The sequence below is a fragment of the Castellaniella sp. genome (assembly GCF_049671645.1).
Classification (GTDB): Bacteria; Pseudomonadota; Gammaproteobacteria; order Burkholderiales; family Burkholderiaceae_B; genus Castellaniella.
The window spans coordinates 1-115343 of record NZ_JBATVG010000026.1; the positions used below are offsets into that span (position 1 = coordinate 1).

Annotated in this window: 100 protein-coding genes and 2 tRNA genes (1 of these 102 running past the window's edge); 55 read left to right on the forward strand and 47 right to left on the reverse strand. The window is 65.0% G+C overall.

The genetic code is table 11. The features are described from left to right. Positions 1–191 precede the first annotated feature (191 nt). Positions 192–1838 (forward strand): methyl-accepting chemotaxis protein, encoded by a 1647-nt coding sequence (locus WBG56_RS13845; protein WP_424269309.1) that lies wholly within the window; start codon positions 192–194, stop codon positions 1836–1838. Here the strand turns inward: WBG56_RS13845 and WBG56_RS13850 are convergent. Continuing rightward, a complete protein-coding gene (locus WBG56_RS13850) occupies positions 1835–2965 on the reverse strand; it encodes a tellurite resistance/C4-dicarboxylate transporter family protein (protein ID WP_424269311.1) in 1131 nt (376 codons plus the stop codon). The genes WBG56_RS13845 and WBG56_RS13850 overlap by 4 nt on opposite strands. Positions 2966–3109: 144 nt before the next feature. Here WBG56_RS13850 and prfB point away from each other — a divergent pair. Both prfB and lysS read left to right on the forward strand, forming a co-directional pair. Further along, positions 3110–4214 (forward strand): peptide chain release factor 2 gene (gene prfB, locus WBG56_RS13855; RefSeq protein ID WP_424269313.1). Its coding sequence is split into 2 segments (ribosomal slippage): positions 3110–3190 and positions 3192–4214, totalling 1104 coding nucleotides; the frame shifts between segments, so codons are not numbered across the junction. A 66-nt stretch (positions 4215–4280) separates the two neighbouring features. Further along, positions 4281–5798 (forward strand): lysine--tRNA ligase, encoded by a 1518-nt coding sequence (lysS, locus tag WBG56_RS13860; protein WP_424269315.1) that lies wholly within the window; start codon positions 4281–4283, stop codon positions 5796–5798. 94 nt (positions 5799–5892) lie between these two features. Here lysS and iscA read toward each other — a convergent pair whose 3' ends face one another. From iscA to uvrB, 6 genes are all read right to left on the reverse strand, one after another. Continuing rightward, positions 5893–6216, reverse strand: coding sequence for an iron-sulfur cluster assembly protein IscA (gene iscA, locus WBG56_RS13865; protein ID WP_424269317.1), 324 nt, complete (start codon positions 6214–6216; stop codon positions 5893–5895). A 28-nt stretch (positions 6217–6244) separates the two neighbouring features. After that, positions 6245–6631: an iron-sulfur cluster assembly scaffold protein gene (locus tag WBG56_RS13870; protein ID WP_424269319.1), complete on the reverse strand. Its 387-nt coding sequence runs from the start codon at positions 6629–6631 to the stop codon at positions 6245–6247. Next, positions 6631–7851, reverse strand: coding sequence for an IscS subfamily cysteine desulfurase (locus tag WBG56_RS13875; RefSeq protein ID WP_424269321.1), 1221 nt, complete (start codon positions 7849–7851; stop codon positions 6631–6633). The genes WBG56_RS13870 and WBG56_RS13875 overlap by 1 nt, the downstream gene beginning before the upstream one ends. Before the next feature lie 21 nt (positions 7852–7872). After that, a complete protein-coding gene (gene iscR, locus WBG56_RS13880) occupies positions 7873–8388 on the reverse strand; it encodes a Fe-S cluster assembly transcriptional regulator IscR (protein WP_424269323.1) in 516 nt (171 codons plus the stop codon). Positions 8389–8662: 274 nt separating this feature from the next. Then, a complete protein-coding gene (locus WBG56_RS13885) occupies positions 8663–9154 on the reverse strand; it encodes a low molecular weight protein-tyrosine-phosphatase (RefSeq protein ID WP_298019116.1) in 492 nt (163 codons plus the stop codon). A 127-nt stretch (positions 9155–9281) separates the two neighbouring features. Continuing rightward, on the reverse strand, positions 9282–11312 hold the full coding sequence (gene uvrB, locus WBG56_RS13890) for an excinuclease ABC subunit UvrB (RefSeq protein WP_424269325.1): 2031 nt from the start codon (positions 11310–11312) through the stop codon (positions 9282–9284). A gap of 93 nt (positions 11313–11405) precedes the next feature. Between uvrB and WBG56_RS13895 the strand changes: the two genes are divergently transcribed. After that, positions 11406–12611, forward strand: coding sequence for an aromatic amino acid transaminase (locus WBG56_RS13895; RefSeq protein WP_424269327.1), 1206 nt, complete (start codon positions 11406–11408; stop codon positions 12609–12611). A 340-nt stretch (positions 12612–12951) separates the two neighbouring features. Next, a complete protein-coding gene (gene lexA, locus WBG56_RS13900) occupies positions 12952–13695 on the forward strand; it encodes a transcriptional repressor LexA (protein WP_424269329.1) in 744 nt (247 codons plus the stop codon). A gap of 221 nt (positions 13696–13916) precedes the next feature. Here lexA and lon read toward each other — a convergent pair whose 3' ends face one another. The 4 genes from lon to tig all read right to left on the reverse strand — a co-directional run bounded on the left by lon (position 13917) and on the right by tig (position 19808). Beyond that, entirely contained in the window at positions 13917–16373 is a 2457-nt protein-coding gene (gene lon, locus WBG56_RS13905) for an endopeptidase La (RefSeq protein WP_424269331.1), read from the reverse strand. Positions 16374–16529: 156 nt separating this feature from the next. Then, complete coding sequence (clpX, locus tag WBG56_RS13910; RefSeq protein ID WP_424269333.1) at positions 16530–17825, reverse strand: ATP-dependent Clp protease ATP-binding subunit ClpX; 1296 nt, start codon at positions 17823–17825, stop codon at positions 16530–16532. A gap of 13 nt (positions 17826–17838) precedes the next feature. Beyond that, entirely contained in the window at positions 17839–18498 is a 660-nt protein-coding gene (clpP, locus tag WBG56_RS13915) for an ATP-dependent Clp endopeptidase proteolytic subunit ClpP (protein ID WP_424269335.1), read from the reverse strand. Further along, positions 18498–19808 carry a trigger factor gene (tig, locus tag WBG56_RS13920; RefSeq protein WP_424269337.1) on the reverse strand — a complete coding sequence of 437 codons (1311 nt, stop codon included), beginning with the start codon at positions 19806–19808 and terminating at the stop codon, positions 18498–18500. The genes clpP and tig overlap by 1 nt, the downstream gene beginning before the upstream one ends. Before the next feature lie 114 nt (positions 19809–19922). On the opposite strand from tig, the gene WBG56_RS13925 reads away from it, so the two are divergent. Further along, positions 19923–20007 (forward strand) — tRNA-Leu (locus WBG56_RS13925). 40 nt (positions 20008–20047) lie between these two features. On the opposite strand, the gene WBG56_RS13930 is transcribed toward WBG56_RS13925, so the two are convergent. Beyond that, positions 20048–21067 (reverse strand): LysR family transcriptional regulator, encoded by a 1020-nt coding sequence (locus tag WBG56_RS13930; RefSeq protein WP_424269339.1) that lies wholly within the window; start codon positions 21065–21067, stop codon positions 20048–20050. Positions 21068–21205: 138 nt separating this feature from the next. Here WBG56_RS13930 and WBG56_RS13935 point away from each other — a divergent pair, with 138 nt between their 5' ends. Genes WBG56_RS13935 through WBG56_RS13945 form a run of 3 tightly spaced genes read left to right on the forward strand, consistent with a single transcriptional unit; the run spans position 21206 to position 27071 of the window. After that, positions 21206–22417 carry an efflux RND transporter periplasmic adaptor subunit gene (locus WBG56_RS13935; protein ID WP_424269341.1) on the forward strand — a complete coding sequence of 404 codons (1212 nt, stop codon included), beginning with the start codon at positions 21206–21208 and terminating at the stop codon, positions 22415–22417. 8 nt (positions 22418–22425) lie between these two features. Then, the gene (locus tag WBG56_RS13940) at positions 22426–25632 is read left to right on the forward strand and encodes an efflux RND transporter permease subunit (protein WP_424269343.1); all 3207 of its coding nucleotides are present in this window, start codon (positions 22426–22428) and stop codon (positions 25630–25632) included. Beyond that, a complete protein-coding gene (locus tag WBG56_RS13945; RefSeq protein WP_424269345.1) occupies positions 25629–27071 on the forward strand; it encodes an efflux transporter outer membrane subunit in 1443 nt (480 codons plus the stop codon). The genes WBG56_RS13940 and WBG56_RS13945 overlap by 4 nt, the downstream gene beginning before the upstream one ends. A 28-nt stretch (positions 27072–27099) precedes the next feature. Here the strand turns inward: WBG56_RS13945 and WBG56_RS13950 are convergent, their stop codons facing one another. Further along, positions 27100–27897, reverse strand: a complete 798-nt coding sequence (locus WBG56_RS13950) for an EcsC family protein (protein ID WP_424269347.1) — start codon at positions 27895–27897, stop codon at positions 27100–27102. 136 nt (positions 27898–28033) lie between these two features. Between WBG56_RS13950 and WBG56_RS13955 the strand changes: the two genes are divergently transcribed. Next, on the forward strand, positions 28034–29245 hold the full coding sequence (locus WBG56_RS13955; protein WP_424269349.1) for an ABC transporter substrate-binding protein: 1212 nt from the start codon (positions 28034–28036) through the stop codon (positions 29243–29245). Between the two features lie 12 nt (positions 29246–29257). Then, complete coding sequence (locus tag WBG56_RS13960; protein ID WP_424269351.1) at positions 29258–30889, forward strand: acyl-CoA synthetase; 1632 nt, start codon at positions 29258–29260, stop codon at positions 30887–30889. A gap of 25 nt (positions 30890–30914) precedes the next feature. Here the strand turns inward: WBG56_RS13960 and WBG56_RS13965 are convergent, their stop codons facing one another. Then, positions 30915–31535 carry a LysE family translocator gene (locus tag WBG56_RS13965; RefSeq protein WP_424269353.1) on the reverse strand — a complete coding sequence of 207 codons (621 nt, stop codon included), beginning with the start codon at positions 31533–31535 and terminating at the stop codon, positions 30915–30917. A 140-nt stretch (positions 31536–31675) separates the two neighbouring features. Between WBG56_RS13965 and tenA the strand changes: the two genes are divergently transcribed. The 10 genes from tenA to WBG56_RS14015 all read left to right on the forward strand — a co-directional run bounded on the left by tenA (position 31676) and on the right by WBG56_RS14015 (position 42210). Next, on the forward strand, positions 31676–32359 hold the full coding sequence (gene tenA / locus WBG56_RS13970; protein ID WP_424269355.1) for a thiaminase II: 684 nt from the start codon (positions 31676–31678) through the stop codon (positions 32357–32359). 93 nt (positions 32360–32452) lie between these two features. Next, positions 32453–33274, forward strand: coding sequence for a 2,3,4,5-tetrahydropyridine-2,6-dicarboxylate N-succinyltransferase (dapD, locus tag WBG56_RS13975; protein ID WP_424269357.1), 822 nt, complete (start codon positions 32453–32455; stop codon positions 33272–33274). A 3-nt stretch (positions 33275–33277) separates the two neighbouring features. Beyond that, on the forward strand, positions 33278–34426 hold the full coding sequence (gene dapE / locus WBG56_RS13980) for a succinyl-diaminopimelate desuccinylase (RefSeq protein WP_424269359.1): 1149 nt from the start codon (positions 33278–33280) through the stop codon (positions 34424–34426). A gap of 51 nt (positions 34427–34477) precedes the next feature. Further along, entirely contained in the window at positions 34478–35374 is an 897-nt protein-coding gene (prmB, locus tag WBG56_RS13985; protein ID WP_424269361.1) for a 50S ribosomal protein L3 N(5)-glutamine methyltransferase, read from the forward strand. After that, positions 35371–37281, forward strand: a complete 1911-nt coding sequence (locus tag WBG56_RS13990) for an ABC-F family ATP-binding cassette domain-containing protein (protein ID WP_424269363.1) — start codon at positions 35371–35373, stop codon at positions 37279–37281. Before prmB ends, WBG56_RS13990 begins: the two co-directional genes overlap by 4 nt. Before the next feature lie 433 nt (positions 37282–37714). Next, complete coding sequence (locus tag WBG56_RS13995; protein WP_424269365.1) at positions 37715–38257, forward strand: carboxymuconolactone decarboxylase family protein; 543 nt, start codon at positions 37715–37717, stop codon at positions 38255–38257. A 16-nt stretch (positions 38258–38273) separates the two neighbouring features. Next, complete coding sequence (locus tag WBG56_RS14000; protein ID WP_424269367.1) at positions 38274–39377, forward strand: acyl-CoA dehydrogenase family protein; 1104 nt, start codon at positions 38274–38276, stop codon at positions 39375–39377. Between the two features lie 3 nt (positions 39378–39380). After that, positions 39381–40211: an ABC transporter ATP-binding protein gene (locus WBG56_RS14005; RefSeq protein WP_424269369.1), complete on the forward strand. Its 831-nt coding sequence runs from the start codon at positions 39381–39383 to the stop codon at positions 40209–40211. Then, positions 40208–41434 (forward strand): ABC transporter substrate-binding protein, encoded by a 1227-nt coding sequence (locus WBG56_RS14010; protein WP_424269371.1) that lies wholly within the window; start codon positions 40208–40210, stop codon positions 41432–41434. The genes WBG56_RS14005 and WBG56_RS14010 overlap by 4 nt, the downstream gene beginning before the upstream one ends. After that, complete coding sequence (locus WBG56_RS14015) at positions 41434–42210, forward strand: ABC transporter permease (protein ID WP_424269373.1); 777 nt, start codon at positions 41434–41436, stop codon at positions 42208–42210. The genes WBG56_RS14010 and WBG56_RS14015 overlap by 1 nt, the downstream gene beginning before the upstream one ends. A gap of 42 nt (positions 42211–42252) precedes the next feature. Here WBG56_RS14015 and WBG56_RS14020 read toward each other — a convergent pair whose 3' ends face one another. Together WBG56_RS14020 and WBG56_RS14025 are read right to left on the reverse strand one after the other, a co-directional pair. Continuing rightward, the gene (locus tag WBG56_RS14020) at positions 42253–42711 is read right to left on the reverse strand and encodes a MaoC family dehydratase (RefSeq protein WP_424269375.1); all 459 of its coding nucleotides are present in this window, start codon (positions 42709–42711) and stop codon (positions 42253–42255) included. 116 nt (positions 42712–42827) lie between these two features. After that, entirely contained in the window at positions 42828–43334 is a 507-nt protein-coding gene (locus WBG56_RS14025; protein WP_424269377.1) for a winged helix-turn-helix transcriptional regulator, read from the reverse strand. Positions 43335–43437: 103 nt separating this feature from the next. On the opposite strand from WBG56_RS14025, the gene WBG56_RS14030 reads away from it, so the two are divergent. Then, the gene (locus WBG56_RS14030) at positions 43438–44688 is read left to right on the forward strand and encodes a glutamate-5-semialdehyde dehydrogenase (protein WP_424269379.1); all 1251 of its coding nucleotides are present in this window, start codon (positions 43438–43440) and stop codon (positions 44686–44688) included. A 221-nt stretch (positions 44689–44909) separates the two neighbouring features. Here the strand turns inward: WBG56_RS14030 and WBG56_RS14035 are convergent, their stop codons facing one another. The 4 genes from WBG56_RS14035 to purN all read right to left on the reverse strand — a co-directional run bounded on the left by WBG56_RS14035 (position 44910) and on the right by purN (position 50793). Then, complete coding sequence (locus WBG56_RS14035) at positions 44910–47270, reverse strand: UvrD-helicase domain-containing protein (RefSeq protein ID WP_424269381.1); 2361 nt, start codon at positions 47268–47270, stop codon at positions 44910–44912. Next, positions 47267–48475 (reverse strand): DesA family fatty acid desaturase, encoded by a 1209-nt coding sequence (locus WBG56_RS14040; protein WP_424269383.1) that lies wholly within the window; start codon positions 48473–48475, stop codon positions 47267–47269. The genes WBG56_RS14035 and WBG56_RS14040 overlap by 4 nt, the downstream gene beginning before the upstream one ends. A 112-nt stretch (positions 48476–48587) precedes the next feature. Further along, entirely contained in the window at positions 48588–49862 is a 1275-nt protein-coding gene (locus tag WBG56_RS14045; protein WP_424269560.1) for an RsmB/NOP family class I SAM-dependent RNA methyltransferase, read from the reverse strand. Between the two features lie 262 nt (positions 49863–50124). Beyond that, on the reverse strand, positions 50125–50793 hold the full coding sequence (gene purN, locus WBG56_RS14050) for a phosphoribosylglycinamide formyltransferase (protein WP_424269385.1): 669 nt from the start codon (positions 50791–50793) through the stop codon (positions 50125–50127). Between the two features lie 221 nt (positions 50794–51014). Between purN and WBG56_RS14055 the strand changes: the two genes are divergently transcribed. The 12 genes from WBG56_RS14055 (at position 51015) to WBG56_RS14110 (ending at position 63164) form a co-directional block, all read left to right on the forward strand. Then, positions 51015–51980: a bifunctional riboflavin kinase/FAD synthetase gene (locus tag WBG56_RS14055; RefSeq protein WP_424269387.1), complete on the forward strand. Its 966-nt coding sequence runs from the start codon at positions 51015–51017 to the stop codon at positions 51978–51980. Continuing rightward, positions 51970–54810, forward strand: a complete 2841-nt coding sequence (gene ileS, locus WBG56_RS14060; RefSeq protein ID WP_424269389.1) for an isoleucine--tRNA ligase — start codon at positions 51970–51972, stop codon at positions 54808–54810. The genes WBG56_RS14055 and ileS overlap by 11 nt, the downstream gene beginning before the upstream one ends. Then, positions 54803–55384 carry a signal peptidase II gene (gene lspA / locus WBG56_RS14065; RefSeq protein ID WP_424269391.1) on the forward strand — a complete coding sequence of 194 codons (582 nt, stop codon included), beginning with the start codon at positions 54803–54805 and terminating at the stop codon, positions 55382–55384. The genes ileS and lspA overlap by 8 nt, the downstream gene beginning before the upstream one ends. Positions 55385–55394: 10 nt before the next feature. Further along, positions 55395–56594: a bifunctional phosphopantothenoylcysteine decarboxylase/phosphopantothenate--cysteine ligase CoaBC gene (coaBC, locus tag WBG56_RS14070; protein WP_424269393.1), complete on the forward strand. Its 1200-nt coding sequence runs from the start codon at positions 55395–55397 to the stop codon at positions 56592–56594. A 16-nt stretch (positions 56595–56610) separates the two neighbouring features. Next, entirely contained in the window at positions 56611–56997 is a 387-nt protein-coding gene (locus tag WBG56_RS14075) for a DUF190 domain-containing protein (protein WP_424269395.1), read from the forward strand. A gap of 83 nt (positions 56998–57080) precedes the next feature. Continuing rightward, positions 57081–57545: a dUTP diphosphatase gene (gene dut, locus WBG56_RS14080; RefSeq protein WP_424269397.1), complete on the forward strand. Its 465-nt coding sequence runs from the start codon at positions 57081–57083 to the stop codon at positions 57543–57545. 281 nt (positions 57546–57826) lie between these two features. Next, positions 57827–58975: a branched-chain amino acid ABC transporter substrate-binding protein gene (locus WBG56_RS14085; RefSeq protein ID WP_424269399.1), complete on the forward strand. Its 1149-nt coding sequence runs from the start codon at positions 57827–57829 to the stop codon at positions 58973–58975. A gap of 238 nt (positions 58976–59213) precedes the next feature. Continuing rightward, positions 59214–60116 (forward strand): branched-chain amino acid ABC transporter permease, encoded by a 903-nt coding sequence (locus WBG56_RS14090; protein WP_424269401.1) that lies wholly within the window; start codon positions 59214–59216, stop codon positions 60114–60116. 3 nt (positions 60117–60119) lie between these two features. After that, entirely contained in the window at positions 60120–61115 is a 996-nt protein-coding gene (locus WBG56_RS14095) for a branched-chain amino acid ABC transporter permease (RefSeq protein ID WP_424269403.1), read from the forward strand. Beyond that, positions 61112–61960 carry an ABC transporter ATP-binding protein gene (locus WBG56_RS14100; RefSeq protein WP_424269405.1) on the forward strand — a complete coding sequence of 283 codons (849 nt, stop codon included), beginning with the start codon at positions 61112–61114 and terminating at the stop codon, positions 61958–61960. Before WBG56_RS14095 ends, WBG56_RS14100 begins: the two co-directional genes overlap by 4 nt. Continuing rightward, entirely contained in the window at positions 61957–62667 is a 711-nt protein-coding gene (locus WBG56_RS14105) for an ABC transporter ATP-binding protein (protein WP_424269407.1), read from the forward strand. Before WBG56_RS14100 ends, WBG56_RS14105 begins: the two co-directional genes overlap by 4 nt. A gap of 215 nt (positions 62668–62882) precedes the next feature. Beyond that, entirely contained in the window at positions 62883–63164 is a 282-nt protein-coding gene (locus tag WBG56_RS14110) for a peptidylprolyl isomerase (protein ID WP_424269409.1), read from the forward strand. A gap of 159 nt (positions 63165–63323) precedes the next feature. On the opposite strand, the gene putA is transcribed toward WBG56_RS14110, so the two are convergent. The 6 genes from putA to clpS all read right to left on the reverse strand — a co-directional run bounded on the left by putA (position 63324) and on the right by clpS (position 73600). Continuing rightward, a complete protein-coding gene (gene putA / locus WBG56_RS14115; protein WP_424269411.1) occupies positions 63324–67106 on the reverse strand; it encodes a trifunctional transcriptional regulator/proline dehydrogenase/L-glutamate gamma-semialdehyde dehydrogenase in 3783 nt (1260 codons plus the stop codon). Between the two features lie 120 nt (positions 67107–67226). Beyond that, entirely contained in the window at positions 67227–67868 is a 642-nt protein-coding gene (locus WBG56_RS14120; RefSeq protein WP_424269413.1) for a PqiC family protein, read from the reverse strand. A gap of 38 nt (positions 67869–67906) precedes the next feature. Beyond that, positions 67907–69589: an intermembrane transport protein PqiB gene (locus WBG56_RS14125; RefSeq protein WP_424269415.1), complete on the reverse strand. Its 1683-nt coding sequence runs from the start codon at positions 69587–69589 to the stop codon at positions 67907–67909. Further along, positions 69579–70832 carry a PqiA/YebS family transporter subunit gene (locus WBG56_RS14130; protein WP_424269417.1) on the reverse strand — a complete coding sequence of 418 codons (1254 nt, stop codon included), beginning with the start codon at positions 70830–70832 and terminating at the stop codon, positions 69579–69581. The genes WBG56_RS14125 and WBG56_RS14130 overlap by 11 nt, the downstream gene beginning before the upstream one ends. Further along, positions 70832–73150: an ATP-dependent Clp protease ATP-binding subunit ClpA gene (gene clpA, locus WBG56_RS14135; RefSeq protein WP_424269419.1), complete on the reverse strand. Its 2319-nt coding sequence runs from the start codon at positions 73148–73150 to the stop codon at positions 70832–70834. Before clpA ends, WBG56_RS14130 begins: the two co-directional genes overlap by 1 nt. A gap of 126 nt (positions 73151–73276) precedes the next feature. After that, positions 73277–73600 carry an ATP-dependent Clp protease adapter ClpS gene (clpS, locus tag WBG56_RS14140; protein ID WP_424269421.1) on the reverse strand — a complete coding sequence of 108 codons (324 nt, stop codon included), beginning with the start codon at positions 73598–73600 and terminating at the stop codon, positions 73277–73279. Between the two features lie 134 nt (positions 73601–73734). Here clpS and WBG56_RS14145 point away from each other — a divergent pair, with 134 nt between their 5' ends. Both WBG56_RS14145 and WBG56_RS14150 read left to right on the forward strand, forming a co-directional pair. Continuing rightward, complete coding sequence (locus WBG56_RS14145) at positions 73735–73974, forward strand: cold-shock protein (protein WP_066454117.1); 240 nt, start codon at positions 73735–73737, stop codon at positions 73972–73974. 79 nt (positions 73975–74053) lie between these two features. Continuing rightward, positions 74054–74512 (forward strand): DUF192 domain-containing protein, encoded by a 459-nt coding sequence (locus tag WBG56_RS14150; RefSeq protein ID WP_424269423.1) that lies wholly within the window; start codon positions 74054–74056, stop codon positions 74510–74512. A gap of 136 nt (positions 74513–74648) precedes the next feature. Here WBG56_RS14150 and sodB read toward each other — a convergent pair whose 3' ends face one another. Continuing rightward, positions 74649–75227 carry a superoxide dismutase [Fe] gene (gene sodB, locus WBG56_RS14155; RefSeq protein ID WP_424269425.1) on the reverse strand — a complete coding sequence of 193 codons (579 nt, stop codon included), beginning with the start codon at positions 75225–75227 and terminating at the stop codon, positions 74649–74651. A gap of 48 nt (positions 75228–75275) precedes the next feature. Then, positions 75276–76580: an exodeoxyribonuclease VII large subunit gene (xseA, locus tag WBG56_RS14160; protein ID WP_424269427.1), complete on the reverse strand. Its 1305-nt coding sequence runs from the start codon at positions 76578–76580 to the stop codon at positions 75276–75278. A gap of 344 nt (positions 76581–76924) precedes the next feature. Here xseA and WBG56_RS14165 point away from each other — a divergent pair, with 344 nt between their 5' ends. The 9 genes from WBG56_RS14165 (at position 76925) to rpsT (ending at position 83541) form a co-directional block, all read left to right on the forward strand. After that, positions 76925–77533 (forward strand): MotA/TolQ/ExbB proton channel family protein, encoded by a 609-nt coding sequence (locus WBG56_RS14165; protein ID WP_424269429.1) that lies wholly within the window; start codon positions 76925–76927, stop codon positions 77531–77533. Continuing rightward, positions 77530–77943: an ExbD/TolR family protein gene (locus tag WBG56_RS14170; protein ID WP_424269431.1), complete on the forward strand. Its 414-nt coding sequence runs from the start codon at positions 77530–77532 to the stop codon at positions 77941–77943. The genes WBG56_RS14165 and WBG56_RS14170 overlap by 4 nt, the downstream gene beginning before the upstream one ends. After that, positions 77940–78989: a tetraacyldisaccharide 4'-kinase gene (lpxK, locus tag WBG56_RS14175; RefSeq protein WP_424269433.1), complete on the forward strand. Its 1050-nt coding sequence runs from the start codon at positions 77940–77942 to the stop codon at positions 78987–78989. Before WBG56_RS14170 ends, lpxK begins: the two co-directional genes overlap by 4 nt. A gap of 72 nt (positions 78990–79061) precedes the next feature. Beyond that, positions 79062–79244, forward strand: coding sequence for a Trm112 family protein (locus WBG56_RS14180; protein ID WP_424269435.1), 183 nt, complete (start codon positions 79062–79064; stop codon positions 79242–79244). Beyond that, entirely contained in the window at positions 79241–80002 is a 762-nt protein-coding gene (kdsB, locus tag WBG56_RS14185) for a 3-deoxy-manno-octulosonate cytidylyltransferase (protein ID WP_424269437.1), read from the forward strand. The genes WBG56_RS14180 and kdsB overlap by 4 nt, the downstream gene beginning before the upstream one ends. Before the next feature lie 83 nt (positions 80003–80085). Next, the gene (gene adk, locus WBG56_RS14190) at positions 80086–80754 is read left to right on the forward strand and encodes an adenylate kinase (protein WP_424269439.1); all 669 of its coding nucleotides are present in this window, start codon (positions 80086–80088) and stop codon (positions 80752–80754) included. A gap of 19 nt (positions 80755–80773) precedes the next feature. Then, the gene (locus WBG56_RS14195) at positions 80774–81532 is read left to right on the forward strand and encodes a 3-hydroxyacyl-CoA dehydrogenase (protein WP_424269441.1); all 759 of its coding nucleotides are present in this window, start codon (positions 80774–80776) and stop codon (positions 81530–81532) included. Positions 81533–81650: 118 nt separating this feature from the next. Next, on the forward strand, positions 81651–83207 hold the full coding sequence (gene murJ / locus WBG56_RS14200) for a murein biosynthesis integral membrane protein MurJ (RefSeq protein ID WP_424269443.1): 1557 nt from the start codon (positions 81651–81653) through the stop codon (positions 83205–83207). A gap of 70 nt (positions 83208–83277) precedes the next feature. Further along, on the forward strand, positions 83278–83541 hold the full coding sequence (gene rpsT / locus WBG56_RS14205) for a 30S ribosomal protein S20 (protein WP_424269445.1): 264 nt from the start codon (positions 83278–83280) through the stop codon (positions 83539–83541). Positions 83542–83603: 62 nt separating this feature from the next. Here rpsT and argF read toward each other — a convergent pair whose 3' ends face one another. Next, complete coding sequence (gene argF, locus WBG56_RS14210) at positions 83604–84545, reverse strand: ornithine carbamoyltransferase (protein ID WP_424269447.1); 942 nt, start codon at positions 84543–84545, stop codon at positions 83604–83606. Between the two features lie 131 nt (positions 84546–84676). Between argF and WBG56_RS14215 the strand changes: the two genes are divergently transcribed. Further along, positions 84677–84991 carry a DUF3579 domain-containing protein gene (locus WBG56_RS14215; RefSeq protein ID WP_424269449.1) on the forward strand — a complete coding sequence of 105 codons (315 nt, stop codon included), beginning with the start codon at positions 84677–84679 and terminating at the stop codon, positions 84989–84991. 126 nt (positions 84992–85117) lie between these two features. On the opposite strand, the gene argG is transcribed toward WBG56_RS14215, so the two are convergent. Next, positions 85118–86461 carry an argininosuccinate synthase gene (gene argG, locus WBG56_RS14220; RefSeq protein WP_424269451.1) on the reverse strand — a complete coding sequence of 448 codons (1344 nt, stop codon included), beginning with the start codon at positions 86459–86461 and terminating at the stop codon, positions 85118–85120. Between the two features lie 214 nt (positions 86462–86675). On the opposite strand from argG, the gene WBG56_RS14225 reads away from it, so the two are divergent. Continuing rightward, positions 86676–86751, forward strand: a tRNA-Ala gene (locus WBG56_RS14225). A 209-nt stretch (positions 86752–86960) separates the two neighbouring features. Here WBG56_RS14225 and WBG56_RS14230 read toward each other — a convergent pair. Then, positions 86961–87911, reverse strand: a complete 951-nt coding sequence (locus WBG56_RS14230; RefSeq protein ID WP_424269453.1) for a LysR family transcriptional regulator — start codon at positions 87909–87911, stop codon at positions 86961–86963. Between the two features lie 140 nt (positions 87912–88051). Between WBG56_RS14230 and WBG56_RS14235 the strand changes: the two genes are divergently transcribed. Genes WBG56_RS14235 through leuD form a run of 3 tightly spaced genes read left to right on the forward strand, consistent with a single transcriptional unit; the run spans position 88052 to position 91243 of the window. Next, positions 88052–89182 carry an NADH:flavin oxidoreductase/NADH oxidase gene (locus tag WBG56_RS14235; RefSeq protein WP_424269455.1) on the forward strand — a complete coding sequence of 377 codons (1131 nt, stop codon included), beginning with the start codon at positions 88052–88054 and terminating at the stop codon, positions 89180–89182. Between the two features lie 36 nt (positions 89183–89218). Continuing rightward, on the forward strand, positions 89219–90580 hold the full coding sequence (locus tag WBG56_RS14240) for an MFS transporter (RefSeq protein ID WP_424269457.1): 1362 nt from the start codon (positions 89219–89221) through the stop codon (positions 90578–90580). A gap of 12 nt (positions 90581–90592) precedes the next feature. Then, positions 90593–91243 (forward strand): 3-isopropylmalate dehydratase small subunit, encoded by a 651-nt coding sequence (gene leuD / locus WBG56_RS14245; RefSeq protein ID WP_424269458.1) that lies wholly within the window; start codon positions 90593–90595, stop codon positions 91241–91243. Between the two features lie 12 nt (positions 91244–91255). Here leuD and WBG56_RS14250 read toward each other — a convergent pair whose 3' ends face one another. Continuing rightward, positions 91256–91849, reverse strand: coding sequence for a TMEM175 family protein (locus WBG56_RS14250; RefSeq protein ID WP_424269460.1), 594 nt, complete (start codon positions 91847–91849; stop codon positions 91256–91258). Further along, positions 91849–92376 carry a hypothetical protein gene (locus WBG56_RS14255; RefSeq protein ID WP_424269462.1) on the reverse strand — a complete coding sequence of 176 codons (528 nt, stop codon included), beginning with the start codon at positions 92374–92376 and terminating at the stop codon, positions 91849–91851. Before WBG56_RS14255 ends, WBG56_RS14250 begins: the two co-directional genes overlap by 1 nt. 175 nt (positions 92377–92551) lie before the next feature. Between WBG56_RS14255 and WBG56_RS14260 the strand changes: the two genes are divergently transcribed. Beyond that, positions 92552–94108 (forward strand): methyl-accepting chemotaxis protein, encoded by a 1557-nt coding sequence (locus WBG56_RS14260; RefSeq protein ID WP_424269464.1) that lies wholly within the window; start codon positions 92552–92554, stop codon positions 94106–94108. A gap of 75 nt (positions 94109–94183) precedes the next feature. Here WBG56_RS14260 and WBG56_RS14265 read toward each other — a convergent pair whose 3' ends face one another. Further along, positions 94184–95047, reverse strand: a complete 864-nt coding sequence (locus tag WBG56_RS14265) for a c-type cytochrome (protein WP_424269466.1) — start codon at positions 95045–95047, stop codon at positions 94184–94186. 201 nt (positions 95048–95248) lie between these two features. Between WBG56_RS14265 and WBG56_RS14270 the strand changes: the two genes are divergently transcribed. Then, entirely contained in the window at positions 95249–97345 is a 2097-nt protein-coding gene (locus WBG56_RS14270; RefSeq protein WP_424269468.1) for a methyl-accepting chemotaxis protein, read from the forward strand. Here the strand turns inward: WBG56_RS14270 and WBG56_RS14275 are convergent. The 11 genes from WBG56_RS14275 to WBG56_RS14325 form a co-directional block, all read right to left on the reverse strand. Beyond that, positions 97267–98232, reverse strand: a complete 966-nt coding sequence (locus tag WBG56_RS14275) for a CobW family GTP-binding protein (RefSeq protein WP_424269470.1) — start codon at positions 98230–98232, stop codon at positions 97267–97269. The genes WBG56_RS14270 and WBG56_RS14275 overlap by 79 nt on opposite strands. Positions 98233–98239: 7 nt before the next feature. Continuing rightward, a complete protein-coding gene (locus WBG56_RS14280) occupies positions 98240–99901 on the reverse strand; it encodes an amidohydrolase (RefSeq protein WP_424269472.1) in 1662 nt (553 codons plus the stop codon). A gap of 17 nt (positions 99902–99918) precedes the next feature. Continuing rightward, entirely contained in the window at positions 99919–100995 is a 1077-nt protein-coding gene (locus WBG56_RS14285) for an ABC transporter ATP-binding protein (protein ID WP_424269474.1), read from the reverse strand. Continuing rightward, on the reverse strand, positions 100992–102005 hold the full coding sequence (locus WBG56_RS14290; protein ID WP_424269476.1) for an ABC transporter ATP-binding protein: 1014 nt from the start codon (positions 102003–102005) through the stop codon (positions 100992–100994). Before WBG56_RS14290 ends, WBG56_RS14285 begins: the two co-directional genes overlap by 4 nt. Before the next feature lie 20 nt (positions 102006–102025). Beyond that, complete coding sequence (locus WBG56_RS14295; RefSeq protein WP_424269478.1) at positions 102026–102934, reverse strand: ABC transporter permease; 909 nt, start codon at positions 102932–102934, stop codon at positions 102026–102028. Continuing rightward, a complete protein-coding gene (locus WBG56_RS14300; protein ID WP_424269480.1) occupies positions 102931–103896 on the reverse strand; it encodes an ABC transporter permease in 966 nt (321 codons plus the stop codon). Before WBG56_RS14300 ends, WBG56_RS14295 begins: the two co-directional genes overlap by 4 nt. A gap of 15 nt (positions 103897–103911) precedes the next feature. After that, entirely contained in the window at positions 103912–105504 is a 1593-nt protein-coding gene (locus WBG56_RS14305) for an ABC transporter substrate-binding protein (RefSeq protein WP_424269482.1), read from the reverse strand. A 40-nt stretch (positions 105505–105544) separates the two neighbouring features. Then, the gene (locus WBG56_RS14310) at positions 105545–106798 is read right to left on the reverse strand and encodes a Zn-dependent hydrolase (protein WP_424269484.1); all 1254 of its coding nucleotides are present in this window, start codon (positions 106796–106798) and stop codon (positions 105545–105547) included. Between the two features lie 253 nt (positions 106799–107051). Further along, entirely contained in the window at positions 107052–108650 is a 1599-nt protein-coding gene (locus WBG56_RS14315) for an ABC transporter substrate-binding protein (protein WP_424269486.1), read from the reverse strand. A 21-nt stretch (positions 108651–108671) separates the two neighbouring features. Beyond that, on the reverse strand, positions 108672–108794 hold the full coding sequence (locus WBG56_RS14320; protein ID WP_424269488.1) for a hypothetical protein: 123 nt from the start codon (positions 108792–108794) through the stop codon (positions 108672–108674). A gap of 352 nt (positions 108795–109146) precedes the next feature. After that, positions 109147–109920, reverse strand: coding sequence for an IclR family transcriptional regulator (locus tag WBG56_RS14325; protein WP_424269490.1), 774 nt, complete (start codon positions 109918–109920; stop codon positions 109147–109149). A 192-nt stretch (positions 109921–110112) separates the two neighbouring features. Here WBG56_RS14325 and WBG56_RS14330 point away from each other — a divergent pair, with 192 nt between their 5' ends. Both WBG56_RS14330 and WBG56_RS14335 read left to right on the forward strand, forming a co-directional pair. After that, a complete protein-coding gene (locus WBG56_RS14330) occupies positions 110113–110874 on the forward strand; it encodes an SDR family NAD(P)-dependent oxidoreductase (protein WP_424269492.1) in 762 nt (253 codons plus the stop codon). Then, complete coding sequence (locus WBG56_RS14335; protein ID WP_424269494.1) at positions 110871–111620, forward strand: SDR family NAD(P)-dependent oxidoreductase; 750 nt, start codon at positions 110871–110873, stop codon at positions 111618–111620. Before WBG56_RS14330 ends, WBG56_RS14335 begins: the two co-directional genes overlap by 4 nt. Positions 111621–111658: 38 nt before the next feature. Here the strand turns inward: WBG56_RS14335 and WBG56_RS14340 are convergent, their stop codons facing one another. Together WBG56_RS14340 and WBG56_RS14345 are read right to left on the reverse strand one after the other, a co-directional pair. Continuing rightward, positions 111659–112519: a polysaccharide deacetylase family protein gene (locus tag WBG56_RS14340; RefSeq protein ID WP_424269496.1), complete on the reverse strand. Its 861-nt coding sequence runs from the start codon at positions 112517–112519 to the stop codon at positions 111659–111661. Between the two features lie 18 nt (positions 112520–112537). Then, a complete protein-coding gene (locus tag WBG56_RS14345; protein WP_424269498.1) occupies positions 112538–114367 on the reverse strand; it encodes an ABC transporter substrate-binding protein in 1830 nt (609 codons plus the stop codon). Between the two features lie 90 nt (positions 114368–114457). On the opposite strand from WBG56_RS14345, the gene WBG56_RS14350 reads away from it, so the two are divergent. Then, positions 114458–115343, forward strand: the 5' portion of a protein-coding gene (locus WBG56_RS14350) for a PIG-L family deacetylase (RefSeq protein ID WP_424269500.1). It continues 107 nt past the right edge of the window; 886 of the gene's 993 nt are visible here — the first part of the coding sequence; its start codon is at positions 114458–114460; the stop codon falls past the right edge of the window.

A 115343-nucleotide genomic window follows, 5' to 3' on the forward strand; every position in this document is an offset into this window, starting at 1 on the left:
CGCGCCGCCTTCCCCTGGCTCTCGCTGCTGCTGGTCTATCTGGTGTTCATCACCTACGTGCCCAGCGTCAGCCTCTGGCTGCCCGGCCTGTTCGGATAGGCCGCTGACATACGGGTGTCACATGAGGCACCCATAATCCCCGCGCTGCCTGGGCCATCCGGCCCAGGCGTTCGTTGCCGGGGGACCCACGCATGCGGCCTGCGTTCACACTGAAAAGCCGATTCATCCTGTTTCTTTCGCTGCTGGCCGTCTGCACCGCCCTGGTGCTGGGCGCCGTACTGCATCTGCTGCGCACGGCGGACACCTTGCGGCATACGGAATCCGCGCGCCACCAAGCCACCCAGCTGGCCACGCAATACCAGGCCCTGCTCGACGCACTGACCCGCGACACCATGGCATTCGTCGCCAGTGAGCAGCCGGAATTCGAACAACAGTATCTGCTGGACCTGGCCATACTGACGGGACAGGCGCCGGATGCCCAGGGCGTCCAGGCCGACGCGCTGGAACGCTTCCGGCGCGCCGATTTCGATGCGCCGGAACTGAGCATGATCGAGGACGCGCATGCCCTGCTCCTGGAGCTCACCCGGATCCAGAGCCAGGCCATCGGCACCGCCAAGGGTGAACTGGACGACGGCCAGGGGGGCGTCAGAATCGCCCTGCCCAACGCCATGTTGGCCAAGGCCCTGATTTTCAGCCAACAATACACGGACACCGAGACCGCCATCCGGACAATGATCAAAGCCTTCGATGCCCGGCAGGCGCAGCGCATGGCGCACCGCGTCGACGTGGCGGCATCGGATGGACGATCCGCGGGCTACACGGCCATCGCCGCCGTGCTGGCGCTGTTGCTGTCCAGCGCCGCGGCGTTGCTCAGCCTGTACCGATCCATCAAGCGCCCCCTGGACCAGGGGCTTGCGCTGGCCGGCCATCTGTCCGCCGGCAATCTCACCATCGGCATCGAACGGGCCGGGCGAGACGAGATGGGCCGGATGATGACGGCGCTGGAAAGCATCCGCACCGGCCTGAACGAGACGCTCTGCGAGGTGGCCGATCATTTTGCCCGCGTGGACACGAGCGCCGGCGTCCTCGCAGGCAGCCAGGACACTGTATTGCGAAACAGCCACGCACAGCGCCAGATGGCCGGACAGGTATCGGCGGCCATGCACTACCTGGACAGCACCGTCCGGCAGAATCACGACCGGGCCCTGGAGGCGCGACGCCTGAGCGAATGCGGCGACCAGCAGGCAAAGGCGGGGTCGGAAAGCGTCGCCCGGCTGACCCAGGCCATCTCGGACATCACGGAGGACGGCTTGCGCATCGAAGCGGCCGCCCGGCTCATCGGGGAAATCGCCTTTCAGACCAACCTGCTTGCGCTGAACGCGGCCGTCGAGGCGGCCCACGCCGGCCCTCACGGCCGGGGATTCGCGATCGTCGCCGCCGAGGTCCGCTCTCTGGCCCAGCGCTGCCACGCCACGGCCGACACCATCCATGCCGCCACCGCGCAAGCCGTCGGCAACAGCCGTCGAGGCGTCCTGCTGGCCGCCGCCGCACAAGAGGCCATGACCGGCGTGGTGCAGGCCACCGACCGCAGCCGACAGATCATGGACGAAGTCACCGCCGCCACGGATCAGCAGGCCCGGGCGATCCACGAAACGGCCCAGGCGGCCCGCGCCCTGGAAGCGATGGGCGCCCAAGGCACCATCCACGCCGAAGACACGGCCCAGGCCGTCGCCGAACAGGACTCCGGGATGGGCCGGCTGCGCCGCACGCTGGCGCACTTCCAGCTGGACGCCGGCCTGCCGGCCGGCGCGGGCATCGCCATCGAGTACGCTGACTAGACCCGCCCCGAAGGCCTGCGTCCCAGGCGCAGGACCGAACGCACCATGCCCACGAAGGTCACCAGCCAGGCGAACAGGGCGATGTGCAGGAAGACGCGCGGCATGCCCGCCAGAAAGCCGAATTCCATGGCGCGGTCCATCTGCCAGGTGCTGGCGGCATACATGCCCAACGGGAACACGGCGCCCCAGTACAGAGGGTCGTACTGAAAGGGAAAGCGCTGGAAGCCGTAGCGCCAGACCCCCAGCAGCAGAAGCATCGGGATCCACCAGGACCCGGTGGCCCAGTAGAACACCGTGAATCCCTTCAGGAACGGCAGCAGCGACACCAGAAAGGGGGCGTGCGGGGCGTTCAGGATCAGCAGCGAACCGGCCAGGGTGGAAATCGCCATCGCCCCCATGTTGATCCAGTACGGCGGCGACAGGTCATCCGGGGAAAAGCGGAAGAACACGTAGCGGTAGAAGATCAGCGACATCATCCAGATGTACAGCATGCCGCCCCACAGCCACATGGACAAGGCCATCAGATTCAGTTCCAGCCGATAAGGCTGGCCGATGCGCGCGGCCAGCAAGGCGCTGGACACCGCCAGCGACTGGGTCGCCACCACGGACAGCAGCCAGCCGCCGCTGATGCCCTTGTCCAGCGTGGGCTTGTCCGCCTTCACCGTGAAGGCGGTGAAAATCGTATACGTCAGACAGATCCACAAGACGACCGCCAACAGCCACAGGGCGAAGCCCACGGACAGGCTTCCGGCCTGCACGATGAACTGGCTGGCCAGGATGCCGGTGGCCGCCACCGCCGTGAAATAACCGGGTCCGCGCAGATGACTGACCATGTCGCCGAAAAACCGGCGGGGGTAACGCAATGCCCGCAGCACATACAGCACGCACAAGATGCCGTACTGCAGGATGTTCAGCAGGAACAGGGCCCGGGCGATCAGCGGCCGCTCCATCATGTCGGCCCCCAGGGACACGATCCCGGTCGCCATCACCAGGCCGAAATAAGCGGGTGACAGATCGGCCAGGCGCACGCGCAGTCCCGCGTCCCCGCCCGGCGCGCCACCCAGCAGCGCCGACCCCACGACCGGCGCCGGCAACGGCGCCCGACCCTGTGCTTCCCCCTTGCCCATGCAGCTCTCCTTGCTGTGGCACGCCGCGCATTCCCCCCTGGCGTCCCGCGAACCGGGCCATCGGACGGCGGCATTCCCTGCCGGGTGTCCCGGCGCGTTAAAATGCTCGATTATCTTCGCAGTGTAAGAAAAAAGGAAACCCATATGGAAGCCGAACGCCAGAACCAGATCAGCACCCACATCGAGGACTATCTGGAGCGCCAGGCCATTCTCCGGAGGTATCTTTGACTACGATGCCAAGGCTGAACGCCTGCTCGTCGTCAATGCCGAACTGGAAAACCCGGACGTCTGGAACGATCCGCAGCACGCCCAGGACCTGGGACGCGAAAAGAAAACCCTGGAAAACGTCGTCCAGACACTGAGCGCCCTGGAACGCGGCCTGCTCGACGCCCGCGACCTGTTCGAGCTGGCCAGCGCCGATGACGACGACGCCACGCTGATCGCCATCGAGTCCGACTGCGATGCGCTGCGTGAAAGCCTGGAAGGCCTGGAATTCCGCCGCATGTTCGACAATCCGGCCGATCCGCTGAATTGCTTCGTGGACATCCAGGCGGGCGCCGGCGGCACCGAGGCCCAGGACTGGGCTTCCATGCTGCTGCGCCAGTACCTGCACTACGGCGAACGCAAGGACTTCAAGGTCGAAATCCTGGAAGAATCCGAAGGCGAAGTCGCGGGCATCAAATCCGCCACCATCAAATTCGAGGGCGAATACGCCTACGGCCTGCTGCGCACCGAGACCGGCGTGCACCGCCTGGTGCGCAAAAGCCCCTTCGACTCGTCCAACGGCCGGCACACGTCCTTTGCCAGCGTGTTCGTCTACCCGGAGATCGACGATTCCTTCGAAATCGAGATCAATCCGGCGGATCTGCGCATCGATACCTACCGGGCCAGCGGCGCCGGCGGGCAGCACATCAACAAGACCGACTCGGCGGTGCGGATCACCCACGGCCCCACCGGCATCGTCGTGCAGTGCCAGAACGACCGGTCCCAGCACCGCAACCGGGCCGAAGCCATGCAGATGCTGAAATCCCGTCTGTACGAACTGGAAATGCGCAACCGCATGGCCGAACAGCAGAAACTGGAAGACTCCAAGAGCGACGTGGGCTGGGGTCATCAGATCCGTTCCTACGTGCTGGACCAGAGCCGCATCAAGGACTTGCGCACGGGGGTCGAGATCTCCAATACGCAAAAGGTCCTGGACGGCGACCTGGACCCGTTCATCACCGCCAGCCTGAAACAAGGGGTCTGAGCCCCGGCCCCGACCGGGGGCGGGCCGCGCCCGCCCCCACATCCCACGAATCACAGATCATCCGACATGACCGCGCAGACCGAATCCCAAACCTCCGACGAAAACCGCCTGATCGCCGAGCGGCGCTCCAAGCTGGCCAGCCTGCGCGAGGCCGGCCCCGCCTACCCCAACGACTTTCGCCCCGATACGCATGCGGCCACCCTGCATGAAGACTGCGACGCGCTGGACGCGGAGGCCCTGCTAGCCCAGAATCGCCGCGCTTGCGTGGCCGGGCGCATGATGCTCAAACGCGTCATGGGCAAGGCCAGCTTCGCCACGGTGCAGGACACCAGCGGCCGCCTGCAGCTGTACCTGGACCGGGGCGTGCTGGGCGACGAGACCTACGCGGCCTTCAAATCCTGGGATATCGGCGACATCGTGGGCGCCGAAGGCCAGGTCTTCAAGACCCATAAAGGCGAGCTGTCGCTGCGTGTGGAATCGCTGCGCCTGCTGTCGAAATCCCTGCGTCCCCTGCCCGACAAGTTCCACGGCGTGGCCGACCAGGAACTGCGCTATCGCCAGCGCTATGTAGATCTGATCATGACGCAGGAAACGCGCCAGACCTTCCTGTCCCGCAGCCGGATCGTCACCGCCATCCGCCAGATCATGTCGGACGCCGATTTCCTGGAAGTCGAAACCCCGATGCTGCACCCGATTCCGGGGGGCGCGGCCGCCAAGCCCTTCATCACGCACCACAACGCGCTGGACATGGACATGTACCTGCGCATCGCCCCGGAACTGTATCTGAAGCGCCTGGTCGTCGGCGGCTTCGAACGGGTCTTCGAAATCAACCGCAACTTCCGCAACGAAGGGGTCAGTCCGCGCCACAATCCGGAATTCACCATGATGGAATTCTATGCGGCGTACACCGACTACGGCTGGATCATGGACTACACGGAATCCCTGATCCGCGATACGGCGCTGCGCGTCTGCGGCACGACCGACCTCACCTACCAGGGCCAGCCCCTGGACCTGGGCCGCGCCTTCGATCGCCTGACCATCACCGAAGCCATCCTGAAGTACGCGCCGACCTACACGGCCGCGCAACTGCAGGACATTGAATTCCTGCGCAAGGACCTGCGTCGCCTGGGCGCCGACATCGACGGCCCCGTGCTGTCCCACGCGGGCCTGGGCGCCCTGCAACTGGCCTTGTTCGAGGAAACGGCGGAAGCCCTGCTCTGGCATCCGACCTTCATCATCGACTACCCGGTCGAGGTCTCGCCGCTGGCCCGGGCCTCCGACAGCCAGCCGGGCATCACGGAACGCTTTGAACTGTTTGCCTGCGGCCGTGAAATCGCCAACGGCTTTTCCGAGCTGAACGACCCGGAAGACCAGGCCGCCCGCTTCCAGGCCCAGGTGGCCGCCAAGGACGCCGGCGACGAGGAAGCCATGTACTACGACGCCGACTACGTGCGGGCCCTGGAATACGGCATGCCGCCCACGGGCGGCTGCGGCATCGGCATCGATCGACTGGTCATGATGCTGACCGACAGCCCCAATATCCGCGACGTGATCCTGTTCCCGCACCTGCGCCGCGAAGACTGAGGCCGCCATCCCGCCGAACGGGCGGCGATCCCCGACACCCAGCAAAAAGGCCGGTTCGACCGGCCTTTTTGCTGGGCTGAACGGCGATGCCGCATTACACGGTGAACGATTCCCCGCAGCCGCAGGCCGCCTTTTCGTTGGGGTTGTTGAAGCGAAAGCCCTCGTTCAGGCCTTCGCGGGCATAGTCCAGCTCCATGCCCTGCAGATAGGGCAGGCTGCCGGGCGCGACATACAGCCGGGCGCCGAACTGTTCGAAGACCTGGTCGTCCGCTGCCGGATCGTCCACGTATTCGAGCTGATAGGACATGCCCGAGCAGCCGGACGGCTTCACGCCCAGGCGCAAGCCCAGGCCCTTGCCGCGTTTGTCCAGATGGCGCCGGATGTGATCGGCTGCCTGTTGCGTCAGTGTGATTGCCATGATGACCTCGACAATAAAAACCGGTGATTCAGGAATGCTTATGCGTATAGTCTGCCACGACTGCGCGGATGGCGTCTTGCGCCAGCAGGGCGCAATGCAGCTTGGCGGGCGGCAGGACCAGCGCCTGCACGAAGTCCTGGCTGCGGATGTCCAGCGCCTGGTCCAGGCTGCGGCCCTGCAGCCAATCCGCCGCCAACGATCCGGCGGCAATCGCCGCGCCACAGCCAAAGGCCCGGAAGCAGGCAGATTCGATGGTCGCCCCCTGCACGCGAATCTGCAATTTCAGCACCTGCCCCACAGCGGGCGACCCTACCAGCGCCGTGCCCACCTGGGGATCCTGCGGATCGAAGGACCCGACGTGGCGCGGATGCAGGTAGTGATCCAGGACCTGCGGCCCGTAGCTTGGCCCGGCCATCACAAAGCACCCTCCCACGCCGCCAGTGTGCCCTGTTGGCGCATTTCCCACAAGGGCGAGACGTCCCGCAGCCGTTGAATCTGCGTGCGCAGCAAGGCCACCGCCTGATCGATCTGTTCCTGCGTGGTGTAGCGGCCCAAGGTCAGGCGCAGGGAACTGTGCGCCAGCGGGTCGCTGCGCCCCAGCGCCCGCAGCACATAGGAGGGTTCCAGGCTGGCGGACGTGCAGGCCGACCCGCTGGAGACGGCCAGTTCGGGAATGGACATCAGCAAGGCCTCGCCTTCGATGTGGGCGATGCTGACATTCAGGGTATGCGCCACACGATGGTCGGGCGCCCCATTCAAGTAGACATCGGGCAGGTCCTTCAGGCCGTCCCACAGGCGATCCCGCAGGGACCGGATGCGAGGAACCTCGTCAGCCATGGATTCGGCGGCCAGCGCATAGGCCTGCCCCATGCCGACGATCTGGTGCGTGGGCAGGGTGCCGGACCGCAGGCCGCGCTCGTGTCCGCCGCCGTGGATCTGGGCATCCAGCCGCGCGCGCGGCTTGCGCCGCACGTACAGCGCCCCGACGCCCTTGGGGCCATAGGTCTTGTGGGCCGACAGGGACATCAGATCGATGCCCAGCGCATCGACGTCGATGTCGATCTTGCCGGTGGCCTGGGCCGCATCCGTGTGAAACAGAACACCCTGTTCATGGCAGACGGCCGCCAGCGCGGCGATGTCCTGGATGACGCCGATCTCATTGTTCACCAACATGACCGACGCCAGAATGGTATCGGGCCGCAAGGCCGCCCGCAACGCCTGTGGGTCGACCAGGCCGTCCGCGTCCACGTCCAGATAGGTGACCTGGAAGCCACGCTGCTCCAGCGCCTGGCAGGTATCGAGCACGGCCTTGTGTTCGGTGCGCGCAGTGACAATATGACGCCCCCGCGCGGCGTGGAACTCCGCAACGCCCTTGATCGCCAGATTGTCGGATTCAGTCGCTCCGGAGGTCCAGACGATTTCACGCGGATCGGCATGGATCAGGCCGGCCACCTGGACGCGGGCCTGTTCCACGGCCTCTTCGGCGTCCCAGCCCCAGGCATGGCTGCGCGACGCCGGATTGCCGAAGCGCTGGGCCAGCCAGGGCAGCATGGCCTGCACGACCCGTTCATCCACCGGCGTGGTGGCGGAATAATCCAGATAGATGGGGTAATCCGGGGACAGACCCTGCGACATTGAGGCTCCAGAACAAACAAATCAGGCGGAAACAGGTTCCTTGCTGGCATCGGCCACGGGCGTAATGGGAATCGTCGGATGACCGCTGCGCAGATGCCCGGATTCCTGCCATTCCCGCAAACGCTGCTGGTCAACCAGGTCCTGCAGCGATACCGAATCCAGGTATTCCAGCATTTTACGACTCAAGGTGGCCCATAGGTCATGGGTCATGCATTTCCCCGAACGGCCATTGCGTCCGATGTCGCAGTTTTCCTTGCCGCCGCAACTGGTCGCGTCCAAGGGCTCATCCACCGCGAAGATGATATCGGCCACGGAAATGTCCCGGACATGACGGGCCAGCGTATACCCCCCGCCCGGCCCGCGCACGCTATCCACGAGCTCGTGGCGACGCAGCTTGCCGAAGAGCTGCTCCAGATAGGACAAGGAAATGTTCTGGCGCTCGCTGATGGCGGCCAGCGTCACCGGCCCGCTGTGGTGGCGCAAACCCAGATCGATCATTGCCGTCACGGCAAAACGTCCTTTGGTCGTCAAACGCATGATGAAACCCCTTTGGTCTGAATCCAATTCCGCGGGTGACAGATACCCGACTGTTGAAGTCAAGTATAGCCCGATACCTGACTAAAACACTCAGCTTTAGGGGAATGCGCCCGCCATATCTTGACCAATATCAAGTCCCGGTTTCAGCCTTGGAATGAAAGGCCGTCGGATCGCCGGAAAGGCAAACGCCCCGGAGTCCGGGGCGTTCATCAGGGGGCAAACACTTATGATATTGGCGAGAGAACGGCGCGCGGATCCGATGGCGGACCCGCGATCAGGCCGCCTGATATTGCAGGGCGCGTTTGCGGACGAGTTCAAGAACCCCCTGGCAGGCGTCTTCGATATAGTCCAGGACCTTGTTGAAGCCTTCGGGACCGCCATAATAGGGGTCGGGCACGGTGGCTTCCTCATATTCGTTCGAAAACCGCATCAGCAGCATGAGCTTATGCTGATAGATCTTCGGGCAACGCTGCTGCAGCGCAGACAGGTTTTCCCAATCCATGGCCAGGATCAGGTCGGCGTCGCGGAAGTCGTCAGCATCGATCTGGCGCGCCACGTAGGACGACAGATCGTAGCCGCGCTTGCGAGCCGCCGTCTGCGCGCGCGCATCGGGGGCCTCGCCCACGTGAAATTGGTGAGTGGCCGCCGAGTCGACGCAAATGGCATCGGAGAGACCGGCTTCATCGATCAGGTGCTGGAAGACACCCTGGGCGGAGGGGGAACGGCAGATATTGCCCGTGCAGACAAAAAGTACCTTATGCATGATAGGTGAAAGTGTGAGGGAAAACCCGGAAATTGGCAAGCTTTTTCCCGTGAGATCCTTAAAAAAAACCTGTCATGTCAGAACTTTGCAGCGGGCAGGCGCCGCCGCCCGTCCGCTCCGGTTTTTGCGCTCAGGACAGCAGCGCCTGGTCCTTCAGGGCGCGCAAAGCGTCGCGTACCGCAGCCGCCTGCTCGAATTCCAGATTGCGGGCATGCTCGTTCATCTGTTGCTCCAGTCGCTTGATTTCGCGCGCCAGCGCCTTTTCATTGCCCAGCACGCTGGCATCGAAGGCCGGCGCATCCGCCATCAGGCTGGCCGCCGACGACACCCCGTCGATCAGGTCGCGCACGGCCTTGGTGACCCCGCGCGCCGTGATGCCGTGTTCCGTATTGAATGCCTGCTGTCTTTCCCGGCGCCGGGCGGTTTCGTCCATGGCGCGGCGCATGGAGTCCGTCACCCGGTCGGCATACAGGATGGCCCGCCCGTTCAGATTGCGGGCGGCCCGGCCGATGGTCTGGATGAGGCTGCGTTCGGACCGCAGGAAGCCTTCCTTGTCGGCATCCAGGATGGCCACCAGGGACACTTCGGGGATGTCCAGGCCTTCGCGCAACAGATTGATGCCCACCAGCACGTCAAACGCCCCCAAACGCAGATCGCGGATGATCTCCACCCGCTCCACCGTATCGATGTCCGAATGCAGGTAGCGCACCTTCAGGCCGTTTTCCTGCAGATATTCGGTCAGGTCTTCGGCCATCCGCTTGGTCAGCGTCGTCACCAGCACGCGTTCATGCCGGGCGATGCGCAGCTTGGCTTCGCCCAGCAGGTCATCGACCTGGGTGGCGGCCGGCCGCAACTCGACTTCCGGGTCCACCAGGCCGGTCGGGCGCACGACCTGCTCGACGATCTCGTCGGCGTGGTCGGCCTCGTAGGGCCCCGGCGTGGCGGAGACGAATACGCACTGTGGCATGCGGGCTTCGAATTCCTCCAGGCGCAAGGGCCGGTTGTCCAGCGCCGAAGGCAGGCGAAAACCGAACTGCACCAGGGTTTCCTTGCGCGAACGGTCGCCCCGATACATGCCGCCCAATTGGCCGATGGTGACGTGGCTCTCGTCGATGAACATCAGTGAACGGGCCGGCAGATAGTCGATCAGAGTGGGGGGCGGCTCGCCCGGGGCCGCCCCCGACAAATGTCGCGAATAATTTTCGATGCCCTTGCAAAAGCCCAGTTCCTGCAGCATCTCCAGATCGAAACGGGTGCGTTGCTCCAGGCGCTGGGCCTCGACCAAATGGCCATCCGCGGTCAGGTGCGCCAGGCGGTCGCGCAGTTCGTCCTTGATGGTGTCGATGGCATGCAGCACGGTCTCGCGCGGCGTGACGTAGTGCGAGCTGGGAAAGATCGTGAAACGCAGCAGATTCTGCACCAGCTTGCCCGTCAGAGGGTCAAACAGATCCAGCGATTCGATTTCATCGTCGAACAGCGTGATGCGCAGGGCCTGTTCCGCATGCTCGGCCGGGAACACGTCAATGATCTCCCCGCGGGCGCGAAACGTGCCACGGGCGAAATCCATGTCATTGCGTTCGTACTGCATGGATACCAGTCGCGCCAGGATTTCCTGGCGGCCGACGTGATCGCCCGTGCGCAGGGTCAGCACCATGGCATGATAATCAGCCGGGTTGCCGATCCCGTAGATGCACGACACCGTGCCCACGATGATGGTGTCCGGACGCTCCAGCAGGCTTTTGGTGGCCGACAGGCGCATCTGTTCGATGTGCTCGTTGATGGACGAGTCCTTTTCGATGAACAGATCGCGCGAGGGCACATAGGCCTCGGGCTGATAGTAGTCGTAATAGGACACGAAATATTCCACCGCATTGCGGGGAAAGAATTCCCGCATCTCGGCGTATAGCTGGGCGGCCAGGGTCTTGTTGGGCGCCAGCACGATGGCCGGGCGCCCGGTGCGGGCAATGAGGTTCGCCATGGTGTAGGTCTTGCCCGACCCCGTCACCCCCAGCAGGGTCTGGCACATCAAGCCATCGCGCACGCCCGATTCCAGCGCGGCAATGGCCGCCGGCTGGTCGCCCGCCGGCGGATAAGGCTGATACAGTTGAAATGGGCTATCCGGGAAATGCACAAACCCCGGGGAATTTTGGCCGTTCTCCATCGCTCGTCTGGACACTATTCGGGTAAACCCCTTATTATCCCATCGTTGGCCTCTGCGACCAAGACACCTTTTTCTCTGTCTCAACGGTACCCCATGTCCTCTATCTTCGCTTCCGTCGAACTCGCCCCTCGCGACCCCATTCTGGGCCTGAACGAACAATTCAAGGCCGACACCCGGTCCACCAAGGTCAATCTGGGCGTGGGCGTCTACACCGACGACACAGGCCGCATCCCGCTGCTGAAGGCCGTGCGTCAGGCCGAAGCCCAGCTCTTCGAGCAGGCCACGCCGCGCAACTACCTGCCCATCGACGGCATCCCCGGCTACAACCAGGGCGCCGCCACGCTGCTGTTGGGCGCGAAATCGCCGCTGCTGGCCGGGCACCGTTCCGTCACGGTCCAGACCCTGGGCGGCACCGGCGCACTGAAAGTCGGCGCCGATTTCCTGAAGCGCGTTCTGCCCAAGGCCCAGGTCGCCATCAGCAATCCCAGCTGGGCTAACCACGAGGCCCTGTTCTCCGCTGCCGGCTTTCCCATCGTCAGCTACGATTACTACGACGCTGCGACCCATGGCCTGAATTTCGATGGCATGCTGGCCTCGCTCAAGGCGCTGCCCGCCGGCACCATCGTCGTGCTGCACGCCTGCTGCCACAACCCCACCGGCGTGGACCCCAGCCCCGAACAATGGCGCGACATCGCCCAGACCTTGCAGGCCGGCCAACTGGTGCCGTTCCTGGACATCGCCTATCAGGGCTTTGGCGCCGGCCTGGAAGAAGATGCCGCTGTCGTGCGTCTGTTCGCCGATCTGGGCATGACGATGTTCATCAGCTCCTCGTTCTCGAAATCGTTCTCGCTGTACGGCGAACGCGTCGGCGCCCTGACCCTGGTCACGGGTGACGACGAGGAAAGCGCCCGAGTGCTCAGCCAGTTGAAACGCGTCATCCGCACCAACTATTCCAACCCGCCCACCCATGGCGGCGCCCTGGTGTCCGCGGTGCTGAACACGCCGGAACTGTTCGCGCAGTGGGCCGAGGAACTGGCTGGCATGCGCGACCGCATCCGCGCCATGCGCCATCAGCTGGTCGAACAGATTCATGCCCACGGCGTGGACCGGGACTTCGGCTTCGTCAAGGCGCAACGCGGCATGTTCTCCTATTCCGGCCTGACCAAGCCCCAGGTCGAACGCCTGCGTGAGGATTTCGGCATCTATGCCGTGGGCAGCGGTCGCATCTGCGTGGCGGCCCTGAACAGCGCCAACGTCGATTACGTGGCCCGCGCGATCGCCCAGGTCCTGAAGGGATGAGACTGGACATAGGGCAGTCCTGGAGGACTGCCCTATGCCTGGCGAATCCGAGCGGCATGCAGGCCGCGAGGTGGACGAGACTGGACGTATAGCAGTCCACTACGGACTGCTATACGCCTGACGAATCCGAACCGCTTGCAAGCGGTGAGGTGGACGAGCCCAGGCATAGTCCCGGAGGACTGCCCTTTGCTGGCGAACCCAAGCGGACATGAAGGCCGCGAGGCGGACGATACAAGGCCCGGACACTCCATCCGGGCCTTATGCTTTCCAGGCCTAGCCGCTTGCCATATCCAGGGGTTTCAGACAAAATACAGGCTGTGTTTTCATCCAGTAGCGCGCCATGTCCCTGAAGCTTACTGCCCGCCAATCCCAGATCCTGGACCTGATCATCCAGGCCATCACCCAGACAGGGCGTCCGCCCACCCGGGCCGAAATCGCCCGGGCGCTGGGTTTTCGTTCCGCCAACGCCGCCGAAGACCATCTGCGCGCCCTGGAACGCAAGGGCTACATCCTGCTGACGGCGGGCACCTCGCGCGGCATCCAGTTGACCACCCTGGCCCAAGCGGCCACACCGCAGCCCGCCCCGACGACGCCTTCCCAGGCCGCGCAGGCCCAGGGCGACGCCGGCCGGGCCGCCGCCACGCGAACGATCCAACCGCCGCCCGGGGCTCCGATCTGGACGACGCCCTCGGACCAACGCCTGATTCCGCTCATCGGCCGTGTCGCCGCCGGCCATCCGATCCTGGCCGCCGAACACGTCGAACGCGAAGTCCCCCTGGCGCCGCATCTGTTCGATTCGGTCCCCGATTATCTGCTGCGGGTGCGGGGCAGCAGCATGCGCGACGCCGGCATCCTGGATGGCGACCTGCTGGCGGTGCGCAGCACGCCCGATGCCCGCCACGGCCAGATCGTCGTGGCCCGACTGGGCGACGACGTCACCGTCAAACGGCTGGATCATCAAGGCCAGCGCATCCGCCTGCTGCCGGAAAACCCCGACTTCTCGCCCATCGTGGTGGGCGCGGGCGACGATTTCGCCATCGAAGGCATCGCCGTAGGCCTGATCCGCACAACGAATCTGCACTGATCGGCCTCCTCCCGGGCCTGGCCGCCTGTCCCCTTTCAGCCGGAACTCCCGGCGCCCGCTCGTCCCCGCCAGAGCCCGGCCATTCATCCCCACCGAAAAAAACAGGCCCCGCCCTTTTGGGGCGAGGCCTGCTCGTCTTGCGAGAACCGCCATCCGCTGGCGTCTGTCCGGCCCCTTCACGCCCTTGGGCGGCCTGAGGAACCGAAGCCAAACGACACGCATCAATGCTTGATCACGTCTCCCGAAGGCCCGGCAGGCTTGGCGGCCGCGACGGCCTCGGCCGCCAGGCGGGCGACTTCCTCGTCCGACAGAGGCGTGGGCATATGCTGCAAGGCGACCTCCAGCACCCGGTCGATCCAGCGCACCGGGATGATTTCCAGGTGGTTTTTCACGTTATCGGGGATTTCCGCCAGATCCTTGACGTTTTCTTCCGGGATCATCACGGTCTTGACGCCGCCACGATGGGCCGCCAGCAGCTTTTCCTTCAGGCCGCCGATTTCCAGCACTTCGCCGCGCAGGGTGATCTCCCCGGTCATGGCCACATCCGCCCGCACGGGAATGCCCGTCAGGGCCGACACCATGGCGGTGGTAATGGCAATGCCGGCTGAAGGACCGTCCTTGGGCGTCGCGCCTTCCGGGAAGTGCACATGCAGATCGTGCTTTTCGAAGGTCTGATCGGCGATTCCCCAATGCCGGGCGCGGGCTCGCACCACGGTGCGGGCTGCCTCGACGGATTCCTTCATCACGTCGCCCAATGAGCCGGTGCGGGTGACGACGCCCTTGCCGGGCATATCGGCGACTTCGATGGTCAACAGATCGCCGCCCACCTCCGTCCAGGCCAATCCCGTCACCTGCCCGATGCGGTCTTCCTTTTCGGCCACGCCGAAGCTGAAGCGACGCACGCCCAGGTAATCATCCAGGTTGTCGGAATCCACCGTCAGGGATTTCTGGATCTTGGTCGTCTTATGACCCTTGCCGACCGGGTTCGCCGTCAGCAGGCGCTTGACCGCCTTGCGGCAGATCTTGGAGATTTCCCGCTCCAGCGCCCGCACCCCCGCCTCGCGCGTGTAGTAGCGCACGATATCGCGGATCGCGGCTTCGGTCACCGTCAGTTCGCCGTCCTGCACGCCGTTGTTTTTCATCAGCTTGGGCAGCAGGTGATCAAAGGCGATGTGGACCTTTTCATCTTCCGTGTATCCCGACAGGCGGATGACCTCCATCCGGTCCAGCAGGGCCGGCGGAATGTTCAGCGTATTGCTGGTGGCCACGAACATCACATCGGACAGATCGAAATCGACCTCGATGTAGTGATCCTGGAACGTGTGATTCTGTTCCGGGTCCAGGACCTCCAGCAGCGCGGACGACGGGTCGCCCCTGAAATCGGCGCCAAGCTTGTCGATCTCGTCCAGCAGGAACAAGGGATTGCGCACACCGACCTTGCTCATGTTCTGCAGGATCTTGCCGGGCATGGAGCCGATGTAGGTGCGCCGGTGGCCGCGGATTTCGGCCTCATCGCGCACGCCGCCCAGGGCCATGCGCACGAACTTGCGATTGGTCGCTCGCGCCACGGACTGCCCCAGGGACGTCTTGCCCACGCCCGGAGGCCCCACCAGGCAAAGGATGGGCGCCTTGAGCTTCTCGACGCGCTGCTGCACGGCCAGGTACTCGACAATGCGTTCCTTGACCTTCTCCAGACCGTAGTGGTCGGCGTCCAGTACTTCTTCCGCGTTCTGCAGGGCATTGTTGACCCGGCTCTTTTTATGCCAGGGCAGGCCGATCAGGGTATCGATGTAGTTGCGCACCACCGTGGCTTCGGCCGACATGGGCGACATCAGTTTCAGCTTTTTCAGCTCGCTATCGGCCTTTTTACGGGCTTCCTTGGACATGCGGGCGGCTGCGATCTTGCGTTCCAGCTCTTCGATGTCGGCGCCTTCCTCGCCCTCGCCCAGTTCCTTCTGGATGGCCTTGACCTGTTCATTCAGGTAGTAGTCGCGCTGGCTTTTCTCCATCTGCTTCTTGACCCGGCCGCGAATGCGCTTCTCGACCTGCAAGATATCGATTTCGGACTCCAGCTGCGCCAGCAGGGCTTCCAGGCGCTGCACGGCGCCTTCCATGTCCAGCAGGGACTGCTTCTGTTCGATCTTCAGCGGCAGGTGGGCCGCGATGGTATCCGCCAGACGGCCGGCATCTTCAATGCCGGTCAGGGAGGTGAGGATCTCCTGGGGGATTTTCTTGTTCAGCTTGACGTACTGTTCGAACTGGGCCAGCACGGCCCGGCGCAGGGCCTCGGCCTCCGCCTGGTCGGACGCGTCTTCGACGATGCCCGTGACCCGGGCCGTGAAGTGGGTTTCGGCATCCGACACAGCATGGATGCGCGCCCGCTGCTGGCCTTCGACCAGAACCTTGACGGTTCCATCGGGCAGTTTGAGCATCTGCAGGATGTTGGCGGCGCAGCCGATGTCATACAGATCATCGGGCGTAGGGTCGTCCTTGCCGGCGGATTTCTGTGCAACCAGCATGATGCTGTTGCCGCCTTCCATGGCCAGTTCCAGCGCCTTGATCGAGCGGGGACGGCCCACGAACAGCGGGATGACCATATGCGGAAAGACCACGACGTCGCGCAGCGGCAGCAGCGGCAGATCCGCAGGTTCCTGGGTCAGAATCTGACTAGCAGACATGGTTGCTTCCTAAAACGGTTGAGTCCAATAAAAAAGGAAGCGCAGGCTTCCTTTTTTGTGTTGCCTGCTTACCCATATGGTGTCAGGTGCTGGGCTTTCAAGGCCCGGATGCCTGGGTCCAGTATAAGGGCAGAACCGGCCCGCCTGAAGCAATGATCAGGCGGCAGCCGTGCGCAGGGGCTTTTCGTCTTCCGTATGATGCGTTCTCCGGGGCCCCTTGATGAGCTGGGGTTGCCCCTGGCCTTCGACGGCATCCGCATCCAGCACCACGCGGTTGATGTCCTGACGGGTCGGCAAGTCGAACATGGTCGCCAACAGGGATTGTTCCATGATGGAGCGCAATCCGCGGGCGCCGGTGCGCCGCTTGATGGCGCGCTTGGCGATGGCCGTCAAGGCCTCCGGCGTGACGTCGAGGTCCACGTCTTCCATCTCGAGCAGTTTCTGGAACTGCTTGACGACGGCATTGCGCGGTTCGGTCAGAATCCGCACCAAGGTGTCTTCCTTGAGTTCTTCCAGGGTGGCGACCACCGGCAGACGGCCGACCAGTTCCGGAATCAGGCCGAACTTGATCAGGTCCTCGGGCTCGACCTCGGCGAACAGCTCGCCCACGCCGCGTTCGGAACGCGCGCGCACGGTGGCGGAAAACCCGATGCCGGAACGCTCGCTACGGTCGCGGATGATCTTTTCCAGGCCGTCGAAGGCCCCGCCCACGATGAACAGGATGTTGGTGGTATCCACCTGGACGAAATCCTGGTTGGGATGCTTGCGACCGCCCTGCGGAGGCACGGAAGCCACCGTGCCCTCGATGAGTTTCAGCAGAGCCTGCTGCACGCCTTCCCCCGACACGTCGCGGGTGATCGACGGGTTGTCCGACTTGCGCGAGATCTTGTCGATTTCGTCGATGTAGACAATGGCCCGCTGGGCTTTTTCGACTTCGTAGTTGCAGTTCTGCAGCAGCTTCTGGATGATGTTCTCGACGTCTTCGCCGACATAGCCGGCTTCGGTCAGCGTCGTTGCATCCGCCATGACGAAAGGCACGTCCAGCATGCGGGCCAACGTCTGCGCCAGCAAGGTCTTGCCGGAACCGGTTGGGCCGATCAGCAGAATATTGCTTTTCGACAATTCGACGTCGCCGCTTTTGGCATCGGCATAGCGGATGCGCTTGTAGTGGTTGTAGACCGCCACGGCCAGATTGCGCTTGGGCGTTTCCTGGCCGATCACATAACCGTCCAGGAAGGTCTTGATTTCCTGCGGCGTGGGCAGTTCATTGCGCACGGCGTCGCGGGCGGCTTCCTGCTTTTCATCGCGGATGATGTCGTTGCACAGGCTGATGCACTCATCGCAGATGAACACGGAAGGACCCGCGATCAGCTTGTGGACTTCGCTCTGGCTTTTGTTGCAGAAGGAACAATGCAAGGCTTTGTCCTCGCTGGATCCTTTTTTCTCGGTCATGGCAAACCCGTACTTATGTGGTTTCGTCGGTGCGTGAAACCAGAACCTTGTCGATCAGGCCGTAGACCTGCGCGTCGTCGGCGGACATGAAGTTGTCGCGTTCGGTATCGACAGCGATGCGTTCAATGTCCTGCCCGGTGCGTTCCGCCAGAATGCCGTTCAGGCGCTCGCGCAGGCTGAGGATTTCCTTGGCCTGGATCTGGATGTCGGACGCCTGCCCTTGGGCGCCGCCGGAAGGTTGGTGGATCATGATACGGGAATTGGGCAAGGCATAGCGCTTGCCCTTTTCCCCGGCCGCCAACAGGAACGCCCCCATGCTGGCCGCCAGGCCGGTGCACAGGGTGGAGACAGCCGGCTTGACGAACTGCATGGTGTCGTAGATGGCCATGCCCGCATACACCGACCCGCCAGGCGAGTTGATGTACAGGGAAATGTCTTTGTCAGGGTTCTCCGATTCCAGGAACAGCAGTTGGGCGACGACCAGATTGGCCGACTGGTCGTTGACCTGCCCCACGAAGAAAATCACCCGTTCGCGCAACAGGCGCGAATAGATATCGTAGGACCGTTCACCCCGACCGGACTGCTCGATCACGATGGGCACGTAACCCAGACCGGTGGGGGTGACGGATTCACCCCCATACATCGATGCATAGAAATCGGTGAACCTGGACATCAACGCGTTCCCATCAAGGTATCAAAGTCGACGGTTTCGTCGGTAACCTGGGCTGCTGCCAGCACGTGGTCGACGACGTTGTCTTCCAGCACCAGCGATTCGATTTCGGCGCGGCGCTGACGATCGGACAGATAATAGGCCACAACCTGGGCGGGCTGCTCGTAGCTCTTGGCGAAGTCTTCGATGCGGGCGCGGACCTGCTCGGGCTTGGCCTTCAGGTCGGCCGCCTTGATCAGTTCGCCCACCAGCAGGCCCAGACGCACACGGCGCTCGGCTTCCGGGCGGAAGGTGTCTTCCGGGATGGGGATGGTATCGGCATTGGGCAGGCCGCGCTGTTTCAGTTCTTCGCGGGCGGCGGCGGTGCGGCTGGCGACTTCGCTGTCGATCAGGGCCTTGGGCAGATCGAAGGAGCAGGCCGCGGCCAGGGCATCCATCACGCTGGCCTTGGTGCGGCTTTTCGCGCGGGCCTGGGCTTCGCGTTCGACGTTGCCGCGGACTTCAGCCAGCAGCGCGTCGACATTGCCTTCGGCCTGACCCAGCGACTTGGCGAAATCGGCATTGACTTCGGGCAGTTCGGGTTCGGCGACTTCTTTCACGGTGATGGTGAATTCAGCCTGCTTGCCGGCCACGGCGGCGCTGCCGTAGTCTGCCGGGAAATTCAGCGGAAAGGTCTTGCTTTCGCCGGCCTTCAGGCCGGTGGCGGCGGCTTCGAATTCGGGCAGCATGCGACCCTGGCCCAGCACGAAGGGGAAATCCTGGGCGGTGCCGCCATCGAAGGCCACGCCATCGATGGTGCCGGCAAAGTCCAGCGTGACGCGGTCGCCGTCCTGGGCGGCGCGATCGGCGGCGGCCTTGAAGACAGTACGCTGGCGACGCAGGATGTCGATGGTCTTTTGCACTTCGGCATCACCCACCTGCACGGCGCTGCGAGTGATCTTCAGGCCGGACAGGTCGGGCAGTTCGACTTCCGGGTAGACCTCGAAGGTGGCGGAAAACGCCATCACGCCGTCTTCGGCGCCTTCGACCTTGGGCTCCAGGCTGGGGGAGCCCGCGACGCGCAGATTGGCGTCGGCGATGACCTTGTCCAGGGATTTGCCGATCTGGGAATTGATCACGTCATAGCGCACCGAGGGACCATGGCTGCGTTCGATCACCGACAGCGGGGCTTTGCCGGGGCGAAACCCATGGACCTTGGCCGTGCGGGCGACGCGTTTGAGTTGTGCCTGGACTTCTTTCTCGATGTCGGCGACAGAAACGCTCAGATCGACACGGCGCTCCAGGCCGGACAGTTTTTCAACCACGGGCTGCATTCGGAACCTATTGATAGTAATGGACAGTAAACGGGGTATTTTAGCGGAAAGTCGGACCCGGCGTAGGAGCGTCGGGAGGCCCGAGGTTTCAAGCTATAATGATCGGCTAACCTAGCGAACGTGGCGGAATTGGTAGACGCACCAGATTTAGGTTCTGGCGCCGCAAGGCGTGAGAGTTCAAGTCTCTCCGTTCGCACCACGGCCCCCTATCATACCCTGTCGGCCGGCCGGCCATCCGCCTAGAACGCGCTTTCCAGCAGATTGCCCCGCTCGATCATGTCCTGCAGTCCGTGGGGCATTTCCCGATCCGCGGCGAACCGGCAATCCTGGTCCAGCGGGGTGTCGCCCCGGCATTTTTTCATCAGCACGCACCCCTGGAAGACCTCGGAGACCCAATCCACGAACACGTGGACCTTGGACGACAGGTGGCGGCTTTGCTGATAGACGACGGAAATCGGCATCGGCGGCGGCGACCATGCCCCCAGAACCTCGACCAGCTCGCCGGAGTCCAGATGCGGCGCGACCATGTAGCGCGCCGGCTGGATCAGGCCGAACCCGGCCAACCCGGCGCTGACATAGGCTTCGGCATCGTTCACGGAAAGCGGGCCCTTGAGCGGAACATTCACGACCCCGTCCCCGACCTTGAAGCTCAGATCGATGTTGCGCCCGGTGCGCGTCACAAAATAGTTGACCGCCCGATGACGCTCCAGATCCTCGAGGGTCTGCGGGTTTCCGTAGCGCTCGAGGTAGGACGGCGCCGCGCAGGTCACCGTCTTGAAGACACCGATGCGCTTGGCGATCAGCGAGGAATCCTGCAATTCGCCGATCCGCAGCGCGCAATCGACAGCATCCTGCACCATATCGATCCGCCGGTCGCTCAAACCGACGACCAATTCGATCTCCGGGTAGCGCTGGTGGAAATCGCACAGCCTGGGGATCAGGACCAGCCTGCCCAGCGAAGGAGGCGCATCGATGCGCAAACGGCCGCGCGGGCCTCGGGCGCGATCGCGAAAAGCCGATTCCGCCTCGTCGACATCGGCCAGGATGCCGGCGCAGCGCTCGTAATAGGAGGCGCCATCCGGGGTCAGGCTCAGGCGGCGCGTGCTGCGGTTCAGCAGCCGCGCGCCCAGGTGTCGTTCCAGTTTGCGGATGATCGTGCTCACCGTGGCTCGCGGCATGTCCAGGCTATCGGCGGCCAGGGTGAAGCTGTTGGCGTCGACGACCCGCGTGAAGACCCGCATGGCTTGAAGATGATCCATATCCGTGCTCCCGGCGCGGGGCGATGGGGGCGGCGCGCCATTGTTTGTTTATCGTGAACAGTGATTACAAAAATAGGATATTTATCCAAATTCACGAATAACAAATAATAGCGCACTCTTCAAAAGGAATGCCCCCTCATGTTTTCTTTCCATGCACGACACGCCGCCATCGCGCTCGCGGGGCTGCTGCTTGCCGGCGGCTTTCTGCTCATGCGCGAGAGCGCGGGCGGGATTGCCGACACCGGCACGCCGCCCGCCGCGCCCGCCATTCCAGTGGACGTCGCCACGATCCGGTATCAGGCGATCACGGACTGGCACGAATACTCCGGACGGCTGGAAGCCGTGGACCGGGTCGAAGTCCGGCCTCTGGTCTCCGGCACTCTGATCCGGGTTCACTTCAAGGACGGCGCGCTGGTCCGGCGCGGCGATCCGCTCTTCACGATCGACCCGCGCCCCTACCAGGCCGCAGTCGACGAGGCGCAAGCCCAGCTGGCGGCCGCCACAGCCAGGGCCGCCTACACCGACGCGGACCTGGCCCGAGGCCGGCGCCTGCTCGCCGGAAATGCCATCGCCCGGAGGGATTTCGAAGAAAAGCGCAACGCGGCCCGCGAAGCGACTGCCCGCACGCAAGCCGCGCAGGCCGCGCTGCAATCGGCGCGCCTGGACCTCGAACACACCCGCATCGTCGCCCCCATCAGCGGCCGCGTCTCGAAAGCCGAAGCAACCGCAGGCAACGTCGTCAGCGCCGGAGGCGCGCGACCTTTGACCACCATGGTCTCCGTCTCGCAACTCTATGCCTCGTTCGAGATGGACGAGCAGACTTTCCTGCAGATGGACGGCGCTGCCTCGTCGGGCGCTTCGACATCCATCCCCGTGTCCATGGGTCTGGCCAACGAGCAGGGATACCCCCGCCAGGGCAGACTGGCGTTCCTGGACAACAGCCTGGACCCACGGACCGGAACGATCCGAGTGCGGGCGCTGTTCGACAACCCGGACGGCCTGCTGCGACCCGGCCTGTATGCCAAGATCCGCCTGGGCGCCGGCGCGCCCCATGACGCCGTCCTCCTGCAGGAAAAGGCGATCGGCACCGATCAGGCCAAACGCTTCGTCATGATCGTGGACAAGGCGAACAAGGCGGCCTACCGGGAAGTGACTCTGGGCGCCGGCCGTGAAGGCTGGCGCGTCGTCCGCAGCGGCCTGGCGGCGGGCGACCGGGTCGTCGTCAACGGCATCCAGCGCATCCGGCCGGGAGACACCGTCGCACCGACGCCGGTCCGGCCCGATGACGGCGCGCTCGCGGCGAGCGGCATCCTCTCCGGCTCGGCGCCGGACCGACAGCAGCAATCCTGAGCAGCGCCATGAATATTTCCAGATTCTTCATCGATCGGCCGATCTTCGCGGCAGTCCTCTCCGTGCTGATCCTGTTGGCCGGCCTGCTCGCCATCTTCCGCCTGCCGATTTCCGAATACCCGGAAGTCGTGCCGCCCTCGGTCGTCGTGCGGGCGCAGTTCCCCGGAGCCAATCCCAAGGTGATCGCCGAGACGGTGGCGGCGCCGCTCGAAGAGGCCATCAACGGGGTCGAGAACATGCTGTACATGCAGTCGCAGGCCAACAGCGACGGCAACCTGGCGGTGACGGTCAATTTCCACCTGGGCATGGACCCCGACAAAGCCCAGCAACTGGTGCAGAACCGGGTCGCGCAAGCCCTGCCGCGCCTGCCCGAAGACGTCCAGCGCCTGGGCGTGACGACGATCAAGGCCACCCCCGCCCTGACGATGGTCGTGCACCTGATCTCGCCCGACCAGCGCTATGACCTGACCTACCTGCGCAACTACGCCGTCCTCAACGTCAAGGACAGGCTGGCGCGCATCCCCGGCGTGGGCGAAGTGCAGGTCTGGGGCGCCGGCAACTATGCGATGCGCGTCTGGCTGAATCCGGCCAAGCTCGCCGAGCGCGGCCTGACCGCCAGCGACGCCGTCGCCGCAATCCGGGAGCAGAACGTGCAGGTGGCCGCGGGCGTCATCGGCGCGGCGCCCAGCGGCCCCGACGTCGCGATGCAGTTCTCGGTCAATGCGCAAGGCCGCCTGAAGACCGAGGACGAATTCGGCGACATCGTCCTGAAGTCCTCTCCGGACGGCGGCGTCATCCGGCTGCGCGATGTGGCGCGCATCGAGCTCGCGGCATCCGAATATGCGCTGCGATCCCTGTTGGACAACAAACCGGCGGTCGGTATGGCGATCATGGCGGCCCCGGGCGCCAACGCCCTGGCCATCTCCGACGCGGTGCGCGCAACCATGCGGGAACTGTCGGCCGATTTCCCGGCCTCGCTCGAAAGCCGCATCGTCTACGACCCCACGCAGTTCGTGCGATCCAGCATCGAGGCGGTGATATCGACGCTGCTCGAGGCCATCGCCCTGGTCGTGCTCGTCGTCATCGTCTTTCTGCAGACCTGGCGCGCGTCCATCATCCCGCTGCTTGCGGTGCCGATTTCGATCATCGGCACCTTCTCCCTGATGCTGGCCTTCGGCTACACCATCAATGCGCTGTCCCTGTTCGGCCTGGTGCTGGCGATCGGGATCGTCGTGGACGACGCCATCGTGGTCGTCGAGAACGTCGAGCGCAACATCGAAGCCGGCCTCAGTCCCCGCGACGCCACCTACCGCGCCATGCGCGAAGTGAGCGGGCCGATCATCGCCATCGCCCTGACGCTGGTCGCCGTGTTCGTGCCGCTGGCGTTCATGACAGGGCTGAGCGGACAGTTCTTCAAGCAGTTCGCCATGACGATCGCCATCTCGACAGTCATCTCGGCGTTCAATTCGCTGACACTGTCGCCGGCGCTGGCGGCGCTGCTGCTGAAACCCCATGGAGCCAGACCCGACGCGCTCACCCGGGGCATGGACCGCGTCCTGGGCGGCTTCTTCCGCGTCTTCAACCGCGCATTCGGGCGGGCCTCCGACGGCTACGCGCATGGCGTGGGCGCCGTGGTGCGGCGCAAGGGCGCGACCCTGGGCGTCTATCTGGTGCTGCTCGCGCTGACGGCGGGGGTCGCCTATATCGTTCCGGGCGGTTTCGTGCCCGGACAGGACAAGCAGTACCTGGTCAGCTTCGCACAACTGCCCAGCGGCGCATCGCTGGAGCGCACGGATGCCGTGGTCCGGCGCATGAGCGACATCGCGATGGCCCAGCCGGGCGTCAAGAACGTCATCGCTTTCCCGGGCCTGTCGATCAACGGCTTCACCAACAGTTCGAGCGCGGCCGTGGTCTTCATGGCGCTCGACGATTTCGACCAGCGCCGGGACGCGGCGACGTCCGCCCAGGCCATCACTGCCGCGCTGAGCCAGAAGTTTTCCGGCATCAAGGAAGCCTTCACCGCAGTCTTTCCCCCGCCGCCGGTGATGGGCCTGGGGACGGTCGGCGGATTCAAGCTGCAGATCGAGGATACGGCAGGACTGGGCTATGACCGACTGAACGACGCGGTCCAGGCCTTCCTGGCCAAGGCCGCGCAAACACCCGAACTGGGACCGGCATTTTCCAGCTACCAGATCAATGTGCCGCAGCTGGACGTGGATCTCGACCGGGTCAAGGCCAAGCAGCTGGGCGTCCCCGTCACGAACGTGTTCGACACCATGCAGATCTACCTGGGCTCGCTCTACGTCAACGACTTCAACCGTTTCGGACGCGTCTACCAGGTCAAGGCCCAGGCCGATGCGCCTTTCCGCTCCAGCCCCGAGGACATTCTCCGCTTGAAGACGCGCAGCGATTCGGGCGCCATGGTGCCGCTGGGTTCCCTGGTGTCGCTGACGCCGACGTACGGGCCGGAGATGGTCGTGCGCTACAACGGATACACGGCCGCCGACATCAACAGCGGTCCTGCGCCCGGCTATTCGTCCGGCGAGGCTCAGGCCAGCGCCGAGCGCATCGCGGCGGCGACGCTGCCCAGAGGCATCAAGTTCGAATGGACCGACCTGACCTACCAGCAGATCCTGGCCGGCAATGCCGGAATCTGGGTGTTTCCCATCAGCGTCCTGCTGGTCTTCCTGGTGCTGGCCGCCCTGTACGAAAGCCTGACCCTGCCGCTGGCGGTCATCCTGATCGTACCCATGAGCGCGCTTGCCGCCCTGACCGGCGTCTGGCTGACCCAGGGCGACAACAACATCTTCACCCAGATCGGACTCATGGTGCTGGTCGGCCTGGCCTGCAAGAACGCCATCCTGATCGTCGAATTCGCGCGCGAACTGGAAGCGCAGGGCATGTCCGCCGCGCAGGCCGCCCGGGAAGCCAGCCGCCTGCGCCTGCGCCCCATCCTGATGACCTCCATCGCCTTCATCATGGGGATCGTGCCGCTGGTGCTGTCCACGGGCGCGGGCGCGGAAATGCGCCACGCAATGGGCATCGCCGTCTTCTTCGGCATGCTGGGCGTCACTGTGTTCGGCCTATACCTGACCCCGGTGTTCTACGTGCTGCTGCGCGCCCTCGCCGCCCGGTTCCCGGCCCGGCGCGCCGACCCCGCGCACCCGGACCTGCCCGCCCCCGCCGCGACCCCCACAGTGGAAACCCAATCATGATCAAACGCATCTCTTTCGCCGCCACGGCGGGCCTGCTGGCCCTGCTTGCAGGATGCGCCGTCGGCCCGAAGTACGAACGGCCCGCCGTCGAAGTGCCCGCAGCCTTCAAGGAAGCCAGCCTGAGCGCCGCCGACCAGCAGCGCTGGAAGCAGGCCCAGCCGGCCGACGACCTGGCGCGGGGACGCTGGTGGGCCATCTTCAAGGACCCCGCGCTGGACGCCCTGCAAACGCAAGCCATGCAGGCGAACCAGGACCTGCAGGCCGCCGCCGCACGTGTGAAGCAGGCGCGCGCGCTGCGGCAGGGCACGCGCGCCGGACAGTTCCCGGAACTGACGGCCGGCGTGGGCGCGAGCCGCCAGCGCACCTCCGAATCGGTCGGAGACTCCGCCGCCGCAGGCGAAACCGCCACGCTCTGGCGCGCGCAGACCGGCTTGTCCTATGAAGTCGATCTCTTTGGCCGCGTCGCCTCGGAAGTCGATGCCGCCAGCGCCGACGCTCAGCGGGCCCAGGCCCTGTACCAGTCCGTGCTGCTGGCGCTGCAGGCCGACGTCGCGCAATCCTATTTCCTGATCCGGCAACTGGATGGTGAAGCCCTGCTCTACGACAACACGATTGCCCTGCGACGCATGAGCCTGGATCTGGTCGAGACCCGCTACCGCGAAGGCGACATCAGCGAACTCGATGTCGCGCGGGCCCGCTCCGAACTGGCGACGGCGCGCGCCCAGGCGCTGGGCGTCGAGCGGCAACGCGCCGCCGCCGAGCACGGACTGGCGGTACTGCTCGGACGGCCACCCGCCGATTTTTCCCTGCCGCGCCAAGCCCTGGCCAGGATCCCGGTCGCCATCCCGGCCGGACTGCCTTCGTCCCTGTTGGAAAGACGCCCCGACATCGCCGCCGCGGAACGGGCGCTGGCGGCCGCCAACGCCCGGGTCGGCGCCGCGAAGGCCGCCCTGTTCCCGCAACTGACCCTGACCGGCGCCTTCGGATTCGAATCGTCCGAACTGGACGAGCTGCTGCGCTGGTCGAGCCGCAGCTTCCTGCTGGGCCCGCTGGTGGGCACGGCGCTCTCGCTGCCGATCTTCGACGGCGGCCGCCGCCAGGCCGGCGTGGACCGCGCCCGCGCCCGCTACGAAGAAGACGTGGCCCTGTACCGGCAAAGCGTGCTCAAGGCCTTCGGAGAAGTCGAGGATGGTCTGTCCGCCCTGCGCCTGCTGGGCGAGCAAACCGAGGTGCAGGAATCCGCCGTGGCGTCCGCCGCCCGCGCGGCCGAACTGTCCAAGACCCAATACGAAGCCGGATCGGTCAGCTACCTGGAAGTCATCGACGCCGACCGCAACGTGCTGCAGTACAAACGCACCGTCGTGGAGCTGGACGGCCTGCGCGCGCATGCCGCCGTGCAACTGATCCGAGCCATCGGCGGCGGCTGGGGGAATGGTTGAAGGCAGTCCAGGGCCGTTCGCCGGCGCTTCACGCGTTCCCCAGCGCCAAATAGGCCGCGCGCACGGCTTCCGTCCCATATTGGCGTTCCAGCCGGCGCACGGTGAAGTGGCCGCGCGCCATATCCTGGAAGTGATTGATGAACAGGGTATTGACCAGGGCGCCGCCGGCAGCCCCCAGCGCGGGGACGGCCTGGGCAGCGATTTTCTCGGTGACCTGGATGCCGAAGCGGTCCGCGATGGCGGCGATCAGGCGCGCCATCGCGGGGGTGGAGGCCTTGTCCACCGCCACCTTGGCGCCCAGGTAATCCACGGCTTGGCCGACCGCCTGGGCGAGCGCCACGCGCACGGCATAGTAACCACTCTCGGCGGCGTTGTCGGTCTCGGCCTTGCCGCCCAGCGCAAAGACCTCCAGGCATGCCCTGCCCGTATCGGGGTCCCGCAGCGATTCGCCCTCGCTGCGGGCGATGGCCGCGATGGAGCGCATCATCAGCGTCGTGGACACAGGCAGTTCCACCGCCAGGCCGGCAAGACCGAAAAAGCCGCCCACGCCGCCGCTCAGCGCCGCCCCCCACTTGTGCCAGCGATCGGCGCTGCCCGCGCCGGGGGCGTCGCCCAGGGTGAAGATCGCCGCATCGGCGGCCTTGCTCAGCGCATGCCGGGTGATGCCGGCAACCCGGGCCTGCCAGCCGACCGGCAACATATCCAGGCCCTTCTCGATGGGGGCGCCGACCAGGCTGGTCATGCGGGCAGCCAGGCCCGGGTTTTCCAGCAACCGGCGGGCCACGCGCAGGTCCGCCAGATCGGCGGCGCTCAAGGGTGCATCCATCGCTTCCATCCGTCCTCGTCGATTCATGCGCCCATTGTGCGCCAAGTCTCCCGAATCCTCGACAGCGCGGCAGCGCCTCTGGTATTGTGATCCGCACCGCGCAAGCGGAAAAAACATAAATCCAGGAGACAAACCTATGAAAAAGACCGCTTTGGCGGCCGCGCTGGCCGTGTTCGGCCTTGGCGCCAGCCTGCCTTCCCACGCCGCCGGCATTTCGGATGACGTCATCCGCATCGGCTTCATCGCCGACATGTCCGGCGTATACGCTGACATCGATGGGCAGGCGGGGGCCGATGCCATTCGCATGGCCATCGCCGACATGGGGGGCGAGATCAACGGCAAAAAGATCGAACTGCTGACCGCCGATCACCAGAACAAGGCCGACATCGCCTCGGCCCGCGCCCGGGAATGGTTCGACACCCAGCACCTGGACATGCTGGTGGGCGGCACCAATTCCGCCACGGCGCTGGCCATGGCCGCCGTGGCCGCCGAGAAGAAAAAGCCCTTCCTGGCTGTCGGCCCCGGGTCTTCGGCCCTGACCAACGCGCAGTGCACCCCCTACACCGTCCACTATGCCTACAACACGGTGGCGCTGGCCAACGGCACGGGTTCCGCGGTGGTGCGCGAGGGCGGCAAGACATGGTTCTTCCTGACGGCCGACTACGCCTTCGGCCATTCCCTGGAGCAAGACACCGCGAAAGTCGTGAAAAAGGACGGCGGCAAGGTCCTGGGCGCTGTGCGCGCCCCGATCGCCACATCCGATTTTTCGTCCTTCCTGCTGCAGGCCCAAAGCTCGGGCGCCCAGGTGCTGGGCCTGGCCAACGCGGGCGGGGACTTCATCAATTCCGCCAAGGCCGCCAAGGAATTCGGCATCACCAAGACCATGAAACTGGCTGGCCTGCTGGTGTTCATCAACGACATCCATGCCCTGGGGCTGGAAAACACCGCCGGGCTGTACCTGACCACGCCCTGGTACTGGAATCAGTCCGACGATTCGCGCGCCTGGGCAAAACGGTTCTTCGACCAGCACAAGCGCGCGCCTTCGTTCCTGCAGGCAGGCGATTACTCGGTGGCCAAGAACTACCTGGAAGCCGTCAAAGCCACCGGAACGGATGACGGCGACGCCATCATGCAATACCTGAAGTCCCACAAGATCAACGACATGTTCGTCAAGAACGGCTACGTGCGCAAAGATGGCCTGATGATGCACGATATGTATCTGGCCCAGGTGAAAAAGCCCGAGCAATCCAAGGCCCCCTGGGACTATTACAACATCGTGCGTACGCTGCCCGCCGAATCCGTCTACGGACCGGAATCCGAGTCGACCTGCGCCCTTCTGAAAGGCTGAACGGAGACCGACATGCTTCAGGCGCGAGACGACTATGCCCGGACCCGCCAGGATTTTTCCTGGGTCATCCCGGAGCACTACAACATCGGCACGGACGTCTGTGACCGATGGGCCGACGGCAGCGGTCGTCTCGCCCTGATTGTGGACCGCGGCGACTCGCCGCCCGATCAATACACCTTCGACCAGTTGAAGCGCTGGTCCGACGAACTGGCCCTGGCCCTGCGGGCCCGGGGCGTGGGCCCCGGCGACCGGGTCGGCATCCTGCTGCCCCAGTCGCTGGAAACCGCCCTGTCCCACCTGGCCGTCTACAAGCTCGGGGCCATCGCCGTGCCCCTGTTCACGCTGTTCGGCACCGACGCCCTGCAATACCGGCTGGGCAATTCCGGCGCGCGGGCGCTGGTCACCCACACGGAAGGCATGGGCAAGATCGCGGCTATCCGGGACGCGCTGCCGGACCTGGGCTGCGTCCTGAACATCGACGCCGGACGGCACGACGAGGACGCCTTCTGGGGCGCCATCGAGTCCCAGAAAGGCAGGATCCTGACGCCGCACGACACCCTGGCCGACGACCCCGCGGTCATCATCTACACCTCGGGCACGACCGGCAAGCCCAAGGGCGCTCTGCATGCCCATCGCATGCTGCTGGGCCATCTGCCCGGGGTCGAGATCTCGCACAATTTCTTCCCCGACCATGCCCGCCTGATGTGGACACCGGCCGACTGGGCCTGGATCGGCGGCCTGATGGACGTGCTGATGCCCTCATGGCACCACGGCGTCGCCGTCCTGGCGCACCGCTTCGGCAAATTCGACGCCGAACAGGCCTGGCGGCTGATGGCACGACATCAGGTCAGCCATACCTTCCTGCCGCCCACCGCCCTCAAGATGCTGCGCACGCTGGATGCGCCGGAACGGTACGGTGCCTTGCGGCTGGTTTCGGTCGCCAGCGGCGGCGAAACCCTGGGCGCAGAACTGATCGCCTGGGGACGCAAGACCCTGGGGGTCACGATCAACGAATTCTACGGGCAGACCGAATGCAACATGATCGTGTCCTCATGTGCGGCCCTGTTCGAACCCCGCGCAGGGGCCATGGGCCGGCCCGTGCCCGGCCATGACGTCCAGATCATCGACGAAAGCGGCCGCATCGTGCCCGACGGCACGGAAGGCCATATCGCCGTGCACCGTCCCGACCCCGTCATGTTCCTGCAATACTGGGCCAACCCGCGCGCCACCGCCGACGCTTTCATCGGCGAATTCCTGGTCACGGGGGACCGTGGCATGCGCGACGCGGACGGCTATCTCTGGTTCAAGGGACGGGGCGACGACGTCATCACCAGCGCGGGCTACCGCATCGGCCCGGGGCCGATCGAAGACTGCCTGCTCAGCCACCCGGCCGTGCGCATGGCCGCCGTCATCGGGGTGCCGGACCCCGAACGCACCGAAGTCGTCAAGGCCTGCATCGTGTTGAAAGAAGGCTTTCAGCCCAGCGCCGCGCTGATCGCTGAAATCCAGGATCACGTCCGGCGGCGCGCCGCCGCCCATGAATACCCGCGCCTGATCGAATTCATGGACACGCTGCCCATGACCACCACGGGCAAGGTGATTCGCAAGGCGCTACGCGACCTGCATCAGCAACATTCCGCCTGACGGGGCCGGCGGCCGCGCCTGGCCCCTAGTCCAGCATCAGCCAGACGCCGATGCCGGCGATCAGGACACCGGAGACGCGGTTCATCAACTGCACGTTGGAGCGGCGGGCCAGCAAGGCACGGGCGACCGAACCGCCCGTGGCATATAGAATCAGGCAGCACAGTTCCATGCTCAGGATGATGGCCAGCAGCAGGCTCAGTTGCGGGGCCATCGGCTGGTTGAAATTCAGGAAGGGCGGCAACAAGGCGATGAAAAACGCCCAGCCCTTGGGGTTGGCGATGGCCGTCACCAGCCCTTGCGTGGCCAGTTGCAGGCGGCGCGGCGCGCGGGTCCCATCGGCGACTTCAGGAATGGCCAGGGACCCCCTGGACCGCCACATCTCGATGCCCAGCCACACCAGATAGGCGCCACCGCCCAATTTGAAAGCGGTGAAGAGCGGCGGATACTGCAGCAGCACCGTGGCCACGCCCAGCACGGACGCCGCCGCCACGGTACCCACGCCGACCAGCTCACCTACCCACATCCAGGCGGTGCGCCGCACGCCGACGGTCATTCCCAGACTGAGCGAGAGCATCATGCACATGCCCGGCGTCAGCGACACCAGGAAAAAGGTCAGCAGAAAGAGCGAGAACGTCGCCGAAGTCATGGTGAAAATGGCCTTTGAATCCGCGCCCGCGCCAAAGAAGCCGCGGGATTCGCAACGAAACCGTCGTGCGGAAAATGCAGGCCGGTCCAGGATGCGTTAGTGTACTGCTGCCGCCCAACCCCCGACATTGAATTGACGCCATGACACAACACACCGACGCCCCTTTCTCGCTCGACACCCTGATCCAGCGCCACGAAGCCAGCTGGCGGGCTTATTGCCAGCACGAGTTCGTGCGCCAGCTCGGAGCGGGAACCTTGCCGGCCGAGGCGTTCCGCCACTACCTGAAGCAGGACTACCTGTTCCTGATCCACTTCGCCCGCGCCTGGGGCCTGGCGGTCTACAAGAGCCGCGACATCGGCGAACTGCGCCAGGGCTGCGAGAGCCTGAAGGCCATCGTCGATCTGGAAATGCAACTGCACGTGGACTACTGCGGGCAATGGGGCATCGGCGAAACGGAATTGACGCAATTGCCCGAGGCCACCCAGACCATGGCCTACACCCGTTATGTGCTGGACGCCGGCCTGCGCGGCGATCTCCTGGATCTGCACGTGGCGCTGGCGCCCTGCCTGATCGGCTACGCGGACATCGCCCTGTGGCTGAGCGATCAGCCCTTCACGGTCCGAGGGCCGGAGAACCCCTATGCTTCCTGGCTGAACATGTATGCCAGCGACGAATTCCAGGCGGCCGCGAACCGGGAACGCCGATGGCTCGACAGCCGCCTGGCGGAGCAATCCGCGCGCCGGCTGGATGACCTGGCCCGCCTCTTCCACGATGCCACCCGCCTGGAAATCGACTTCTGGCAGATGGGGCTGGATGCCGGCTGACAGGCGATTGAACGCGCGACCGACGCGCGGCGGACACGCTGATAAAATCATCGGTTCGACTTTTCCACGCGATCCGGAACCCGCCCCTCCATCATGCACACTGCCCACCAGAACCTCATCGAATCCGCCTGGGAAGACCGGGCATCCTTGCGCCCCGGCCAATCGCCGGCCGACCTGAACCAGGCCATCGGGCAGACGCTGGCGGGACTGGACGACGGGTCCTTGCGCGTCGCGGAAAAGATCGACGGCCAATGGCAGGTCCACCAATGGATCAAGAAAGCCGTGCTGCTGTCCTTCCGGCTGTCGGACAACCAGGTGATGGGCCAGTCTCCCCAACTGTATTACGACAAGGTGCCCCTGAAGTTCCAGGACTATTCGCCGGCTGACTTCCAGCAGGCGGGATTCCGGGTCGTCCCCACGGCCACGGTGCGGCGCGGCGCCTACATCGGCCCCGACGTCGTCCTGATGCCGTCCTACGTGAACATCGGCGCCCACGTCGGCGAAGGCACCATGGTGGACACCTGGGCCACGGTGGGCTCATGCGCCCAGATCGGCCGCCACGTGCACCTGTCGGGCGGCGTGGGCATCGGCGGCGTGCTGGAACCCCTGCAGGCGGGTCCCACCATCATCGAGGACAACTGCTTCATCGGCGCCCGCTCCGAAATCGTCGAAGGCGTGGTCATCGAGGAAAATTCAGTCCTGGCCATGGGTGTCTTCCTCTCGCAAAGCACGAAGATCTATGATCGCGCGACGGGCGAAGTCTACTACGGCCGGGTGCCGTCCGGCTCCGTCGTGGTGCCGGGCTCCCTGCCCTCCGCCGACGGCAGCCATAGCCTGGCCTGCGCGGTGATCGTCAAACGCGTCGATGCCCGGACCCGCGCCAAGACCAGCATCAACGACCTGCTGCGAGCCTGAGCCATGGCCGATGCCGACGTCCGCACGCTGACCCATGCCTTGATCGCCCGCCCCTCGGTCACGCCGGACGACGCCGGCTGCCAGGACCTGATCGCCGGGCGGCTGCGCCCCTTGGGGTTCGTCTGCGAGTCGCTGCCCAGCGGCGGCGTCAGCAACCTGTGGGCCCGGCGCGGCGCATCGGGGCCTTTTCTGGTTTTTGCCGGCCACACCGATGTGGTGCCGCCCGGCCCGGAATCCGCCTGGCCCAGCCCGCCGTTCGAGCCGACCGAGACCGACGGCATGCTGGTGGGCCGGGGCGCCGCCGACATGAAAACATCGGTGGCGGCCTTCGTCGTGGCCGCCGAAGAGTTCATCGCCGCTCACCCGCGGCATGCCGGCTCCATCGCCCTGCTGCTGACCTCGGACGAGGAAGGCCCGGCCACCGACGGCACGGTGCACGTCTGCCGCGTGCTGGAATCGCGCGGCGAAAACCCGGATTACTGCATCGTCGGAGAGCCCACGTCGGCTGAGCGTCTGGGCGACACGATCAAGAACGGTCGCCGGGGCTCGATGTCGGCCCGCATCACGGTGCGCGGCATCCAGGGGCACGTCGCCTATCCGCACCTGGCCCGCAACCCTATTCACGAACTGGCTCCGGCCCTGACGGAACTGACCGCGACCGGCTGGGACGAGGGCAATGAATACTTTCCGCCCACGACGTTCCAGGTGTCGAACCTGCACGCGGGCACAGGCGCGGGCAACGTCATCCCCGGCACCGCCATCATCGACTGCAATTTCCGCTTTTCGACGGCCAGCACGCCTGACGGCCTGCAGGCCCGGGTGGCTGCCATTCTGGACCGCCACAAGCTGGACTACGCCATCGACTGGACAGTCAGCGGACTGCCCTTCCTGACACCCCAAGGTCCGCTGTGCGCTGCGCTACAATCGGCCATCTCGGATGAAACCGGCGCGCGGGCGGAGCTCTCGACCACCGGCGGCACGTCCGATGGCCGTTTCATCGCCCGCCTGTGCCCGCAGGTCGTCGAATTCGGCCCGCTGAACCGGACCATCCATCAGGTGGGCGAGTGCCTGCCCCTGGACAATCTGGTCCCCTTGAAGAACATTTACCGCAGGGTTCTGGAAACGCTGCTGCCCGATACGGAACGCAGCTGATCCGCGCCACGCCGGCACGCCCCCTGCTCCACCGGAACGCACTTTTCCACCATGGCCTCTCCCCACACCGAACTGCTGACCCTGCGCGACCTGCTGCGCTGGGCCGTGACCCGCTTTCGCGGCGCCAACCTGGTCTTCGGCCACGGCAGCGACAATGCCTGGGACGAAGCCGTCTATCTGCTGCTGCACGCCCTGCACCTGCCGCTGGACACGCTGGAACCTTTTCTGGATGCCCGCCTGCTGGAACGCGAACGCCTGCGCTGCGTCGATCTGATCCACGAACGCGTCACCTCCCGTAAACCCGCCGCCTACCTGACGGGCGAGGCCTGGCTGCAGGGCGAACGGTTTCTGGTGGATGAACGCGTCATCGTGCCCCGCTCGCCGATCGCCGAATTGCTGGCCGAACAACTGACCCCCTGGATCGAGGACCCCGACGCGGTGACGCAGGTGCTGGACCTCTGCACGGGCTCGGGCTGCCTGGCGATCCTGGCGGCCCTGGCCTTCGATTCCGCCCAGGTCGACGCCGTCGACCTGTCGCCCGACGCGCTGGCGGTCACTCAGTCCAACATCGCCCTGCACGAACTGCAGGGCCGCGTGCAGGCGATACGCAGCGACCTGTTCGCGCAGATTCCCGCCGAACGCCGCTACGATCTGATCGTCTGCAACCCGCCCTATGTCAACAGCCAGGCCATGACGGCGCTGCCGCCCGAATACCGGCACGAGCCGCGCATGGCTCTGGCCGGCGGCGCGGACGGTATGGACCTGGTGCGCCGCATCCTGGACAAGGCTCCCGGGCACCTGACTCAAGACGGCCTGCTGGTGCTCGAAATCGGCCACGAACAGGCGCACTTCCAGACGGCGTTTCCGGATCTGGATCCCATCTGGCTGAGCACCGAAACCGCCAGCGACCAGATCCTGCTGCTGCGCCGCGCGCAGCTGGCAGCGTGATCCGCGCCACCGGCCTGACCCTGCGGCGCGGTGTCAAGGTCCTGCTGGAAGACGCCGAGTTCGTCGTGCATCCGGGCGAGCGCGTGGGCTTCGTCGGCAAGAACGGCGCCGGAAAATCATCGCTGTTCGCCCTGCTGCAGGGCCAGATCGACCCGGACGCCGGGTCGCTGGACATGCCCGCCGCCTGGCGGCTGGCCAGCGTCGAGCAGATCCTGCACGACACGGGCCGAGCCGCCCGCGAATTCGTCATCGACGGCGACCGCCACCTGCGCGACTTGCAGGCACAACGAGCCGCCCTGGGTCCCGACCAGGGCCAGCAGATCGCCGAACTGGAATCCGCGCTGGTCGAGGCCGAAGCCTGGAGCGCCCCGTCCCGCGCCGAGCAACTGCTGGCCGGCCTGGGCTTCGCCCCCGACGAATGGACACGGCCGGTCGCCAGCTTTTCGGGCGGCTGGCAGATGCGCATCGCCCTGGCCCGCGCCCTGATGGCGCCCTCCGACCTGCTGCTGCTGGACGAGCCCACCAACCACCTGGACCTGGACGCCATGCTGTGGCTGGAACGCTGGCTGGGCAGCTATCCGGGCACCGTCCTGCTGATTTCCCACGATACGGAATTCCTGGATGCGGTCGCCCGCACCATCCTGCATTTCGAACACGGCAAGCTGATCCGCTACAAGGGCGGTTACGAGGACTTCCTGGAACAGCGCGCCGAGCGCCTGCGCCAGAACCAACTGGCCCGCCAGAAACAGGCGCGCGAAACTGCCCACTTGCAGTCCTTCATCGACCGTTTCAAAGCCAAAGCCAGCAAGGCCAAGCAGGCGCAAAGCCGGGTCAAGGCCCTGTCCCGCATGCAGACCCTGGCCCCCCTGGCCGTGGAATCCGGCATCGACATCCGCCTGCCCGACCCCGTCCAGACTCCGGACGTGCTGCTGCGCCTGGAAGACGCCACCCTGGGCTACCCCAGCCTGGCAGGCGGCGAACCGCGCACCATTCTGAAGGACGTCAGCCTGATGGTGCGCGGCGGCAGCCGCATCGGCATCCTGGGCGTGAACGGCGCGGGGAAAAGTACCCTGGTCAAGACCCTGGCCCAGGAACTGACCCCGCTAGCGGGCGAAGTCCAACCCGCCAAAGGCCTGGAAATCGGTTATTTCGCCCAGCAACAACTGGACGTGCTGGACCCTGAATCCAGCCCCCTGCAGCACTTCGCCCGCATCGCCCCCGATACCCGCGAACAGGAACTGCGCAACATGCTGGGCCGCTTCGGCTTTGGCGGCGACATGGTCACCCAGCCCGTCGCGCCCTTTTCCGGAGGCGAAAAAGCGCGCCTGGCCCTGGCCCTGATCGTCTGGCGCAAGCCCAACCTGCTGCTGCTGGACGAACCCAGCAACCACCTGGACGTAGACACCCGCGAAGCCCTGGCCCGCGCCCTGGCCGAATTCCCCGGCAGCGTGCTGCTGGTCTCGCACGACCGGCACCTGCTGCGCACCACCGTCGATACATTCTGGGTCGTGGCCGACGGCGGCATCCAGCCCTTCGACGGCGACCTGGAAGACTATCGCGACTGGCTGCAGCAGCGCCAGACCCAGCAGAACCAGGCCGCACGCGCAGCCGCCGCGCCCACGCCCGATCGCAAGGCCCAGCGCCGCGAAGAAGCCCAGGCCCGCCAACAACTGGCCACCCTGCGCAAGCCGCTGGAAACCCGCCTGAAAAAAGTCGAGGATGCCATGACCCGCGCCCAGACCCGGTTGGCGGAACTGGACGCCCTGATCGCCGATCCGGCTTTCTACACGGACGCGCACAAGGACGAGCGCCCCGCCCTGCTGGCCGAACACGGTGAACTCAGCAAGACCCTGCAGGCCGCCGAAGAGGAATGGCTGGACATCCAGACGGAAATCGAGGCGCTGTAAACACTCTGCCAGCTTCAAGGACATGACAGTCCGTGAAGCTGGCGCAGCCATCAGCTCCCTCCCCGAGGCTTCCCGCGAAAGTACCCGCATCAAGCCGACACCCACGCCCCGCATAAACCCTCGACAACCAAACACCAGGCCCGCCGCATCACCTCGGCCCGGCATTGCCCCAATCCTCGTCAATCGCCATGACGAGGGGGCTGCGGGGGCTGTTGGAGCTTACTCGTCCACATCCGGCAAAGCCGCCAAATCGCGACCGGCCCCCGCAGCCCCCTCGCCACGGCGACGAGCTCCCCCAGAAGAACCCAACGAAGCCCCCCCAAAAAAACCTCTATATTCCAAATCTGAATAATTTAATATTCTTATAGTCGTTCGCTATTAGAACCCGGCTCCATAGAATGAACAGGTCTAAACCTCGTTCACTTCAGTCACCATGAGCCGTCTCCCCATCCAGTCCATCGAATCCGCCCCCACCGACGCCCAGGAACGCCTGCGCGCCGCGGAGAAAGCCAGCGGCTTCCTGCCCAACCTGCTGGGCGTCCTGGCCAACGCCCCCACCGCGCTGGAAACCTACCAGGTCGTCGGCGCCATCAACGGCCGCAACAGCCTGACACCCACCGAACGGGAAATCGTCCAGATCACCGCCGCCACCTACAACGGCTGCGGATTCTGCGTCGCCGGCCACACCAAGATCGCCGCCAAGAAACTGCAACTGCCCCAGGAGTTCATCGACGCCCTGCGCGGCACCCAGGCGCTGTCCGACCCCAAACTGAACGCCCTGGCCCAGTTCACCCTGCAAGTGCTGGAACATCGCGGCCAGGTCGACGACCAGGCCCTGGCCGACTTGCGGGCCGCCGGATACACCGACGCGCAAGCGCTGGACGTGGTGCTGGGCGTCAGCCTGGCCACCTTGTGCAATTACGCCAACAACCTGGCCCGCACCCCCATCAATCCGGAACTTCAGGCCTACGCCTGAGCCGCAGGAACACACCATGACGCACGTCGCTCTGCCTGCCGATGCGGACGGCAGGATCGATCAACTGATCCGCGATTCCCTGGCTCCCCGGGTCGAGGCCATCGACAAAGGCCTGTACCCCGGCGAGTTCATGCAGGCGCTGGGCCGCCTGGGCGGCTTTGGCGCCGCCCTGCCGGTCGAAGCCGGCGGCCTGGGCGGCGACCTGCCCGCCCAGATCGACATCATCGCGCAGGTCGCGCGCACCTGCGGATCGACGTCCTTCCTGGTCTGGTGCCAGGCCACCTGCGCCTGGTACCTGCAGCACAGCCGCAATCCGGCCGTCAAGCAACGCTACCTGCAGGCCGTCGCCAGCGGCCGCCTGCTGGCCGGCACCGGCATGTCCAATGCCGTCAAGCATCTGGCCGGCATCGAGCGCATCAATCTGCGCGGCCATCGGGAAGGCGAAGGCTATCGGATCAGCGGAGCCCTGCCCTGGGTATCGAATCTGGGAGCCGACCACTTGCTGATCGTGGCCGCCGCCCTGGGCGACGGCGGCTACGTCATGTTCGCCATCCCCCCCGGGGCCGAAGGCCTGACGCTGCGCGCCTGCCCGACGTTCTCGGGCATGGAAGGCAGCGGCACCTACAACGTGCGACTGAAGAACGTCTACGTGCCGCCGGAAGACGTGTTGTCGGACGCCGAACATTTCGACGCCTACGTGCAGGGTTTCAAACCCGGCTTTCTGCTGATGCAGATCGGCATGGGCGCCGGCCTGGTCCAGGCCAGCCTGGACACGATCCACGCCACCAACCAGCGGCTGTCCCACGTGAACTGCTATCTGGACGACCAGGAAGACGATCTGCAGCCGGCGCTGCAAAAACTGCTGACCCAGACACATGACCTGGCCCGCCAGGGACAGGCCGCGCCGCTGCTCAGCGTCCTGCGCGCCCGCGCCCTGGGATCCGAGCTGAGCCTGCGGGCGACCCAGTCGGCCGCCCTGCATGCGGGGGCCGCCGGCTACCTGATGAGCAGTCCGGCCCAGCGCCGCCTGCGCGAAGCCCTGTTCGTGGCCATCGTCACGCCGGCTCTCAAACACCTGCGCAAGGAAATCCACGCGCTGGAACAACGCCAGGCGGCCTGACGCATGCTGAACGTCGACGCATCCCTGCCGCAATCCGGGACCAACGCTCCGCCCGCCTGCGTGCTCAGCATCCAGGACATCACCCTGGGCTACACGGCGGCGGGCCAGCGGTCGGCCTCCACCGTACTGGCCGATTTTTCCCTGGACCTGCAAGCCGGGGAAATCATCGCCCTGCTCGGCCCCAGCGGCGTAGGGAAGTCATCCCTGCTGCGGGTCCTGGCGGGCCTGCAGCCCTCCCTGGCGGGCGAAATCCGGCTGGGCGGCCAACGCCTGACCGGTCCGTCGCCCGCCTTGGGCATGGTCTTCCAGGATCCCAGCCTGTTGCCCTGGCTGACCCTGGAGGAAAACGTGGCCTTCGGCCTGGATTTCCGCCATCAACCCAAACTGGACGACACCACCCGCCAGCAGCGCGTCCAGCAAGCCATCAGCGAAGTCGGGCTGCAATCCGCCCGATCCCGCTACCCCGACGAACTGTCGGGCGGCATGGCGCAGCGGGCTTCCCTGGCCCGCACACTGGCCCGCGCGCCCCGGATTCTGTTGCTGGACGAACCTTTCAGCGCCCTGGACGAGGTCACCCGCCACGAAATGCAATCGCTGCTGCTGCAGATCCGATCCCAGCATCAGGCGGCCGCCATCCTGGTGACGCACGACATCGACGAAGCCCTGCTGCTGGCCGATCGCATCCTGCTGATCGGCGGCCAGCCCGGGCGCCTGATCGGCCAGTGGTCCGTCGATCAGCCCCACCCCCGGGACGAAACGACGTCCGAGCTGACCGGCTTGCGCGTCCAGATTCTGCAAACCCTGCGTAGCGCCCGTTTACCGAGACCCCAATGACACGATTCAAACTGCTTGATGCCTGCTGCGGCGATGCCGACAACACCTTGGCGCGCCGCCGCCAGTTCCTGAAGCTGTCCGCACTGTTCACCGCGGCGGGCGCCCTGCCCTTGCTGCAGGCCGGCCGCCTGGCCCATGCCGCCGAACCCGACGCGCCCGTGCGCATCGGCTATCTGCCGATCACCGATGCCACGCCCCTGTTGGTCGCCCACCACAACGGCCTCTTCGAAAAACAAGGGCTCAAGGTCGAACAGCCCCGGCGCTTTCGCAGCTGGTCGCAGATCGTCGAGGCCTTCCTGAGCGGCCAGGTCAATGTGGTCCACCTGCTGATGCCCATGACTATCTGGTCGCGCTACGGCAGCCAGTCGCCCGCCAAGGTCGTGGCCTGGAACCATACCGAAGGCTCCTGCCTCACCGTCCTGCCCAGCGTGAACACGCTGGAAGACCTGGGCGGCACCACGGTAGCCATTCCCTTCTGGTATTCAGTGCACAACATCGTGCTGCAAGCCATTCTGCGTCAGGCCGGACTGGAGTTCATCAACGAAGGCGAGCCGACGAAAAAACAGGTGAAACTGGTCGTCATGTCGCCCGGCGACATGCTGCCCGCCTTGGGCAGCAAGCGGATTTCCGGCTACATCGTCGCTGAACCCTTCAATGCCAAGGCCGAAGAACTGGGGGTGGGCAAGGTCTGGCGCTTCACCGGCGACGTCTGGCGCAACCACGCCTGCTGCGTGGTCACCATGCACGACCGCGACCTGCAGGAACGCCCCGAATGGTCGCAGAAAGTGGTCAACGGCATCGTCCAGGCCCAGGCCTGGGTGCGCGGCCATCGCGAAGACACGGTCAAGATCCTGGCCCGGAACAACCCGGCCGCCTACACGCCGCATGATGCCTCCACTTTGGCGCGGGTGCTGCTGCCTTCGGCCGAGCGCGATGCCGCCTACGAAAAGAGCGGCGCCATCCGTCACGCCGACTGGAACGAGTTGCGCATCGATTTCCGCCCCTATCCCTATCCCAGCTACACGGAAAAGCTGGTGACGCTGCTGAAAGACACCTACGTCCTGGGCGAGAACGCCTTCCTGAGGGAGCTGGACCCCGCCCACGTGGCCCGCGATCTGGTGGATGACCGCTACGTGCGCAAGGCCATCGAAGCGCAGGGCGGCCTGTCGGCCTTCGGCATCGAAGGCGGCTACACCCGCACGGAAACCTTCGAGGTCAGCTGATGAGCACCCGGTCCTCCGCCCCTTCGTCCCGCCAGCGCCTGCTGCTCAGCCTGGGCGGCCTGTTGGCGCTCTTGCTGCTGTGGGCCGCCGGCATCGGCCTGCTGGGCCAGGACCTGGCCATGGCGCGCCTGTTCGCCCCGGGCCAGGCCTTGCCCAGCCTGGCGCACCTGATTGCGGACAACCAGTTGACCGTGCACACCCTGGTCAGTCTGCGGCGCGTGGCGGTGGGCCTGTTCTGGGCGCTGGTGTTCGGCATCCCCCTGGGGTTGGCCATCGGCCTGTCCCGGCGGCTGGAATCCGCGACCAGCGGGGCATTCCAGTTCCTGCGCATGATCTCGCCGCTGTCCTGGATGCCGATCGCCGTGATGCTGTTCGGCGTGGGCGACGCGCCGATCTATTTTCTGCTGAGCTTCGCCGCCGTCTGGCCCATCATCCTGAACACCAGCGCAGGCGTGCGCCAACTGGATGCCCGCTGGCTGATGCTGGCCCGCAGCCTGAGCGCCACCCGCGCCGAGATCCTGTGGAAGATCGTGATCCCCGGATCGCTGGGCCATATGCTGACCGGCCTGCGCCTGGCCATCGGCATCGTCTGGATCATCCTGGTGCCCTGCGAAATGCTGGGGGTCAGTTCCGGCCTGGGCTATTTCATCCTGGATACCCGCGACCGGCTGGCGTATTCGGAACTGATGGCCGTCATCATCCTGATCGGCGCCCTTGGATTCACCCTGGACGCCACCGCCCAGCGCCTGCATCGGCGCTGGGGGCGCGGGCGGTGAACCATCACGAACGGCAAGGGGCTTGAGGACCCTGCAGCAGGGTCACTCCTTCCGAAAGACCAATAGGTTTGCCGTCAGTTCCTGCAACACCTCATTTTCCTGATTGGACGTTTGGCTATAAACCTTCACCATGCCCCGGTCGGGCCGGGATCGAGAGGGACGGATCTCTCTGATTGTGCTTTTCACCCTTAGGATATCGCCCGGGCGCGTGGGGCGCGGCCACGCGATCTCTCCGCCCGCACCGATAATGCCCTTCGCGAAAGGCATGCTTTGCACCAGCAGCTTCATCGTGATCGACATCGTGTGCCAGCCGCTGGCGGCAAGCCCCTGAAAGAAAGTGTCCTTCGCCGCCTCGGCATCCAAATGGAAGAGCTGGGGGTCAAACTGGGATGCATAGGCGATGATCTGTTCAGCATCCAGACGATGCTGTTCACTAAGGAACTCCTGCCCAACCTTCAGGTCCTCCAGGTAGAGTTTTCCCTGCAAGCTATTGTCTTCCATACCGTTCCTTGCTTAGGTCAAGTTCCGTGTTCTCCACGGAACTAGTCCACAGACCGCAAGCAGCATCCACGCCGCCCTGAAATCGTCATACCGGCTTGCCTCGCCTTCCAAGACGCTCATGCTAGCCCCGAGGAACCAAGGCGGCGGTCAGTGGCATAGCGTTCCCGCGTGCTTTGGCTGGCCAATGGCCCGGCCACCCACCGATAAGCGGGACTCGCCAGGGGTATGCCCGTGCGGGCGTCGACCATGACGGGCACGGCTTCGATGCCGGTCTCGTCATGAATGACGGTCACGCTTTTGCCTTCGGGCGCAAAATGCCGATTGCCGAAACTCAGCAAGGCCAGCAGCACGTCCGCGAAATCCCGGGCACGGTCAGTCGGCTTGTACTCGTAACGGATGGGACGAGTGGTGTAGGCACATTTTTCCAGCATCCCTGCCTCGACCAGCGCATTCAGACGGCGGCTCAGCATGTTCGGCGCGATCCCGAGATTTTCTTCCAACTCGTAAAAGCGCGTGAAGCCGAAGAGCGTCTCACGCAAAATCAGCATGCTCCACCATTCACCGACGCGCTCAAGGCTGCGCGCGATCGGGCACTGCATGCCCTCGTAGCTGGTTTTCTGCATGAAGGACGCCTCTTGCGAAAGAAGTTCAATAATGCAAGAATATCCCAGCGACTTTCATAATGCAAGTTACTATGCGAACCGTATCCAAAGAGGAAATCACATCATGACGGTGGAAGAGGTCATTGCCGATATCGGGCGTGCGGCAAGGCATGCATCGGCGGTTCTCGCCGCGACATCGTCAGAGCGGAAGGCATCCGCTCTACGAGACACAGCCGCCGCCATTCGCGAGCGCAGCCAAGCCATCCTCGATGCGAACGCGGAAGACCTCGCGCGTGTCGACAACGCAGGCATCTCGGCGGTCATGCGGGACCGTCTCGCCCTGAATGAGGAGAGAATCTCCGGCATGGCCGCCGGTCTTGAGCAAGTCGCAGCGCTGCCAGACCCAGTCGGCTCCGTGTTCGATCGCCACGAGCGGCCCAACGGGCTCATGCTTCAGCGCATAAGCGTCCCGCTTGGGGTCATCGGAATCATCTATGAAAGCCGTCCGAACGTCACCATAGACGCCGGCGGCCTTGCGGTCATGTCGGGCAATGCCGTGATCCTTCGCGGCGGCTCGGAAGCCCTTGCAACCAATCGGGTTCTTAGGGAGACGTTCTCCGACGCCCTTGCCCGGAATGGCTTGCCGCGCGAGGCGGTTCAGCTCGTACCGACAAGTGATCGCGCCGCTGTAGGCGCCATGTTGCGGGCAAGGGACTGGATAGACGTGATCATTCCTCGGGGCGGGCGCGGCTTGGTAGAGCGCGTCCAGGACGAGGCGCGCATCCCTGTCCTCGCCCATCGGGACGGCATCAACCATTGCTACGTCCACCATGCAGCCGATCCGGCGAAGGCGGCAGCCATCGTCGTCAACTCGAAAATGCGCCGCACCTTCGTTTGCGGTTCCACCGAGACAGTGCTGTTCGATCGCGACTATCCCCACATCGCACAGGTCGTCGCCTCCCTACTGGACGCGGGGTGCGAAATCCGGGGCGATGCAGCCACGCAGTCCATTGACCCACGCGTTATCCCCGCCGCCCCCCAGGATTGGGACACCGAGCACCTCAATGCGATCTGCACGATGGGCGTTGTCGACGGCGTGGATGACGCTGTGCGCCACATCGGGCTTCACGGCTCGGGCCATACCGAGGCAATCATTACGGAGGATCATGACGCGGCCAAGGCGTTCTTGAGCCGGGTCGATTCTGCGATCGTCATCTGGAACGCTTCGACGCAATTTGCCGATGGCGGCGAGTTCGGGCTTGGCGCGGAGATCGGCATCTCGACCGGCCGCCTGCATGCGCGCGGCCCGGTCGGACTTGAAGGGCTCACCACCTACAAGTGGCAGGTCATCGGTTCCGGGCAGATTCGCCCCTGACCGCCCGGGCACGCGATGATTGATCAAAGCCACTTCACAGTCGGCGGCCTGCCGCCGCAATTTTCAGCTCAGCGCCGAAGACACGGTGCGATGACAAGCCGCGAATCGGACAGACGACATCCGACCGCACGAGCCGTGCCCATGCGACACGCCAGACACGGAATTCAGGCAGCAAATCGCCGTGCGTGAACACATCGGCATCCCTTCGGAGGAAATAGCGACTACAAGATATCCAGCTTCGCCACGCCCAGCGCCAGCGTCTTGGCGCCCACATCATGGAATTCGATCCGGGCCTGGGCCTCGGCGCCGGTGCCGCTGAGCGCCACGATGGTGCCTTCGCCGAAACGGCTGTGGCGCACGGCGGCGCCGATGCGGAAACACTGGTCGCCGACGGTGACATCGGCCGTTCGGGTGCGCGCGGCGCGCGGCGCGAAGCTGCTGTCGCTCTCGCCCTGCCAGCTCCCCGTGCCACGGCGAAAGGCCCCGCGCCAGGCAGGCTGCTGTTCGGGGGCCGCCGCGCGCTGACGCGGCGTGATCCACTTCAGGTCCTGTTCCGGGATTTCATCCAGGAAGCGCGAGCGCAGCGCGTAGCGCGTCTGGCCGTGCAGCATGCGGCTTTGCGCCAGGGTCAGCGTCAGGCGGTCGCGGGCCCGGGTGATGGCCACGTACATCAGACGGCGCTCTTCCTCCAGGCCGCCGGCGTCCAGCAGACTGTTCTCGTGCGGAAACAGGCCTTCTTCCAGGCCCGTGATGAAGACGACATCGAATTCCAGGCCCTTGGCCGCATGCACCGTCATCAACTGCACGGCATCCTCGCCCGCCTGGGCCTGGTTGTCGCCCGCTTCCAGTGAAGCGTGGCTGAGAAAGGCGCCCAACGGCGACATGACGGCGGGTGGCGCGATGGCCGCATCGAAATCGGAATCGCCCTGCGGAAACGCATCAGCAACGGGCGCCGCGCCCGACACGGCATTCGCTGCCATCAAGCCCGCGCTATCCGGTACAGCGCCGCCGGCGGAGAATTCCGGGATCCGGCCGGCGATCAGCCCTTGGAGGCCGGCTTCCGCCACGAAGGCGGCGGCGGCATTGACCAATTCCTGCAGATTGTCCAGCCGGTCCTGGCCCTCGCGGTCGGCCCGGTAATGGGCCTCCAGGCCGCTGTGGTGCACCACATGGCCGATCAATTCCGGCAGGTCCAGGGACTGGGCGGCCTCGCCCATCTCGCGGATCAAGGTCGCGAAGCGGGCCAGGCCGGCGCCGCTTTTGCCCGGCACATAGGCCACGGCGCCCGCCAGGCTGGTGCCATACTGCGCCGCGGCATCGGCTTGCTGTTCCAATGTGCGCGCGCCGATGCCGCGCGTGGGGAAATTGACCACCCGCATCCAGGACGTATCGTCATGCGGATTGTCGATCAGGCGCAGGTATGCCAGGACGTGCTTGACTTCCTGGCGCTCGAAAAACCGCTGGCCGCCATATACGCGATAGGGCACGCGGGACGAAAACAGCGCGTGCTCGATGGGCCGCGACTGCGCATTGCTGCGGTACAGAATGGCGATCTGGTGCGCCGGCCGGCCTTCGCGCAACAGGGCGCGGATCTCGTCGACCAGCCACTGGGCCTCCATCTGATCGGACGCCTGCTCCACCACGCGCAGGGGCTCGCCCTCGCCCGCCTCGGTCCACAGGTTCTTGCCCAGACGATGGGCGTTGTGCGCGATCAGGGCGTTGGCGGCATCCAGGATGTGGCCGTGGGAGCGGTAATTCTGTTCCAGGCGAATGACGTTGCCGTGCGCGTGGCGCTGCTCGAAATCCGCCATATTGCCGACGTTCGCCCCCCGGAAGGCATAGATGGACTGGTCATCGTCGCCCACCGCGAACACCGGCGTGTGGCTGCCTGCCAGCAGCATCAGCCAGCGGTACTGCAGCACGTTCGTATCCTGGAACTCGTCGACCAGGATGTGCTGGAAGCGCCGCTGATAATGTTCGCGGATCGGGGCCTCGCGCTGCAGCAGCTCATACGCCCGCAGCAGCAGTTCGCCGAAGTCCACCACGCCCTCGCGCTCGCACTGGTCCTGGTAGCGCTGGTACAGATCGGCCAGCCGCCGCGCATGACTGTCGCGCACGTCCAGGTCCTTGGGACGCAGGCCGTCTTCCTTGGCGCCGTTGATCATGCGCTGCACGTCGCGCGGCGGGAAGCGTTCATCATCCACGCCGTTGGCCTTGAGCATGCGCTTGATGGCCGACAACTGATCCGCGCTGTCCAGGATCTGGAACGTCTGCGGCAGGCCTGCCTCGCGGAAGTGCGCCCGCAACAGACGATTGCACAGGCCGTGAAAGGTGCCGACCCACATGCCGCGCGTATTGATGGGCAGCAGGGCCGACAGCCGCGACAGCATTTCGCGGGCGGCTTTGTTGGTGAAGGTGACGGCCAGCAGGCCGAAGGGGCCGACCTGGCCCGTCTGGATCAGCCACGCCATGCGCGTGGTCAGCACCCGGGTCTTGCCGCTGCCCGCCCCGGCCAGGACAAGGGCATGCTGCGCCGGCAGGGTGACGGCGGCGCGTTGTTGTTCGTTCAGACTTTCAATCATGCAGCATAAGAGCGTAGTCGATACGCGAATTGTTCCAGGCCGTCGATGCCGCTGGCCTGCGCCCGCTGGCACCAGGCCCGCAAATCGGCCAGCAGCTGGTCGCTGCTGGCGCTGGAGGATTCCCACAGGGCCGTCAATTCGCGGCGCATCTGCAGCAGAGTGGACAGGGCCGGCGCCACGGACAGGACGTGCGCCACCTGCGCCTGTTCGACGGGCGCGAGCGCTTGCGGATCGCGCACCAGCCATTTTTTGCACTGCCGCAGCAAGCGGCGTTCGGCCAGGCAGCGGCGCAGCTTCAAGGCCTTGAGCTCGTGCGCCACGGTGGCCTTGACCATGCGGGAATACCGCGCCAGGACATCATAGCGATGGGCAATGATGCCCTGCAGCTGGTCCTGGCTGAGGGATTCGATGGCCACCGGCCCCTCGGACTGCCATTGCAAGCGCGGCGCCACCCGGCGCACTTGGGCCAGCCCCAAGGCCTGCAGCGCCCGGATATATCCCCAGCCCAGATCGATCTCGTACCATCTCGACGAAAATTTCGCCGAAGTGCCATAGGCATGGTGGTTGTTGTGCAGTTCCTCGCCCCCGATCAGAATGCCCCAGGGCGACACGTTGGTGCTGTCATCCGGGCAGGCGAAATTGCGGTAGCCCCAGGCATGCCCCAGGCCGTTGACCACACCTGCGGCCCAGAACGGAATCCAGGCCATCTGCACGGCCCAGATGGTCAGGCCGATCACGCCGAACAGCGCCAGGTCTATCGCCAGCATCAGGCCGATGCCCAGCAGATTATGGCGGCCATACAGATGATGTTCCAACCAGTCGTCGGGCGTGCCGTGGCTGTAGCGCTGCAGGGTTTCCGGATTCCGCGCCTCGTCGCGGTACAGTTCCGCGCCCCGGAAGAACACCTGCGCCAGGCCGAAGACGGCCGGCGAGTGGGGATCGCCGTCGCGTTCGCATTTGGCGTGGTGCTTGCGGTGGATGGCGACCCATTCACGCGTGATCATGCCCGTCGTCAGCCACAGCCAGAACCGGAAGAAATGGGCCACGGCGGGATGCAGGTCCACCCCCCGGTGCGCCTGGCTGCGGTGCAGGTACAGCGTCACGGCCACGATGGTGATGTGGGTCAGGATGAGGGTGACGGCCAGCAAGGCCCAGGGGCCCAGCTGCAGGACGCCGCCCTGCAGGAAGGATAGCCAGGTATTCATGGTGTTCAGGTGGGTACCCGCAGAATGGGGGAAGACTTTCAGTGTAGACCACCGGGGTCCGCGCGTGAAGGACAGGCGCCGCCCCCGGTCCGTCCGGGGCGCGGCGGTCCGTTCAGACGGGATCCGCCTGCGCTTCGGCGGGCTCGTCGGCCTGGGGCGCCTCGGGCAGGCGGCGCTGCATCACGGCGGCGAAGAAACCGTCCGTCCCATGCACGTCCGGACGCAAATGCAGCAAGGGGCCATCGAATGTCAGCGTGATACCCCGGTCGGCCAGCACAGCACCCGCGTCCAGCAGCGTGAATTCCGGGTGTTCCGCCAGGAAAGCCTCAACCTGCTGTTCGTTTTCTTCCGGCAACAAACTGCAACTGGCATAGACCAGCCGCCCGCCCGGGCGCACGCAGGCCGCGGCGTCCCGCAGGATGGCCGCCTGGGTCGCGCGCAGCTGTTCCAGGGATTCGGGATGCTGGCGCCATTTAAGGTCCGGGTTGCGGCGCAAGGTGCCCAGGCCGCTGCAGGGCGCATCCACCAGCACGCGATGCGCCTTGCCGCGCAGACGCTTGACGCGCTGATCATGCCGTTCGGCAATGGCCACCGGCACGATGTTGGACAGACCGCTGCGGGCAAAGCGCGGTTTGGCCCGCGCCAGTCGGGCCGCCGACACGTCGAAGGCATACAGGCGTCCGGTGGAGCGCATCAGCGCCCCGAGCAGCAGCGTCTTGCCCCCTGCCCCGGCGCAGAAATCGATGACCATCTCCCCCCGCTTGGGGGCGACCAGCGCGGCCAGCAATTGGCTGCCCTCGTCCTGGACCTCGATGTCGCCACGCTCGAAAGAGCCCCAGCGATTCACCGGCGGGCGTCCCTGGATGCGAATGCCCCACGGTGAATACGGGGTGGCCTGCGCCGCCCAGCGGGCCTCCGGCCCCTGCGCCCATGCAGCCAGCACGGCGGCCCGATCCGTCTTGAACGGATTGACGCGCAGATCCAGCGGCGCCGTCTGATTCAAGGCCTGCAATAGGGATTCGGCATCCGGAAGGCGGGTCAGGTGGGCTTCCAGCCAGTCCGGCACGCTATAGCGCACCCCGAGAGGCAGGCTGGCCACCGGAAAGGCCTGCACATAGTCCAGCCAGGTGCGTTCATGTTCATCCAGTCCCGTATCCAGGGTGCTGCGCGGCCAGACCGAGGCCAGGCCCAGCACCGCCAGGCGGCGGGTCGCGGACCCCTGACCGCTTTCGGCGAACTGCCGGTAGCGGCGCAGGTGGCGCAGCACATCGAACACGGCCTCGGCGATTTCCCCCCGGTCACGCGGCCCGGCATTGCCATGGGCGCGGAACCAGTGCGACAGCACGGCGTCGGCCGGGTACTGCCACTGCAGGACTTCGCCCAGCACCTGGCGGACCTGTTCGATCCGGGCGGCCGCCATGACATAGGGTCGCGCCGGCGCCTGGTCCTCGCCTTGCCGACTGGAAGACGAGCGCGCCGGGCGATCGACCGAAGACGCGCGTACCGGACGATCGCCGGAGGGACGCTTGGAAGCGCGTTCCCGCCCCGCCGCATCCTGCGCCCGCCGATCGTCGGCGCGCCGCGGGCGGCCATCCGCAGGACGTTTGCGGGATCGATCCCGCGATTCATTCGTGCTCATAACCATCCTGTCATTCAAAAAGTGTGTCGCCCACCCAGGCCCGGTGCTCGACACCGGCCACCTGAACCCGCCCGTCTTCCTGCAACGCCACCCGGCCTTCGGCCAGCCAGCGCAGCACCTGGGCATAGACCCGGTGTTCCACCGGCAGCAGCCGCTGCGCCAAGCCGTCCGGCGTATCGGATGCCAGCACCGGGATGACCCCCTGGGCAATGATAGGGCCATGATCCAGCACCGGCGTGACAAAATGCACGGTGCAGCCGTGCCACTGCACCCCCTGGGCCAGTGCCTGCTGGTGTGTATGCAGGCCCGGAAATGCCGGCAAAAGAGAAGGGTGGATATTGATGATGCGGCCATTGAAATGCCGCACGAAATCGGCGCCCAGAACCCGCATGAACCCCGCCAGCAGGATGACGTCCGGCGCGAGCGCATCCAGCCGCGCCAGCAATGCCGCATCAAAGGCGTCGCGGCTGTCGAAATCCCGGTGCGACAGAGACTCGGCCGGCAGCCCCCGGGCGCGCGCCCAATCCAGCCCCGCCGCATCGGCCCGGTTGGACAACACGGCGCAGACCTGCACCGGCAGGCGATCGGCAGCCACGACATCCACCAGCGCCTGCATGTTCGAGCCCCGGCCCGAAATCAGGATAGCCACCCGCAACGGCCGTTCGGGGGTATGCTCCATGCGCGTGCTCTCCGACATAAAATCAAGGGATGGGGATCCTCTGAACAAGTCACCGCGCCGCATGCATCTGCGGATAGCAACCGTCTGCGGCGTTGCAAATCCTCGCGATAGCTACGGCTATCGCTGCGGTTTGCGCCTTGCATCCGGCTGCTATCCGCAGCGCCTGCTTTCCGCTCGACTTGTTCAGAGGATCCCAAACCCGAAATTGTAAACTCTCCGACGTGAAACCCGCTCCCCGCCTCTACCGCGCGCTCCCCCGGCGCGACACCACCGCTGCCAGCGCCCTGACCATCGGCAATTTCGACGGCGTGCACCGGGGGCACCAGGCCATCCTGGCGCAGGTGCGCGACCAGGCGCAGGCGCAGGGCCTGGAGCCCACGGTCATGACCTTCGCTCCCCACCCCAGGGCCTTCTTCGCCCGGCGGGGCGGTCGGCCGGAGCTCATCCCCACCCAGATCAGCAGCCTGCGCGACAAGGTCGCCCTGCTGGCCGACCAGGGCATGCGCCAGATCGTCATTCAGCGCTTCGACCAGAATCTGGCCGACATGAGCGCGGAAGACTTCATCCGCCAGTTGCTGGTGCGGGGCCTGAACACCCGCTGGCTGCTGGTGGGCGAAGACTTCCGCTACGGCCACAAACGCAGCGGCGACATCGACCTGCTGCGCCGCCTGGGCCGGGAGCACGGTTTCACAGTGGACACCATCGCCGACGTCAATGACGGCCACGGGCAGCGTATTTCCAGCTCGGCCCTGCGCACCGCCCTGGCCGTGGGCAACCTGGAGCACAGCTGCCAGTTGCTGGGCGGCCCTTTCAGGATCACCGGCCACGTCATCCATGGCCAGAAGCTGGGTCGCGACCTGGGTTTTCCAACCCTGAACCTGCGCGTCCCCGCTCCCTGCGCGGCCCGCTCCGGCATCTACATCGTGCGGGTGCACGGCCTGCGGGACGCCCCGCTGCCGGGCGTTGCCAGCCTGGGGGTGCGGCCCACCGTGACGCGCGACGGCCCCCTGCTGCTGGAGACCCACATCCTCGATCAACAGGTAAACGCCTACGGTAAACTGGTGTGCGTCGAATTTCTCGAATTTCTGCGCGACGAGGAATCGTTTCCTGACTTAACCACCCTGATCGCCGCCATCCGCCAGGACGTGCAAGGCGCTCGCGACTATTTCGCCTCCCATGGACTATAGAGACACCCTGAATCTGCCCGAATCCCCTTTCCCCATGCGGGGCAACCTGGCCAAACGCGAGCCGGGCTGGATCGCCGCCTGGGAGGAAAAAAAGATTTACGCAGTCATTCGGGCGGCCGCCCAGGGACGGCCGAAATTCATCCTGCACGACGGCCCGCCGTACGCCAACGGCGACATCCACATCGGCCATGCCGTCAACAAGATCCTCAAGGACATCATCGTCAAAAGCCGCGACATGGCCGGCTTCGACGCCCAATATGTGCCCGGCTGGGATTGCCACGGCATGCCGATCGAAATCCAGATCGAAAAGAAATACGGCAAGCACCTGCCGGTTGCGGAAGTCCAATCCAAAGCCCGCGCCTACGCCGCCGAACAGATCGAGCGCCAGCGCGCCGACTTCAAGCGCCTGGGCGTGCTGGGCGAATGGGACAACCCCTACCTGACCATGAATCCGCACAACGAGGCGGACGAGCTGCGCGCCCTGGCCCGCATCATGGAAAAAGGCTTCGTCTTCCGCGGCCTGAAACCCGTGAACTGGTGCTTCGACTGCGGCTCCGCCTTGGCCGAGGCCGAGGTCGAATACGCCGACCGCAAGGACCCGTCCGTGGACGTGGCCTTCGCCTTCGAAGACCGCGCCGCCGTGGCCCGCGCCTTCGGCCTGCCCGGCGAAGTCGACGCCGGCGCCATCGTCATCTGGACGACCACGCCCTGGACCATCCCGGCCAACCAGGCGCTCAACATCCATCCCGACCACGAATACGCGCTGGTGCGGCTGAAGGAACCCCGCGCCACCGGCTCTCTGCTGCTCGTCGCCAGCGAACTGGCCGAATCCTGCCTGCAGCGCTGGGGCCTGGAAGGCGAAATCATCGCCCGCGCCTCCGGCCAGGCGCTGGCCGGCCTGGCGTTCCGCCACCCGCTGTACGAAGTGGATGCCGGTTACCGCCGCCTGTCGCCCATCTACCTGGGCGACTACGTCACCCTGGATTCCGGCACCGGCGTGGTGCACTCGGCCCCTGCCTACGGTGTGGAGGACTTCATTTCCTGCAAGGCGCACGGCCTGAGCGACGCGGACATGCTCAATCCGGTCATGGGCAATGGGCATTACGCCGACAGCCTGCCGCTCTTTGGCGGCGAGCTGATCTGGAAGGCCAACCCGAAGATCGTCGAAGCGCTGCGCCAGGCCGGCAGCCTGCTGCATACCGAAGCCCACACCCACAGCTACATGCACTGCTGGCGCCACAAGACGCCGATCATCTATCGCGCCACCAGCCAGTGGTTCGCCGGCATGGACGTGCAGCCCGCCGACGGCCCGACCCTGCGCGAAATGGCCCTGAAGGGCGTGGACGACACCGCCTTCTACCCGGCCTGGGGCCGCGCCCGGCTGCACGCCATGATCGCCAACCGGCCCGACTGGACGCTGTCGCGCCAGCGCCAATGGGGCGTGCCGATGGCCTTTTTCGTGCACAAGGAAACCGGCGCCCTGCATCCGCGCACGCCGGAACTGCTGGATCAGGTGGCCGAGCGCGTCGAACGCGACGGCATCGAGGCCTGGCAAACCCTGGATCCCCGCGACCTGCTGGGCGACGAGGCCGACCTCTACGAGAAAAACCGCGACACGCTGGACGTCTGGTTCGATTCCGGCACCACCCACGCCACGGTGCTGGGCGGCCAGGATCATTGCCTGAAAGGGTCCCATGCCGGCCAGCTGGCCTGGCCGGCCGATCTCTACCTGGAAGGCTCCGACCAGCATCGGGGCTGGTTCCATTCGTCCCTGCTGACCGGCTGCATGCTCTACGGCCGCCCTCCCTACAAGGCCCTGCTGACCCACGGTTTCGTGGTCGACGGCCAGGGCAAGAAAATGAGCAAGTCCGTGGGCAATGTGGTCTACCCGCAGGAAATCGCCAACGCCCTGGGGGCCGAAATCCTGCGCCTGTGGACCGCATCCACCGATTACTCCGGCGAACTGTCGATCTCCAAGCAGATCCTGGACCGCGTCGTCGAATCCTACCGGCGCATCCGCAACACGCTGAAGTTCCTGTTGGGCAATCTGGCGGATTTCAATCCGGCCACCGACCTGCTGGAGCCGGACGCGCTGCTGGAAATCGACCGCTACGCCTTGCAGATGACCGCTGTCATGCAGGCCGAAGTCCTGTCCGCCTATGAACGCTACGAATTCCACACGGCCGTGGCCCGCCTGCAGATCTTCTGCTCCGAAGACCTGGGCGCTTTCTACCTGGACATCCTGAAGGACCGCCTGTACACCACCGGCAAGGACAGCGCGGCGCGGCGCGCCGCCCAGACTGCCCTGCACCACATCACGCACACGCTGCTGAAACTGCTGGCCCCGATCCTGTCGTTCACGGTAGAAGAAGCCTGGGCCGATCTGGGCGGCAACCCGGCATCGCCCACGATCTTCACAGAGCGGTTCCATGACGTGCCCGCGCCCGCCGACGCCGCCCTGCTGGCGACCCGCTGGGCTCGCCTGCGCGAAATCCGCGCCGACACCATGCGCGAGATCGAAGCCGTGCGCACGCGCGGGGAAATCGGCTCCTCGCTGGCGGCGGAAGTCGATTACCGCGCCGGCGGCGACGACCTGGCCCTGCTGCAAAGCCTGGGCGAGGACCTGCGCTTCGTGATGCTGGTGTCGCGCGCCGACGCGCATGCCGCCGAAGGCGCCCTGGAGATCCAGGTGCAGGCCACGACGCACGAGAAATGCGGGCGCTGCTGGCACCACCGCGCCGACGTCGGCCGCGACGAACAGCACCCGGAACTGTGCGGGCGCTGCGCCGACAATCTGTTTGGCGACGGCGAACGGCGCAGCCATGCCTAAAGAGCCGTCACCCCGCCGCGACCTGGCGCCGCCCGCCTCGTCAGCCCTGATCGCGCCAGCCGGCGCCGCGGCCCCGACAACGGTCCGGCGCCGGCTGCGATCCCTGGCGGGGTGGCTGCTGGCCGCTCTCTTGCTGGTGCTGCTGGACCAGGCGACCAAGGCCTGGGTATCGCACAGCCTGGTCTATGCCGAACGCATCCCCGTCCTGCCGGTCTTCGACCTGACCTTGCTGTTCAACACCGGGGCCGCCTTCAGCTTCCTGGCCGATGGCGGAGGTTCCCAGCGCTGGCTCTTCACCGGCATCGCCCTGATCGCCGCCATCCTGATCCTGCGCTGGCTCTACACCCACGCCGGCCAGCGCCTGCTTTGCATCGCCCTGAGCTGCATCCTGGGCGGCGCCCTGGGCAACGCCCTGGATCGCCTGATGCACGGGCACGTCGTGGATTTTCTGCTGTTCTACTGGCGGGACTGGTACTTCCCGGCCTTCAACCTGGCCGATATCGCCATCACCTGCGGCGCCGGGCTGCTGATCCTGGACGAAATCCTGCGCAACCGCCGCGCCCACCGATCATAGGGGACCCGCCATGCCGGATCTATCAGGCAAACGCATCATCCTGGGACTGACGGGCGGGATCGCCTGCTATAAATCCGCCGAACTGCTGCGCCGCCTGCAGGACGAAGGCGCCACGGTGGACGTGGTCATGACCGAGGCCGCTACCGGCTTCATCACGCCCGCCACCATGCAGGCCCTGTCCGGACGCCCCGTCTGGGTCGACGCCTGGGACAGCCGGATGGACAACCGCATGGCCCACATCAACCTGACGCGCGGCGCCGACGCCGTGCTGATCGTGCCGGCCAGCACGGATTTTCTGGCGAAACTGGCCCACGGCCTGGCCGACGACCTGTTGGCGACCCTGTGCGTGGCCCGAGGCTCGGTGCCGCTGCTGGCCGCGCCCGCGATGAACCACGAGATGTGGACCCATCCGGCCACCCAGCGCAACGCCGCCCAGCTGCGGGCCGATGGCGTCACCCTGATCGGCCCGGCCGAAGGCAGCCAGGCCTGCGGCGAAAGCGGCTCCGGCCGCATGATGGAACCGGACCAGATCCTGCGCGCCGTGATCGCCTTTTTCCAGCCCAAGGTCCTGGCCGGCCTGCGCGTGCTGCTGACCGCCGGCCCGACCAGTGAAACCATCGACCCGGTGCGCGTGCTGACGAACCGTTCTTCCGGGCGCATGGGCTACGCCCTGGCCAGGGCGGCCGCCGAAGCCGGCGCCCAGGTCACGCTGATCTCCGGCCCCACGGCCCTGGCCTGCCCGGACGGCGTCGCCCGCATCGACGTCGCCCAGGCTCGCGACATGCATGCCGCCGCGCTGGCCCACGCCCCCGATGCGGACCTGTTCATCGCGGTGGCGGCCGTGGCCGACTGGGGCATCGCCAACCCGTCCGCCACCAAACTGAAAAAACAGGCGGACGGCGAACCGCCCGCTCTGGATTTCATCCAGAACCCCGACATCCTGGCCGACATCGCCGCGCTGCCGGACGGCCCCTGGTGCGTGGGTTTCGCGGCGGAAACCGACCATCTGCACGAACATGCCCAGGCCAAACGCCAGCGCAAGAACATTCCCGTGATCGTGGGCAACCTGGCCCAACTGGCCATGGACGCCCACGATACCGAACTGGTCATCTTCGACGACGGCGGCGCCCATCCCCTGCCGCGCCAAGCCAAGCTGCAGGCCGCCCGCCAACTGGTGGCGTGGATTGCGCAGCACATGCCCCGCGCCTGAAATCGGCGTAATGTAAATGATCGACGAAAGTCCGATAGGCGGGAGCCGCCGCACCACTGCAGCGGAAAGCGAGGCTATCATGCAAGGCTATCAACTGACCTTTTTCACGCAACAGGATCGAATGCACGGTTGCCTGCCCATGCACCAATGGCTTCTGGAGCTGGCTCAATCCATGAAGATACGCGGCGCCACCATACTGGCCGCGCAAGAAGGCATCGGCGCCCACCACAAGGTCCACTCGGCCCGGTTCTTCGACTTGGCCGACCAGCCCGTGGAAATCACCATGTCGGTCTCGGGCGCCGAATGCGACGCAATCATGAAGCGCCTGCACGAGGAGCCGGGACTGCGGCTTTTCTACTGCAGAACGCCCATCGAGTTCGGCACCATCGGCGGCGAGGAATGAACGCTCCGGGGCGCCCCCAAACGCCCCGGACGTCAGGCGCGGCCGGCAATCAGCCCACGATCCATTCTCTTCAAGACGCACATATGTCCAGAAAAATCGAAACCCGAATCGTCAACCCCCTGCTGGGCACGGATGCCATTCCGCTGCCCGATTACGCCACCAGCGGATCCGCCGCCATGGACCTGCGAGCCTGCGTGGCGGCCGCCCTGCCGCTGGCCCCCGGCGAGCGCATCCTGGTCCCCACCGGCCTGGCCCTGAACATGATGGACCCGGGCCTGGTCGCCATCGTCGCCTCCCGCTCCGGCTTGTCCCTGAAGCACGGCATCCGCGTCGCGCAGGGCATCGGCGTCATCGACGCCGACTATCACGGGGAGATCAAGGTCCTGCTGACCAACGACAGCGAACAGGCCTACATGATCCAGCCGGGCGAGCGCATCGCGCAACTGATGTTCCAGCCGGTCGTCCAGGTCAGCCTCCACCTGGTCGACGCTTTCAGCACCGAAACCGAGCGCGGCGCGGGCGGCTTCGGCAGTACGGGGCGGCACTGAGGCTTATTAGTAAAACCCCTGGTTGTACCTATTCGCAACGATAGTTAAACTTCAGAACGGTTTTCTTGTCCTCGGTGGGTTGTACCTTTGGCACAACCATCGGCATCCGGACAAGCCGAACTAGGCCGGGGCAGTCCCTCTGAATCCCAATCCCCAGCCTCCGGTTTCCTGTCGGCCAGCCTTTCCGGCCCTCGGGAATACCCCCATGGTGTCACAAACACGGTATTAATATATTACGAATATATGGTTCCACCCGGGTCCATGCAAAGGAGAATCCAGACATGAGCAGGCTGACAAAACTTTCCACGCTTTCGGCGGCAGTTTCCTTGGCCCTGATGGGCATGGGCACCGCAGTGGCGGCCGACGGCCCCATCAAGATCGGCGTGCAGGCCCCCATCACCGGCGAATACGCCGCTGAAGGCCAGGGTATCGAAAACGGCGTCCGGCTGATCGCCAAGCAACACAATGACGCCGGCGGCGTGCTGGGACGCAAGATCGAAGTCATCGTCTGCGACGACGAAGGCAAGGCCGCTCAGGCCGCCATCTGCGGCCGCAAACTGGTCAACGACGGCGTCACCGCCGTGATCGGCACCTACACCAGCGGCGCCGCCCTGGCCGCGGCCCCGATCTACTCGGCCGCCAACGTCATCCAGACTTCGGACGGCACCAGCGACGAGCTGACCCAGAAAGGCTGGAAGACCTTCTTCCGCAACGCGCCTCCCAACAGCGACGAAGCCGAATTCGTCGCCAACTACTTCGTCAAGGTCAAGCAATACAAGCGCATCGCCGTCCTCAGCGATCACTCCAGCTATGCGACCGGCCTGGCCAAAGCCACCACGGCCGCCATCAAGAAGGCAGGCGGCAACATCGTGGGTGAAGACTTCATCAACGCCGGCACGCAGGACTACAGCGCCGTGCTGACGAAACTGAAGTCCAAGACCCCGGACGTGCTGTTCTTCTCGGGTTACTACACCGACGGCGGCCTGATCCGCGCTCAGATGAAGCAACTGGGCATGGACACGGTGTTCGTGGGCGGCGACGCCAACCAGAATGAAAACTTCGCCAAGATCGCCGGCAATGCCGCCGCTGGCGCTGTGATCGTCAACGTGCCGGCGCCGGAAAACCTGCCGTATCCGGAAGCCAAGCAGTTCCTGGCCGACTACACCAAGGCCTTTGGCGCTCCGCCCCCCAGCATCTACACCTTCACCAACGCGGACGGCTTCCGGGCCGTGCTGGCCGCCATCGAAGCCACCAAGAGCACGGACACGTCCAAGCTCATCCCCTGGCTGCATGACATGAAACAACCCTTCAACGGCCTGACCGGCCCCTTCACCTGGGACGCCAAGGGCGAACGCATCGGCAGCCCGATGTCCGCCTTTGAAGTCCAGGCTGGCGGCGGCTACAAGACCATCTACCCGGCGGACAAGTAAAGCCGCCAGCCCCTGACGCCAAGCCGGCGCTGCCGCTGCGCCACGCTTTTTTGCCGACGGGCCGTCCCAAGGCAAAAAGCGCCCGCCCTCCGGGCGGCGGCAAGCAGGCGAAGCCTGCGCGGCGCGGGGGTCATTTTTCACCGCCCCCCGGGCCGTCCGGCCCCGGGGTTGCGGCCTTCACGCAGGTCGAGCGGCATCCCAGCCTCAGCGCCTCGCGAACCACCACGGAAACCGATCGATGGACTTTATCCTCCAGCAATTCATCAACGGGGTCACGGTCGGGGGCATCTACGCCCTGATCGCCCTGGGCTACACGATGGTCTACGGGGTGCTGAAGATGATCAATTTCGCCCATGGCGATTTGTGCATCCTGGGTGCCTTCATCGGCCTCACCACATTGACCTCGGGCGCCTTCGGCGGCCTGTCCACCCCGGTGCTGCTGATCCTGGCGTTCCTGATCGCCATGATCATCGTGGCCGTCGCCGGCACGCTGCTGGACCAATTCGCCTATAAGCCCCTGCGCAAGGCCCACCGCCTGTCGGCCGTGGTCTCCGCCCTGGGCGCATCGATGCTGATCGAAAACGGCATCATGCTGATCTGGTCCCCCAACGTGCAGGTCTTCCCCAACAACCTGCTGCCCAACATCACCTGGCAGCTTGGCGGCGCTTACCTCAGCTTCGTCCAGCTGCTGATCATCATCTGCGCCTTCCTGCTGATGGCGGCCCTGTACTTCTTCGTCAACCACACCCGCCTGGGCACGGCCATCCGCGCCACCGCCATCGATCAGGACGCCGCCCGCCTGATGGGCATCAACGTCAATCGCGTCATCGCCCTGGTCTTCATCATCGGCCCGGTGCTGGGCGCCATCGGCGGCCTGTTCATCGGCCTGTACTACCGCCAGACCTATTTCACCATGGGCTGGTCCTACGGCCTGAACGCCTTCATCGCCGCCATCATCGGCGGGATCGGCAACATTCCCGGCGCCATGCTGGGGGGGCTGGTGCTGGGTCTGTTCAATGCCTTCGCCGCCGGCTACATCTCCAGTTCCTGGCAAGACGCCATTACCTTCGCACTGCTGATCGGCATCCTGCTGGTGCGCCCTTCGGGCCTGCTGGGTGAACGCGTCGCCGAAAAGGTCTAAGCCATGAATCTCACCAATCAAACCTCCGCCCCGACGCCCGCCGCCACGGTCCCCGTCGCCCCGCCCCCCAGCGCCGGCACCCGCTTCCTGCGCGTGCTGGGACCCGTCCTGTGGATCATCGGACTGCTCATCCCCTCGGTCATGTCGCCCGCCTGGATCACGATCGGCGGCATCTTCGCCATCTACGCCATCGTCGCCCTGTCGCAGGACATCGTCCTGGGGCGCGCCGGCATGTACGACATGGGCCACGCGGTGTTCTTCGGCATCGGCGCCTACGCCAGCGCCATCCTGTCCCTGTCCTTCAACTGGCCGATCCTGTGGACCATCCCCGTGGCCATCGTCCTGTCGGCCGCCCTGGGCGCCATCCTGTCCGCCCCCATCGTCAAGCTGCGGGGCGACTATCTGCTGGTGGTCACCATCGGTTTCAACGCCATTTTCGTGCTGGCCATGAAGAACAATCTGTTCGGCCTCACGGGCGGGGCCGACGGCCTGTTCGGCGTCAGCGGCCCGACCGTCTTCGGGCACATGTTCGGCACGCAAAGCGACCTGTTCTACCTGAACTGGGTAGTCCTGGCCATCGTGCTGTGGCTGATGCGCAACCTGGATCGCTCGTCCCTGGGGCGCACCTTCCGCTACATCAAATACGATGAACTGGCGGCCACCACGCTGGGGGTCAACGCCCGCAACTACAAGGTCGCCGCCTTCGCGCTGTCGGCCGGCATCGCAGGCCTGGCGGGCACGCTGTTCGCCATGCAGCTGTCCGCCGTCAGCCCCGGGTCCTTCCAGTTCACGGATTCGGTCGTGCTGTTCGCCATCGTGCTGGTGGGTGGCCAGGCATCGGTGCCGGGCGTGCTGCTGGGCACGGCCATGATGTTCGTGGTCCCGCAGATCTTCACGGAATTCGCCCAGTACCGCTATCTGGTCTTTGGCATCGCCATGATCCTGGTCATGATTCTGCGTCCGCAGGGCATCTGGCCCGCACGCAAGGGAGCCCTATGAATTCGCCCCTGTCCCCTACTTCATCCTCCGACATCCTGCTCGAGCTGGACCGGATCGGCATCAGTTTCGGCGGCCTGCGGGCGGTCGACGACCTCAGCTTCCAGGTCCGGCGCGGCGAGATCGTCGGCCTGATCGGCCCCAACGGCGCCGGCAAGACGACGGTCTTCAACATGATCACCGGCGTCTACAAACCCACCGACGGCCATATCCGCTGGCACGGCCGCGACATGACCGGCCTGGCCCCCCACCGGGTGGCCGAGGCGGGAATCCGGCGCACCTTCCAGACCATCCGCCTGTTCACCGACATGACGGTGCTGGAAAACGTGATCGCGGGCCAGCATCTGCTCATGCGGCAATCCTGGTGGCAGGGCCTGCTGCGCACGCCCGCCCAGCGCCGCGAGGAACACGCCCTGGTCGAACGCGCCATGGTCGTGCTGGAACAGCTGGACCTGGCCGACGTCGCGCAGGAAATCGCGACATCCCTGCCCTACGGCGCCCAGCGCCGCGTCGAAATGGCCCGCACCCTGGTGGCGCAACCCGAACTCATCATTCTGGACGAACCGGCCGCCGGCCTGAACGAACAGGAATCCGCAGGGCTGAACGACACCATCCGCGCCATCCGCGATGCCGGCATCACCGTCATTCTGGTTGAACACGACATGAGCGTGGTGATGAACGTCACCGACAACATCGTCGTCATCAATTTCGGCAAGAAGATCGCCGAGGGCAAGCCGGCCGACATCCGCACCAATCCCTTGGTGATCGAGGCCTACCTGGGCCAGGATGACGACGACGAGGACGACCCGCTGATGAACGCCATCCACGAAGAACAGGCCCAGTCATGACCCATCTGCTCGAAATCGAAGACCTGCGCGTCAACTACGGCCATATCCAGGCCCTGAAGGGCATCTCGCTGCAAGTAGCCGAGCGCGAGGTCGTCGCCATCCTCGGGGCCAACGGGGCGGGCAAGACCACGCTGATGCGCACGCTCAGCGGCCTGCTGACCCCGCACTCAGGCAAGATCACCTTTGCCGGCCACGACACCACCCACATGGGCGCCGACCGGATCGTGCGCCTGGGCATCGGCCAGTCGCCGGAAGGTCGGCGCGTCTTCGGCACATTGTCGGTCGCTGAAAACCTGCGCATGGGCGGCTTCACCCGCCCGCCGGCGGAAATCACCGACAGCTGCGAACACGTCTACAAGATCTTTCCGCGCCTGTACGAACGCCGCGCCCAGTTGGCCGGGACCTTGTCGGGCGGCGAACAACAGATGCTGGCCATCGGTCGGGCGCTGGTGACCAAGCCCCGCCTGCTGCTGCTGGACGAGCCCAGCCTGGGTCTGGCGCCCATCATCGTGCGCAACATCTTCCAGGTGCTGCGCGACGTGCGCGAAACCGGCGTCACCATCCTGATCGTCGAACAGAACGCCCGCATGGCCCTGAAACTGGCGGACCGGGGCTACGTCCTGGAAGTCGGCAAGCTCTCGCACCAAGGCCCCGCCCGCGAACTGCTGGCTTCGCCGGAAATCCAGGCCGCTTATCTGGGGCACTGACACCCGCGGCGGACCCGGCTCCCTGCACGCAAAGGCCGTCCTGTCGGGACGGCCTTTGCCATTGCGCGTACCCGGCCGACCCGCCGCAGGCGGGTGAGCGACCCACACTCTTGCATCATGGGGGTATGGCCGGATACAGGGGGTCCGTAGCAGGCGTTCGGGCAATCCGGGTTATTCTTCCAGGTTCTTATATTTCCGCCCTACAGGAGCCTCACATGACCCAAGCCTCTGCCCGCCACATTCTGGTCGACACCGAAGAACAGTGCCTGAAGCTGAAGGCCGACATCGAAAACGGCGCTGATTTCGCCGCCGTCGCCCGCGAACATTCCAGCTGCCCGTCCAACCGCGACGGCGGCAATCTGGGCACCTTCGGGCGCGGCCAGATGGTGCCGGAATTCGATTCGGTGGTGTTCAGCGCCCCGGTCGGCGTGGTGCAGGGGCCGGTGCGCACGCAGTTCGGCTACCACTTGGTGGAAGTGACGGATCGGGAGGATTGATCCACCTCGCCGCCTGCAGGCGGCTCGGATTCGATCGGCACAGAAGGGTCCGCAGGGACCCCTGTTTACCACAGCCCTGCGCCCCCCACCTCGCCGCCTGCAGGCGGCTCGGATGATTCCGGCAAAAAAGGGTCCGCAGGGACCCTTTTTAGTCCGGAATCATCCCACCATCATCAGTGTTGCGTTGCCGCCGGCGGCGGCGGTGTTGACGCAGATGGACACTTCGCGCACCAGCATCTCCAAGGGGTAGCCCTGGCCGCTGGACAATTCGTGCGAACGCCGGGCCAGCACCGGGACGATCGGCCCCGGGCGCGCGGCCACGGACTGGGTCAATGCCAGCAGGTCATCGCCGTCGCCCTCGAACAGCACGACCTGGAAATCCGCCGCATCCAGGGCGCCGGTGTCCACCCAGCGCACCGCCTGCAAACCTTCCTGCTCGCGCAGGGGCCGCATTTCAGGGGTATCCACCCACAGCATGGCATTGCCCGTGCGTTGGCAGGCTTGCAGCTGGGCGCGAGCCCCTGCCGCGCTGACGGCGCGGCACAGCACGGTCCCCCGGGGCTTGAGGCGATAGCGGTTGGTTTCTCCCGTGGGCCCGGGCAGTTCCAGGACTTGGGCATCCCGCCCCACCACGCCCTCGACCGGCAGCGTGTTGGACGACACCGACAACAGGCGGTGCAGATACAGGGGGCCACCGGCCTTGGGCCCTGTGCCGGACAAACCCTCGCCCCCGAAGGGCTGCACCCCCACCGTGGCCCCCACGATGTTGCGATTGACGTAGATGTTGCCGACCTGGATGCGCTCGGTGACGTGATTCACCGTTTCATCCAACCGGGTGTGGACGCCGAAAGTCAGGCCATAGCCTCGTCCGTTGATGGCGTCGATGACGCTGTCCAGATCATCCCGCCGATAGCGCAGCACATGCAGCACCGGTCCGAATACTTCCCGTTCCAGTTCGGCGATCTCGGTGATTTCGATCAAGGTCGGCGCGACGAAGGTGCCGAAACGGATCTCGTCCTCGTTCAGCGTCTGGCGGTCGACCTGATGACCGGCGGCCTGCATGGTCCGCACGTGGCGTTCGATCATGGCCTGAGCATCCGCATCGATGACCGGACCGATGTCCGTGGACAGCAGCTCCGGACGCCCCACCCGCAATTCCTGCATGGCGCCGCGCAGCATGGCCAGGGTGCGATCCGCGCAGTCTTCCTGCACACACAGCACCCGCAAGGCGGAACACCGCTGCCCGGCGGAGTCGAACGCGGAACTGAGCACGTCGTAGACGACCTGCTCGGTCAGCGCGGAAGAGTCGACGATCAGGGCATTCTGGCCGCCGGTCTCGGCAATCAACGGCACCGGGTGCCCCGCTCCGTCCAGCCGCTGCGCCAGCGTCGCGGCAATCAGCTTGGCGACTTCGGTCGAGCCGGTGAACATCACCCCTCGCACCACCGGACTGCCCACCAGGGCGGCGCCCACGGTTTCGCCGCGCCCCGGCAAAAGCTGCACGGCATCGGCGGGCACGCCTGCGCGGTGCAGCACCGATACGCCGTATGCCGCGATCAGATTGGTCTGCTCGGCAGGCTTGGCCAGCACCACGTTGCCGGCCGCCAGCGCGGCGCTGACCTGCCCCGTGAAGATCGCCAGCGGGAAATTCCAGGGGCTGATGCACAGCACCGGCCCCAGCGGCCGATGACTGTCGTTGGAAAACTCTTCCTCGATGCGGATAGCGTAATAGCGCAGGAAATCCACGGCCTCGCGAACCTCGGAGACCGCATTGGGAAAGGATTTCCCGGCCTCGCGCACGATCAGCCCGATGGACATCTGCATCTCGTCTTCCAGCAACTGGGCGGCGCGCAGCAGGCACTGGGCGCGTTCCGCCACGGGCGTGGCCTGCCAGATAGGGGCCGCGTATTCGGCCCGCTTCAGGGCCGCCTGCACATCGGCGTCCTGCGCCTCGACCACCTGGCCGACCACATCGCGCCGGTCAGCGGGATTGAGGACGTCCTGGGCGCGATCCGCGGGCCAGTCGCCCGGGGGAGCGGCGCGCCAGGAATGGCCGGCGCTGCCGAGCAAGGCCGCCGCCAGCGAACCCAGGCGATGCTCGTTGCTCAGGTCCAGGCCGGCGGAATTGGGCCGGTTTTCATGCTTGCGATACAAGTCGCGCGGCAAGGGAATGCGATCATGGGGCGCCCCCAACGGCTGGATGGCTCGCGCCTTGCGCACCGGATCTTCGATCAGGCGATCGATCGGGATGTCCTTGTCGCCGATCTGGTTGACGAAAGACGTGTTGGCGCCATTTTCCAGCAGGCGACGCACCAGATAAGCCAGCAGGGTTTCATGCGTGCCCACCGGCGCATACACCCGGCAGGGGCGGTTCAGGCGGCCTTTGGACAGCGGCCCGACGACTTCCCCGTAGAGCGGTTCCCCCATGCCGTGCAGGCACTGGAACTCGTACTGGCCGGGGTAGTAGTTTTCACCCGCCAGATAGTAGATCGATGCCAGCGTCTGGGCGTTATGCGTGGCGAACTGCGGAAAGACCGCTTCCGGAGCCGACAGCAGCTTGCGGGCGCAAGCCAGATAGGACACATCCGTGTGGACCTTGCGGGTATAGACCGGAAAGCCTTCCAGTCCGTCGACCTGGGCGCGCTTGACTTCCGCATCCCAATAGGCGCCCTTGACCAGCCGCACCATCAGGCGGTGTTTGCTGCGCCGCGCCAGGTCGATCACGAAATCGATGACGAAAGGCGCGCGCTTCTGGTAGGCCTGGATCACGAAGCCGATGCCGTTCCAGCCGCGCAGACGTTCGTCGAAACACAGGGCTTCCAGCAAGTCCAGGGACAGTTCCAGGCGATCGGCCTCTTCGGCGTCGATGTTCAGACCGATGTCGTACTGCCGCGCCAGGGCGGACAATTCCACCATGCGCGGCAGCAGTTCGGCCATGACGCGGTCGCGCTGCGCCCGGGCATAGCGCGGATGCAGCGCCGACAGCTTGATGGAGATCCCCGGGCCTTCGTAGATGCCGCGCCCCTGGGATGCCTTGCCGATGGCATGGATGGCCTGTTCATAGGACAGGTAGTAGCGGGCGGCGTCTTCGGCCGTGGTGGCGGCCTCGCCCAGCATGTCATAGGAGTAGCGGAAACCGATTTCCTCGAACTTGCGGCTATTGGCCAAGGCGGACGAAATCGTCTGGCCGGTGACGAACTGTTCGCCCATCAAGCGCATGGCCATGTTCACGCCGCGCCGGATCAAAGGTTCGCCGCCCCGGGCGATCAGACGCGTCAGCGCCTGGGACAGGTTCTGTTCGCTGTTGACGCTGACCAGCTTGCCCGTGACCAGCAGGCCCCAGGTCGCCGCATTGACGAACAGCGAACGCGATTCGCCCACGTGCGCCCGCCAGTCGCCCCGGCTGATCTTGTCGCGGATCAAGGCGTCCCGGGTCGCCTGATCGGGAATGCGCAGCAGGGCCTCGGCCAGGCACATCAGGGCCACGCCTTCCTGGCTGGATAGGGAAAATTCCTGGATCAGGCCTTCGACGCCGCCGCCGGTGCGCTTGTCGCGCAGGGTCTGCACCAGGCGCCGGGCCAGGGTCTCGACCTGATCGGCCCGGGACGAACCCGCCTGATCCAGCAGCATGGCCACGCATTCCGGTTCCGGGCGCCGGTAGGCGGCCGTGATGGCGGCCCGCAGCACGGACTGCGGCTGGATCTCCTGGGCGAATTCCTGGAACGGCGTCTGCGGCTCGGGCTCCGTCACGGCATCGGGCTCGGACGCATCCGGGCGATGGTCGATGTCGGCCGGCAGTTGTCCGCGCTCGATGGCCTCGATATAACTGAGCAGTGCCTGCTTGTGCAGCCAGTGCGGGGTGCACCCCAATTTGTCGGCTTGCAGCCGAAGACGTTCACGCAAGGTCTCGTCGACCTTAACACCCAGGGTAACTGTCGCCATGATCGGGCTCTCGGATTGAGGATTGAATCGCGCACCCCCTGACTCGAAAGGCAACGCTCACCATACGGCATAGTATGAGGTTAACCCCATTTCGGCCATTATGGATAACCCGAAAACAGTTTAGGTACAACCCGCCTGTACAGTGGCTTCGGCATCAGGTGAACCCGAACGGGCCGGTTCGCCCCGACGCGCCATCAGACCCGCCAGAACCTCCACGGCGCGGCGCTGCCCATCGACCAAGGCCGCGACGCTCCGGGCAGCGGGCACCCGGATCCGGGCCTGGCAGACCCGGGGTTCCCGCACATCGGGCTCGCGATCGGTCCAGACGGCGGCCAACTCGGCTCCTTGTCCCCAGACCAGGTCGAAACGCGTCACGCGGACCTGCATCCGCCGCACCGGCCGGTCGGCCAGCCCCGGCAAGCGCTGCACGTCGGGCGCCCCCAGATCCGCCGAAACCCGGCTGGCCAGCGCGGACTGGATCTGGTCGACCAGGGGGGCCGCCCACAGGGACTGGTTCAGGACCTCGACCGCAGGACTCTGCGCCGGGTCGCGGACCAGCAGCTGCGAGCGGTCGGATTCCGCCGGAATGCCGAGCACCTGGACCTGCACCCCATAAGGCGTCGCGGGTCCGGAAGAAACCACCGGCGCGGCGGCGCCGGCCGAGGTCGCCGCCAGACTGTAATAATGGCTGGGGACCGTGGTGCAGGCCCCCAGCAGGCCGCCTGCCCCCAGCATCAACCCGAACAACATTTTTCGCCGCATCAACGTGTCTCCTGATCCATGCCGGTCGGTCGGCCCCATCAACGCAAACGATCCCTGGCGGGGCCGCGCAAGAGGGACTCGGGATGCGACTGCAACGTATCCGTCAGCAGGCGCAGCCCCCGGGCAGCCCCGTCCAGGGCCTTCAAAGTATCTTGCAGGTCCGCGATCACGGGCGCATCCGGCCCCAGAATCGCCCCCATCCGATCCAGCGAGCGGCGTGCGGATTCCAGTGTCTGGCTGGCCTGCGGCGCCAACTGCGTATCCAGGCGCTGCAACAGCTTGTGCAGACTGCCCAGACTGCCCTGCAGTTCCCGGCCCAGGGATTCCAGCGGCATCTTGTCCAGTTTCGTCACGATGCTGCTCAACTGCTGCTGCAGTTGCGCAAAATCTCCGGGCACCGTGGGAATCAGGAGCCCCGTTGCGTGGTCCGGGTCTCCGGGAATCTGGATCTTGGCCGGGTCCAGATCACGGAAAAAGTCCAGCGCCACGTACTGCTGCCCGGTCAGCAGGCTGGCCGAGCGCAATTGCGCCCGCAAGCCATGCTGCACCAGAGGCTTGAGCAGGGCTTCGCCCTCTGCGCCATGGGCCGATGCCACCAGATCCAGGTACGCCCGGCTGAAACGCATGGGATAGATTTCCGCCCGGATCCGGGAATAAAAACGCTTGCGCGCGCTGTCGAATTCCAGATCGATGTCCACGACCTTGCCGATCGCCAAGCCATGGTAATCAACCTCCGCGCCCACCCGCAGGCCGCGCACCGAATCCGCAAAACGCAATTCGATCGGAACCGGGTCCCCATCAGGATCAGCCAGGGCCAGGTCCCGTGAATCGAACAGCGTATAGGTGCTGCCTGGCGCGGCAGGCGTCGAATCCACCTTGCCCTCGTAGGCCGTGGATTCGTCGGCTTGGGCAAAGGCCACGCCGCCGTTCAAAATGGCCGACAGGCCGCTGGTGCGCACCTGGACCCCGCTGGTCGAGACGGACACATCCACCCCGCCATCGTCCCAGAACCGCGTGTCCGACGTCACATAGTGATCGTAGGGCGCCTCCACGAAAATCTGCAGATTGACCGCCCGACCGTCGGGAGTCATCTCGTAGTTGACCACGCGCCCGACTTCAATGCGGCGGTAGTAGACCCGCGAACCCACCGTCAGCGAACCCAGAGAGCGGGTGACCAGCCGGAAGCGGGTACCGACCTGGCCGCTGAGGATTTCCGGAGGATTGGCCAGCCCCTCGAAAGAGGTCACGGCATCGCCCTTGGGCGATCCGATCGGCGCGTCCACGCTCAGGTAGACCCCCGAAAGCAGCGTATCCAGGCCGGACACGCCTCCCAGGCTGACGCGCGGGCGCACGATCCAGAACTTCGCATCCTTTTGCGTGATGTAGCTGGCGCCCTCGCGGACCAATTGCACATCGACCAGCACGTGCTGCCGGTCCTTGGCCACCCGCACGTCCTTGACCTCGCCCACCACCACATCGCGGTAGCGCAGCTTGGTCTGCCCCGCCTCGATGCCGGCGGCCGAGGCAAAGCTGATGGTGATGACCGGCCCGGTCCGCACCCAGACCGACGCCAACAAGGAAAGCGCCACGGCCAGCGCCAGCAAAGGCACCAGCCAGACCCAGGACCAGCGCAGCGATCGGCCGGGGCGGATCACAGGGTTCTCCGGGGCCTGCGGGCCATCGGCCATCTGCTGCGGAGTGTCTTCTGCTTCAATCGTCATCGGGTTTTCCGGTGAAATCTGCCGCCCGCAAGCGGTCCCAGCCTCGCCGCGGATCATACCGCATGGCGGCCCACATGGTCAGCACCACCACCGCCCCGAAATTCAACGCCGCCGGGCCGACATCGATGCGCGACAATCCGGGAAAATCGGCCATGGCAGCCATCAGCACCACCACGAACACATCCAGCATCGACCATTGGCCGACGAATTCCACGACCGAGTACAGGCGCGTGCGCTGGCGCTGGATACGCTCTCCCAGTGGCCGCGTGCGCAGCAGCAAAAACGACAGCGCCAGCAGCTTGGTGACCGGCACCAGCACGCTGGCGACGAAAACGATCAGGGCCAGATCCCAGGACCCCATGCGCCAGAGTTCGACCACCCCGCCGAGAATCGTATGATTGCTGCTGCCCAGCAGCGTCTGCACCCGCATGATGGGCAAGGTATTGGCGGGGATGTAAAAGATGACCGCGGCCACGAGAAGGGCCCAGACCTCCGGGGCGGTGCCATGGCGCCGAGGCCCCACGGCTGCGCGGCAACGCGGACAACGCCCCGACGCCGATGCTGCATGGACATAGCCGCAGGACTCACAGACCGCCCCTGTCCCCTCGCGACCGGACACCGGGACCATGCCCGCGTCTTCCGCCGCCTGCCACAAGGCCGGCGCGTCCCAGCGCGACAGGCCCGACAGCAGAAAACTGAGCGCGAAGAACCCCAACAGGCCCGGCTCGATCTGCAGACGGGCCATGCCCGAGACCTTGACGATCGCCACCAGCAGCCCCAACACCAGCACCGGCGCCATCGACCAGGGCGCCAGATGCGCCAGCCAGCGCAGGACGCGCCCCAGATCCGGCGGCAGGCGCCGCGCGGCGATGGCCTGCATCACCCACAGCGTCAATGCAATCTGCAGCAAGGGAATCCAGAAACCGACCAGGCCGGTCATGACCGACACGCCGTAATACCCGCGATCCCAGCACAGCCGCAACGCGCCCCAGAAGGTCAGCGTGATGTCGAGCCCCTGCACGGAAAGACGCGCCAACGGGAAGCCCTGCGCCAGCGCGAAGACCAGCAAAGTGGCCCAGGCCAGCGCCACCCATTGATTCACGCTGAGCAGGCCTCGCCGATACAACACCGTGCCGCAACGCCCGCAGGCAGCCTGCGCCCGAAGTTCCAGGGCCGGCCGCCGATGCAGGGTATCGCAATGCGGGCAAGCGATCAGGGGCCCGAGGTCCCTGGGGGGCGCCATCAATCCACGAGCTCGGGCTCGGGGTGGGATGGCGAGGGCACAGCCCCCGAACCGGCCGGCTCATCGGGGAAATCCAGCACCACCTGGCCGTTGGCATCCAGATCGACCTGAACCCGTCCGCCGTGCACCAGGCGCCCGAAGAGCAGCTCGTCGGCCAGGGCGCGACGGATCGTGTCCTGGATCAGGCGCTGCATGGGCCGCGCCCCCATGGTCGGATCAAAGCCGGCACGCGCCAGGTGTTCGCGCAAGGCCGTCGTGAACAGGACGTCCACGTGCTTTTCGTGCAACTGGTCTTCCAGCTGCATCAGGAATTTGTCCACCACCTGCAGGATGATCTCGCGCGGCAGGGTGGAAAAGCCGATGATGGCATCCAGGCGATTACGGAATTCCGGCGTGAACTGGCGCTTGATCTCGGCCATTTCATCCCCCGTGCGCTGCGACGCCGCGAAGCCGATGGCATTGCGGTTGAGCGTGTCGGCGCCCGCATTGGTCGTCATGACCAGGATGACGTTGCGGAAATCCGACTTGCGCCCATTGTTGTCGGTCAGGGTGCCGTGATCCATGACCTGCAGCAGGATGTTGTAGACATCCGGATGGGCCTTCTCGATTTCATCGAGCAGCAGCACGCAATGAGGCTGTTTGGTCACGGCTTCCGTCAGCAAGCCCCCTTGGTCGAATCCCACATATCCCGGGGGCGCGCCGATCAGGCGCGACACCGTGTGGCGCTCCATGTATTCGGACATGTCGAAACGCAGCAGTTCGATGCCCAGGACAAAGGCCAGCTGGCGGGCGACCTCGGTCTTGCCCACGCCGGTCGGCCCGGAAAACAGGAAGCAACCGATCGGCTTGTCGGGCCGCCCCAGCCCCGAACGGGCCATCTTGATGGAGGCAGCCAAAGCGGAAATCGCCTGATCCTGGCCAAAGACCACGGCCTTCAGATCGCGCTCCAGCGTGGCGAGCTTGTTGCGGTCGTCGTTGGATACGTTCTGCGGCGGAATGCGGGCGATCTTGGCTACGGTGGCCTGGATCTCGGCCCGGCCGATGACCTTCTTCTGCCGCGATTTGGGCAGCAGCCGCTGGGCCGCGCCGGCCTCGTCGATCACGTCGATGGCCTTGTCCGGCAGGAAACGATCGCTGATGTGCCGGGCAGCCAATTCAGCGGCCGCCGTAATGGCCGCCCCCGAATAGCGAACCTGATGGTGCGCCTCGAAACGCGCCTTGAGCCCGCGCAGGATGCGGATAGTCTGCTCCACCGAGGGCTCGGGCACATCGATCTTCTGGAAGCGGCGCGCCAGCGCGTGGTCTTTTTCAAAGATGCCCCGGTATTCGGTATACGTCGTGGCGCCGATGCATTTCAGGTAGCCCGACGACAGGGCCGGCTTGAGCAGATTGGACGCGTCCAGGGTGCCGCCCGACGCCGAGCCGGCGCCGATCAGGGTGTGGATCTCATCGATGAACAGGACAGCGTGCTGGTTGTCTTTCAGGGCCTTGAGCACGAGCTTCAGGCGCTGTTCGAAATCCCCCCGGTATTTGGTCCCGGCCAGCAACGCCCCCATGTCCAGGGCGTAGACCTGGGTCTGGTTCAGGACCTCCGGGACGTCGCCCTGGGTGATGCGCCAGGCCAGGCCTTCGGCAATCGCGGTCTTCCCCACACCGGCCTCGCCGACCAGCAGGGGATTGTTCTTGCGCCTGCGGCACAGCACCTGGATGACCCGCTCGACCTCGTCCTCGCGGCCGATCAAGGGATCGATGTGACCCTTCAAGGCTTCCGCGTTCAGATCGGTGGCGTAGGTTTCCAGGGGTGATTTCTGCTGCTCGGACTTGGGGTCGGCCGCCGGCGGCTCGACGCGCGGATTGTCCGCCGCCAGGGGCTCTTCCGGCGCCTTGGTGATGCCATGCGAAAGATAGTTGACGACGTCCAGCCGCGACACCCCTTGCTGCACCAGGAAGTACACCGCATGGGAATCCTTTTCGCCATACATGGCCACCAGCACGTTGGCCCCGGTGACGGCGGTCTTGTTCGAGCCGTTCGAGGACACATGCATGATGGCCCGCTGGATGACACGCTGGAAACCCAGGGTGGGCTGGGTATCGACCTCGCCATCGCCCGGAAAGACCGGCGTGTTTTCGACGATGAATTTGCGCAGATCCTGACGCAACAGCTCGACGTCGGCTGCGCAGGCGCGCAGGACCTCGACTGCCGACGCATTGTCCAGCAGGGAGAGCAACAAGTGCTCTACGGTGATGAATTCGTGCCGGGCCGCACGGGCCTCGACGAAGGCCATGTGCAGGCTGACTTCAAGTTCTTCGGAAATCACGCTTCCTCCATTGTTTCGGAGCGGACCAAGCAATCCGTTGTGTCTATTCTATGACTAAAACAGCCCGGCGTTGTTCGCGGCCGATCGGGGCAATCCCCAAGACGGGCCGCGACAGAGCCCGGAACATCAAAACAGAGGGACGGGTTCCATCAGACACTGCAGAGGATGCTGATCCGCATGCGCCATGTGCAACACCGCGTCGACCCGGGTGGAGGCGATGTCCCGGGTATAGATGCCGCAGACCCCGCGCCCTTCGTGGTGAACCTGCAGCATGATGCGTTCGGCCTCGGCATCCGTCTTGTGAAAGACCTGCCGCAGCACGTGCACGACGAAATCCATGGGCGTGTAATCGTCATTGAGCAGCACGACCTGATACATGGGCGGAGGCGCCAGCCGAGCCGGCAAAGCCTCGCGCACCCGCTCACGCTGATGTTGAATGACGGTAGGCATGCGCGTTAAAACCTAGTGGTTTCCATAGTTGACTGAAGGCGGTGGAATTCAGCATGATCGACGTGTCCCGCAGGCCGCTGCCATACTTTTGGCGGGCCGGGGCCGCTTAACCCTACACATTAGAGGCAGTTTGCATGTCGGAATCCATCGAAAACACCGGAGAATCACAAAAACTGACCGGTACGGTTAAATGGTTCAATGACGCCAAGGGTTTTGGCTTCATTACCCCTGACAACGGGGGCGAAGACCTTTTTGCTCATTTCTCATCGATCCAGATGAACGGCTTCAAAACCCTGAAAGAGGGCCAGAAAGTCGCTTTCGATATCGCGCAGGGTCCGAAAGGCAAACAAGCCCTGAATATTACTGCCGCCTGATCTCGCAGGACATTCCTTGGCATTTTACCGCGATGCAGGGCCCGCCACGGGCCCTGCTTTTTACGTTGCTGCGCAGCGCATGCGGGACCTCATCCGGCTGCGGCCGCCTCTGCGGGGTCTCGCCCTGGCGCTTCTTATCTGCGGCCCGGCCCAGGCCCAGCCGCCCCTGCCCACCATCCCCCTGCAGATCGGCGTCCACAGCATCCAGGCCGAACTGGCGGACACGCCGGACACCCTGAGCGCAGGCCTGATGGATCGGCCCCATATGCCCGCCGACGCCGGCATGCTGTTCGTGCTCGGGCCACCCGACATCTACTGCTTCTGGATGAAGAACACCCTGATTCCGCTCTCGATCGCTTTCATCGACGAGCGGGGGCGCATCGTGGACATCCAGGACATGCGGCCACGCAGCCTGGACCCCCATTGTCCCCCTTCGCCGATCACCACGGCCCTGGAAATGAACCAGGGCTGGTTTGACAAGACCGGCATCCGGGCGGGCGACTCCGTGCGCGGCATCCCTGTGTCCGCACGCCCCTGACCCGGCCCGGGCCCGGGGCTTCGGACCCCGGCGCGGCCGTGCCCGTCGCCCATGAAAAAAGGCAGCCATTGCTGCCTTTTTTCATGGCGGCGCGAGGAGGCGGCCGGAAAGCCCGCCCACCCGGCCGCGGAACCCATCAGCCCAGATTGGCGGCCGCAAAGTCCCAGTTCACCAGATTCCAGAAGTGTTCCAGGTACGTCGGACGGGCATTGCGGTAATCGATGTAATAGGCGTGTTCCCAGACATCACAGGTCAGCAGGGCCTTGTCGGTGGTCGTCACCGTGGTGCCGGCATTGCTGGTATTGACGATGTCCAGCGTGCCATCGGCCTTTTTCACCAGCCAGGTCCAGCCGGAACCGAAGTTACCCGCGGCGGACTTGGAAAAGGCGTCCTTGAATGCATCCACGCTGCCCCACTTGGCCTCGATAGCCTTGCGCAGCGCGCCGCTGGGTTCGCCGCCGCCCTTGGGCGACAGGCTGTTCCAGTAGAAGGTGTGGTTCCAGACCTGGGCGGCGTTGTTGAACACGCCCCCGGTGGATTTGCGAATGACGTCTTCCAGGCTGAGCCCGGCCAGTTCGGTGCCTTCCACCGCCTTGTTCAGGTTGGTGACGTAGGCCTGGTGATGCTTGCCGTAGTGGAATTCCAGGGTTTCCTTGGAAATATGGGGCGCAAGCGCATCCATCGCATAGGGTAGCGGCGGCAAAGTAAAAGCCATGACATTTCCTTCAAAAAACGTGACACGAACCAAAAGGGGGTCGCAAGCCTAGAGCAGCGTATCGGTACGGGTAACCGTGGCCTGAGCCCGGCCCTGTGCAAATTCAATATCGAGACGCGCATCAATTTTTAAGTCTAACGCATTTTTGACGACGCTCCCGGCCGGCCCGCGCACGATGGCATACCCGCGCGTCAGCACGGCCCGGGGATCGAGGGCCTGCAAGGCGCTTTCAGCCACGGCCAGCCGATGCCCGCCCCGCTGCAGCAGGCGATCCATGCATGCGTGCAGGCGTTCGCCGGCCCGCCGGGCATCCTGCGCCTGCTGGCGCATCCGCCCGGGCAAAGGCAGCGTCAGACGCTGCATCGCGGTCTCCAGGCGCTGGCGGTGCAGATGCAGGCGCTGCGCGGGCGACACCAGCTGGGCGGCCGCCCGGTCGACGCGCATGCCTGCGTATTCCAGGCGGCGGCGCTGCGCGCGCGCCAGGTCATCGGCCGCCGCCCGCACCTGTCCCAGCAACTGATCGCGGCTCAGGCAGCAGAGTTCGGCCGCCGCGGTCGGCGTCGGCGCCCGCAGATCGGCGACGAAATCCGCGATCGTGAAATCCGTTTCGTGCCCCACCCCGCTGACCACCGGCACGGGGCTGGCTGCGATCCGCCGGGCCAGGGCCTCGTCATTGAAAGACCACAGATCCTCCAGGCTGCCGCCGCCGCGCACCAGCAACAGCACGTCGATCTCGTTGCGGGCGGCCGCCTGGTCCAGCGCCTGGCACAATTGCGCGGCGGCCTCGCGGCCCTGAACGGGCGCCGGGTACAGAATCACCCGCACATGCGGCGCCCTCCGCGCCATGACCGACAACACATCGCGCAAAGCGGCCGCGGCCAGGGACGTGACCACACCCACGGTCCGCGGCATGGTCGGGATGGCGCGGCGGCGCCCGGCATCGATCAAGCCCTCGCGGCTGAGCTGGTCCTTCAGGCGCAAAAAGGCCTCGTGCAGGTCGCCCCGCCCCGCGCGCCGCAGGCTTTCGACCTGCACCTGATAGTCGCCACGCGGTTCGTAGAGCGATACCTGGACCCGGAACTCGTAGCGTCCGCCGACTTCCGGCACGAAGCCCACGGCCTGGGCCCGGCCACGGAACATGACGGCCCGCACGGCGGCGGACTCATCCTTGATGGAAAAATACCAGTGACCGGACGCGGCCCGGGTGAAGTTGGAGATTTCTCCCGCCACCCACAGGCGCGGAATACCTGCTTCCAGCAGCCTGGCCACCTGACGATTCAACTGGGCCACGCTCAGCACAGGCTCGTCGGCTGGAAAGCCGCTGCTGGCGGGCGCTTCATCCGGGAAATTCATGAAAACCTATCCACAGAAAGTCGTTTTTTGTCAAACAGGCCTATTTCCGGGCTTGCGCAGAACAATCATCAGGCAAAACCTCAGGAATTAGTCGTAATCAATTGATTAATAAGAGAATTATAAATATATTCGATGTGTGCAAAAAATAGCCAATCGACTGCCGGAGGGCTTGAATCATGCGCCTGAGCGCCTTTATGCACAGAATTATCCACAGAATCTGTGGATACCGGCCGGAAAGCCTTATCCTGCGGGCCTTTAGCCCGCCAGACCCCGATACCGGCCCGTCAGATCAGGATAGAATGAGGAATTGTCGCCTTGCCTCACCGATCACAAAGGAATCGATCTTGCTGGACATCATCCACGCGGCCGGCTGGCCCATCTGGCTGCTGGTGGCCACTTCGGTCATCACGCTGGCGATCATCATAGAACGTTTCCTGGCCCTGCGCCCCAGCCAGGTCATGCCGCGCGGCCTGCCCGAACAGGTGCTGGAACTGATGCGCCGCCAGCAGGACGAACCCGATGCCGTGCTGCGTCTGGCGCGCAACAGCCCCATGGGCCGCATCCTGGCCGAAGTCGCCGCCCAGCGCCAGCAGGACGACGCCCTGCGCCAAGCCGCCATCGAATCCGTGGGGCGCGATGTCTCCTGGCGCCTGAACCGCTACCTGGCCGGCCTGGCCACCATTTCCGTCATCGCGCCGCTGTTGGGGCTATTCGGCACCGTGGTCGGCATGATCGAGATCTTCGGCGCCTACGATCCGGCGGGCGGCGATCCGGCCCTGCTGGCCCATGGCATCGCCATCGCCCTGTACAACACCGGCTTCGGCATCCTGATCGCCATCCCGGCCCTGATTTTCCACCGCTACTTCCGATCCCGCGTGGAATACTTCCTGCACACCATGGAACGCGAAGCCGGCGCCCTGGATCGCCTGATCAGCCGCCGCGCCGCCTCATGAATTTCCGTCACCGCCACTCGCACGACGAGCCGGAGATCAACCTGATCCCCCTGATCGACGTTTTGCTGGTGATCCTGATCTTTCTGGCGGCGACCACGTCCTTCACCCAGACACGCCAGTTGCCCATCGCCCTGCCCCAGGCCCGGGCCCAGGTCCTGGATACCGGTCCCGCCCTGGAACTGGCCATCAGCCGCGACGGGCAATATGCCCTGAACGGCCACTACATCGATAACGCCGCCCCGGACGCACTGGCGGCGGCGCTGCGCCTGGCCGCAGTCGAGCACCCGGATGCGGCGCTGCGCATCGATGCGGACGGGCAGGCCTCCCACGCGGCCGTGGTGCTGGCCCTGGAGGCCGCCCGTCAGGCCGACATACGCCGGGTTTCCTTCCTGACCCAGGCCCGCCCATGACCCCCTCCCGGCGTCGGCGGGCTGAAGACTGCCTGCAGGATATCTGGCGCGCGCGCGGCCCGATCAGCACGCTGCTGACCCCCTTGTCCTGGATCTACGGCCGCCTGTCGGCACGGCGCATGGCGCGCCAGGCGGCGCACGCCTGGCGGGCGCCCGTGCCGGTCGTCGTCATCGGCAACATTCTGGTGGGCGGCACGGGCAAAACCCCGGTCACCGCCGCCCTGTGCCATTTCCTGCAGGCGCGCGGCTGGCGCCCCGGCATTCTCAGCCGGGGATACGGCAGCCGCGTCGGCCCCGCCCCGCGCCTGAGCGACCAGGCCGGCGACAGCGCCCACCTGGGCGACGAACCGGCCCTGCTGCATGCCATCACCGGCGCGCCCGTCGCGGTGCACCCTCGGCGGCCGCTGGCGGCGGCGGCCCTGCTGCAAGCCCACCCGGACATCGACGTGCTGATTGCCGATGACGGGCTGCAGCACACCGCCCTGGCCCGCGACGTGGAAATCATCGTCCAGGACGCGCGAGGCGTCGGCAACGGCCGGCTGCTGCCCGCAGGCCCTTTGCGCGAACCGCCCGACCGGCGCCTGCGGGCCGACTGGCTGATCACCCAGCTGGGCCCCGCCGAAGCGCTGCCCTCCGCCGTTCCCGTCGACACCGAGGGCAGGCCCCGTCAACTCAGCCTGCGCCTGCAACCGGACTTCCTGACCCACCTGGCCAGCGGTCAGCGGCAGGACTGGGCCGCCTGGTGCGCCGCGCAGGGGCAAACCCCCTGCAGCGCCGCCGCCGGCATCGGCCAGCCGCAGCGATTCTTCGCCATGCTGCAACAGGCGGGCCTGACCCTGAAGCAGACCCTGTGCAGCCCGGACCACCAGGCCCCTTCCCTGGACGCACTGCGGGCCCTGCCCCCTGGCCCCATCCTGATCACCGCCAAGGACGCCATCAAATACCCTCCCCCGCACGACCCCCGGATCTGGACGGTGCACGCGGCCCCCGTTTTTTCCGATCCCGCGTGGCTGGACGCCCTGGAAACCCGCCTGCGGACCCGTTGAACAGCTTTACCGCACAAGCGGGGCATCAGGCATTAAACTGTTCGTTTCACCACCCCACCGATACCCGTTTCCATGGAAAACCGTTTGCTGCAGATCCTCGTGTGCCCCATCTGCAAGAGCACCCTGCGCCATGACCGCGAGCACCAGGAACTGATCTGCCCGGCCGACCGCCTGGCCTTCCCGATCCGCGACGGGGTGCCCGTCATGCTGCCCGGCGAAGCCCGCGAACTTGACCCGGCGCCGGCCCAGGCATGAGCTTCACGGTCGTCATCCCGGCGCGCGCCGCCTCCACCCGCCTGCCGGGCAAGCCGCTGCTGGATATCGGCGGCCTGCCCATGGTGGTGCGCACGGCCCGCCAGGCAGCCCGATCGGGAGCCGACCGCGTCATCATCGCCACCGACCACGCGGATATCCTCCAGGCCGCAGCCGCGCACGGCATCGAAGCGCTGATCACCCGCCCCGATCACCCCACGGGAACCGACCGCCTGTCCGAAGTCGCGCAGCAGCTGAAGCTGGACGACAGCGCCATCGTCGTCAACGTCCAGGGCGACGAGCCGCTGATCGACCCGACGCTGATCGACGCCGTCGCCGCCCTGCTTCAACAGCACCCCGACGCCGCCATCACCACGTGCGCCGCGCCAATCAGCAGCGCCGACACCCTGTTCGATCCCAACGCGGTCAAGGTCGTGTGCGACAGCCGCCAGCGCGCCCTGTATTTTTCGCGGGCGCCCATCCCCTGGGCCCGGGACGCCCTGGCCGATGGCCGGCAGCGCCTGGCTCCCGGCCTGCCCGCCTGGCACCACATCGGCCTGTACGCCTACCGCGCGGGCTTTCTGCGCGCCTTCCCGGAACTCCCTCCCGGGCGGCTGGAACACATCGAATCGCTGGAACAACTACGCGCCCTGGAACAGGGTTTCCCGATCTTCGTGCATCAAACCCAGGAATTTCCCGCCCGCGGAGTCGACACCGCCGAAGACCTCGCCCGGGTGCGCGCCCTGTTTTCCAAGACATGAGCGCCGGGCGCCAGGAATCCCTGCAGCGATTGCTGCGTTGCGGCATAATCGGAAAAATTTGAAAAATACTTTCGGAGGAAATCATGCGCTTAATTCTGCTAGGCCCCCCCGGGGCGGGCAAAGGCACCCAGGCCGCGTTCATCACTGAAACGTTTGGCATTCCGCAGATCTCGACGGGCGACATGCTGCGCGCCGCCGTCAAGGCGCAAACCCCTCTGGGGCTGGAGGCCAAAAAGATCATGGACCAGGGCGGCCTGGTATCCGACGACATCATCATCGGCCTGGTGCGTGATCGCCTCACCCAGCCGGACTGCCAGGGCGGCTATCTGTTCGACGGCTTTCCGCGCACCATCCCGCAAGCCGACGCGCTGAAAACCGCGCAGGTCGCACTGGATTACGTGATCGAGATCAGCGTCCCCGAGGAAAACATCATCGAGCGCATGAGCGGACGGCGGGTGCACGTGACCAGCGGCCGCACTTACCACGTCACCTTCAACCCTCCCAAACACGAGGGCCTGGACGACGAAACCGGCGAACCGCTGATCCAGCGCGACGACGACCGCGAGGAAACCGTGCGCCACCGCCTGTCGGTCTACCGCGACCAGACCCGTCCGCTGGTCGACTACTATTCCCAGTGGGCCGCCACCGGAGATGCCCACGCGCCGCACTACGCGAAGATCTCCGGCGTGGGTTCGGTGGACGAAATCCGCGAACGCATCCTGGGCATCCTGCGCGCCCATTCAGCCGCCTGACCATCGCCCGGACCCTATCATGAACATCCGCGATCAAGTCATCCTCGTCACCGGCGGGGCTTCCGGCCTGGGGGCCGGCACCGCCCGGGCCCTGGCCGCCCAAGGCGCCAAAATCGTCCTGGCCGACGTCCAGGAAGAAGCCGGCCGGGCGCTGGCGGCCGAACTCGGCCAGACCTACGTGCATTGCGACGTCACATCCGAGTCCGATGCTCAGGCGGCCGTCGACGCCGCCACGGCCCAGGGCACGCTGCGCGGCCTGATCAATTGCGCGGGCATCGCCCCCGCAGCGCGCATCGTCGGCAAGACCGGTCCTCACGATCTGAGCTTGTTCCGCCGCGTCATCGATATCAACCTGGTGGGCTCCTTCAACATGGCCCGCCTGGCCGCCCAGGCCATGAGCGCCAACGATCCGCAGGCGACCGGCGAACGCGGCGTCATCATCAATACGGCCTCGGTCGCCGCCTATGACGGCCAGATCGGGCAGTCCGCGTACGCCGCCTCCAAAGCCGGCATCGTCGGCATGACCCTGGCCATCGCCCGGGACCTTTCCCGGCTGGGTGTGCGCTGCATGACCATCGCCCCGGGCATCTTCGGCACGCCCATGCTGTTCGGCATGCCCCAGGAAGTCCAGGACTCCCTGGCCGCAAGCGTGCCCTTCCCGTCCCGTCTGGGCCGCCCGGAGGACTACGCCAAGCTGGTCCTCAGCATCCTGGACAACGATATGCTCAATGGCGAAACCATCCGTCTGGATGGCGCCATCCGCATGGCGCCGAAGTGATTGACACGCCCACCTCGCGTCCTGCGCGCCGCTCGGATTCGCCAGGCGCGGCGCAGTCCGCCGGGACTGCGCCGCGTCCGGGCTCATCCCCCACGCTGCGCAGGCTGACCGCGGTTTCATGAGCCTGCTGCGCTCGGCGGCCACGATCAGCGGCCTGACCCTGTTTTCCCGTGTGACCGGCATGCTGCGCGATGTCCTCATCGCCAGCCTGTATGGGGCCGGCCCCCTGACGGACGCCTTCTGGGTGGCCTTCCGCATCCCGAACCTGCTGCGCCGTCTGTTCGCCGAAGGCGCATTTTCCCAGGCCTTCGTGCCCATCCTGGGCGAGGTCCGCCAGCGCGGCGACCACGATACCCTGCGCCGCCTGCTGGACCGCGTCGCGCTGCTGCTGTTCGTCGCGCTGTGCGGCGTCACGCTGGCCGGAATCCTGGGGGCCGCGTGGGTGGTCACCGCCATGGCCAGCGGCATGCGTACGGCCGCCCGCGCCAGCGAATTCCAGGAAGCCATCTGGATGACCCGGCTGATGTTTCCCTACATCATCTGCATGTCGCTGGTGGCCTTCGCATCCGGCGTGCTGAATACCTTCAGCCGCTTCGCGGTGCCGGCCTTCACCCCGGTTCTGCTGAACCTGTCGATGATCGGCGCCAGCCTGCTGCTGGCCAATCACATGGAAGAGCCCATCCATGCGCTGGCCGTCGGGGTGCTGGCAGGCGGCGTCCTGCAACTGGCCGTCCAATGGGTCGCCCTGGGCCGCCTGGGCCTGCTGCCCCGCTACGGCCAGGGACTGAGGGCCGCGTGGCGGGATCCCACCGTGCGCCGCATCCTGCGGCAGATGCTGCCGGCCACCCTGGGGGTGTCCGTGGCCCAGCTGTCGCTGCTCATCAACACCAACATTGCCACCTGGCTGGCGCCCGGCAGCGTCACCTGGCTGTCCTTCGCCGACCGCCTGATGGAGTTTCCGACCGCCTTGCTGGGCGTAGCCCTGGGAACAGTCCTGCTGCCCAGCCTGTCGGCCGCCCATGCCCGCGCGGACCACAAGGCCTACAACGCCTTGCTGGACTGGGGCTTGCGGCTGGTGCTGCTACTGGGCCTGCCCGCCGCGCTGGGCATGTCCCTGCTGGCCGACGGCCTGGTCGCCACGCTCTTCAATTACGGCGCTTTCTCGGCCACCGACGTCGCGCAGACGCAGCTGGCCGTGACCGCCTATGCCGCAGGCCTGCTGGGCCTGCTGGCCATCAAGATCCTGGCCCCCGGTTTTTACGCCAAACAGGACATCCGCACTCCGGTGCGCATCGCCATTGCGGTGCTGGTGTTCACGCAATTGATGAATCTGATCCTGGTGCCCTGGCTGGCCCACGCGGGGCTGGCGCTGTCCATCGGACTGGGCGCCAGCGCCAACGCGCTCTGCCTGGTGGTCTTGCTGCGCCGGCGCAAACTGTACGCCCCCCTGCCCGGATGGCGGGGATTCACCTTGAAGCTGCTGCCCGCCCTGGGCGCCCTGGCCCTGGTGCTGGTCTGGGCGGACCGGCACCTGGACTGGGTGGCCCTGGGCGCCCATCCCGCGACCCGGATCGCCTGGTTGCTGGGAGTCCTGGCGGCCGCGGCGCTGGCGTACTTCAGTACCTTGTTTTTATTCGGTTTTCGACCCAAAGACTTTACACGCAGACAGTCGTAGGATAAACTTACTGTCTTTGCTTTTGCAGTACAAGCAACCGTTTCTATTTACGCGAACCAGATAACACTCTATGGCCAATTCCGCACAAGCTCGTAAACGCGCCCGCCAGGCCGTTGCCCAGAACAAACACAATGCCAGCATTCGTTCGATGCTGCGCACCGCCATCAAGCGTGTGCGCCAGGCTATCGAATCCGGTGACAAGGCTGCCGCCAACGAAGTCTTCCGCAAGGCCAGCAGCGTGATCGACCGCGTCGCCGACAAGCAGATCATCCACAAGAACAAGGCCGCCCGCCATAAAAGCCGCCTGTCGGCCGCGATCAAGGCGCTTGCCTGATTGAAGGGACGCAGCTTGTACTGCACTAAAAAGGACGCCGCCGGCGTCCTTTTTATTTGATCTCAGGCGCTCTGGCGACCCAGCAACAGGAACTCCATCAAGGCTTTTTGCACATGCAAGCGGTTTTCGGCCTCGTCCCAGACCACGCTTTGCGCACCATCGATGACATCGCCCGTGACCTCTTCCCCGCGATGGGCAGGCAGGCAGTGCATGAACACCGCATCCGGCTGCGCCGCCGCCATCATCTGGGCATCAACGCACCAATCGGCAAACGCCAGTCGGCGGGCTTCATTTTCGGTTTCGTAGCCCATGCTGGTCCAAACGTCGGTCGTGACCAGGTCGGCCCCCTGGCAGGCCTCCAGGGGATCGTCGAATTCGCGCAGCACGGATGCCGCCTGCTGCCCCACCCGCAAAGGATCCAGGCGATAGCCGGCCGGTGCCGACACGTGCAGCGTGAAGCCCAGCAATTCGGCGGCTTGCAGCCAGGTATAGGCCATGTTGTTGGCATCCCCGATCCAGGCCACGGTCTTGCCCCGGATCGATCCGCGATGTTCCACGAACGTCAGGATATCGGCCAGGATCTGGCAGGGGTGGAATTCATTGGTCAGGCCATTGATGACCGGCACCCGCGAATGCGCGGCGAAGCGTTCGATCCGGGTCTGCTCGAAGGTGCGGATCATCACCAGGTCGACCATGCGCGAGATGACGCGGGCGGTGTCCTCGATGGGTTCGGAACGCCCCAGCTGCGAGCCCTCAGTGGTCAGGTAGATGACCGAGCCGCCCAACTGATACATGCCGGCCTCGAACGACACCCGGGTACGCGTGCTGGCCTTTTCGAACACCATGGCCAGGTTGCGGTCGTGCAGTGTGTGATGCGGCTGGTAGCGCTTGAATTTGTCCTTGATCAGACGCGCCCGCTCGATCACGTAATGGATTTCGTCTTCCGAAAAATCACGCAACTGCAAAAAATGCCGCAAAGGCCCGGTGGGATTGGCTGCAGACATGGGAAACCCTATGCAAAGGGACCATATTACCGTGCCCCCGCAGGACGCGCAAAACGCCGATCGGATACAATGCGCGGCGTAGGGGATGTTGCGCACCTGGCCGCCAGGCGTGCCCCGTCTTTGGAACATACATGAACCACCCCGTCCAGCATTTGATCATCCACGGCAAAACCATGGATGGCCAGCGATTCCGACCCAGCGACTGGGCTGAGCGACTGGCCGGCGTGCTGTCCCAGTTTCGCCCAGCCGGATCCATCCGCAATCCGCTGTCCTATTCCCCCTACGCCACGCCGCGCAGCATCGACGGCACCCCCTGTGTCGTGATCGATCATCGCCTGCGCCAGCTGGAACCCCTGGCCTGGAAATTCGCCTGCGATTTCGCCGACAGCAACCACCTGCAAACCACCGACACCGCCGCGCCGATCGAGGGCGTGCCCGAAATCTGACCCCCACGTCCGCCGACCAGGGCGCTACGCCGCCTGCAGCCGGACGGATCCTTCACCCGGTCTTCGGCAAAACGACAAGGGCCGCTGAAATCCTCTTTCAGCGGCCCTTGCTGCGTCCCGGAGGACTTACTGCTTGCCGGTATCCTGGCGGATCTGCGGGATGTCGGACTGGCCGGTCTTCGCCAGCAGCCCCACCTGGGTATAGGTGAACAGCTTCGCGCGCGTATCGACGATGTCCAGATTGCGCATGGTCAACTGGCCGATGCGGTCCAGCGGCGAGAACATGGACTCGCCCTTCTCCATGGTCAGGCGATCGGGATGATAGGTCAGATTGGGCGATTCGGTATTCAGGATCGAATAGTCGTTACCCCGGCGCAGCTCCAGCGCGACCTCGCCGGTGACGGCCCGCGCCACCCAGCGCTGCGCCGTTTCACGCAGCATGATGGCTTGCGGGTCGAACCAGCGGCCCTGGTACAGCAGACGGCCCAGCCGCAGGCCGTTGATGCGGTATTGTTCAATGGTGTCTTCGTTGTGGATGCCCGTGACCAGGCGTTCGTAGGCGATGTGCAGCAGGGCCATGCCCGGGGCCTCGTAGATCCCGCGGCTCTTGGCTTCGATGATGCGGTTCTCGATCTGGTCGCTCATCCCCAGGCCGTGACGCCCGCCGATGCGGTTGGCCTCCAGCATCAGCTCTACAGGATCGGCGTATTCCACGCCGTTCAGCGCCACCGGGTGGCCTTCCTCGAAGCGCACAGTGACCTCTTCCGCCTTCACATCCGCGTCCGGTTTCCAGAACGCCACCCCCATGATCGGGTCGACGATCCGGATGCCGGAATCCAGATGCTCCAGATCCTTGGCCTCGTGGGTGGCCCCCAGCATGTTCGAATCCGTGGAATAGGCTTTTTCGGCCGACATCTTGTAGTCGAAGCCATTTTCCTGCAGGTATTGGGACATTTCCGCCCGGCCGCCCAGCTCGTCGATGAACAGTTGATCCAGCCAGGGTTTGTAGATCTTCAGGTCCGGGTTGGTCAGCAGGCCGTACCGGTAGAAGCGTTCGATGTCGTTGCCCTTGAAGGTGCTGCCGTCACCCCAGATATGCACGTCGTCTTCACGCATGGCGGACACCAGCATGGTGCCGGTGACGGCCCGCCCGATCGGCGTGGTGTTGAAATACGTGACCCCGCCCGTGGAAATGTGGAAGGCATTGCACTGCAGCGCCGCGATGCCTTCGGCCACCAGCTGGGCACGGCAATCCACCAGACGGGCGCCTTGCGCGCCATAGCGCAGGGCCTTGCGGGGAATCTCGTCGTAGTCCGGCTCGTCGGGCTGCCCCAGGTTGGCCGTATAGGCGAACGGGATGGCGCCCTTGTTCTTCATCCACAGCAGCGCGGCGCTGGTATCCAGGCCGCCGGAAAAGGCAATGCCGACCTTCTGCCCGATCGGCAGATTTTCTAGAATGGTTGTGCTCATGGGAATCCGAAGTAGCCAGAGTGAAAGACAATCCACCATTATATCGTCGCGCATGACGGACTCCGCGCCTACCGGATTCTCACCTGCGTCGCCGCAGCGGCGATCCGCCCTCTTTCCCAGGCCCGCCCCGCATGGCCGCCTTGGCGCTCCGCGCGAACGGATCAGGTAGAGAACGGTGCAAGACGGCATTTCTATGCTAGAATTGCCGTCTTTCGGGGACGTAGCTCAGCTGGGAGAGCGTCGCGTTCGCAATGCGAAGGTCGGGAGTTCGATCCTCCTCGTCTCCACCAAGGAATCTAACCGCCTGCTTTTCAGGCGGTTTTTTTTTCGTCCATTTTCTGCGCAAGTCGCAAGAGGAAGAGGCGGCCTCGCCCATAGCCAGTGGATGGGCTCTACCGGCCCGAGGCTCTACCCCATCAACGGGGGATGAGCCTTCATCAAACACGGTGGGAGACACCGAGGCCGCTCCTCCAACGGGGCTTCGTCAAGAGCCCACCCCCTAGCTGCCTGCCGCCAGGCTGCGCTCGACCAGCAGGCCTCTGCTGCGGGCCAGGTGGCCGACAAGCAATTGAGACGGCAAGGGCAGCGCCTGGAAACGGCGCGCCACAATATTCAATGGACGCTTTCCCCAGGGCTCGCTCAAGGGCACCATGCGCAACGACATGATGTCCAGATAGGGCGCCACGCTGGGCATAGGCAGGACCCCCACCCCCAGCCCCGAAGCGATCATGCACCGCATGGCCTCGAAATCCGTCACCTCCATGCGCACCTGCAACCTGCGCCCCAGGCGCTCCGCCGCAGACGTGCACAGCTTGTGAATCGACGTTCCATACGTCAGGCTGACAATGTCTTCATCCAGCAGCTCTCTGAAAGGCACGCTGCGGCGCCGGGCGAGCCGATGGTCAGGCCGAACGACGAGCACCAACTGATCGACGCCATAGGTGAGCACATCCAGATCCAGCGCGGCGTCGGGCGTCGCAGAACAGATTCCGATGTCCGTGAGCCCCGACACCACGGCGTGAATGACCTGATCGCTGGTCTTCTCCACCAGATCAAGACGAATTTCCGGATTCTCCCCGAGGAACGAAGACAAGTCTCTAGGCAGGTACTGGACCATGGCCGTCAGATTCGCATGAACGCGAACATGCCCTCGCACCCCGTTTGCATACTCCGACAACTCATCCGAGATACGCCTCAAATGCTCCTCCAGGCGCTTGGCGTGGTGATACAACGCCTCGCCGGCAGGTGTGGGCCGCACGCCGCGGCTGTGCCGATACAGCAACGATGTTCCAACCTGCTCCTCGAGGAGGGAAATCCGTTTGCTGGCCGCCGATGCCACGATGTGATTACGCTGAGCCGCCGCGAAAATGCTGCGTTCTTCGACAGCGGCAAGGAAAATTTCCAGGGATTCGAAATCGAAAGATATCGGATCCCGCGTTGAATGGCTCATCCCCGTCCTCCAGTATGAATGGACATCGCCCTCCAGCCATCACTTTTCGCGATGCCTGGGGTGAAGATCAATCAATATTCAAAGCCGCCTCAGTTCCTTATATTTATTTTAGAGATTTCCGACACCCAGAATCAGAGCGCATGCATCCTCTCCAACCCGCAACACCGTCCCTGTTCACGCCATTATCCCTAAGGTCCCTGCGGCTGGATAACCGCATCGTGATCAGTCCCATGTGCCAGTACAGCGCCGAGGAAGGGTGCGCCGGCGCCTGGCATCATACGCACCTGGGCGCCTTGTCCCTGAGCGGCGCGGGCCTGCTGATGCTGGAGGCGACTGCCGTCGAAGCCACCGGTCGGATCACACGAGGTTGCCTGGGTCTCTATTCCGACGACAACGAGGGCGCGTTGCGCAGGGTCGTGGACGACATCCGTCAGTACAGCCCCATTCCCATCGGCGTGCAACTGAGCCATGCCGGACGCAAGGGGTCCAGCGCCGCGCCCTGGCACGGCGGCGCACTGATCCTGCCCGATGACGGCGGCTGGCAAACGCAGGGGCCTTCACCCATCGCCGCCCACCCGGGCGAACAGCCTCCGTGCGCGCTAACGCATGCGGACCTGAAACGCATCCGGGACTGTTTCACGCGCAGCGCGCGCCGGGCCGAACGCCTGGATCTGGATGCTATCGAGCTGCATTACGCCCACGGCTACCTGATGCATCAGTTTCTCTCGCCCCTCTCGAACCGGCGCGGCGATGCCTATGGCGGGCCCCTGGAACACCGGCTGCGATACCCGCTGGAAATCTTCGATGCAGTCCGCCAGGCTTGGCCCGACCGCCCCCTGGGAGTCCGAGTCTCCGCCACCGACTGGGTAGCGGGCGGCTGGGATCTGGAACAGACCATCGCCCTGGCACACCGGTTGAGCGCGGCTGGCTGCGACTGGATCGATGTCTCCTCGGGCGGCTTATCGCCGCAACAGCGGATTTCTCCGAAACCTCTTTACCAAATTCCCTTCGCCCGCAGCGTGCGCGAGGCAAGCGGCATGATCACTATCGGAGTGGGCCTCATCACCACGGCCCGACAGGCCGACGACGTGATCAGATCCGGAGACGCCGATCTGGTCTCTCTCGCGCGCGCCATGCTGTGGGACCCCCGGTGGCCGTGGCATGCCGCAGCCGAACTGAACGCAAGTATCACGGCGCCGCCGCAGTACTGGCGCTGCGCCCCGCACGGCACGCCGAACGTGTTCAAGGAAAACACATTCGGCCAGCGCTGACACAGCTTTTCAACAACATCCAATCAGGAGACAAATATGGCTGAGGAATCGGCAGTAGCGACGCTTCCGTCGCACTGGTATGACGGACTGACTCGCAAGCACTGGCAGGTCTTGCAGGCGGGCTTTCTAGGGTGGATCTTCGATGGCTATGAAGCCATGGCGATCATCGTGGTGCTGGGCCCCATGATGCACACGGTGCTGACTCCCGTACAAGCCGCATCGATGCCCATCTATGCCGGCAGCGTCATCGGCATCACACTGCTGGGCTGGGGACTGGGCGGGATCGTCGGCGGCGTGCTTGCGGATTACATCGGGCGCAAGCGCATGATGATGTGGTCGATTTTTCTGTATGCGCTGTTCTCGGGCCTGACAACCTTTGCCAACGGCTTCGTGATTCTGTGCGTGCTCCGCTTCCTGACCGGCCTGGCCATGGGCAGCGAATGGGGCACCGGCGTGGCCCTGGTATCAGAGACCTGGCCGGATCGGGCGCGCGCCAAGGGTTTGGGCTTCTTGCACTCCGGCTTCGGTTGGGGCACGCTAGTCGCCGCCGTGATCTGGTATGCCTTGTCATCCACCCATCCGCTGGGAGAAGAAACCTGGCGCCTGGTCTTCGCTGTGGGCGCCATCCCTGCTCTGGGCATCCTGTATCTGCGGCGCGGGCTGGAGGAGTCTGAGCAATGGCAGCGCGCAGTCCGGGAAAAACGCTGGCACGCCACCGGCGATGCCTCCCGCGCGCCCGGACAGCGAACGACGGCAGACAATGGCAAGCGTCCCTTCACTCTGAAAGTTCTCTTTACAGAACCTGAAGCCCTGCGACGCACCGTCCTGGCCATGGCATTGTCAGCGGTCACGACAGTGGGCTGGTGGGCTATTTCGAGCTGGTTGCCCACCTATACCATCGCCATCGGCAAAGCGGAAGGAGTAGCCGACCCGGTAGCATGGGGCTCGCGCGTGTCGATCACCTACACGGTCGGCGCCATCGCCGCCTACATGCTCTCCGGCTTCATCATCGACATGCTCGGACGACGGCTGTTCATGTGTCTGACATTCCTTGGGTCCTTGCTGGTGACCATCGCTACCTACAAGCTGACGAACAGCGTCGAAATGATGGCCGTGCTCGCGCCCATCAACGGATTCTTCACCCTGGGATGCGCCTTCGCTTGGATGGCAATCTACCCCGTGGAACTGTTCACCTCCACAGTCCGCACTTCGGCCATCAGTATGATTTTCAACGGCGCACGCCTCCTGGCCTGGGTCTTTCCCATCATCGCCGGGACACTCATCAAATCCTTCGGCGGCATCCCCAACACGGCACTGGCCATGGGCTCAGTCTATGCCCTGGGCATCCTGCTGCCCTGGTTCCTGCCGGAGACCGCCGGCAGGAAGCTGCCGGAATAACGGCCCCCCGCGATGCAAGCCTTCACCACACACAAGGGCCTGGTGCTTCCACTGGACCGAGAAAACGTCGACACGGATCTCATCATTCCCAAGCAATTCATGAAATCCGTCCGTCGCACCGGATTCGGCGCCCACCTGTTCGACGAATTGCGCTACCTGGACCATGGCGAACCGGGAATGAATGCCGAGAATCGGCCACAGAATCCCGACTTCATCCTGAACCAGGCCAGATACCAACAAGCCTCCATCCTGCTGGGCCGAAGAAACTTCGGCTGCGGATCCAGCCGTGAACACGCCCCCTGGGCGCTGCAGCAGTACGGTTTCAAGGCGCTGATTGCGCCCTCCTACGCGGATATCTTCTCGAACAACTGCCTGAAAAACGGCCTGCTGCCGATTGTGCTGCCGGAACCGGTGATCGATCAGCTCTTCGAGGCCGTGACCCGCACATCCGGCTACGCGCTGACCGTGGATCTCGTGCAGCAACAGGTACTCGCCCCGGATGCGGCAACCTGGACGTTCGAGATCGATGCCTACAGCAAGGAAGCGCTACTTCAAGGACTGGACGAAATCGGCCAGACCCTGACGCACGCCGACGAGATCCGCGCATTCGAGGCTCGGCACTTTTCCCGGCATCCGTGGCTGCGGACGCAAGGCGATCGCTGACCCGGCGACCCTCTACCGCATCACTTCCCGCTCGAATCGGCGGTCCGGGATGAACCAGATGGCCGCCACGGCGGCGTACAGGAGGCAAGAAAGATAGGGCCACCAGGACACCACCAGCAAGGCCACGAGATACAGCACCGCCGAGATCTTGCCCTTGATGTCCCGGCCCACGGCTTTGGCCAGCGCCGAATCCCGCCCGTTGAACCGCACGATCTCATGTTGCAGCAGAAAGAAACCGCCGGCGGCCATCAGCAGCACAAACCCATACAGAGCCACCGGGACCGTGGCGAATTCCGTTTCACTCATCCAGGCTGTGGCGAAGGGGATCAGCGTCATCCAGAACAGCCAATACAGGTTCGCCCATAGAATGCGCCCACGGATGCCATCCGTCACCCGCATCAGATGGTGATGGTTGTTCCAGTAGATGCCGATATAGATGAAGCTCAGGACGTAGCTCAGGGCCACCGGCCACTGCGCCAGCAACGCCCGCCATTCCGGCGCATGCGGCGGCTTGAGTTCCAACACCATGATGGTCAGGGCGACGGCCATCACGCCGTCCGTGAAGGCTTCCAGACGGGCGGAATCCATGCGATGCGCAGATGTCATCACCGTCCCCTGCGAGCATCCAAGTCCCGGATCGCGGGAAAGACCGTCTTATCCCAGGCACTGTAGCCCAGGGCATGCCAGACGACCTTGTGGCGGACGATTACATCGTAGGATGGCACGGCGGCCCGCTTGCGGCCCTTGTCGTCACGCTTGTCGTACAGCCAGACCAGCGATTCGGGATAAAGACCGCGGGCCTCGGATTCCGCGATCGTCGGACGCTCCACGATATGGAACTGCACGCCGGGATGCGCGCCGACATACTGTTCCAGTTCGCCCCGGCCGCCCAGAGAACCCTTCCAGCGTTGGCAAAACACGCAATCCTTTGCGGAATGCACCAGAACAATGACCGTATCATCCGGCCCGACGCGGGCGCGAGCCAGGCGCGCGGCAAAATCGACCTTGCCGTTGGCCCGGGCGGCGGCGGCCACATCGCCGGATGCATCATCCGCCGCCCGCGCCGCCTGAGCGCAGGCGAACACAAAACCGATACACACAAGACCTGCAAAATACCGGCGAATCGAGTTCATGACAGCTTCTCCGATCACGACTGCGCGTGTTGCGCGGCGGCTCGCCAGTATCCTGCAGTTCGAAGTCTTCGGCAATCGAGATCGGCACGAACTTTCATGTTGGCGAAAACCATGTTTTAAGACAGAATATTTACAGAACTCACAATTTGTCTACATCCATATAAAGGGCTCCTCCATGCGCACGCTGACAATCGCCACCCGGTTGACCCTTGGTTTCAGCCTGATCATCCTGCTTCTGCTGGTCACCGCCTGCATCAGCATCTGGCGCATGCAGGGCAGCAGCACCTTGACGGCCGACATCACCGACGGGCTGCTGAAGACCGAACGACTGATCGCCGAATGGGAAAAGAACACCGCCATGAACGCCTTGCGCACCACGACAGTGTCCAAGACCGACAACGCCGACCTGAGCGAGATGATCAAGAAAGACATGACGGCCACCAGCGCGAAGATCTCAGCGCTGCAAAAGCAGGTCGACGCCAGCATCCATGACCCGGAAGCCCGCAAGCTCTTCGATGTCGTGCAGAAGAAACGTTCCGAATACACCGGCGCCCGCGCCGCCGCCATCAAGAACCAGGAAGCAGGCAACCAAGCCGCCGCCAAGCAATTCTACGACCACGACATGGCCGGCTACCTGAGCGCGTACGTCGGCAGCGTCAGCGACCTGCTGGCCTACCAGAAAGAACTGATCGATCGCAACACCCAGGAACTTCACGCCAGCAACCGCGCCGGCATGGCGCTGGTGGCCATCGCCACCCTGCTGGCCTTGCTGCTGGGGCTGCTGTTCGCCTGGCAGGTCACCCGCTCGATCACCCGGCCGCTGCGGGCCACCGTCGCCCTGGCAAGATCGGTCGCCGATCGGGATCTCAGTCAGCGGATCCGCCCCCAGGGCAAAGACGAGATCACGGCACTGGAACAGGCCCTGGAGCAGATGTCGCAAGGCCTTAAAGACACGGTCAGCGAACTGCGCAACGGCGCCACATCCATCGCCACCGCCGCGGCCCAGATCACCTCCGGCAACCTGGATCTGTCCTCACGCACCGAAGAGCAGGCCAGTTCCCTGACCGAAACGGCCGCCACGATGGAAGAAATCACCGCCACCGTGCGCCAGAATGCCGACAACGCCCAGCAAGCCAACAGCCTGGCGGCATCCGCCACCCAGACGGCGACCACAGGCGGCACCCTGGTGACCGAACTGGTCACCACCATGGGCTCCATCCACACGCAATCGCAGCAGATCGTGGACATCATCGGCGTGATCGATTCCATCGCCTTCCAGACCAACATCCTGGCGCTGAACGCGGCGGTTGAAGCCGCCCGGGCCGGCGAACAGGGGCGAGGCTTCGCCGTGGTCGCCGCCGAAGTCCGGGCGCTGGCCCAGCGGTCGGCCTCCGCCGCCCGCGAAATCAAGACCTTGATCGATTCCTCGGTAGCCGCCATCGCCAGCGGCAATCAGCAGGCCAGCAACGCAGGGGCTTCCATGCAGGACATCGTGGACGCCATCCGCCGCGTGACTGACATCATGAATGAAATCAGCGCCGCCAACCGCGAACAAACCAGCGGCATCGAGGAAATCAACACGGCCATCACGCAGATGGACGACGTCACCCGCCAAAACGCCAGTCTGGTCGAAGAATCCGCGGCGGCCGCCACCAGCCTGCAGCGGCAGGCCGATACGCTGGCCGATCTGGTCGCCACCTTCAAGCTGAACGCCGCAGTCGCGCCGGCCTGAGCGCACGCGGCGCTACCGGGCGACACCCGTTCGCCAAAGCGTCGGACACGAGCCTGGCGCGGGGCCTCGCGGCCCTTATTTCCTGTCGGCGAACGGCTGGGGCTTCAGGGACCTCAGGTATGCGATCAGCGCGCTCATATCGGGGCCGCTGATGTTCTTGTACCAGCCAAAAGCCATGATGGGCTGCAGGCGGGCGCCGTCTTTATTGATGCCTTCGCGGATCGCGCGTTCGACCTGCGCATCCGTCCAGGTCTTGAGCCCGCTCTGATCAGGGGTCAGATTGGGCGTGACCACATCGCCTGCAGGCCCCTTGAGCACCTGACCGCCCGCCCCCAGGTGATCCATCAGCAACATGCCCTTGGCGTTGCGGGGGGTGTGGCAATCCATGCAATGCCCGATATTGGCGAGATATTCGCCATATTTCAGCGTATCCGCCGCCGCAGGCGTCTTGACCCCGGCGACGGGCGGGCCATAGCTGGCCGGCAGCGGAATGTGATACACCGACTTTGCGACAACATGGCGGACAGGCGGCTGGGCCTTCAGGTAAGTGATGATGGCAGCCAGATCCGTATCGGACAGGTTCCGATAGAACGAGATGGGCATGGGCGGGCCGATCAGGCTGCCGTCCGGCCGGATGCCTTCGCGGATGGCCTTGCCCAGTTGAGCGTCCGTCCATGTGCCGATTCCCGTCTCGGGGTCGGGGGTGATATTGGGGGCATAGGCCTTGAACGCGGCATCGTCGAACAGCATGCCGCCCGACAGCCCTCGGTCGAACAGCGGCTGGCCTTTATCGCCCCGGGCGATGTGGCAATTGGCGCAGGCGACAACGCCCTCGGCCAGATAGGTTCCGCGCGTCATCAGCGCGTCGTCTTGCGCCCAGGCCGTCGCGCCGGACAGGATGAGTACCAGATACGCAGTCGTTCTTGAGAAGGCCCACATGATTGATACCTAAAGTAAACAGTTTTTACCGGAGACAAGTATAGGCCTTCCCTCAAGGGCGTCAATCAGCCATCGGGCAGCATCTGCTTCTTGATCTAAAGCAACTCCGCCGAACCCTGATTCCCGTACGATGGCGGCGCCGGTCCGCCCCGAGCGCCGGGGCGAACCCGACGCCCCAGCCACCTTTCTTCCGGAACCAGGATGACGACGTCCCCCGCCCCGACCACGGCTTGCAAGCCCAGCCCGATCGACTCCTATCTGAACCGCCTGCGCCTGTGGCAGAAATTCGCCATTCTCGCCGCCATCGGAGCCGTGCTGGTCGCCCTGCCCTCGCTGCTCTATCTGAACGAATCGGGCCGGATCATCCGTGCTTCCGAATGGGAAGTCCAGGGTCTGGCGCCCCTGCGCCAGAACTTGAAGGTCCTGCGGCTGACCCAACAGCATCGGGGGCTCTCCGTGCTGGCCCTGAACGGCGATACCGCAGCCCGGGCGAAACGCGAGGCCAAGCAGGACGAAACCGAGCAGGCGATGGACGCCCTGAGTCAGGCCCTGCAACAGGGCGACACTCAGGACGCGGCCCTGGACGCGGCCTGGCAAGAAGCCCGAGACACCTGGAGCCGTCTGAAAACCCAGTTGCGGCAAGGACGCCTGTCGGCCAGCGACAGTTTTGCGATACACACCCGGCTGAATGCCGAGTTGCTGCGGACGGAGTCCCTGCTGCTGCAGCATTACGGCCTGCGCTTCGACCCCGATGCCCAGGGCTACTACCTGATCAACGCCGCCCTGGACCAGGCTCCCGTGCTGACCGAACTCTTCGGCCAGACGCGAGCGCTGGGGGCCGGCCTGCTGACACGGCGCTCGGCCACTCCCGAAGAACGCATTGAAATCCGCGTACTGCTGGAACGGGCGCAGGAACATTACGACAGCCTGACGCACGCGCTGGACAATGCCGCCCGACTGGATCCGCGCCTGAAAAGCGCCCTGGAGGACGCCGGCAATGCCGCCCTGGTTTCCGCCGGCCAAGCCATCGCCCTGGCCCAGAGCCAACTGATCCAGGCCCAGACTCCGGATTTCTCCGCAAGCGACTATTTCACGACGTTCACCGCCGCCGTGGACGCGCAGTTCCAGCTGAACGAAGTCGCGCTGGCGCAACTGGACCAGTTGCTGGACGACCGCATCCAGCGCCTGGTCCGGGATCGCTACCTGCTGGGCGGCGGCATCCTGCTGCTATGCCTGGCCGCCGCCTGGGTCAATTGGCGGATCACCCGGGCGCTGCTGCGCCAGTTGGGCGGAGAGCCGGGCTACGCCGCCTCCATCCTGCAGCACATTGCCGCCGGCGACCTGGCCGTGCCGATCCGCCTGCATGACGGCGACCGATCCAGCCTGCTGTTCGCCATGCGCGACATGCGCGACCAACTGGCGGCCATCGTCGGCAACGTGCGCAGCGGCGCCAATGCCATCGCCACGGCCTCGGCCCAGATTTCGGCGGGCAACCTGGACCTGTCCGCCCGCACCGAACAACAGGCCAGTTCCCTGACGGAAACGGCCGCCACCACCGAGCAGATCACCGCCACCGTGCGCCAGAACGCCGACCATGCCCAGCGGGCCAATCAGCTGGCCGCCGTCGCCGCCCGGACCGCCGGCGACGGCGGCGTCCTGGTGACACAGCTGGTGGATACCATGCAGGACATCAACCAGCGCTCCGCTCAGGTGTCCGACATCATCGGTGTGATCGATTCGATCGCCTTCCAGACCAATATCCTGGCCTTGAATGCCGCCGTGGAAGCCGCCCGCGCCGGCGAACAGGGCCGGGGGTTCGCCGTGGTGGCCGCCGAGGTCCGCGCCCTGGCTCAACGCAGCGCCGCAGCCGCCAAGGAAATCAAGCATCTGATCGACACCTCGGTCCAGGCCGCGGCCCGGGGCAACGAGCAGGCGGCGCACGCCGGAGCCACGATGAGGGAAATCGTCGAAGGCATTCAGCGAGTCACCGACATCATGGGCAGCATCAGCGAGGCCAGCCGCGAACAGGCGACCGGCATCGAAGAAATCAACATTGCCGTGACCCGGATGGACGACGTCACTCAGCAAAACGCCAGCCTGGTGGAGGAATCCGTCGCGGCGGCGACCAGCCTGAAGGATCAGGCGGATACCCTGGCACGGATGGTGGCGGTGTTCCGCCTGCTCGACGAGGACTCAGCCACGCGAGCGGCGCCGGAATATCACTCGCCGCGTTCGAGCAAGGGCGCCAGCGCCTCGCTGATGGCGCCCCCGACGCCGGCCCCTCTTATTCCGATGTAGACCACCTCATTGGCGACCGCGCCCTGCCGTTGCGGCGCCCGCGTGATCCGGACACGGCCGCCGGCCAGATGAACCAGAGCCGGGCCATGCCGGTCGGTGACGACCCAGCCCTTGGCCCGGATCACGGTTTTCGGCAGGCCCCGGAGCGCGGCGATGAGCCGATCGGCATCCAGCACGCCCGAGCCGGTCCAGGCGCCGCCCTCGAACGGATGATCCGGCTCATCATGATCCCGATGGACATGATCCGCCTGCGCGTGCCGCGCCGCCTCGGGAGACGCTCCGGCCGCCACGCCGCCGACCTCCGCCGCCAGCGCATCGATGGGCACCCGGGCATTGGCGGCCTCGATCATGGCGAGCCCCCCGAACTGACGTTCAAGGCGGGCGCGGACCGCATCCAGATCCGCCCGCGACACCAGATCCGCCTTGTTCAGCACCACCAGGCTGGCGGCGCGGATCTGCCGCTCCAGCGTATCGCCCAGCAAGGGATCGTCCAGTTGCGCCAGCACGTGTTCGGCGTCCGCCATGACGACGACGGCGGCAAGCTGCAACATCGGGTCGGACAGCCCGACCTGGGCGATACGGCCCGGGTCGGACACCCCGCTGGCTTCGATGACGATCAGGTCCATGGCGGGACGGCGGTCCAGCACGCGGATCAACGCGTCATCCAGCCCCGATCCCATGGAACAGCACACACAGCCATTGGTCAGGCTGAGCGTCTCGCCGTCGTGCGCGGCGACCAGATCCACATCGACGTTGACGGGGCCGAAGTCATTGACCAGAACGCCGATCCGCCGGCCACCGGCATGAGTCAGCAGGTGGTTGAGCAAGGTGGTCTTGCCCGCGCCGAGAAAGCCGCCGATGACCACCAGGGGAATGCGCTGCATCATGACGCGTTCAACCCCTTCCGGGCACGTCGAAGGCGCGCCCGCCCACCATGGTGCCGGCGATGGCCACGTCCTTGAGCGCTTCCGGCGGTGCCTCCAGGGGATCGCTGTCGAGCACGCAGAAATCGGCATATTTCCCGATCTCCACCGAGCCGATTTCGTCATCCATACCCAGGGTATAGGCGGCGCCCAGGGTGATGGTGCGCAATGCGTCGGCCACGCTCAGGCGTTCGCTTTCTCCCAGCACACGCCCGGAAGCGGTGCGGCGATTGACCGCGCACCAGGCCGTGAACAAGGGCGCCAGCGGCGTGATGGGCGCATCGGAGTGGATCGCAAACGGAATGCCCATGCTCTGCGCCGTCGCGCAAGAGTTCATGCGGTTCGCCCGGTCCGGTCCCATGGTCATTTCCACGTGGGCGTCGCCCCAATAGAAAATGTGGTTGGAAAACAGGTTGACGCACAGGCCCAGCTTTGCAATGCGGCGGTACTGGGCAGGCGACGCCATCTGGCAATGCTGCAGCGTATGGCGGTGATCGAAACGCGGATACAGGGTCAGCGCCCGTTCGATCGCATCCAGGGTGACTTCAGTCGCCTCGTCGCCATTGGTGTGGATGTGCAACTGCACGCCGGCGCGATGATATTGCTCGACGATGTAGGGCAGGTCTTCCGGTGAAATGATCCAGATGCCATTGGGCGCGCCATTGTAATAACCCGGCCACAGCACGCGGGCCGTAAAGCCCTGGATGGAGCCATCCACGACCAGCTTGACGATGCCCAGGCGCAGCTTGTCGTGGTTGTTCCGCTTCAGCTGGTCCAGCTTGCTCAGGCACGCCTCGACGTCCCGGCCGAACAGGATGCCCGACGCCGCCGGCACGATGCGCAAGGGAAAATCCTCGGCCCGCGTCACCTGCGTGAGCGACCGGATGCTGTCTTCGTGCAGTTCGTTGACCAGGTCCGTCGCGGTCGTCACCCCCGAAGCCACCGCAATCTGGCTGAACAGCCGTAGGCATTCGGGCGTCTGCCCCAGGGTCCGGAACGGATTGCCGATCATGCGGACGACCGGGAACATGGCGGCGAATTCGCACAGTTCGCCCGTCGGTTCGCCGTTCGGGAACCGGGTGATGCCCTCGATGTCCGTGTCGCGATCGATGCCGGCCATGTCCAGCGCCCGGGAATTGACGTTCATGAGGTGCATGCTGGCGTGCATGATGACCACGGCCTGATCGCCCGGCACCTGATCCAGATCCTGGACGGACATGCGCCGCGTGCCCAGGTAGATGGGGTCGAAACCCCAGGCGATCAGATGCTGGCCCGGCGCCAGGTCCTTGCGGGCGTCGGAGAGCCTGCGCACAACTTCTTCGACACTTTTGAGACCTTTCCAGATGGTGCCATCCGGCCCGCGCCGGTCATAGAACCCGACGTACACGTACAGCCACACGACGCCTTCATACAGATGGCAATGTCCCTCGACCAGGCCCGGCATCAATATCTGATCCGCATAGCGGTCATCCAGGCGCGCATCTCCCCAGGCGGCGGCCTGCTCCGCCGTTCCCACCGCCAGAATCCGGTCGCCGCGCACGGCCACATGGGTAGCCGAGGGCTGCGCCGGGTTCATCGTCAATATCTTGCGCGCCTGATAAATGGTGACGCCCTGTCCTACATCCTGATTCATGCCTTCCACTCCCTTTCTCAACATTGGGGCATTTGCCCATCCAGCGGGGCCACGACGCGGCCGCCTTCCGCCTTGACGAAATGGCAGGCGACCTTATGCCCCGGCATGACCTCCCGCAGCGCGGGGGGCTCCTGTTCACATAGGGGCTGAGCGGCCGGACACCGTCCGGCGAAGCGGCAGCCCTTGGGCGGGTTGATGGGGCTTGGGGGATCGCCATGCAGCCGTATGCGGCTGGCCGCCCTTTCACGCCCTCCCACCACGGTCGGCACCGCCGACATCAGCGCCACGCTGTACGGATGCAGCGGTCGCGAAAAAAAGGCCTCGCGCGATCCCTGCTCCACGATCTGCCCCAGATACATCACAGCGATGTCGTCGCAGATATGTTCCACCACCGCCATGTCATGGCTGATGAACAGGAACGACTGTCCGCGCTCGCGTTGGATGCGCCGCAACAGATTCAGAATCTGGGCCTGGATGGCCACGTCCAGCGCGGAGACCGGTTCGTCGCACACCACGAGCTGCGGGTCCGTCGCCAAGGCCCGGGCGATGTTCAGGCGCTGACGCTGTCCGCCCGAGAACTGATGCGGAAACTGCATCTGCTGGTCCTCCCGCAACCCCACGAGGCGGAACAGCTCGGACACCTTTTGCCGCTGTTCGGCGGGCGAGCCGATCCCCAGCACGGCCAGGGGCATGCGCACGATGTCCCCCGCCCTTTGGCGCGGATTGAGCGACGAATACGGATCCTGGAAAATGAACTGGAAATGGCGACGCTGCTTGCGCAGGGCCTCGCCTTGCAGCGCGGTGAGTTCGACGCCGTCGAAATGGATCGAGCCCGCCGTCACGGGCGCCAGGCACATGACCGACAAGGCCGTCGTCGTCTTGCCGGACCCCGACTCGCCGACGATGGCCAGCGTCTTCCCGCGCTCGATCTCGAAATCCACGCCATCGACCGCATGCACCTTGCTGCGCATCCCGTCGGGACCTTTGCGTCCCACGTCGAAATGCATCTTCAGCCCTTGCACGGACAACAAGGACGCCGTCCGCGGTTCGCGGTGCGCGGGGGCGCTCCGCTCAATGATTTCGGCAGAGGTCATGACTGCTCTCCATATAGCCAACAGGCGACGTTCTGAGTCGGCCCGGTCTTGAATGCAGGCGGGAATGCCGTGTGGCATTTATCCATGACGGCGCTGCAACGCTCCGCGAACGGGCATCCATTGCCCCGTTCCCAGACAGAAGGCACCACACCGGGGATTTCGGGCAGCTCCTCCCGCTCGCTGGTAGGCGACAGATCGAGTTCCGGCAGGCAGGCGATCAGGCCCTTCGTGTACGGATGGCGGGGCGCCGAGAGGATTTCATCCGTCACCCCGTCCTCGATGACGCGCCCGCCGTACATCACCACGACCCGGTCGGACATCTCAGCCACCGCCCCCATGTCGTGCGTGATCATGACAATGGCGGTGCCGCGCCGTTTCTGCTGTTCGCGCAGCAGATCGAAAATCTGCGCCTGGACCGTCACGTCCAGGGCCGTCGTCGGTTCATCGGCGATCAGCACGTCGGGGTCGCAGGCCAGCGCCATGGCGATCATGACGCGCTGGCGCATGCCGCCGGACATTTCGTGAGGGTAGTTGTCGATCCGCCGTTCGGGAGCGGGAATCCCGACGGACTGCAGGATTTCCAGCGCCTTGGCGCGCGCCCGTTCGCGACTCAGCCCCTGGTGCCGACGCAAGGGTTCGCTGATCTGATCCCCCACGGTGTACACCGGATTGAGCGCGGTCATGGGTTCCTGGAAGATCATCGAGATCTTGTTGCCGCGCATCCTGGACAATTCCGCCGCGCTCATGCGGGCCAGGTCCTGGCCGCGCAGGCGGACGGCGCCCGACCGGATGCCGACCTTGTCCGGCATGAGCCCCATGATCGCCAGCGCCGTCATGCTTTTGCCGCATCCGGATTCGCCGACCAGGCATACCGTTTCTCCCGGGCGGACGTCGAAGCTGATGTCCTTCAGGATATAGGCCTTGCCCTTGCGGGTCGTCAGTTCGACATCCAGCGCGGATACTTCGAGCAAGGGTTCCGCGCCAGGCGGCGCCGCGTTCTCTTTCATCATGGCAGGTCTTTCCGTCGTCATCATGAGCGCTCCCTGAGCCGGGGATTGAAGGCGTCCGTCAGGCCGTCACCGATCAGGGACACGGCCAGCACCGTCAGGAAAATCGCAACGCCCGGCAAGGTGACCGCCCACCACGCCGCGAGAATGTAAGGACGGTTGTTCCCGATCATGAGCCCCCAGCTCATCATGTTGGGATCCCCCAGGCCCAGGAAGGACAGCCCCGCCTCGAACAGGATCGCGGTGCCGATGGCCAGGGTGGCCGACACGATGAGCGGCGCGATGGCATTGGGCAGGATCACCTTCCAGATGATGCGGCCATTGCCGGACCCGATCACACGCTCGGCCAGGATGTAGTCCTGCCGCTTGAGCCTCAGGAACTCGCTGCGCGCCAGACGCGCCGTGTTGGTCCAGCTGGCCAGCCCGATGGCGATCGAGATGGACCACAAGGTCGGCGAAAACAGGGACACCACCACCATGGCGAACAGCAGCGCCGGCAGGACCTGGAAAAATTCGGTGACGCGCATCAGCGCCTCGTCGATCCAGCCGCCGTAATAGCCCGACACCGCGCCGACGACCACGCCGATGAACACGGCCAGGACAGCGGCGATCACCCCGGTCAGCAAGGTGGCCTGCCCCCCGTAGACCAGGCCGATCAGCAAATCGCGGCCCAGATAATCCGTGCCCAGCAAGCCGTACTCGGAGCCGGGCGGGTCCATGGGCGGGCCGGAGATGGCGAACGGATCGGCATCCATCAGCAGGGGCCCGAGAACGGTGACACCCACGATGACGAGCAACAGCAACAAACCGAACACCGCCGACGGGTTGCGGCAGAACACGCCCAGCGCCTCGCGGAACTGGCCGGCGGGCTTGGGCGGACGCGCGACCCGCAGCCCAGGGTCTTTCGAGGGAATGCTCGAGGTCTGATTCATGATTTGATCCTCGGGTCGATGATCCGGTAGGCCAGGTCGGTGAGCTGATTCATCACGACGACCATCATGGAAGCAAAAAACAGGATGCCCAGCAGCGTCGGGTAATCGCGGCGCAGCACCGAATCGAACGACAGCCGGCCCAGACCGGGCCAGTTGAAGACCGTCTCCACCAGAATCGCGCCGGCCAGCACATTGCCGAACTGCATGCCCAGCATGGTCACCACCGGCAGAACCGCATTGCGCAGCGCATGCTTGTAGAGCACGACGGCCTCGGAAAGCCCCTTGGCCCGCGCCGTGCGGATGTAGTCGGCGGACAGCGCTTCCATCATGCTGGCGCGCGCCAGGCGGCTGTATTGCGCGATGTACACGAAGGCCAGCGTGAACGCGGGCAGCACCAGATGCTGGGCGACGTCCAGGATGCCGACCCAGCCGCCGTCATCCAGGCCCGGCGTGCGCATGTCCGACACGGGAAAGATCGGCAGGACCGAAGCAAACAGGATGATGAGCACGATGCCGGTCCAGAACACCGGCGCCGAATACCCCACGATGGACAGCAGCGTCACCGCCTGCGAGAAGAATCCGTTCGGCCGGCGCGCCGCCAGGACCCCCAGGAAGGTCCCTATCAGGAACGCCAGCAGGACCGACACGACCACCAGCAGCAGCGTGGCGGGGACGCGTTCCCAGATCAGGGACACGACGGAGGCGTTGAAGTAGTACGACTGGCCCAGATCACCTTGCAGGACATTGCCCAGATAGATGCCGAGCTGCACGATGAGCGGTTTGTCCAGCCCGAACTGCCGGGTCAGTTGCTCGCGCAATTCATCCGTCATGCCGCCCATGGCGCCCGCGATCGTCTGGACCGGGTCGCCCGGCGAAAAATGGATCAGCAGGAAATTCAGGGTGAGGACCGCCAGCAGCAGCACGGCTGCGTAGGCGAGCCTCTTGAGCAGGTAATTAACCATGGCGATTCCCGTCCATCATTTGAAATACACATCGTCGTAGGGCGACAGCGGACCCCAGACACTGGTGGGCACGTTTGCCAGTTTCTTGCTGGCCAGCGTGTGGTAAGGAACCAGAACGGTGTAGATGACGGGCAACTCGTCGGTCACGATGTCCTGGAATTCCGCATACAGCGCCTTGCGCTTGTCCAGGTCCGTTTCGCGTCCGGCCTGGTGCAGGATCTGGTCCACCTTGTCATTGCGGTACGACTGGGTGTTCGTCCAGACCACGTTCTTGATGTTGCTGGACAGATAGGTGCGGTGCACGCCGATGACCGGATCGCCCCAATTCCACACGATGTCCGTGGTCATGTCGAAATCATGGTTCGCGACCCTTTTGGCCCAGGACGGAAAATCCGCGGAATCCTGGATCCTGACATCGACCCCGATCTTCTTCAATTGGGCCTTGGTGTATTCGGCCACATTCTTGTTCAGTGACGGGATGCTGGGCAGCACGTCGATGGTCATCTTGAACCGGATGCCGTCGGCGCCCGGCTTCAGCCCCGCTTCGTCCAGCAAGGCCTTGGCCTTGTCCAGATTCAGGGGGTATTTGTGCACCGCAGCCGGCGCGTAATACGGGCTGGACGGCACGATCGGCCCGTCGGCGGGCTGGGCGAAACCGGCATTCAGGACTTTGGCGATGAAGTTCTTATCGATGGAATAGGCGATGGCCTGGCGCACCCGCTTGTCGTCAAAAGGCTTCTTGGCCGTATTGAAAGCCAGCCAGGCCTCGGCCCCGATCCCCTCGTAGCCCTTCTGGTACATATCGACGTTCTGATCGCCCTTGGCGCGGCGCAGGATCGTCGGGTCCGCCATATAAGGCAGCATCTGCAGGTCGCCGCGCTCCAGGCCGATCAGCAGCGTGGTCTGATCCTGGTTGATCTGGATGACGATGCGGTCCAGATAAGGCTTGTCCTTGAGGAAATATTTGTCAAAACGCTCCAGCACCACTTCCTTGCCCGGCACGAATTCCTTCAGCTTGAAGGGGCCCGAGCCGACCACGTCCTTGGTGTTGCGCGGGTGAGCCTTCAGGTCCTGTCCGTCGCCGTAGATATGCTTGGGCAGGATCGGCGCCAGCGCCGGGGACAAGGCCACCATCAGCGCCGGATGCGGCTGGCTCAGACGGATGATGGCGGTGTGCGGGTCCGGCGTATCCACTTTTTCAACCACGTTGAACATGGTTTCGAATGGATGGTTTTTCTTGATCGCCATGATGGAAAACGCCACGTCTTCGGACGTGATCGGCTGGCCGTCATGGAAGACCGCATTGTCGCGCAGATGCACCGTGAACGATTTCTTGTCGTCCGACCATTCCCAGGATTGCGCCAGATACGGCTGCGGGTTCCACTGATCGTCGTAGCGGATCAGACTGGCGAACAACTGCGTGCTGGGCAAGGCCGTCGCCATGCCCGACTGAACCGCGCCGTTCAGGTGCCGAGGCGCCTGATAAGACCCCAGCACCAGCGTCCCGCCGTGCTTGGGTTGGTCGGCGGCCATGGCAGCGCCAGCGCCGACGATGGACAACAACCCCGCCGCTGCGGCGATGCGCATGACTCTCTGAAAACGATGCATGATGATTGTTCCTCTGAATGTTTGATGGGGGATACGGGGGTCAGCGACCTGCGGCATCGCCGTGGCAGAAAGCCAGGACGCTGTCGCATAGAACCTGGCACCCGGCGGCCAGATCGTCCGGTTCGGCGCTTTCCGCTTCGTTGTGGCTGATGCCGCCCGCGCATGGCACGAAAATCATGCCGGACGGCACAATCCGGGACAGGGCCACGGCGTCGTGCGCCGCGCCGCTGACGATGTCCAGGCAGGGATACTGCCGCTGCCGGGCGCTGTGCCGGATCGCCTGCATGCAGGCGGCCGCGAACGGCGCTGCCGGTTGCTCCAGAATTTTGTCCGTGCGGACCTGAACCGAGTGTTCCCGCGCGGCGGCGGCCACGGCCTCGTGAAACAGGGACTCCATGGCGCTACGCACCGCGTCGTCCGGATGCCGCATTTCCGCCGACAGCACGACCGACCCGGGGATCACGTTGGGGCTGTTCGGCGTGACGACCATGCGCCCCGCGGTCGCGCAGCCGGGCGCATGCGCCTTGCCGATCTCATTGAGCGCCGTCACGACCCGCGCGGCGGCGGCCAGGGCATCGGCGCGCATGTTCATGGGGGTGCTGCCGGCATGGGCGGCCTGCCCCTGGAACGACACGCGGAACCAGCATTGACCTTGCGCCGCCGTGACCACCCCGATCGGCTTGCCCTCGGCTTCCAATACAGGCCCCTGCTCGATATGCGCCTCGAAGTACGCCATGGGCAGGCCGGGATCTTCCCCCGAGGGGCTGACGCCCGCCTGTCGAAGCGCCTCTGCGACCGTCACGCCATCGGCGTCGACCACCGCCAGCGCTTCTTCCAGGGGCAGCAAGCCCGCATACACGGCCGAGCCCATCATGGACGGCGCGAAACGCGTGCCTTCTTCGTTGGTCCAGGCCGCCAGCTCGACGGCGCGCGGCGGAATCCGGCCGGACTCGCGGATCGCGCGCAGCACCTCCAGCCCGGCCATCACGCCGTAAGCGCCATCGAACTTTCCGCCTGTCGGCTGGGAATCCAGATGGCTGCCCATCATCACGGCCGGCAGATCATCGTTCTGTCCAGGCAGCCGGGCGATGAGATTGCCGATGGCATCCGTCCGCACGCGGCAGCCGGCCGCTTCGCACCACTGGGTGAATTGCGCCCGCGCCTGCCGGTCCGCGTCCGTCAGCGCCTGCCTGTTCACACCGCCGGCGGGAGTCGCGCCGATCCTGGCAAGCGCCATCAGGCTGTCCCACAGACGCCGGCCGTCGATTTTCAAATCCTGCTGTGCTGCACTCACCACGGTTCACCTCTCTGCAGGCCCCTGAGGCCCGGCGAGCTTCCTCGCCTTCGACAGGCGCCGGAATCTCGTGTCATCTGAAAGAATTACTAAGGAAACCTTATGTATCGATACGCAATACTTAAGTAGCGGTAAATAGTATATCTTCTTCTCGAAGAAAAGAGACATAGGGTTTACGATGACGGTGGCGCCCGTCATCACCGCGCCGGGCTTCCCGATCGGAAAAAGGCGCGCCGGGGCGCGCCCCACCGGGTCAGGGCTTCAGATAGACATCGTCGTATGGCGAGAGCGGCCCCCAGATGCTGGCCGGCACGTTGCCCACGTTCTTGGCGGCAAGCGTGTGGTAAGGCACCTGCGCCGTGTACGTGACGGGCAATTCGTCCGTCACGATGCCCTGGAATTCCGCGTACAGCGCCTTGCGCTTGTCCGCATCCATCTCCATGCTGGCCGCCCGGAGAATCTCGTCCACTTTCGCGTTGCGGTAGGACTGGGTGTTCGTCCAGATCACGTTCCTGATGTTGCTGGACAGATAGGTGCGGTGCACGCCGATGACCGGATCGCCCCAATTCCACACATTGTCGGTCGTCATGTCGAAATCATGTCCGGCCACGGTCTTCGCCCACGAAGGAAAGTCCGCGGATTCCCGCAGATCGGCCTTGATGCCCACCTTTTTCAACTGCGCGCGCGCGTATTCCGCCACGTTCTTGTTCAAGGACGGCGTGCCCGGCTGGATGTCGATCTTCATGGTGAAACGCACACCGTCGGCGCCGGGCTTCAGGCCAGCCTCGTCCAGCAGGGCCTTGGCTTTGTCCAGGTTCAGCGGATACCGATGAATCGCGGATCGACCGTAATACGGGCTGGACGGCACGATCGGTCCGTCGGCGGGCTTGGCAAAGCCGGCATTCAGGACTTTGGTGATGAACGTGTCATCCAGGGCATAGGCGATGGCCTGGCGCACCCGCTTGTCGTCAAAAGGCTTCTTGGCCGTGTTGAAAGCCAGCCAGGCCTCGGCCCCGATCCCCTCGTAGCCCTTGTCATACATGACGAGCTTTTTCTCCGACGCGGCCCGCCGCAGGATCGTCGGGTCCCCCATGAAGGGCAGCATCTGCAGGTCGCCGCGCTCCAGGCCGATCAGCAGCGTGGTCTCGTCCTGATTGATCTGGATGACGATGCGGTCCAGATAAGGCTTGTCCTTGAGGAAATATTTGTCGAAACGCTCCAGCACCACTTCCTTGCCCGGCACGAATTCCTTCAGCTTGAAGGGGCCCGAACCCACGACGCCCTTGGTATTGCGCGGGTGGGTTTTCAGATCCTGTCCGTCGCCGTAGATATGCTTGGGCAGGATCGGCGCCAATGCGGGAGACAGGGCGATCATCAAGGCCGGATGCGTCCGGCTCAAACGGATGATGGCGGTGTGCGGGTCCGGCGTGTCCACCTTCTCGACAGCGTCGAACATGCTCTTGAAAGGGTGGTTTTCCTTGATCGCCATGATGGAAAACGCCACGTCCTCGGACGTGATCGGCTGGCCGTCATGGAAGACCGCATTGTCGCGCAGATGCACCGTGAACGATTTCTTGTCGTCGGACCATTCCCACGATTTCGCCAGGTACGGCTGCGGATTCCACTGATCGTCGTAGCGGATCAGACTGGCGAACAACTGCGTGCTGGGCAAGGCCGTCGCCATGCCGGACTGGACAGCGCCGTTCAGGTGCCGAGGCGCCTGGAACGCCCCCAGGACGAGCGTCCCTCCATGCCTGGGCTGTTCCCCCGCGGCAAAGGCCGGTCCCGCGCCCACCAGCGACGACAGGCCCAACACGACAAGCAGATTCAACATCTTATTGATAGCACGCATCACGTCTCCTCGAATACGAAGTCAAACTTCAGATAGCGGACGACCGCTTTGGCGGCCGTCGGCGCGCTCTCGCTCAAGCCCGGCGCGCCCCGCCAGGATGCCGGGCGCCGCCAGGTTGCGGATAAAGCGAAACAATGGGTTCACGGTCGCCTCCTTGATCTTTGAAGCGCTGGGCGCCTGGCAGGTGGCTTGACCCGGCAGGCCGTGCGCTCATTCATGGTGCCCATAGTCCTCCGAGGGGACTAGGTCCAGATGCAGTGAAGCTTTAGGACCAGCGCACTGTCGACAAAGCGGTTGAATGACTCAAGAGCCGCATATCCATTGCCTGAGACCCGAAACGATTCCGATGGAGCAGACACATTTAAGGGTAAATGCTGAGGCCCTGCTGACGGCCCGGACGACCGCTTCAGCACGATCTTCGGGCGATGGAAAGCCCCGACGCGGTCGTACACAGCCGCCGCGCGGCTCTCCCTGACCGTTCAACGGCCTCGTCGATCTACCCGCGAAGAGAACGGGCGGCGGCGATCGCCAGCGGCGCGAAACGATGGGTGAAGTCCGGCGCGGACCATTCCGAACACGATCCCGAAATATGGATGGCCCCGATAGGGCGCCCCTTGCGGTCGATGATGGCGCTGGCCAGCACGATTTCGCCCAGCAGGCTTTCCTCGAGCGCAAGCGCGTAGCCGTCCGTCCGGGCCTCGGCGACTTTCTCGCGGATGGCATCGGGGTCGGTGATTGTCTTGGGCGTCAGCGGCGCCAGGGACGATCGCTGGAGAATGTCATCGACCTCGTCCGCGCGCAGGTAGGACATGATGGCGCGCCCGCCCGACGAGCTGAACGTCGGCATGCGCCGGCCGATCAGCGCCGAAAAGAAAGACTGTCTCTTGGTCTGGCGCCGGAGCGCGTAGATGATGGACAGATCATCGAACAGGCTGAGATCCACCCGCTCGCCGGTCTCTTTCTGCAAGTCGATCAGGACGGGTGATGCGCGTTCGACCAGCGGGCTCCCGCGTAAAAAATCGAAGCTGAGATCCAGGCATTTCTTCCCCAGACGGTAGCCGCGCCCCCCCGGCCCCCGTTCCATGTAGCCCAGCACCACCAGCGTGTAGGCCATCCGCTGGACCGCGCTGCGATCCAGGCCGGTGCAATCGACCAGCTCATTCAAACTGAGCAGCCCCGGTCGCTGCGCGAAGGCTTCCAGCAAACCCATGCTTTTGGCGACGGACTGGACGAACAGATTGCTTTGCTTATCGAGCGAAGTGGCAGCCATGGTGACCTTTGTGTCGTTATTGTGGATGGCGCTATATTGACACACCCATCAGTATCCCAATGCAATACTTAAAGATTACCATATACGCCTTAACATGCAATACTTTTCATGCCCGTCGGCTGGACGCCTTCAAAGCGCCCCTGCTTGGCGCCCTCAATAAGACCGATCGGGCCATCCACGGAGGAACCGGCAATGAAAAGATTTTCAGGAACACACGCAGTCGTCACGGGAGCCAGCTCGGGCCTGGGCAAGGACATCGCCCTCGGCCTGCGACGCGAGGGCGCCGACCGCATCATACTGATGGACGTCGACATGCCGGGCCTGCAGGAAACCGCCGCTCTGCTGGGCGGCGCCGGGGAACCCGTGCTGTGCGACGTGGCCGACCCCGCCTCCGTGGCGGCGGCCTGGTCCCGGGCGAACCTGTCCGACGGCCTGGACGTCCTGGTCACGGCGGCGGGCATCATCGGGTCCGGCGCCGATATCGAACATTGCCCGGTCGAGGACTGGGACCGGATCTTCGCCATCAACGTGCGAGGCACCTATCTGACGGTGCAAAAAGCCTTGCCGCACCTGCGCCGGAAAGGCGGCGCCATCGTCACGCTCGGGTCGACCGCAGGTCTGGCCGGCAGCCGGGCGCTGGGCCCGTATTCGGCCAGCAAGGGTGCCATCACCACCATGACGCGCAGCCTGGCGCTGGCCCATGCCTCCGACGGCATCAGGGTCAATTGCGTGTGCCCCGGTTCCATCGACACGCCCATGCTGCAGGCCACCTTCGATGCCGCCGGCGACGCTGCGGCATCCGCGCAACGCAAGGCCGCCTATCTCGCCCGCTATCCCCTGGGGCGTTTCGGAGAGGCGCGCGAGATCACGCAGGCCGCGCTGTTCCTGGCGAGCAGCGATGCCTCGTACATGACCGGCGTGTGCATGCCGGTGGACGGAGGCGTCCTGGCATGAAAACCCCAACCTCACGCAACGTCATCGTTACCGGCGCGAACAGCGGGATAGGCCTGGCGACCACACACAAACTGCTGAGCCAGGGCATGGACGTCCTGGCCGTCGATCTGTCCACGGACCACCTGGCCGATCTGCCGGTGCACCGCATGCAGGTCGACCTGTCCTCCGATCACGGCCCCGGGGAGGTCGCTGCGGAAGCGGCCAGGCTGTTTGACCGGGTCGACGCGCTCATCAACAACGCCGGCGTGGGCGGCGCAAGACCCCTCGCGCTCAGCGACGATGCTTTCATCGATCGGGTGCTCGGCGTCAATCTGCGCGCCGTCATGCGACTGACAAGGGACATGCTGCCTTTGCTGAGGCGCCCCGGCGCCAGCGTCGTCAATGTCGCGTCGGTCTTCGGCGAGACCGGCTACCCGGACTCCGCTCCCTATGCCGCGTCCAAGGGCGCCATTGCGCAACTGACGCGCCAACTGGCCACGGACCTCGCCCCGGAGGGCATCCGCGTCAATGCCGTCGCCCCTGGCGTCATCCGCACGGCCATGACCGCGCAGCGGCTGGACCACGACGCGCGCTACTGGGCGGCCATGGTCGAGGCAACCCCGCTGAAGAAGGTCGGCGCGCCGGAAGAGGTCGCCGCCGTCATCGCCTTCCTGTGTTCGCCGGACGCATCGTACGTCGTCGGGCAAGTGATCGCGGTGGATGGCGGCTGGCTGCACTGCCGGGCGCGGCCGGCCGAACCATCCTGATCCTCAGGATCAGGATGGCCCCCAAAAGCCCGCAGGCCTTAAACCAGAAAGGGTGAGATGGCCTGCGGGGCCACGTCGCCGGGGCCCTTCTGGTCCAGCCAGGCTTGCGCCACCTCCTGCGCGTTGGCGTACCAGACGTTCGGGAAAGTGCGGGTATAGGCGATGAACCGGCGCAGCAATGCCAGCCGCGACGGGCGACCGATCGCCTGGGGGTGCATGACCAGTGTGAACAGGCCGCCCCAGCGATAGATCTCCCGGAATTCCTCCGCCCAGATCTCGAAGATATGATCATTCGTGAAAATGGGGCGATGCACTTTGATGGAAGACAGCATGAAAGGGGCGTCGTCCAGGCTCCAGTGCCAGGGCAGTTCCACCGGCCCGCAACGGCCATCGGGCAGTACGTGCCGGTAGGGATTGATGTCATCCATCAAGGAACTGTCATACAGAAATCCGCGCTCGACCAGCAGCCGGATGATGTTCGGCGAGGTCTCCCCGGCGGGCGACCGATAACCGACGGGGCGGACGCCCACCTTGCTCTGCAAGGCCTCCAGACCGCGCTCCATCTCCTCGAGCTCTTCTTCCGGGCAATCCGGATCCACCCACTTGTGCAGATACCCATGGTGGCCGACCTCATGGCCCGCCGCTAGGATCTGCTCGACGCGTTCCGTGCGGTGTTCGGCCACCCACCCGGGTACGAAGAAGGTCGCCTTCAAGCCTTCTTCGCGCAAAAGTTCGAGCACCTTCGGAACCCCCACTTTCGCGCCATAGGTGCCCTGCGACAAGGTGCCCGGGTGCTTGAGGTTCTTGGGGTCCCTGGAAATCCAGTTGGTTTCCGCGTCAAAGTCGAAAGTGAACTGAACGGCACACTGCGCAGCATGCGGCCACTGTACGGGTTCCATCGTGCATCGTCCTTTATGTTATGACTTCCAGCGCATCTCATCGTAGGGTCCCAAAGGCCCCCACACGGTCAGCGGAACGCCCTCCAGACGGACGTCGTGAACGGTGAACAGCGGCTCCTCGTTCGTCCAGATCAGGGGCAGGTCCTTGGTGGCGATATCCTGGAACTCGCGATACAGCGCGCCGCGTTTCCCCACATCCTGTTCACGGGCGGCCGCGTTCAAGACCTCGTCCATCCGGGGATTGCTGTAGCCCTCGGTATTGGAATAGATGACGCCCTTCTTCTGGTTGGTGCTCAGGTACGCCCGATTCACCCCGATGACCGGATCCGGATAGTTCCACATGCCGTTCATCGTCATGTCGTAATCCCAATTGCTCACGCGGTTGGCCCACGACGGAAAATCGGGATTGGCCTGCAGGGTGATGTCGATGCCGATCTTGCGCAACTGCGCCTTGAGATACTGCGCAACGGGTTCCTGGCTATTGACGTTCACATCCGGCAGCCATTCCAGCGTGTAGGCGAGACGCATGCCGTTTTTCTTCGGACCGAACCCTGCTGCATCGAGCAGGGCCGTGGCTTTTTGCGGATCGTAGGCGTACTGATTCAACGCCGCCGCATCATAAAAGACATTGCTTCTCGTCAGCGGGCCATCCAGCCGGACCGCCTTGCCCGCCAGCAGGCCGCCGGCGATGAAATCCTTGTCCATTGCATGGGCGATGGCCTGGCGCACACGGGGATCCTTGAGGCCTTCCCTGCGATGATTGATTTCCAGATAGTTCGTGGCCCCCAGCGCCTCGTAGCCATCGCTGGTGACGCGGATTTTCGGGTTCCCCTCGAGACGCTTCAGATCCCGCACCCGGACCCCCGCAAAGGGCAGATAGTTGACCTCGCCGCGCTCCACGGAAATGACGCTGGCCACGGAGTCCCGGTAGATGCGGAAAACCAGTCGATCGAGATAAGGGCGGTTCTCCCGGAAAAAGTCCGGATTGCGCTCCATGATGATCTGCTTGCCCTGTTCGAACTCCACCAATTTGAACGGCCCGGACCCCACGACCTTGAGATTGGCCGGATGCGACTGGATCGGGCCGGTGGAATAGACATGCTTGGGCAGAACGGGAAGCAGCAGCGGAGACAAGGCCACCAGCAAGGCCGGCTGAGGATAATCCAGCCGGAAGATGATCGTGTGGGGGTCCGGGACCTCGGTCCGGCTGACCGCCTTGAACATCGAACGGCCGAACGGATGGTTGTCCCGGACGATTTCCAGGGAGAACGCGACGTCCTCCGCGGTAATGGGCTTGCCGTCATGAAAGACCGCGTTCTCGACGAGCTTGAACGTGTAGTTCAGGCCGTCCTCGCTGACGGCCCATGATTTTGCCAGGTAGGGCTGCGGCTTGAAGGCGTCGTCCAGCTGGATCAGGCCGGCAAACAATTGGACGCCCGGCACGCCCGTCGCCTGCCCGGACTGAATCGCCGGATTCAGCTGCCGAACCGTGGTGTGCCCGATGACCAACGTATTGGCGGCGCCTTGCGCCCTGGCCTGCCGGGACAGGGACAGCCCCGTCACGCCAAGCGCCGCGGTCATCCCACCTGCTTGCAGCAAACGGCGACGGGGAAAAGAGAGAGACTCAAAATGCTTCATGACCAACCCCAATAAATGTCCTCTAGGACAAGCAGCCCAAGCCAATAAGTATTGATACTCAATACCTAGATACTTCATTAAAATACTATGCAAGTCTTGCTTTGGCTTGTCAAGAAAAACCGCCGCCCGGAAAAACAATTCGTCCGCGGTTAAGGGAAAATACTGACCCCCAGCGACGGGCGCACGGCTGCGGCCGTGCGCAGGCAACATCCGCCTGACAGAATGCTGAGCGCGGCAGTACCGCGCCCGACAAGGCCGGCGTAGAATGGCGTCGCCATCAATCTGTCATTTTCTGTCCAGATGCAAGCAAATGGTCCACGCCCCTGGCGAGCATTCCTGTCCACCTGTCTCGGGTTCTGCCTGCTGATCAGCCAAACCGCCTGGGCGGCCGCGGCATCCACGACGCCGGCTATCGCCACGCTGGGCCAGCCGGCGCCCCTGCCCGCCTGCTGGCGCGGCACCATCCTGACCTTCGTCGCGCATACCGACGACGACCTGCTGTTCATGAACCCTGACCAGGCCGACGCCATCCGCCAAGGGCAATGCATGCGCGTGGTGTATTTCACGGCGGGCGATCGAGGCGAAGGCCAACCGTATCTGCAGGCTCGCGAACGCGGCATCATGGCGGCCTACGCCCGAATGGCCAAAGTCGCGAACCACTGGCGCGACGACGGCTGGTCCGTGGGCGGGCGCACGGTGCTGCGGCATACCCTGCAGGCGGCCCCCCGGGTGCAATTGATCATGTTGCGCATTCCCGACCCCTGGCTGGGCCCGGGCTGGGGCAGCCTGACCCCCCTGAGCCGCATGGAATCCGTACCGCACACAGGCGTGCGGGCATACGCCCCCTACCGGGAAAGCTATACCCGCGACAGCCTGGTGACCTGGCTGGCCAGCCTGATCCAGGCGGTTCAACCCAGCACCATCCGCCTGATGGACGCCTCCATCGCCACACCCTACACCCAGCTCTGCTGGCGCTGCCGGGGGCACGATCATCCGGACCACATCGCCGGAGCCAGGCTGGTCAGGGACGCCATGAGGCTGGCCCCGGGGTCCTATCTGGCCCAGGCCTATCTGGGATATCCGAGCCAGGAACAGCCGGCCAACCTGAGCGCCACTGAAAGAGCCTTCAAAACAGGGACATTCCTGCGCTACATGGTCGACGATCCGCGCTACTGCCGGCCGCACG

Excerpts from the sequence above, each read along its gene's own strand:
- WBG56_RS13845 (WP_424269309.1), top strand. The coding sequence starts at position 192 with ATGCGGCCTGCGTTCACACTGAAAAGCCGATTCATCCTGTTTCTTTCG.
- WBG56_RS13850 (WP_424269311.1), bottom strand. The coding sequence starts at position 2,965 with ATGGGCAAGGGGGAAGCACAGGGTCGGGCGCCGTTGCCGGCGCCGGTC.
- lysS (WP_424269315.1), top strand. The coding sequence starts at position 4,281 with ATGACCGCGCAGACCGAATCCCAAACCTCCGACGAAAACCGCCTGATC.
- iscA (WP_424269317.1), bottom strand. The coding sequence starts at position 6,216 with ATGGCAATCACACTGACGCAACAGGCAGCCGATCACATCCGGCGCCAT.
- WBG56_RS13870 (WP_424269319.1), bottom strand. The coding sequence starts at position 6,631 with ATGGCCGGGCCAAGCTACGGGCCGCAGGTCCTGGATCACTACCTGCAT.
- WBG56_RS13875 (WP_424269321.1), bottom strand. The coding sequence starts at position 7,851 with ATGTCGCAGGGTCTGTCCCCGGATTACCCCATCTATCTGGATTATTCC.
- iscR (WP_424269323.1), bottom strand. The coding sequence starts at position 8,388 with ATGCGTTTGACGACCAAAGGACGTTTTGCCGTGACGGCAATGATCGAT.
- uvrB (WP_424269325.1), bottom strand. The coding sequence starts at position 11,312 with ATGGAGAACGGCCAAAATTCCCCGGGGTTTGTGCATTTCCCGGATAGC.
- WBG56_RS13895 (WP_424269327.1), top strand. The coding sequence starts at position 11,406 with ATGTCCTCTATCTTCGCTTCCGTCGAACTCGCCCCTCGCGACCCCATT.
- lexA (WP_424269329.1), top strand. The coding sequence starts at position 12,952 with ATGTCCCTGAAGCTTACTGCCCGCCAATCCCAGATCCTGGACCTGATC.
- lon (WP_424269331.1), bottom strand. The coding sequence starts at position 16,373 with ATGTCTGCTAGTCAGATTCTGACCCAGGAACCTGCGGATCTGCCGCTG.
- clpX (WP_424269333.1), bottom strand. The coding sequence starts at position 17,825 with ATGACCGAGAAAAAAGGATCCAGCGAGGACAAAGCCTTGCATTGTTCC.
- clpP (WP_424269335.1), bottom strand. The coding sequence starts at position 18,498 with ATGTCCAGGTTCACCGATTTCTATGCATCGATGTATGGGGGTGAATCC.
- tig (WP_424269337.1), bottom strand. The coding sequence starts at position 19,808 with ATGCAGCCCGTGGTTGAAAAACTGTCCGGCCTGGAGCGCCGTGTCGAT.
- WBG56_RS13930 (WP_424269339.1), bottom strand. The coding sequence starts at position 21,067 with ATGGATCATCTTCAAGCCATGCGGGTCTTCACGCGGGTCGTCGACGCC.
- WBG56_RS13935 (WP_424269341.1), top strand. The coding sequence starts at position 21,206 with ATGTTTTCTTTCCATGCACGACACGCCGCCATCGCGCTCGCGGGGCTG.
- WBG56_RS13940 (WP_424269343.1), top strand. The coding sequence starts at position 22,426 with ATGAATATTTCCAGATTCTTCATCGATCGGCCGATCTTCGCGGCAGTC.
- WBG56_RS13945 (WP_424269345.1), top strand. The coding sequence starts at position 25,629 with ATGATCAAACGCATCTCTTTCGCCGCCACGGCGGGCCTGCTGGCCCTG.
- WBG56_RS13950 (WP_424269347.1), bottom strand. The coding sequence starts at position 27,897 with ATGGATGCACCCTTGAGCGCCGCCGATCTGGCGGACCTGCGCGTGGCC.
- WBG56_RS13955 (WP_424269349.1), top strand. The coding sequence starts at position 28,034 with ATGAAAAAGACCGCTTTGGCGGCCGCGCTGGCCGTGTTCGGCCTTGGC.
- WBG56_RS13960 (WP_424269351.1), top strand. The coding sequence starts at position 29,258 with ATGCTTCAGGCGCGAGACGACTATGCCCGGACCCGCCAGGATTTTTCC.
- WBG56_RS13965 (WP_424269353.1), bottom strand. The coding sequence starts at position 31,535 with ATGACTTCGGCGACGTTCTCGCTCTTTCTGCTGACCTTTTTCCTGGTG.
- tenA (WP_424269355.1), top strand. The coding sequence starts at position 31,676 with ATGACACAACACACCGACGCCCCTTTCTCGCTCGACACCCTGATCCAG.
- dapD (WP_424269357.1), top strand. The coding sequence starts at position 32,453 with ATGCACACTGCCCACCAGAACCTCATCGAATCCGCCTGGGAAGACCGG.
- dapE (WP_424269359.1), top strand. The coding sequence starts at position 33,278 with ATGGCCGATGCCGACGTCCGCACGCTGACCCATGCCTTGATCGCCCGC.
- prmB (WP_424269361.1), top strand. The coding sequence starts at position 34,478 with ATGGCCTCTCCCCACACCGAACTGCTGACCCTGCGCGACCTGCTGCGC.
- WBG56_RS13995 (WP_424269365.1), top strand. The coding sequence starts at position 37,715 with ATGAGCCGTCTCCCCATCCAGTCCATCGAATCCGCCCCCACCGACGCC.
- WBG56_RS14000 (WP_424269367.1), top strand. The coding sequence starts at position 38,274 with ATGACGCACGTCGCTCTGCCTGCCGATGCGGACGGCAGGATCGATCAA.
- WBG56_RS14005 (WP_424269369.1), top strand. The coding sequence starts at position 39,381 with ATGCTGAACGTCGACGCATCCCTGCCGCAATCCGGGACCAACGCTCCG.
- WBG56_RS14010 (WP_424269371.1), top strand. The coding sequence starts at position 40,208 with ATGACACGATTCAAACTGCTTGATGCCTGCTGCGGCGATGCCGACAAC.
- WBG56_RS14015 (WP_424269373.1), top strand. The coding sequence starts at position 41,434 with ATGAGCACCCGGTCCTCCGCCCCTTCGTCCCGCCAGCGCCTGCTGCTC.
- WBG56_RS14020 (WP_424269375.1), bottom strand. The coding sequence starts at position 42,711 with ATGGAAGACAATAGCTTGCAGGGAAAACTCTACCTGGAGGACCTGAAG.
- WBG56_RS14025 (WP_424269377.1), bottom strand. The coding sequence starts at position 43,334 with ATGCAGAAAACCAGCTACGAGGGCATGCAGTGCCCGATCGCGCGCAGC.
- WBG56_RS14030 (WP_424269379.1), top strand. The coding sequence starts at position 43,438 with ATGACGGTGGAAGAGGTCATTGCCGATATCGGGCGTGCGGCAAGGCAT.
- WBG56_RS14035 (WP_424269381.1), bottom strand. The coding sequence starts at position 47,270 with ATGATTGAAAGTCTGAACGAACAACAACGCGCCGCCGTCACCCTGCCG.
- WBG56_RS14040 (WP_424269383.1), bottom strand. The coding sequence starts at position 48,475 with ATGAATACCTGGCTATCCTTCCTGCAGGGCGGCGTCCTGCAGCTGGGC.
- purN (WP_424269385.1), bottom strand. The coding sequence starts at position 50,793 with ATGGAGCATACCCCCGAACGGCCGTTGCGGGTGGCTATCCTGATTTCG.
- ileS (WP_424269389.1), top strand. The coding sequence starts at position 51,970 with ATGGACTATAGAGACACCCTGAATCTGCCCGAATCCCCTTTCCCCATG.
- lspA (WP_424269391.1), top strand. The coding sequence starts at position 54,803 with ATGCCTAAAGAGCCGTCACCCCGCCGCGACCTGGCGCCGCCCGCCTCG.
- coaBC (WP_424269393.1), top strand. The coding sequence starts at position 55,395 with ATGCCGGATCTATCAGGCAAACGCATCATCCTGGGACTGACGGGCGGG.
- WBG56_RS14075 (WP_424269395.1), top strand. The coding sequence starts at position 56,611 with ATGATCGACGAAAGTCCGATAGGCGGGAGCCGCCGCACCACTGCAGCG.
- dut (WP_424269397.1), top strand. The coding sequence starts at position 57,081 with ATGTCCAGAAAAATCGAAACCCGAATCGTCAACCCCCTGCTGGGCACG.
- WBG56_RS14085 (WP_424269399.1), top strand. The coding sequence starts at position 57,827 with ATGAGCAGGCTGACAAAACTTTCCACGCTTTCGGCGGCAGTTTCCTTG.
- WBG56_RS14090 (WP_424269401.1), top strand. The coding sequence starts at position 59,214 with ATGGACTTTATCCTCCAGCAATTCATCAACGGGGTCACGGTCGGGGGC.
- WBG56_RS14095 (WP_424269403.1), top strand. The coding sequence starts at position 60,120 with ATGAATCTCACCAATCAAACCTCCGCCCCGACGCCCGCCGCCACGGTC.
- WBG56_RS14100 (WP_424269405.1), top strand. The coding sequence starts at position 61,112 with ATGAATTCGCCCCTGTCCCCTACTTCATCCTCCGACATCCTGCTCGAG.
- WBG56_RS14105 (WP_424269407.1), top strand. The coding sequence starts at position 61,957 with ATGACCCATCTGCTCGAAATCGAAGACCTGCGCGTCAACTACGGCCAT.
- WBG56_RS14110 (WP_424269409.1), top strand. The coding sequence starts at position 62,883 with ATGACCCAAGCCTCTGCCCGCCACATTCTGGTCGACACCGAAGAACAG.
- putA (WP_424269411.1), bottom strand. The coding sequence starts at position 67,106 with ATGGCGACAGTTACCCTGGGTGTTAAGGTCGACGAGACCTTGCGTGAA.
- WBG56_RS14120 (WP_424269413.1), bottom strand. The coding sequence starts at position 67,868 with ATGCGGCGAAAAATGTTGTTCGGGTTGATGCTGGGGGCAGGCGGCCTG.
- WBG56_RS14125 (WP_424269415.1), bottom strand. The coding sequence starts at position 69,589 with ATGACGATTGAAGCAGAAGACACTCCGCAGCAGATGGCCGATGGCCCG.
- WBG56_RS14130 (WP_424269417.1), bottom strand. The coding sequence starts at position 70,832 with ATGGCGCCCCCCAGGGACCTCGGGCCCCTGATCGCTTGCCCGCATTGC.
- clpS (WP_424269421.1), bottom strand. The coding sequence starts at position 73,600 with ATGCCTACCGTCATTCAACATCAGCGTGAGCGGGTGCGCGAGGCTTTG.
- WBG56_RS14145 (WP_066454117.1), top strand. The coding sequence starts at position 73,735 with ATGTCGGAATCCATCGAAAACACCGGAGAATCACAAAAACTGACCGGT.
- WBG56_RS14150 (WP_424269423.1), top strand. The coding sequence starts at position 74,054 with ATGCGGGACCTCATCCGGCTGCGGCCGCCTCTGCGGGGTCTCGCCCTG.
- sodB (WP_424269425.1), bottom strand. The coding sequence starts at position 75,227 with ATGGCTTTTACTTTGCCGCCGCTACCCTATGCGATGGATGCGCTTGCG.
- xseA (WP_424269427.1), bottom strand. The coding sequence starts at position 76,580 with ATGAATTTCCCGGATGAAGCGCCCGCCAGCAGCGGCTTTCCAGCCGAC.
- WBG56_RS14170 (WP_424269431.1), top strand. The coding sequence starts at position 77,530 with ATGAATTTCCGTCACCGCCACTCGCACGACGAGCCGGAGATCAACCTG.
- lpxK (WP_424269433.1), top strand. The coding sequence starts at position 77,940 with ATGACCCCCTCCCGGCGTCGGCGGGCTGAAGACTGCCTGCAGGATATC.
- WBG56_RS14180 (WP_424269435.1), top strand. The coding sequence starts at position 79,062 with ATGGAAAACCGTTTGCTGCAGATCCTCGTGTGCCCCATCTGCAAGAGC.
- kdsB (WP_424269437.1), top strand. The coding sequence starts at position 79,241 with ATGAGCTTCACGGTCGTCATCCCGGCGCGCGCCGCCTCCACCCGCCTG.
- adk (WP_424269439.1), top strand. The coding sequence starts at position 80,086 with ATGCGCTTAATTCTGCTAGGCCCCCCCGGGGCGGGCAAAGGCACCCAG.
- WBG56_RS14195 (WP_424269441.1), top strand. The coding sequence starts at position 80,774 with ATGAACATCCGCGATCAAGTCATCCTCGTCACCGGCGGGGCTTCCGGC.
- murJ (WP_424269443.1), top strand. The coding sequence starts at position 81,651 with ATGAGCCTGCTGCGCTCGGCGGCCACGATCAGCGGCCTGACCCTGTTT.
- rpsT (WP_424269445.1), top strand. The coding sequence starts at position 83,278 with ATGGCCAATTCCGCACAAGCTCGTAAACGCGCCCGCCAGGCCGTTGCC.
- argF (WP_424269447.1), bottom strand. The coding sequence starts at position 84,545 with ATGTCTGCAGCCAATCCCACCGGGCCTTTGCGGCATTTTTTGCAGTTG.
- WBG56_RS14215 (WP_424269449.1), top strand. The coding sequence starts at position 84,677 with ATGAACCACCCCGTCCAGCATTTGATCATCCACGGCAAAACCATGGAT.
- argG (WP_424269451.1), bottom strand. The coding sequence starts at position 86,461 with ATGAGCACAACCATTCTAGAAAATCTGCCGATCGGGCAGAAGGTCGGC.
- WBG56_RS14230 (WP_424269453.1), bottom strand. The coding sequence starts at position 87,911 with ATGAGCCATTCAACGCGGGATCCGATATCTTTCGATTTCGAATCCCTG.
- WBG56_RS14235 (WP_424269455.1), top strand. The coding sequence starts at position 88,052 with ATGCATCCTCTCCAACCCGCAACACCGTCCCTGTTCACGCCATTATCC.
- WBG56_RS14240 (WP_424269457.1), top strand. The coding sequence starts at position 89,219 with ATGGCTGAGGAATCGGCAGTAGCGACGCTTCCGTCGCACTGGTATGAC.
- leuD (WP_424269458.1), top strand. The coding sequence starts at position 90,593 with ATGCAAGCCTTCACCACACACAAGGGCCTGGTGCTTCCACTGGACCGA.
- WBG56_RS14250 (WP_424269460.1), bottom strand. The coding sequence starts at position 91,849 with ATGACATCTGCGCATCGCATGGATTCCGCCCGTCTGGAAGCCTTCACG.
- WBG56_RS14255 (WP_424269462.1), bottom strand. The coding sequence starts at position 92,376 with ATGAACTCGATTCGCCGGTATTTTGCAGGTCTTGTGTGTATCGGTTTT.
- WBG56_RS14260 (WP_424269464.1), top strand. The coding sequence starts at position 92,552 with ATGCGCACGCTGACAATCGCCACCCGGTTGACCCTTGGTTTCAGCCTG.
- WBG56_RS14265 (WP_424269466.1), bottom strand. The coding sequence starts at position 95,047 with ATGTGGGCCTTCTCAAGAACGACTGCGTATCTGGTACTCATCCTGTCC.
- WBG56_RS14270 (WP_424269468.1), top strand. The coding sequence starts at position 95,249 with ATGACGACGTCCCCCGCCCCGACCACGGCTTGCAAGCCCAGCCCGATC.
- WBG56_RS14275 (WP_424269470.1), bottom strand. The coding sequence starts at position 98,232 with ATGATGCAGCGCATTCCCCTGGTGGTCATCGGCGGCTTTCTCGGCGCG.
- WBG56_RS14280 (WP_424269472.1), bottom strand. The coding sequence starts at position 99,901 with ATGAATCAGGATGTAGGACAGGGCGTCACCATTTATCAGGCGCGCAAG.
- WBG56_RS14285 (WP_424269474.1), bottom strand. The coding sequence starts at position 100,995 with ATGACCTCTGCCGAAATCATTGAGCGGAGCGCCCCCGCGCACCGCGAA.
- WBG56_RS14290 (WP_424269476.1), bottom strand. The coding sequence starts at position 102,005 with ATGATGAAAGAGAACGCGGCGCCGCCTGGCGCGGAACCCTTGCTCGAA.
- WBG56_RS14295 (WP_424269478.1), bottom strand. The coding sequence starts at position 102,934 with ATGAATCAGACCTCGAGCATTCCCTCGAAAGACCCTGGGCTGCGGGTC.
- WBG56_RS14300 (WP_424269480.1), bottom strand. The coding sequence starts at position 103,896 with ATGGTTAATTACCTGCTCAAGAGGCTCGCCTACGCAGCCGTGCTGCTG.
- WBG56_RS14305 (WP_424269482.1), bottom strand. The coding sequence starts at position 105,504 with ATGCATCGTTTTCAGAGAGTCATGCGCATCGCCGCAGCGGCGGGGTTG.
- WBG56_RS14315 (WP_424269486.1), bottom strand. The coding sequence starts at position 108,650 with ATGCGTGCTATCAATAAGATGTTGAATCTGCTTGTCGTGTTGGGCCTG.
- WBG56_RS14325 (WP_424269490.1), bottom strand. The coding sequence starts at position 109,920 with ATGGCTGCCACTTCGCTCGATAAGCAAAGCAATCTGTTCGTCCAGTCC.
- WBG56_RS14330 (WP_424269492.1), top strand. The coding sequence starts at position 110,113 with ATGAAAAGATTTTCAGGAACACACGCAGTCGTCACGGGAGCCAGCTCG.
- WBG56_RS14335 (WP_424269494.1), top strand. The coding sequence starts at position 110,871 with ATGAAAACCCCAACCTCACGCAACGTCATCGTTACCGGCGCGAACAGC.
- WBG56_RS14340 (WP_424269496.1), bottom strand. The coding sequence starts at position 112,519 with ATGGAACCCGTACAGTGGCCGCATGCTGCGCAGTGTGCCGTTCAGTTC.
- WBG56_RS14345 (WP_424269498.1), bottom strand. The coding sequence starts at position 114,367 with ATGTTGCCTGCGCACGGCCGCAGCCGTGCGCCCGTCGCTGGGGGTCAG.